Source organism: Bradyrhizobium roseum (assembly GCF_030413175.1).
GTDB lineage: Bacteria > Pseudomonadota > Alphaproteobacteria > Rhizobiales > Xanthobacteraceae > Bradyrhizobium > Bradyrhizobium roseum.
Map to the genome: position 1 here is coordinate 1,702,099 of NZ_CP129212.1, position 112,109 is coordinate 1,814,207.

General features: G+C 63.2%; 111 protein-coding genes and 3 pseudogenes (1 of these 114 running past the window's edge). 55 read left to right on the forward strand and 59 right to left on the reverse strand.

All coding sequences use genetic code 11. The features are described 5' to 3' along the window. A protein-coding gene (gene glgB, locus QUH67_RS07990; RefSeq protein ID WP_300946138.1) for a 1,4-alpha-glucan branching protein GlgB crosses the window boundary here: on the reverse strand, positions 1-1,836 show its 5' portion. 312 nt of this gene lie to the left of the window's left edge; the window shows 1,836 of its 2,148 coding nt (coding positions 1-1,836); the start codon lies at positions 1,834-1,836; its stop codon lies off the left edge, out of view. After that, complete coding sequence (gene treS, locus QUH67_RS07995; RefSeq protein ID WP_300947969.1) at positions 1,833-5,102, reverse strand: maltose alpha-D-glucosyltransferase; 3,270 nt, start codon at positions 5,100-5,102, stop codon at positions 1,833-1,835. Before treS ends, glgB begins: the two co-directional genes overlap by 4 nt. Positions 5,103-5,417: 315 nt before the next feature. Here treS and malQ point away from each other — a divergent pair, with 315 nt between their 5' ends. Then, a complete protein-coding gene (gene malQ / locus QUH67_RS08000; protein WP_300946139.1) occupies positions 5,418-7,367 on the forward strand; it encodes a 4-alpha-glucanotransferase in 1,950 nt (649 codons plus the stop codon). An 18-nt stretch (positions 7,368-7,385) separates the two neighbouring features. After that, positions 7,386-7,587 (forward strand): annotated as a pseudogene (locus tag QUH67_RS08005) (trehalase-like domain-containing protein); the annotation flags it as partial. Positions 7,588-7,782: 195 nt separating this feature from the next. Here QUH67_RS08005 and QUH67_RS08010 read toward each other — a convergent pair. From QUH67_RS08010 to QUH67_RS08035, 6 genes are read right to left on the reverse strand one after another with little or no spacing between them, the layout of a single operon-like run. Beyond that, positions 7,783-8,586, reverse strand: coding sequence for a Cof-type HAD-IIB family hydrolase (locus QUH67_RS08010; RefSeq protein ID WP_300946140.1), 804 nt, complete (start codon positions 8,584-8,586; stop codon positions 7,783-7,785). Next, a complete protein-coding gene (locus tag QUH67_RS08015) occupies positions 8,583-9,071 on the reverse strand; it encodes a gluconokinase (RefSeq protein WP_300946141.1) in 489 nt (162 codons plus the stop codon). Before QUH67_RS08015 ends, QUH67_RS08010 begins: the two co-directional genes overlap by 4 nt. A gap of 22 nt (positions 9,072-9,093) precedes the next feature. Then, complete coding sequence (gene pgl / locus QUH67_RS08020) at positions 9,094-9,825, reverse strand: 6-phosphogluconolactonase (protein WP_407080413.1); 732 nt, start codon at positions 9,823-9,825, stop codon at positions 9,094-9,096. Between the two features lie 26 nt (positions 9,826-9,851). After that, positions 9,852-11,363, reverse strand: coding sequence for a glucose-6-phosphate dehydrogenase (gene zwf, locus QUH67_RS08025; RefSeq protein ID WP_300946142.1), 1,512 nt, complete (start codon positions 11,361-11,363; stop codon positions 9,852-9,854). A 5-nt stretch (positions 11,364-11,368) separates the two neighbouring features. Beyond that, complete coding sequence (gnd, locus tag QUH67_RS08030; RefSeq protein ID WP_300946143.1) at positions 11,369-12,364, reverse strand: phosphogluconate dehydrogenase (NAD(+)-dependent, decarboxylating); 996 nt, start codon at positions 12,362-12,364, stop codon at positions 11,369-11,371. Between the two features lie 12 nt (positions 12,365-12,376). After that, positions 12,377-15,223, reverse strand: a complete 2,847-nt coding sequence (locus tag QUH67_RS08035) for a bifunctional transaldolase/phosoglucose isomerase (protein ID WP_300946144.1) — start codon at positions 15,221-15,223, stop codon at positions 12,377-12,379. 253 nt (positions 15,224-15,476) lie between these two features. Between QUH67_RS08035 and QUH67_RS08040 the strand changes: the two genes are divergently transcribed. Further along, positions 15,477-15,719, forward strand: coding sequence for a hypothetical protein (locus QUH67_RS08040; RefSeq protein ID WP_300946145.1), 243 nt, complete (start codon positions 15,477-15,479; stop codon positions 15,717-15,719). A 22-nt stretch (positions 15,720-15,741) separates the two neighbouring features. On the opposite strand, the gene QUH67_RS08045 is transcribed toward QUH67_RS08040, so the two are convergent. Continuing rightward, positions 15,742-16,191: a DsrE family protein gene (locus tag QUH67_RS08045; RefSeq protein ID WP_300946146.1), complete on the reverse strand. Its 450-nt coding sequence runs from the start codon at positions 16,189-16,191 to the stop codon at positions 15,742-15,744. 73 nt (positions 16,192-16,264) lie between these two features. Next, positions 16,265-16,870: a hypothetical protein gene (locus QUH67_RS08050; RefSeq protein ID WP_300946147.1), complete on the reverse strand. Its 606-nt coding sequence runs from the start codon at positions 16,868-16,870 to the stop codon at positions 16,265-16,267. Positions 16,871-17,373: 503 nt separating this feature from the next. Between QUH67_RS08050 and QUH67_RS08055 the strand changes: the two genes are divergently transcribed. From QUH67_RS08055 to QUH67_RS08065, 3 genes are read left to right on the forward strand one after another with little or no spacing between them, the layout of a single operon-like run. Next, a complete protein-coding gene (locus QUH67_RS08055) occupies positions 17,374-19,317 on the forward strand; it encodes a PrkA family serine protein kinase (protein WP_300946148.1) in 1,944 nt (647 codons plus the stop codon). A 13-nt stretch (positions 19,318-19,330) separates the two neighbouring features. Next, a complete protein-coding gene (locus QUH67_RS08060; RefSeq protein WP_300946149.1) occupies positions 19,331-20,608 on the forward strand; it encodes a YeaH/YhbH family protein in 1,278 nt (425 codons plus the stop codon). Further along, the gene (locus QUH67_RS08065) at positions 20,605-22,149 is read left to right on the forward strand and encodes a SpoVR family protein (protein ID WP_300946150.1); all 1,545 of its coding nucleotides are present in this window, start codon (positions 20,605-20,607) and stop codon (positions 22,147-22,149) included. Before QUH67_RS08060 ends, QUH67_RS08065 begins: the two co-directional genes overlap by 4 nt. A gap of 55 nt (positions 22,150-22,204) precedes the next feature. Here QUH67_RS08065 and QUH67_RS08070 read toward each other — a convergent pair whose 3' ends face one another. The 10 genes from QUH67_RS08070 to pqqA form a co-directional block, all read right to left on the reverse strand. Then, the gene (locus QUH67_RS08070) at positions 22,205-23,260 is read right to left on the reverse strand and encodes a 2-oxoacid:ferredoxin oxidoreductase subunit beta (RefSeq protein WP_300946151.1); all 1,056 of its coding nucleotides are present in this window, start codon (positions 23,258-23,260) and stop codon (positions 22,205-22,207) included. After that, entirely contained in the window at positions 23,257-25,110 is a 1,854-nt protein-coding gene (locus tag QUH67_RS08075; protein WP_300946152.1) for a 2-oxoacid:acceptor oxidoreductase subunit alpha, read from the reverse strand. The genes QUH67_RS08070 and QUH67_RS08075 overlap by 4 nt, the downstream gene beginning before the upstream one ends. Next, positions 25,080-26,879: an FAD-dependent oxidoreductase gene (locus tag QUH67_RS08080; protein WP_300946153.1), complete on the reverse strand. Its 1,800-nt coding sequence runs from the start codon at positions 26,877-26,879 to the stop codon at positions 25,080-25,082. Before QUH67_RS08080 ends, QUH67_RS08075 begins: the two co-directional genes overlap by 31 nt. A 658-nt stretch (positions 26,880-27,537) precedes the next feature. Continuing rightward, positions 27,538-28,203 (reverse strand): DUF4286 family protein, encoded by a 666-nt coding sequence (locus tag QUH67_RS08085; RefSeq protein WP_300946154.1) that lies wholly within the window; start codon positions 28,201-28,203, stop codon positions 27,538-27,540. A 10-nt stretch (positions 28,204-28,213) separates the two neighbouring features. Continuing rightward, positions 28,214-29,200 carry a prolyl aminopeptidase gene (pip, locus tag QUH67_RS08090; protein WP_300946155.1) on the reverse strand — a complete coding sequence of 329 codons (987 nt, stop codon included), beginning with the start codon at positions 29,198-29,200 and terminating at the stop codon, positions 28,214-28,216. Further along, positions 29,190-30,398 carry a pyrroloquinoline quinone biosynthesis protein PqqE gene (gene pqqE, locus QUH67_RS08095; RefSeq protein ID WP_300946156.1) on the reverse strand — a complete coding sequence of 403 codons (1,209 nt, stop codon included), beginning with the start codon at positions 30,396-30,398 and terminating at the stop codon, positions 29,190-29,192. The genes pip and pqqE overlap by 11 nt, the downstream gene beginning before the upstream one ends. Continuing rightward, positions 30,395-30,706, reverse strand: coding sequence for a pyrroloquinoline quinone biosynthesis peptide chaperone PqqD (pqqD, locus tag QUH67_RS08100; RefSeq protein WP_300946157.1), 312 nt, complete (start codon positions 30,704-30,706; stop codon positions 30,395-30,397). The genes pqqE and pqqD overlap by 4 nt, the downstream gene beginning before the upstream one ends. Before the next feature lie 6 nt (positions 30,707-30,712). After that, positions 30,713-31,483: a pyrroloquinoline-quinone synthase PqqC gene (gene pqqC / locus QUH67_RS08105; protein WP_300947971.1), complete on the reverse strand. Its 771-nt coding sequence runs from the start codon at positions 31,481-31,483 to the stop codon at positions 30,713-30,715. A gap of 5 nt (positions 31,484-31,488) precedes the next feature. Beyond that, positions 31,489-32,418 carry a pyrroloquinoline quinone biosynthesis protein PqqB gene (pqqB, locus tag QUH67_RS08110; RefSeq protein WP_300946158.1) on the reverse strand — a complete coding sequence of 310 codons (930 nt, stop codon included), beginning with the start codon at positions 32,416-32,418 and terminating at the stop codon, positions 31,489-31,491. Positions 32,419-32,574: 156 nt separating this feature from the next. Then, positions 32,575-32,655, reverse strand: a complete 81-nt coding sequence (gene pqqA, locus QUH67_RS08115) for a pyrroloquinoline quinone precursor peptide PqqA (protein ID WP_035635412.1) — start codon at positions 32,653-32,655, stop codon at positions 32,575-32,577. Between the two features lie 303 nt (positions 32,656-32,958). Here pqqA and QUH67_RS08120 point away from each other — a divergent pair, with 303 nt between their 5' ends. The 8 genes from QUH67_RS08120 (at position 32,959) to serA (ending at position 40,304) form a co-directional block, all read left to right on the forward strand. Continuing rightward, positions 32,959-33,216, forward strand: a complete 258-nt coding sequence (locus QUH67_RS08120; protein WP_300946159.1) for a DUF6894 family protein — start codon at positions 32,959-32,961, stop codon at positions 33,214-33,216. Between the two features lie 174 nt (positions 33,217-33,390). Continuing rightward, positions 33,391-34,662, forward strand: a complete 1,272-nt coding sequence (locus QUH67_RS08125; protein WP_300946160.1) for a PQQ-dependent sugar dehydrogenase — start codon at positions 33,391-33,393, stop codon at positions 34,660-34,662. Positions 34,663-34,789: 127 nt separating this feature from the next. Beyond that, positions 34,790-35,356: a c-type cytochrome gene (locus QUH67_RS08130; RefSeq protein WP_300946161.1), complete on the forward strand. Its 567-nt coding sequence runs from the start codon at positions 34,790-34,792 to the stop codon at positions 35,354-35,356. 73 nt (positions 35,357-35,429) lie between these two features. Beyond that, positions 35,430-36,821 (forward strand): amidase family protein, encoded by a 1,392-nt coding sequence (locus QUH67_RS08135; protein ID WP_300946162.1) that lies wholly within the window; start codon positions 35,430-35,432, stop codon positions 36,819-36,821. Between the two features lie 12 nt (positions 36,822-36,833). Further along, positions 36,834-37,310 (forward strand): glutathione peroxidase, encoded by a 477-nt coding sequence (locus QUH67_RS08140; RefSeq protein ID WP_300946163.1) that lies wholly within the window; start codon positions 36,834-36,836, stop codon positions 37,308-37,310. Then, positions 37,307-37,576: a DUF3297 family protein gene (locus QUH67_RS08145; RefSeq protein ID WP_300946164.1), complete on the forward strand. Its 270-nt coding sequence runs from the start codon at positions 37,307-37,309 to the stop codon at positions 37,574-37,576. The genes QUH67_RS08140 and QUH67_RS08145 overlap by 4 nt, the downstream gene beginning before the upstream one ends. A gap of 179 nt (positions 37,577-37,755) precedes the next feature. After that, entirely contained in the window at positions 37,756-38,925 is a 1,170-nt protein-coding gene (locus tag QUH67_RS08150) for a mandelate racemase/muconate lactonizing enzyme family protein (protein WP_300946165.1), read from the forward strand. A gap of 119 nt (positions 38,926-39,044) precedes the next feature. Continuing rightward, a complete protein-coding gene (gene serA, locus QUH67_RS08155) occupies positions 39,045-40,304 on the forward strand; it encodes a phosphoglycerate dehydrogenase (RefSeq protein ID WP_300946166.1) in 1,260 nt (419 codons plus the stop codon). Between the two features lie 113 nt (positions 40,305-40,417). On the opposite strand, the gene QUH67_RS08160 is transcribed toward serA, so the two are convergent. Further along, positions 40,418-41,782 carry a malonyl-CoA decarboxylase gene (locus QUH67_RS08160; protein WP_300946167.1) on the reverse strand — a complete coding sequence of 455 codons (1,365 nt, stop codon included), beginning with the start codon at positions 41,780-41,782 and terminating at the stop codon, positions 40,418-40,420. 292 nt (positions 41,783-42,074) lie between these two features. Then, the gene (locus QUH67_RS08165; RefSeq protein ID WP_300946168.1) at positions 42,075-42,875 is read right to left on the reverse strand and encodes an AraC family transcriptional regulator; all 801 of its coding nucleotides are present in this window, start codon (positions 42,873-42,875) and stop codon (positions 42,075-42,077) included. A gap of 68 nt (positions 42,876-42,943) precedes the next feature. Here QUH67_RS08165 and QUH67_RS08170 point away from each other — a divergent pair, with 68 nt between their 5' ends. Further along, entirely contained in the window at positions 42,944-44,122 is a 1,179-nt protein-coding gene (locus QUH67_RS08170; protein WP_300946169.1) for an MFS transporter, read from the forward strand. A gap of 15 nt (positions 44,123-44,137) precedes the next feature. Here QUH67_RS08170 and QUH67_RS08175 read toward each other — a convergent pair whose 3' ends face one another. Continuing rightward, entirely contained in the window at positions 44,138-45,754 is a 1,617-nt protein-coding gene (locus QUH67_RS08175; RefSeq protein ID WP_300946170.1) for a GMC family oxidoreductase, read from the reverse strand. Positions 45,755-45,832: 78 nt separating this feature from the next. Then, entirely contained in the window at positions 45,833-46,591 is a 759-nt protein-coding gene (locus tag QUH67_RS08180; RefSeq protein ID WP_300946171.1) for a bestrophin-like domain, read from the reverse strand. Positions 46,592-46,775: 184 nt separating this feature from the next. Here QUH67_RS08180 and QUH67_RS08185 point away from each other — a divergent pair, with 184 nt between their 5' ends. From QUH67_RS08185 to QUH67_RS08195, 3 genes are all read left to right on the forward strand, one after another. Beyond that, complete coding sequence (locus QUH67_RS08185) at positions 46,776-47,195, forward strand: hypothetical protein (RefSeq protein ID WP_300946172.1); 420 nt, start codon at positions 46,776-46,778, stop codon at positions 47,193-47,195. Then, a complete protein-coding gene (locus QUH67_RS08190; protein ID WP_300946173.1) occupies positions 47,195-47,872 on the forward strand; it encodes an OmpA family protein in 678 nt (225 codons plus the stop codon). The genes QUH67_RS08185 and QUH67_RS08190 overlap by 1 nt, the downstream gene beginning before the upstream one ends. A gap of 110 nt (positions 47,873-47,982) precedes the next feature. Next, on the forward strand, positions 47,983-48,732 hold the full coding sequence (locus tag QUH67_RS08195; RefSeq protein WP_300946174.1) for a transporter substrate-binding domain-containing protein: 750 nt from the start codon (positions 47,983-47,985) through the stop codon (positions 48,730-48,732). A gap of 44 nt (positions 48,733-48,776) precedes the next feature. On the opposite strand, the gene QUH67_RS08200 is transcribed toward QUH67_RS08195, so the two are convergent. Both QUH67_RS08200 and QUH67_RS08205 read right to left on the reverse strand, forming a co-directional pair. Beyond that, the gene (locus QUH67_RS08200) at positions 48,777-49,571 is read right to left on the reverse strand and encodes a substrate-binding domain-containing protein (protein ID WP_300946175.1); all 795 of its coding nucleotides are present in this window, start codon (positions 49,569-49,571) and stop codon (positions 48,777-48,779) included. Positions 49,572-49,652: 81 nt separating this feature from the next. After that, positions 49,653-50,876 carry a polyhydroxyalkanoate depolymerase gene (locus QUH67_RS08205; protein WP_300947972.1) on the reverse strand — a complete coding sequence of 408 codons (1,224 nt, stop codon included), beginning with the start codon at positions 50,874-50,876 and terminating at the stop codon, positions 49,653-49,655. Between the two features lie 187 nt (positions 50,877-51,063). Here QUH67_RS08205 and QUH67_RS08210 point away from each other — a divergent pair, with 187 nt between their 5' ends. Beyond that, positions 51,064-51,717 (forward strand): glutathione S-transferase family protein, encoded by a 654-nt coding sequence (locus tag QUH67_RS08210; RefSeq protein ID WP_300946176.1) that lies wholly within the window; start codon positions 51,064-51,066, stop codon positions 51,715-51,717. A 560-nt stretch (positions 51,718-52,277) separates the two neighbouring features. On the opposite strand, the gene QUH67_RS08215 is transcribed toward QUH67_RS08210, so the two are convergent. Continuing rightward, positions 52,278-52,493, reverse strand: a complete 216-nt coding sequence (locus tag QUH67_RS08215; protein ID WP_300946177.1) for a hypothetical protein — start codon at positions 52,491-52,493, stop codon at positions 52,278-52,280. A 197-nt stretch (positions 52,494-52,690) separates the two neighbouring features. Between QUH67_RS08215 and QUH67_RS08220 the strand changes: the two genes are divergently transcribed. Continuing rightward, on the forward strand, positions 52,691-53,086 hold the full coding sequence (locus QUH67_RS08220) for a hypothetical protein (protein WP_407080415.1): 396 nt from the start codon (positions 52,691-52,693) through the stop codon (positions 53,084-53,086). Between the two features lie 18 nt (positions 53,087-53,104). Here QUH67_RS08220 and QUH67_RS08225 read toward each other — a convergent pair whose 3' ends face one another. Continuing rightward, a complete protein-coding gene (locus QUH67_RS08225) occupies positions 53,105-54,211 on the reverse strand; it encodes a mandelate racemase/muconate lactonizing enzyme family protein (protein ID WP_300946178.1) in 1,107 nt (368 codons plus the stop codon). 118 nt (positions 54,212-54,329) lie between these two features. On the opposite strand from QUH67_RS08225, the gene QUH67_RS08230 reads away from it, so the two are divergent. From QUH67_RS08230 to QUH67_RS08255, 6 genes are all read left to right on the forward strand, one after another. After that, the gene (locus QUH67_RS08230) at positions 54,330-55,166 is read left to right on the forward strand and encodes an AraC family transcriptional regulator (protein WP_300946179.1); all 837 of its coding nucleotides are present in this window, start codon (positions 54,330-54,332) and stop codon (positions 55,164-55,166) included. A 338-nt stretch (positions 55,167-55,504) separates the two neighbouring features. After that, positions 55,505-56,647, forward strand: coding sequence for a hypothetical protein (locus tag QUH67_RS08235; protein ID WP_300946180.1), 1,143 nt, complete (start codon positions 55,505-55,507; stop codon positions 56,645-56,647). Positions 56,648-56,809: 162 nt separating this feature from the next. Further along, positions 56,810-57,736: an SMP-30/gluconolactonase/LRE family protein gene (locus QUH67_RS08240; RefSeq protein WP_300946181.1), complete on the forward strand. Its 927-nt coding sequence runs from the start codon at positions 56,810-56,812 to the stop codon at positions 57,734-57,736. Positions 57,737-57,839: 103 nt separating this feature from the next. Further along, entirely contained in the window at positions 57,840-58,433 is a 594-nt protein-coding gene (locus tag QUH67_RS08245; protein ID WP_300946182.1) for a GNAT family N-acetyltransferase, read from the forward strand. A gap of 24 nt (positions 58,434-58,457) precedes the next feature. Continuing rightward, positions 58,458-60,101, forward strand: coding sequence for a GMC family oxidoreductase (locus QUH67_RS08250; protein WP_300946183.1), 1,644 nt, complete (start codon positions 58,458-58,460; stop codon positions 60,099-60,101). A 127-nt stretch (positions 60,102-60,228) separates the two neighbouring features. Next, positions 60,229-60,405 carry a hypothetical protein gene (locus tag QUH67_RS08255; RefSeq protein WP_407080505.1) on the forward strand — a complete coding sequence of 59 codons (177 nt, stop codon included), beginning with the start codon at positions 60,229-60,231 and terminating at the stop codon, positions 60,403-60,405. A 58-nt stretch (positions 60,406-60,463) separates the two neighbouring features. Here the strand turns inward: QUH67_RS08255 and QUH67_RS08260 are convergent, their stop codons facing one another. The 8 genes from QUH67_RS08260 to QUH67_RS08295 all read right to left on the reverse strand — a co-directional run bounded on the left by QUH67_RS08260 (position 60,464) and on the right by QUH67_RS08295 (position 68,363). Further along, complete coding sequence (locus QUH67_RS08260) at positions 60,464-60,958, reverse strand: septal ring lytic transglycosylase RlpA family protein (protein ID WP_320416125.1); 495 nt, start codon at positions 60,956-60,958, stop codon at positions 60,464-60,466. A 425-nt stretch (positions 60,959-61,383) separates the two neighbouring features. Next, on the reverse strand, positions 61,384-62,373 hold the full coding sequence (locus QUH67_RS08265; protein WP_300946185.1) for an LLM class flavin-dependent oxidoreductase: 990 nt from the start codon (positions 62,371-62,373) through the stop codon (positions 61,384-61,386). A gap of 215 nt (positions 62,374-62,588) precedes the next feature. Beyond that, the gene (locus QUH67_RS08270; RefSeq protein ID WP_300946186.1) at positions 62,589-63,575 is read right to left on the reverse strand and encodes a PDR/VanB family oxidoreductase; all 987 of its coding nucleotides are present in this window, start codon (positions 63,573-63,575) and stop codon (positions 62,589-62,591) included. Positions 63,576-63,583: 8 nt separating this feature from the next. After that, entirely contained in the window at positions 63,584-64,336 is a 753-nt protein-coding gene (locus QUH67_RS08275) for a GntR family transcriptional regulator (protein WP_300946187.1), read from the reverse strand. A 4-nt stretch (positions 64,337-64,340) separates the two neighbouring features. Further along, a complete protein-coding gene (locus QUH67_RS08280) occupies positions 64,341-65,390 on the reverse strand; it encodes an aromatic ring-hydroxylating dioxygenase subunit alpha (protein ID WP_300946188.1) in 1,050 nt (349 codons plus the stop codon). A gap of 182 nt (positions 65,391-65,572) precedes the next feature. Further along, complete coding sequence (locus tag QUH67_RS08285) at positions 65,573-67,075, reverse strand: flavin-containing monooxygenase (protein ID WP_300946189.1); 1,503 nt, start codon at positions 67,073-67,075, stop codon at positions 65,573-65,575. Positions 67,076-67,157: 82 nt separating this feature from the next. Next, on the reverse strand, positions 67,158-68,000 hold the full coding sequence (locus tag QUH67_RS08290) for an AAA family ATPase (protein ID WP_300946190.1): 843 nt from the start codon (positions 67,998-68,000) through the stop codon (positions 67,158-67,160). A 120-nt stretch (positions 68,001-68,120) separates the two neighbouring features. Beyond that, positions 68,121-68,363 (reverse strand): GlsB/YeaQ/YmgE family stress response membrane protein, encoded by a 243-nt coding sequence (locus QUH67_RS08295; protein ID WP_300946191.1) that lies wholly within the window; start codon positions 68,361-68,363, stop codon positions 68,121-68,123. 140 nt (positions 68,364-68,503) lie between these two features. Here QUH67_RS08295 and QUH67_RS08300 point away from each other — a divergent pair, with 140 nt between their 5' ends. From QUH67_RS08300 to sseA, 3 genes are all read left to right on the forward strand, one after another. Further along, a complete protein-coding gene (locus tag QUH67_RS08300; RefSeq protein WP_300946192.1) occupies positions 68,504-69,679 on the forward strand; it encodes a vWA domain-containing protein in 1,176 nt (391 codons plus the stop codon). Between the two features lie 172 nt (positions 69,680-69,851). Next, positions 69,852-70,262 carry a rhodanese-like domain-containing protein gene (locus tag QUH67_RS08305; RefSeq protein WP_300946193.1) on the forward strand — a complete coding sequence of 137 codons (411 nt, stop codon included), beginning with the start codon at positions 69,852-69,854 and terminating at the stop codon, positions 70,260-70,262. Between the two features lie 113 nt (positions 70,263-70,375). Continuing rightward, entirely contained in the window at positions 70,376-71,230 is an 855-nt protein-coding gene (gene sseA / locus QUH67_RS08310) for a 3-mercaptopyruvate sulfurtransferase (protein WP_300946194.1), read from the forward strand. A gap of 15 nt (positions 71,231-71,245) precedes the next feature. Here the strand turns inward: sseA and QUH67_RS08315 are convergent, their stop codons facing one another. Next, entirely contained in the window at positions 71,246-72,010 is a 765-nt protein-coding gene (locus QUH67_RS08315) for a hypothetical protein (RefSeq protein ID WP_300946195.1), read from the reverse strand. A 335-nt stretch (positions 72,011-72,345) separates the two neighbouring features. Between QUH67_RS08315 and QUH67_RS08320 the strand changes: the two genes are divergently transcribed. After that, positions 72,346-73,629 carry a L,D-transpeptidase gene (locus QUH67_RS08320; protein ID WP_300947974.1) on the forward strand — a complete coding sequence of 428 codons (1,284 nt, stop codon included), beginning with the start codon at positions 72,346-72,348 and terminating at the stop codon, positions 73,627-73,629. A 62-nt stretch (positions 73,630-73,691) separates the two neighbouring features. Here QUH67_RS08320 and QUH67_RS08325 read toward each other — a convergent pair whose 3' ends face one another. Together QUH67_RS08325 and QUH67_RS08330 are read right to left on the reverse strand one after the other, a co-directional pair. Continuing rightward, the gene (locus QUH67_RS08325; RefSeq protein ID WP_300946196.1) at positions 73,692-74,651 is read right to left on the reverse strand and encodes a D-2-hydroxyacid dehydrogenase family protein; all 960 of its coding nucleotides are present in this window, start codon (positions 74,649-74,651) and stop codon (positions 73,692-73,694) included. Positions 74,652-74,839: 188 nt separating this feature from the next. Next, positions 74,840-75,034 carry a hypothetical protein gene (locus QUH67_RS08330; protein WP_300946197.1) on the reverse strand — a complete coding sequence of 65 codons (195 nt, stop codon included), beginning with the start codon at positions 75,032-75,034 and terminating at the stop codon, positions 74,840-74,842. A 230-nt stretch (positions 75,035-75,264) separates the two neighbouring features. Here QUH67_RS08330 and ettA point away from each other — a divergent pair, with 230 nt between their 5' ends. The 3 genes from ettA (at position 75,265) to QUH67_RS08345 (ending at position 78,898) form a co-directional block, all read left to right on the forward strand. Continuing rightward, on the forward strand, positions 75,265-76,914 hold the full coding sequence (gene ettA / locus QUH67_RS08335; RefSeq protein ID WP_300946198.1) for an energy-dependent translational throttle protein EttA: 1,650 nt from the start codon (positions 75,265-75,267) through the stop codon (positions 76,912-76,914). 126 nt (positions 76,915-77,040) lie between these two features. Next, a complete protein-coding gene (locus QUH67_RS08340; protein ID WP_300946200.1) occupies positions 77,041-77,631 on the forward strand; it encodes a TIGR00645 family protein in 591 nt (196 codons plus the stop codon). A 73-nt stretch (positions 77,632-77,704) separates the two neighbouring features. Then, positions 77,705-78,898 carry a lytic murein transglycosylase gene (locus QUH67_RS08345; RefSeq protein WP_300947975.1) on the forward strand — a complete coding sequence of 398 codons (1,194 nt, stop codon included), beginning with the start codon at positions 77,705-77,707 and terminating at the stop codon, positions 78,896-78,898. Between the two features lie 253 nt (positions 78,899-79,151). Here QUH67_RS08345 and QUH67_RS08350 read toward each other — a convergent pair whose 3' ends face one another. Both QUH67_RS08350 and QUH67_RS08355 read right to left on the reverse strand, forming a co-directional pair. Beyond that, the gene (locus QUH67_RS08350) at positions 79,152-79,424 is read right to left on the reverse strand and encodes a hypothetical protein (protein ID WP_300946201.1); all 273 of its coding nucleotides are present in this window, start codon (positions 79,422-79,424) and stop codon (positions 79,152-79,154) included. Positions 79,425-79,668: 244 nt separating this feature from the next. After that, positions 79,669-79,983, reverse strand: a complete 315-nt coding sequence (locus tag QUH67_RS08355; protein WP_300946202.1) for a hypothetical protein — start codon at positions 79,981-79,983, stop codon at positions 79,669-79,671. Between QUH67_RS08355 and QUH67_RS08360 the strand changes: the two genes are divergently transcribed. The 3 genes from QUH67_RS08360 (at position 79,982) to bfr (ending at position 81,262) form a co-directional block, all read left to right on the forward strand. Beyond that, a complete protein-coding gene (locus tag QUH67_RS08360) occupies positions 79,982-80,332 on the forward strand; it encodes a hypothetical protein (protein WP_300946203.1) in 351 nt (116 codons plus the stop codon). The two genes, QUH67_RS08355 and QUH67_RS08360, sit on opposite strands and share 2 nt — an antisense overlap. A 30-nt stretch (positions 80,333-80,362) precedes the next feature. Next, on the forward strand, positions 80,363-80,638 hold the full coding sequence (locus tag QUH67_RS08365) for a (2Fe-2S)-binding protein (RefSeq protein WP_300946204.1): 276 nt from the start codon (positions 80,363-80,365) through the stop codon (positions 80,636-80,638). A 138-nt stretch (positions 80,639-80,776) separates the two neighbouring features. Next, the gene (bfr, locus tag QUH67_RS08370) at positions 80,777-81,262 is read left to right on the forward strand and encodes a bacterioferritin (protein WP_300946205.1); all 486 of its coding nucleotides are present in this window, start codon (positions 80,777-80,779) and stop codon (positions 81,260-81,262) included. 175 nt (positions 81,263-81,437) lie between these two features. Here bfr and QUH67_RS08375 read toward each other — a convergent pair whose 3' ends face one another. The 4 genes and pseudogenes from QUH67_RS08375 to QUH67_RS08390 form a co-directional block, all read right to left on the reverse strand. After that, positions 81,438-81,860, reverse strand: a complete 423-nt coding sequence (locus QUH67_RS08375) for a DoxX family protein (protein WP_300946206.1) — start codon at positions 81,858-81,860, stop codon at positions 81,438-81,440. Positions 81,861-81,913: 53 nt separating this feature from the next. Next, the gene (locus QUH67_RS08380) at positions 81,914-82,267 is read right to left on the reverse strand and encodes a hypothetical protein (RefSeq protein WP_300946207.1); all 354 of its coding nucleotides are present in this window, start codon (positions 82,265-82,267) and stop codon (positions 81,914-81,916) included. 189 nt (positions 82,268-82,456) lie between these two features. After that, positions 82,457-83,167, reverse strand: a pseudogene (locus QUH67_RS08385) (alpha/beta fold hydrolase); the annotation flags it as partial. A 118-nt stretch (positions 83,168-83,285) separates the two neighbouring features. Further along, the gene (locus QUH67_RS08390) at positions 83,286-83,525 is read right to left on the reverse strand and encodes a DUF2188 domain-containing protein (RefSeq protein WP_300946208.1); all 240 of its coding nucleotides are present in this window, start codon (positions 83,523-83,525) and stop codon (positions 83,286-83,288) included. Between the two features lie 129 nt (positions 83,526-83,654). On the opposite strand from QUH67_RS08390, the gene QUH67_RS08395 reads away from it, so the two are divergent. The 3 genes from QUH67_RS08395 (at position 83,655) to thrS (ending at position 86,194) form a co-directional block, all read left to right on the forward strand. Next, positions 83,655-83,921 (forward strand): DUF2277 domain-containing protein, encoded by a 267-nt coding sequence (locus QUH67_RS08395; RefSeq protein WP_300946209.1) that lies wholly within the window; start codon positions 83,655-83,657, stop codon positions 83,919-83,921. A 64-nt stretch (positions 83,922-83,985) separates the two neighbouring features. After that, a complete protein-coding gene (locus tag QUH67_RS08400) occupies positions 83,986-84,714 on the forward strand; it encodes a hypothetical protein (RefSeq protein WP_300946210.1) in 729 nt (242 codons plus the stop codon). Between the two features lie 268 nt (positions 84,715-84,982). After that, positions 84,983-86,194, forward strand: a complete 1,212-nt coding sequence (gene thrS / locus QUH67_RS08405) for a threonine--tRNA ligase (RefSeq protein ID WP_300946211.1) — start codon at positions 84,983-84,985, stop codon at positions 86,192-86,194. Positions 86,195-86,234: 40 nt separating this feature from the next. Here the strand turns inward: thrS and QUH67_RS08410 are convergent, their stop codons facing one another. From QUH67_RS08410 to QUH67_RS08425, 4 genes are all read right to left on the reverse strand, one after another. Then, positions 86,235-87,182 carry a fumarylacetoacetate hydrolase family protein gene (locus QUH67_RS08410; protein ID WP_300946212.1) on the reverse strand — a complete coding sequence of 316 codons (948 nt, stop codon included), beginning with the start codon at positions 87,180-87,182 and terminating at the stop codon, positions 86,235-86,237. 144 nt (positions 87,183-87,326) lie between these two features. Beyond that, positions 87,327-87,773 (reverse strand): hypothetical protein, encoded by a 447-nt coding sequence (locus QUH67_RS08415; protein WP_300946213.1) that lies wholly within the window; start codon positions 87,771-87,773, stop codon positions 87,327-87,329. Positions 87,774-87,906: 133 nt separating this feature from the next. Then, the gene (locus QUH67_RS08420) at positions 87,907-88,524 is read right to left on the reverse strand and encodes a ferric reductase-like transmembrane domain-containing protein (protein ID WP_300946214.1); all 618 of its coding nucleotides are present in this window, start codon (positions 88,522-88,524) and stop codon (positions 87,907-87,909) included. A gap of 26 nt (positions 88,525-88,550) precedes the next feature. Further along, positions 88,551-89,039 (reverse strand): peptidase associated/transthyretin-like domain-containing protein, encoded by a 489-nt coding sequence (locus tag QUH67_RS08425; protein WP_300946215.1) that lies wholly within the window; start codon positions 89,037-89,039, stop codon positions 88,551-88,553. Positions 89,040-89,253: 214 nt separating this feature from the next. Here QUH67_RS08425 and QUH67_RS08430 point away from each other — a divergent pair, with 214 nt between their 5' ends. After that, a complete protein-coding gene (locus tag QUH67_RS08430; RefSeq protein ID WP_300946216.1) occupies positions 89,254-89,472 on the forward strand; it encodes a hypothetical protein in 219 nt (72 codons plus the stop codon). Between the two features lie 51 nt (positions 89,473-89,523). Here the strand turns inward: QUH67_RS08430 and QUH67_RS08435 are convergent. Next, positions 89,524-90,696 (reverse strand): annotated as a pseudogene (locus QUH67_RS08435) (cytochrome P450). Between the two features lie 3 nt (positions 90,697-90,699). Beyond that, positions 90,700-91,467, reverse strand: a complete 768-nt coding sequence (locus QUH67_RS08440; RefSeq protein ID WP_300946217.1) for an SDR family NAD(P)-dependent oxidoreductase — start codon at positions 91,465-91,467, stop codon at positions 90,700-90,702. A 91-nt stretch (positions 91,468-91,558) separates the two neighbouring features. On the opposite strand from QUH67_RS08440, the gene QUH67_RS08445 reads away from it, so the two are divergent. Beyond that, positions 91,559-92,107, forward strand: coding sequence for a DUF2380 domain-containing protein (locus QUH67_RS08445; RefSeq protein ID WP_300946218.1), 549 nt, complete (start codon positions 91,559-91,561; stop codon positions 92,105-92,107). Positions 92,108-92,115: 8 nt separating this feature from the next. On the opposite strand, the gene QUH67_RS08450 is transcribed toward QUH67_RS08445, so the two are convergent. Next, a complete protein-coding gene (locus QUH67_RS08450) occupies positions 92,116-92,505 on the reverse strand; it encodes a RidA family protein (RefSeq protein ID WP_300946219.1) in 390 nt (129 codons plus the stop codon). A gap of 373 nt (positions 92,506-92,878) precedes the next feature. Here QUH67_RS08450 and QUH67_RS08455 point away from each other — a divergent pair, with 373 nt between their 5' ends. Both QUH67_RS08455 and QUH67_RS08460 read left to right on the forward strand, forming a co-directional pair. Then, positions 92,879-93,319 (forward strand): hypothetical protein, encoded by a 441-nt coding sequence (locus QUH67_RS08455; RefSeq protein ID WP_300946220.1) that lies wholly within the window; start codon positions 92,879-92,881, stop codon positions 93,317-93,319. Between the two features lie 28 nt (positions 93,320-93,347). Further along, complete coding sequence (locus QUH67_RS08460; protein ID WP_300946221.1) at positions 93,348-93,893, forward strand: HD domain-containing protein; 546 nt, start codon at positions 93,348-93,350, stop codon at positions 93,891-93,893. Between the two features lie 3 nt (positions 93,894-93,896). Here QUH67_RS08460 and QUH67_RS08465 read toward each other — a convergent pair whose 3' ends face one another. Beyond that, positions 93,897-94,400, reverse strand: a complete 504-nt coding sequence (locus tag QUH67_RS08465) for a DUF1993 domain-containing protein (RefSeq protein WP_300946222.1) — start codon at positions 94,398-94,400, stop codon at positions 93,897-93,899. A 273-nt stretch (positions 94,401-94,673) separates the two neighbouring features. Then, positions 94,674-95,993: a lytic murein transglycosylase gene (locus QUH67_RS08470; RefSeq protein ID WP_300946223.1), complete on the reverse strand. Its 1,320-nt coding sequence runs from the start codon at positions 95,991-95,993 to the stop codon at positions 94,674-94,676. Between the two features lie 330 nt (positions 95,994-96,323). Here QUH67_RS08470 and QUH67_RS08475 point away from each other — a divergent pair, with 330 nt between their 5' ends. From QUH67_RS08475 to QUH67_RS08495, 5 genes are all read left to right on the forward strand, one after another. Further along, complete coding sequence (locus tag QUH67_RS08475) at positions 96,324-97,193, forward strand: FAD binding domain-containing protein (RefSeq protein ID WP_300946224.1); 870 nt, start codon at positions 96,324-96,326, stop codon at positions 97,191-97,193. A 5-nt stretch (positions 97,194-97,198) separates the two neighbouring features. Continuing rightward, positions 97,199-97,675 carry a (2Fe-2S)-binding protein gene (locus tag QUH67_RS08480; protein WP_300946225.1) on the forward strand — a complete coding sequence of 159 codons (477 nt, stop codon included), beginning with the start codon at positions 97,199-97,201 and terminating at the stop codon, positions 97,673-97,675. A 14-nt stretch (positions 97,676-97,689) separates the two neighbouring features. Then, positions 97,690-99,963, forward strand: a complete 2,274-nt coding sequence (locus QUH67_RS08485) for a xanthine dehydrogenase family protein molybdopterin-binding subunit (RefSeq protein WP_300946226.1) — start codon at positions 97,690-97,692, stop codon at positions 99,961-99,963. Positions 99,964-100,145: 182 nt separating this feature from the next. Continuing rightward, complete coding sequence (locus tag QUH67_RS08490) at positions 100,146-100,715, forward strand: DinB family protein (RefSeq protein ID WP_300946227.1); 570 nt, start codon at positions 100,146-100,148, stop codon at positions 100,713-100,715. After that, positions 100,712-101,116: a VOC family protein gene (locus QUH67_RS08495; RefSeq protein WP_300946228.1), complete on the forward strand. Its 405-nt coding sequence runs from the start codon at positions 100,712-100,714 to the stop codon at positions 101,114-101,116. The genes QUH67_RS08490 and QUH67_RS08495 overlap by 4 nt, the downstream gene beginning before the upstream one ends. A gap of 195 nt (positions 101,117-101,311) precedes the next feature. Here QUH67_RS08495 and QUH67_RS08500 read toward each other — a convergent pair whose 3' ends face one another. Continuing rightward, positions 101,312-101,599 (reverse strand): hypothetical protein, encoded by a 288-nt coding sequence (locus tag QUH67_RS08500; protein WP_300946229.1) that lies wholly within the window; start codon positions 101,597-101,599, stop codon positions 101,312-101,314. Between the two features lie 216 nt (positions 101,600-101,815). On the opposite strand from QUH67_RS08500, the gene QUH67_RS08505 reads away from it, so the two are divergent. Beyond that, positions 101,816-102,151, forward strand: a complete 336-nt coding sequence (locus QUH67_RS08505; RefSeq protein WP_300946230.1) for a c-type cytochrome — start codon at positions 101,816-101,818, stop codon at positions 102,149-102,151. A 31-nt stretch (positions 102,152-102,182) separates the two neighbouring features. Here QUH67_RS08505 and QUH67_RS08510 read toward each other — a convergent pair whose 3' ends face one another. The 3 genes from QUH67_RS08510 to QUH67_RS08520 form a co-directional block, all read right to left on the reverse strand. Next, positions 102,183-102,545, reverse strand: a complete 363-nt coding sequence (locus tag QUH67_RS08510; RefSeq protein ID WP_300946231.1) for a response regulator — start codon at positions 102,543-102,545, stop codon at positions 102,183-102,185. Then, positions 102,538-104,079, reverse strand: a complete 1,542-nt coding sequence (locus QUH67_RS08515) for a sensor histidine kinase (RefSeq protein ID WP_300946232.1) — start codon at positions 104,077-104,079, stop codon at positions 102,538-102,540. The genes QUH67_RS08510 and QUH67_RS08515 overlap by 8 nt, the downstream gene beginning before the upstream one ends. A gap of 186 nt (positions 104,080-104,265) precedes the next feature. Beyond that, positions 104,266-105,711, reverse strand: coding sequence for a helix-turn-helix domain-containing protein (locus tag QUH67_RS08520; protein WP_300946233.1), 1,446 nt, complete (start codon positions 105,709-105,711; stop codon positions 104,266-104,268). Positions 105,712-105,891: 180 nt separating this feature from the next. Here QUH67_RS08520 and QUH67_RS08525 point away from each other — a divergent pair, with 180 nt between their 5' ends. From QUH67_RS08525 to QUH67_RS08540, 4 genes are all read left to right on the forward strand, one after another. After that, positions 105,892-107,529, forward strand: coding sequence for an isocitrate lyase (locus QUH67_RS08525; RefSeq protein ID WP_300946234.1), 1,638 nt, complete (start codon positions 105,892-105,894; stop codon positions 107,527-107,529). Positions 107,530-107,558: 29 nt separating this feature from the next. Beyond that, the gene (locus QUH67_RS08530; protein ID WP_138834393.1) at positions 107,559-107,765 is read left to right on the forward strand and encodes a DUF4170 domain-containing protein; all 207 of its coding nucleotides are present in this window, start codon (positions 107,559-107,561) and stop codon (positions 107,763-107,765) included. Positions 107,766-107,998: 233 nt separating this feature from the next. Next, on the forward strand, positions 107,999-108,550 hold the full coding sequence (locus QUH67_RS08535; protein ID WP_300946235.1) for a hypothetical protein: 552 nt from the start codon (positions 107,999-108,001) through the stop codon (positions 108,548-108,550). 42 nt (positions 108,551-108,592) lie between these two features. After that, the gene (locus QUH67_RS08540) at positions 108,593-109,288 is read left to right on the forward strand and encodes a glycine-rich domain-containing protein (protein ID WP_300946236.1); all 696 of its coding nucleotides are present in this window, start codon (positions 108,593-108,595) and stop codon (positions 109,286-109,288) included. Between the two features lie 105 nt (positions 109,289-109,393). On the opposite strand, the gene QUH67_RS08545 is transcribed toward QUH67_RS08540, so the two are convergent. Beyond that, entirely contained in the window at positions 109,394-110,287 is an 894-nt protein-coding gene (locus QUH67_RS08545; protein WP_300946237.1) for a metallophosphoesterase family protein, read from the reverse strand. A 95-nt stretch (positions 110,288-110,382) separates the two neighbouring features. On the opposite strand from QUH67_RS08545, the gene QUH67_RS08550 reads away from it, so the two are divergent. Together QUH67_RS08550 and QUH67_RS08555 are read left to right on the forward strand one after the other, a co-directional pair. After that, positions 110,383-110,871, forward strand: coding sequence for an NUDIX domain-containing protein (locus QUH67_RS08550; RefSeq protein WP_300946238.1), 489 nt, complete (start codon positions 110,383-110,385; stop codon positions 110,869-110,871). Between the two features lie 78 nt (positions 110,872-110,949). Further along, positions 110,950-112,077 carry a hypothetical protein gene (locus QUH67_RS08555; protein ID WP_300946239.1) on the forward strand — a complete coding sequence of 376 codons (1,128 nt, stop codon included), beginning with the start codon at positions 110,950-110,952 and terminating at the stop codon, positions 112,075-112,077. Positions 112,078-112,109 lie beyond the last annotated feature (32 nt).

Here is a 112,109-nt window from a genome sequence, read left to right on the forward strand (position 1 = left end):
GCAATCCATCTCGTACAGCGCCGGCACGGCGCGGTAGAGGCGGTTGAGATCGCGGATCAGGTTCTGGATGCCCGCATATTTGTGTTGTCCCAGCAGGTGCCAGTCGAGCGACTGGTCGTGATTCCATTCGCGCTCCTGGCCGAACTCGCACCCCATGAACAAGAGCTTCTTGCCGGGATGGCCGAACATGAAGCTGTAATAGGCGCGCAGATTGGCAAACCGCTGCCACTCGTCGCCGGGCATGCGGCCGATGATGGAGCGCTTGCCGTGCACGACTTCGTCGTGCGACAGCGGCAGAATGAAATTCTCCGAGAACGCGTAGTGCAGGCCGAACAGGATGTCGCCGTGATGATGCTTCCGGTAGATCGGGTCTTTGCCGATGTATTTCAGCGTGTCGTGCATCCAACCCATGTTCCACTTGTAGCCGAAGCCGAGCCCGCCATATTCGACTGGCTGCGACACCTGCGGCCATGATGTGGACTCCTCTGCGGCCGTAGTGGTTTCGGGAAACAGCCCGAACAGTTCGGTGTTGACGCGGCGCAGGAATTCGATGGCTTCGAGGTTTTCCCGCCCGCCGTGCCGGTTCGGAATCCATTCACCGGCGGGCCGGCTGTAGTCGAGATAGAGCATCGAGGCGACGGCATCGACGCGCAGGCCGTCGACGCCGTAGCGGTCGAGCCAGAACAGCGCGTTGGAGACCAGGAAATTGACCACTTCGGTGCGGCCGTAATTGTAGATCAGCGTGCCCCAGTCGAGGTGACGGCCCTGCAGCGGATTGGCGTGTTCGTAGAGCGCGGTGCCGTCGAAATAGCCGAGCCCGTGCGGATCGTCGGGGAAATGCCCGGGCACCCAGTCGAGCCACACGCCGATGCCTTCGCGATGGCAGGCATCGACCAGCGCGGAAAAATCCTCCGGCGAGCCGAACCGGCTCGTCGGCGCATACAGGCCGGTCGGCTGATAGCCCCATGAGCCATCGAACGGATGCTCGCTGATGGGTAGAAACTCGATATGGGTAAAGCCCATGTCCTTGGCGTAAGCCGGCAGCTGCTCGGCGAGGTCGCGATAACTCAGCCATTCATTGCCGTTCTTGCGCCGCCACGAGCCGAGATGCACCTCATAGATCGAGATCGGCGCGTCGAGCGCGTTGATGCCCGCCGGCGCGGGGCGCGGACGCGGAATCCTGGTCTCGTCGATGACGACCGAGGCGGTCGAGGGCCGGAGCTCCGCCGCAAACGCCACGGGATCTGATTTCAGCGGCAAGTGCCGCCCGTCGGGGCCGGTGATGTCGAACTTGTAGCGGTCGCCGGCACGCGCATGCGGCACGAACAGTTCCCAATAGCCGACGCCGCGCACCCGCATCGGATGCCGCAGCGCGTTCCAGAAATTGAAATCACCGACCACGCTGACGGCCTTGGCGTTCGGCGCCAGCACGACGAACGCGACACCGTCGACGCCGTCGAGCGTCATCGGGTGTGCGCCGAGCTTGTCGTAGATCCGCCGGTGAGTGCCTTCGCCCAGCAAATAAAGATCGAGGTCCCCGAGCACGGGCGGAAATCGGTAAGGATCGTCGAGATCGACGACGTTGTCGCCAAAGCGGGCGCGGAGCTGGTATCGCGTTGATCCGTTCGGCAGCGCGCCAGCGAACAGCCCGGCGTCATGGATGCGTTCGAGCGTCGCTGTCTCGCCATGCTCGCCGATCGCCTCCACATTGGAGGCTTCGGGGATGAAGGCGCGCACCACGCTGTGCTCGCCCTCGCTGTGCAGTCCGAGATAGCGGAACGGGTCGGAATTCCTGCCTTCGATGATAGCGTAGGCCTCGGCGGGCAGTTTATTCATGAAGCCTCAAAGGATGGTTGCGACAACATTCTGATGATTCCGATCAGGGGCACGCGGAGCCATTCCGGCCGGAACGACAGTTCGTGCTCGATTTCGTTCAAGGCCTTCTCGAGCAGGAAGAACGTCAGCAGGTTATCCGCCGCGTTCGGATCGGACGGCCACAGCCGGCGATCGGTCATGGCTTCATGGTACGCGGCGAGGAACGCGGCGGCCGCCCGGTCGCGCCACTCGCCAAGCGCCGCGCCCAGCCTGCCGTCCTCATCGTGGGCTACTTTGAGCGCGCGCTCAAGGGCCGAGGTTGCCGAATAATCGATCGACCGGACCAGTCCGGCGATGTCGCGTGCCGCGGGTACCTTGCGCCGGCGCTCGGCGATGCTGCTTCGCGGCGCGCCCTCGAAGTCGATGATGAAGATGTCGTCCTTGACGATCATCAATTGCGTCAGATCGAGGTCGCCATGGCAACGGATGCTGGCGATGTCGGTATCGCGCGACAGCAGCCGTTCCAGCAAGTCCGGCAGCGCCGGCTGCAGTGCCAGCAACTGGTCGGCGAGCGGCCGGTCAGCTTCCCTGAGGCTCTCCCGCCGCTGCCGCAGCGAATCGAAGACGCGGCCGGCGCACAGCATCAGATCGTCGATCCAATGCTGCACGTCGTCACGGTCGGCAGGCTCCGGCGCAAATGCCGCCAGTTCGCTGTTGCTGGCAAGCGCAACATGCAACTCGGCCACGCGCCGCCCGGCCTGCGACATGTAGCGCAGATAGGGAAACTCATCCTCGCGCTCATCGCGCTGCACGCTTGCCGCGAGCAAGCGCTGCTCCTCGATGAAGCGATCCAGATAGCCCGCGCTGACGGTCCAAAGATCGCCCTGATTGGGGATGAAGGCGTGAACGACGCCGATTGCGCTTTTCTCGTTGCCTTCGACCAACTCGACGCTGCCGAGCAGGGCGGGCGCATTGGCAAAGTGGGCGACATCGGTGAGGAAGCGCCCCACCTCGATTTCGGGATTTGGACCTGGCTGCAGCGTCCGATAGATCTTCACCACATAGTCGTCGTCCACCAAAGCGGTGCTGCGCGGTTGGTCGGTTTCGATGATGCGGATGTGCTCGGGCTGCCGGATCGGCTTGTCGCTGAAGCGGGCGGTCGGCCGGAATTCGAGCGTCAAGCCCTGTTCGCCTTCTTCTACCGTCAGAGATTGCTGCAGGTTCCGCAGCAATAACGCGATGAAGATCTGGTCGGTGGCGACGTCGAGCAGGGTGCCTTCGCGGGCGCCCTGCCGAACCGCCGCCAGCGCGTGTGGATTATAGCGTTCGCGGTCGAAGCGAACCCATTCGATCTGCATCGGCAGCACGTAGCGCGTCGCGATGCCGCGCTGTGTGGTTTCGAAGAAGGCGAGCCATGGCCGGTTGTCGCCGATGTCGCAGAACGGCACGGCCGACGTCAGCGCTGGACGGATCGCCTTGGGCGATCGTTCCGGATACCAGCGGGTGCGCGCCAGATAGCCCGGCAGCACGTCGCGCTCAAAAACGCCGCGTTCACGCGCCAGCGACATCCAGGTCGCATTGACAGGCACCACCAGCGTTTCGAACTCCGGCACGGCGCGCTGCACCACCGGCTCCGACTTGTCGCGCTCCTGCAGCTCGAACCAGTAGAAGCCGTAGGGCGCCAGGGTAATCATGTACGGCAGCTCGCCGATGGGCGGGAACCGGGTGCGGCCGAGCATCTCCAGCGGGATACGGTCCTTGAAGGCGGAGAGATCGAGTTCGGTCGCCTGCGCCGATCGCGACAGATTGGCGACGCAAAGGATGACCTCATCGCGGTACTGGCGCACATAGCACAGTACCGAGCGGTTCTCCGGGCGGATGAACGTCATGGTGCCGCGGCCGAAGGCGGTGGTGGATTTGCGGACCGCGATCAGCCGCTTGGTGGCAGAGAGCTGCGAGGACAGGCTGCGCGACTGCGCCTCGACGTTGACCGCCTCGTAGCCATAGACGGGGTCCATGATGGTCGGTGCGTACAGCCGTGCCGGGTCGGCGCGGGAGAAGCCGCCATTGCGGTCGGGCGTCCACTGCATCGGGGTGCGGACGCCGTTGCGGTCGCCGAGATAGATGTTGTCGCCCATGCCGATCTCGTCGCCGTAATAGATGATCGGCGTGCCCGGGAAAGAAAACAGCAGCGAGTTCATCAATTCGATCTTGCGCCGGTCATTGTCCATCAGCGGCGCCAGCCGGCGGCGGATGCCGACATTGATGCGCGCCCGGGGATCGTTGGCGTAGGTCGACCACAGATAATCCCGCTCGACGTCGGTGACCATTTCCAGCGTCAGTTCGTCGTGGTTGCGCAGGAACAGCGCCCACTGGCAGTTAGCCGGGATATCCGGGGTCTGGCGCAGGATGTCAGTGATCGGAAACCGGTCCTCCTGCGCGATCGCCATGTAGATGCGCGGCATCAGCGGGAAATGATAGGCCATGTGGCATTCGTCGCCGCGGCCGAAATATTCCTGGACGTCCTCCGGCCATTGATTGGCCTCGGCCAGTAGCACCTTGCCCTTGGCGTAGGCGTCGAGTTCGGCGCGCAGCCGCTTGATGATGGTGTGGGTCTCGGGCAAATTCTCGTTGTTGGTGCCGTCCCGCTCGCAGAGATAAGGAATGGCGTCGAGGCGGAAGCCGTCCACACCCGTGTCGAGCCAGCGCTTCATCACCTGGACCAGCGCGCTCACGACACGCGGATTGTCGAAATTGAGGTCCGGCTGGTGCGAAAAGAAGCGGTGCCAGTAGAACTGGCCGGCTTCCGGATCCCAGGTCCAGTTCGATTTCTCGGTGTCGGTGAAGATGATCCGCGTGCCCGGATATTTCTGGTCGGTATCGCTCCAGACATACCAGTTGCGGGCGGACGAATCCGGGTCCGAGCGACGGGCGCGCTTGAACCAGTCGTGCTGGTCGGAGGTGTGGTTGATGACGAGTTCGGTGATGACCCGAAGGCCACGTTTCTTGGCTTCCTGGATGAAGCGGCGAAAGTCCTTCATCGTCCCGAAATCGGGGTTGATGTCGCCGTAATCGGCGATGTCGTAGCCATCGTCCCGGCCGGGGGAGGGGTAGAACGGCAACAGCCACAGCGTGGTCACGCCGAGGTCCTGCAGGTACCCCAGTTTTTCGGTCAACCCGGCAAAGTCGCCGATACCGTCATTATTGCTGTCAGCAAACGCCTTGACGTGAAGCTGGTAGATGATCGCATCCTTATACCAGAGCTCGTCCGTGACGGCGGCTGGCATTCCCTTTGCTTCGAAGGAAAGGCTGCCATCCGGATTCAGCGGATAAGCGCCGTCGACAGGAAGGGATGCGCCGGCGTTGGAGCTCTCGGCGGTCTGCGCTTTTTTGTTCACTGTGATGCCACTGCCATGGAAATGACGTCCCCGTTTCGTTGGAAGAAAGGGAGACGTTCCGTATTGAGATAGTAAGCCGCTCGGAAGGCTTTGGTTCCTTGGGAACCGTTGCTGGAATCGAGCGTTAGACACTGCCCATCTCCTTCCCGCAATTGGACAATTTCGCGACATTGGTTTGATGTTTGCGTGCAAAGTGTGTGCCGAATGAATCTTTTTGCTCAAGCCGACGCCCAGGGGATCCAGACCGAGTTCCTGGACGGCCAGGGTCACCGCCGTGTGACGGACGCCGCCGCGCTCAAAATTATCCTGGAGGCCTTGCCACCGCAGGCGCCGGGACCCCTGGTCGGCCACCCCGTCGTTGTTCGAGCGGGTCGACCGTCGCGAACCGAACTGACGGCTGCGGCGACACTTCCGGTGCGGTGGAAAATCGTTCTGGGTCGGGAGGTTATTGCCGAAGGGGACACTTCCGATCGCGCTATTGAGTGGCCCACCGACCTGCCGCCCGGAATCTACCGGCTGCAGGTGAGCGATGCGGTGAACACCGAGGATGTACCGCTGATTTCGGCGCCGGAACGCGCATTTGGCGGCGAGTTTGATCGCTGCTGGCTGATCGCGGTCCAGCTTTATGGCGTCCGCTCGGCGCGTAACTGGGGCATGGGCGACTTCACCGATCTCGCCAGCCTCATCGAACTTGCCGATCAATTCGGCGCCGACGGCATCGGCCTCAATCCGCTGCACGCCTTGTTCGACGACCGCCCGGGCGATTGCAGCCCATATTCGCCGAACAGCCGGCTGTTTCTCAACGCGCTCTATATCGACGTCGAAAAACTTCCCGAATTTCAGCCCGATGCCGGCTCGGGCGAGGCACTGGCGCGGTTGCGGGCCGGTGAAGCCGTGGATTATGTCGGCGTCGCTGCGTTGAAGTGGCAGGCGCTGCGCGCTGCTTTCGCTGCCTTCAAGACCAGCGCCAATCGGGATCGCCAACAGGATTTTGACGCATTCCGCGCCGAGCGCGGCGATTTGCTGTCGCATTTTGCCTGCTTCGAGGCGCTACGGCACAAGTTCGGCAAGCCATGGTGGGAATGGCCGGAAGAGTGGCGGCAGCCGGACGAAGGCAGATGCGCCGCGCTGCGCCGGGGGGAGGATGCCGGCGAGATCGAATTTGTCGAGTTCGTGCAGTGGAACGCCGACCGCCAGCTGGGCGCGGCGGCCGACCTGGCGAAGAAGCTCGGCATGAAGGTTGGGCTCTATCTTGACGTCGCGGTCGGCGTGCAGGCCGACGGTTTTGACGCCTGGAACGAGCAGGTCGCGATTTCGCGCCTTCTCGGCGTCGGCGCGCCACCCGATCCGCTCAACACAGCCGGCCAGACCTGGGGCCTTGCCGGCTTCAATGCCGCCGGGTTGGAGCGTGAATCGTTTGCGCCTTACCGAGATATGCTGCGCGCCTCGATGCGCCACGCGGGCGCCATCCGGCTCGACCATGTGCTCGGGCTGAAGCGGCTCTATCTGGTGCCGCAGGGCTTTACCGCCCGCGACGGCGTCTACGTGCAGATGCCGTTCGAGGCACTGCTGGCGGTGACGGCGCAGGAAAGCATGGCCAATCGCTGCGTCGTGATCGGCGAGGACCTCGGCACTGTGCCGGAAGGGTTTCGCGATCAGATCGCCGATTGGGGCGTCTGGTCCTATCTCGTGATGATGTTCGAGCGCGACGATGCGGGCGTGTTCCGCAGCCTCGATCACTACCTGACAAACGCGCTCGTCACCTTCAATACGCATGATCTATCGACCTATGCCGGCTGGCGCTCGTTCGGCGATCTTAAGCTGAAGCGCTCGCTCGGCATCGATCCCGGCGAAAGCGACGATGCGCGCTGGCACGCGCTGGCGATGCTGGACGAAGTGCTGCGCCATAACGCCATCGAGCGCAACGACCTGTATGCCATTGCGAATTTTTTGGCGCGGACCAAATCGAGGTTGCTCGCGGTCTCGCTGGAGGACCTGCTCGGGGTGGTCGACCAGCCCAATATTCCCGGCACCATCGACGAACATCCGAACTGGCGGCGGCGGCTTCCGGTGTCGATCGAGGACATGACGTCCACGGTCGACGTCGACGCGCTCAAGGCGGCGACCCATGAGCGCTCGCGCGCGGCGATCTGACATCAGCGGAAAAACATCTTGTCGTGCCGGATCGAAGATTACGGGTTGATCGGCGATTGCGAGACCGCCGCGGCTGGTCGGCCGTAACGGATCGATCGACTGGTTATGCTGGCCGGCGTTCGACTCGGACGCCTGCTTTGCAGCACTTCTCGGCACTGAAAAGCACGGCTGCGCGCTGATCGCGCCGGCGGATTGCGAAGTCGCGCGAGCCGACACCCGTCTACGCCACGGCAGGCCCGGGCTGGGGTGAACCTGCCTTCATGGGAGGATCTGGCGGTCGGGCACCGGCTCGCGCTTGCCGATCGTGCCCGGGCACCAAAGCGGATTCGCCACGCAAAGGCTTTGAGGAATCCTCGATTTATCCTTGATACGCGCTTGATACCGAAAGCATCGCCGAAGCGGATCGGGAATCCCGCTATCCGAGCCGCAGCACCGTCTCCATCGCGCGCGCAAATCCGTCGTGCTCGTTGCTGTCGGTCACATGCGTCGCACGCGTCTTGATGCTGTCGGCCGCGTTTCCCATCGCAAACGAGATACCGCTTTTGGCAAACATCGGCAGGTCGTTCTCCATGTCACCGATGGTCGCTACCGCCTCGGCCGGAATCCCCAGCCGCTTCGCGATTGCCGTAACGAAGGTGCCCTTGTCGTGACCGGACGGGGTGACGTCGAGATAATAGGTTTGCGAACGGACCGCGGTAGCTTCCTGTCCGATCGCCTCTTTCATCGCTACCTCGCAACGTTGCAGCAGGGCCGCGTCCGAACTGGCGCCGACGATCTTGCAGGAGGCGGCCAGATGCGGCGTGAAATCGGCGACGATGGTCGGATCGGCCTTGATCGCCCGCTTCTCGTGCGGGACGTACTCGCCGTCGGGACTGCGCGTGTACCAGCGTTCGTTGGTGAACAGCCAGATATCGACGCCGAACGCCTTGAGCACGTCGAGGCTGCGCTGCGCTACATCAGCTCCGATCAGGTGCTGCTCGATCGGCTGGAGCGCGGCGTCCACGATCGAACTGCCGTTGAAGGCGCCGACGGGAAGCGTGATCGAAAGCGGCTCGATCAGAAAACCCATGCCCATGGTTGGACGGCTGGAGACGATGGTGAAGCCGATGCCGGCCGCGCGCAGCTTGCGTACGGCCACCCTGGCGCCATCGGTCAAAACCTTGTCCTTTGTCAATAGCGTGCCGTCGACGTCGGAAACGACCAGTGCGATGCGGGTCATGGGGCAACCAGATCCAGTTGAGTGACAATATCATCGACGATTTGTTCGACCGACGCATCGATCGAGACAACGACCGGTCGCTCGCTCGCATCCGGCCGTTCCAGCGTCCTGAACTGGCTGGCGAGCAGGCCCGGGGGCATGAAGTGCCCCTTCCGCGCGGCGAGCCGGGCGGCGACCAGATCCTGCGTTCCGTCGAGAAAGACGATGCGGATGTCGTCGCGGCCGTGCACGAGCACCTCGCGATACGCGCGCTTCAGCGCCGAACAGGCGATCACGGCGCGCTCGCCGGCGGCCGACAGGCGGTCGATCTCGTCGGCGATCGCCTGCAGCCACGGCCAGCGGTCCTCGTCGGTCAGCGGCTGGCCCGCGCTCATCTTCGCGACATTGCTCGCCGGATGAAAGCCGTCGCCATCCTCGTAGCGCCAGCCGAGGCGCGCGGCGAGACGGTCGGCGACGGTGCTTTTGCCCGAGCCGGAAACGCCCATCACCACCAGCGCGCAAGGGGTCTTAGCGCCCACCAAAATTCTCCGGGATCGCGGCGCGGTCCACCAGCCAGAACGTTTCGCCGGTGGATCGCGCGCGGTTGGCGGGCAGGTTCTCGCCTGCGAAGACGCGCGTCAGGATCGCACGCTTGTCCGTGCCCGCAACCTCGAACAGCATTTCGCAGCAGGAGGCAAGCGTGGGCAACGTGAGCGTCACCCGCGGGACGAGCGGCGTGACATTCGCCCTGGGTACGCCGACAACCCAGCGCGCGGTCTCGTCGAGGGCGGGGTCGTCGGGAAACAGCGACGCAATATGGCCGTCGGGGCCGACACCCATCAGCACGAGATCGAACAGAGGACGAGCGTTATCGATTGCGTCCGCACCGTAGAACGATTGCAATTCCCGTTGGTAAAGCGCGGCAGCGCGATCGGGATCTGTGAGGTCAGTAGTCGCGGTCGGAATCGGATGGATGTTTTCCGGCGGCGCGCACCGGTCCAGAAAGGCCGCCCGCGCCATGCTCATGTTGTGGAGCGGATCATTCGCGGGTACGAAGCGCTCGTCGCCAATGAACCAGTGCACGCGATGCCACGGCAGCCGGTTGCGATAGGATTCGGTTGCCAGCAGTTGATAGAGCCTTGTCGGGCTTGAGCCGCCGGTGAGGCAGATCGCCACGCGGCCGCGGTTGGCGGCTGTCCTGGCCAGCACATGCTCGGCGGCGGCAGCGGCCAGCGCCGTTGGGTCGGCGACTTCGATCACGCGGCGATTGTCGTTCAGGGCCATCGTCACCCGAGTTTCCGCCAGCTTCGGCCGTCGCGCCGCAACAGTTCGTTGGCTTCCTCCGGCCCCTCGCTACCGGCCTTGTAGGTCTTCAGGCCGTCGGCGCCGGCTTTCTTCCAGGCATCGATGAACGGCTGCACCGCCTTCCAGCCGGCCTCGACGCTGTCGGCGCGCTGGAACAGGATGTTGTCGCCGATCATGCAGTCGTAGATCAGCGTCTCGTAGCCGGTGGAAGGCTCTGCCTTGAAGTAATCCTTGTAGCGAAATTTCATCTCGACGCCGTCGATCTGGATCGTCGGACCGGGTACCTTGGTGTTGAACTGCAGCGCGATGCCTTCGTTGGGTGCAACGCCGATTACGAGATAGTTCTGCGCCAGTTTCTCGACGGGCGTGCAGTTGAACATCGCGAACGGGGCCTGCTTGAACTTGATCGCGACTTCCGTACGCTTGACGCCGAGCGCCTTGCCGGTGCGCAGGTAAAACGGAACGCCGGCCCAGCGCCAATTGTCGATGGCCAGTTTCAGTGCAGCATAGGTTTCGGTGGTGCTGCCAGCGGCGACGTCCTCGATCTTCCGATAGTCTTCGATCCGGTTATCGCCAATCCGGCCGGCCAGATACTGGCCGCGCACCGAATTTTGCAAGGCTTCCATCTCGCTCTGCGGCTGGATCGCGGCGAGCACGTCTGCCTTTGCGCCGCGCACCGAATGGGCGTCGAAACGGATCGGCGGCTCCATCGCGACCAGCGACAGCAGCTGAAACAGATGGTTGGGCACCATGTCGCGCAGCGCGCCGGTCTGGTCGTAGAAGCTGCCGCGATGCCCGACGCCCAGTTGTTCATCGACCGTGATCTGAACATGGTCAATGTGGTTGCGATTCCAGATCGGCTCGAACATGCCGTTGGCGAAGCGCAGCACCAGAATGTTCTGCACCGTCTCCTTGCCGAGATAGTGATCGATCCGGTAGATCTCGTGCTCGTTGACGAGCTTGAGCAATTCGTTGTTGAGCGCCTTTGCCGACGCCAAGTCGGTGCCGAACGGCTTTTCCACCACCAGCCGCCGCCACGCGCCGTTCTCGGCCAGCATGCCGGTGCGGCCGAGTTCGCGGCTGATCGGCAGGAACGCGTTGGGCGGGGTGGCCAGATAGAACAGCCGATTGCCGCCGGTGCCCCGGGCGGCCTCCAGTTCGTCGAGTTGCTTGCGCATTGCGTCAAAGGAAGCCGGATCTTTCGGATCGGCCTCGATGCAGGTGAGGCAGCCCAGCAGGCGTTGCGCGATGGCATCGTCCACCGGCCGGGTCGCGAATTGGCGCAGGCCCTTCATCAGGCTGTCACGCAGCTTGTCGCTCGTCATGCCCTTGCGGGCGATTCCGACCAGACAGAACTGGTCCGGGAGCAAATCGCCGGCGGCGAGGTTATAGAGGGCGGGGATCACCAGCCGGTGCGCGAGGTCGCCAGTCACGCCGAAAATGACGAAGGAGCAGGGATCGGGTTTCTTCTGTGCTATCTGACCGACCGCCATGCTGATCAGGCCTTTGCGCCGGGTTTTTTCGGCGGCTCCCTGTGGCCGCCGAAGCCGGCTCGCATCGCGGAGAGGATCTTTTCCGCAAAGGTGTGGTCCTTGCGTGAACGGAAGCGCGCATAGAGCGCCGCTGTCAGCACTTCCGCCGGCACCGCCTCGTCGATGGCGGCATTGACGGTCCAGCGGCCTTCGCCGGAATCTTCCACAAAGCCGGAGTAATTATCCAACGTCTGGTTTTCCGCCAGCGCGGACGCCGTGAGATCCAGCAGCCAGGACGGAATCACGCTGCCGCGCCGCCAGACCTCGGCGATGTCGGCAATATTCATATCGAAGCGATGCTCCGGCGGCAGCGCCTCGATATTGGCGTTCTTGAGAATGTCAAAACCCTCGGCATAGGCCTGCATCAGGCCGTATTCGATGCCATTGTGGATCATCTTGACAAAATGTCCGGCGCCGGATGGGCCGGCGTGAATGTAACCTTGCTCGATGCGCGGATCGCGGCCCTCGCGCCCCGGCGTGCGCGGGATGTCGCCGATGCCGGGCGCCAGCGTCTTGAAGATCGGATCGAGCCGGTCCACCACCGCCTTGTCGCCGCCGATCATCATGCAATAGCCGCGCTCGATGCCCCATACGCCGCCGCTGGTGCCGACGTCGAGGTAGTGGAGGCCGTTGGCCTTCAGCGCCGCGCCGCGCCGCACGTCGTCCTGCCAGAACGTGTTGCCGCCGTCGATGATGACGTCGCCGGGCTGCATCAGTTTTGCCAGGGCCTCGATGGTCGCTTCGGTGATCTTGCCTGCCGGCAGCATCACCCAGGCGGTGCGCGGTTTCTCCAGCTTCGCCACGAAATCTTCCAGCGTATCGGCGCCGGTTGCGCCCTCGCCGGCGAGGGCGGCGACGGCCTTCACATCCTTGTCGTAGACCACGGCGGTGTGGCCATTGTTCATCAGCCGGCGGACGATATTGCCGCCCATCCGGCCGAGGCCGATCATGCCGAGTTGCATATCCTGAATTCCCTAGCTGAGTGCTTCTGCAATCGCGGCATCAAGGGCGGACAATCCTGATCCCAGATCGCCCTTGAGATGGACGCGCAAGGCGCGCCGCCCGCGCTCGGTGAGCACGTCGAAATCGCCGCGGGCCTGCGCGGCCAGGATGATGCCAAAACTGGCCTTCTGGCCGGGCACCTTCAGATCCTTGGCATCGTCGGCGGTGATCTGCAGGAATACGCCGCTGTCCGGTCCGCCCTTGTAGCACTGTCCGGTGGAATGCAGGAAGCGCGGGCCGAATTCCGCGCAGGTCGCGACGTGCCTGACGTTACGCACCGCGAGCCGCATCTTTTGCAGCGAGCCGATCGTGCCAGGATCGCGGGCGATGTAGGCCAGCAGGGCGACGTAGTCGCCGCTTTCCGAACGTGAAAGATGCGCCTTGATCCACGAGCCCAGCGTTCCGTTGGCACCGGCCTTGCGCAACTCGTCGGCATTGCGCTCGTCAGTATAGAGATCGGCCTCGTCGGTCGACATGACGGGCTGCTCCGCCGGCAGCTTTCCGGTCTTTTCGAATGCGCCCGTCAGCTCGCGGGTCTTGATCTTGGCGGCTTCGACATCGGGCTGGTTGAACGGATTGATGCCGAGCACCGCGCCGGCCACGGCGGTCGCCATCTCGAACCGGAAAAACTCCTGGCCGATATGGTCGATCGACTTCATGACAATGCGGACCACGGGATGTCCGGCCGCTTCAAGCGCCTTGAGCCGGTCGTCATGCGAGGCGTCGTCTTCGCCTTCGGTGCAGATATCGATGAAGAAGCGGTCGTTGCCGTACAGCGAGAGATCGCCGAGCGGCTCGCCGTCGATCGGGATGAGGCCCTTGCCTTCCTTGCCGGTGGATTCGGCGATCAGCTGCTCGGCCCAGGCGCCAAAGTCCGCGACCTTCGGCGATGAAGTGATCGTCACCTTGTCGCGGCCTTCGAGGCCGGCGAGCCCCATCGCCAACCCAAGCTGAACGCCCGGGTTTTCGTGCGGCGGCACGTCGGCGCCGCAGGAGCGCACCATCGCCAGCGCATGGGTGATCAGGCTGCGAACGTCGATGCCGGCAGCGGCGGCTGGCACGAGGCCAAACGGCGACAGCACGGAGTAACGGCCGCCGATGGTGGGATCCCCGTAGAAGATGCGGGCAAAGCCCTGTTTTGTGGCGACCTTCTGCAGCGACGAGCCGGGATCGGTGACCGCGATGAAGCGATGGCCGGCCTTGTCCTTGCCGATGGTCTTTGACACGCGATCAAAGAAATAATCCTTCATCACGTTCGGCTCGGTGGTGCCGCCGGACTTGCTGGAGACGATGAACAGGGTGTGGGCGAGATCGACCTTGTCCTCCATCGCGCGCACCTGTGCGGGATCGGTGGAATCGAGCACATGCAGCTTCGGGAATCCGGATTTTTTGGCAAAGGTCTCCGCCAGCACTTCCGGCCCCAGGCTCGATCCGCCCATGCCGAGCACGACCGCATCGCTGAAATTCTGCCCCTTCACGCGACGGGAAAAATCCTCGTAATCGGCGATATCGGCCGCTGCGGGACTGTTCAGCCAGCCCAGCCATTTGTCCTCGTCGTCGCCGGTCCAGACTGACTTGTCCTTCTGCCACAGCCGGCGGATCGTTGCGGATGCGCGCCAATCCTCGGTGCTCTTTTCGACGGCCTTCTTGATCCGGTCGCCGAGCGCGAGATGCTGGTGGTCGATGCCGCCCCCGAGCGAGGCTACGCGCTTCTGTGCGACCGCGCCGTAGAGCTTGTCGGCGGCATCGGCAAACAGCTTGACGCCGTCCTTCACCAATTCCTCGGTGATGGCGTCGAGCGAAATGCCGGACTTTTCGAGCTCTTCCAAAACCCGCCTGGCGTCCTCGATATTCTCTTCGAGGCTGTCGCGCGGCTTGCCGTGGTCGCGGAACGCATCGAGCGTAGCCGGCGGCACGGTGTTCACGGTGTTGGGACCAATCAGTTCCTCGACATAAAGCACGTCGCTGTAGTTTTTGTTCTTGGTGCCGGTCGAGGCCCACAGCAGACGTTGCGGCTTGGCGCCCTTGGCCGCGAGTTTTTCCCAGCGAGCGCCGGCGAACAGCTTCTTGTAATCCTGATAGGCGAGCTTGGCGTTGGCAATGGCGACCTTGCCCTTCAGTGCGCTCAGCCGTTCCTTCTCGCTGGGGTCGTTGGCCCTGGCAATCTTGTCGTCGAGCTGCTTGTCGACCGCGCTATCGATGCGGCTGACGAAGAAGGAGGCGACGCTGGCGACGGGCATGGGATCGCCACCGTTGGCGACGTATTTTTCGAGACCGGCGATGTAAGCCTCGGCGACCTCGCGATAGACTGCTTGCGAGAACAGCAGCGTGATATTGATGCTGATGCCTTCGCCGATCAGATGCTCGATCGCCGGCAGGCCCTCCGGCGTGGCCGGCACCTTCACCATCAGGTTCTGCCGCTTGACGTCCTTCCAGAGCCGTTCGGCTTCCGCAATCGTCCCCTTGGTATCCATGGCCAGATAGGGCGAGACCTCGAGGCTGACAAAGCCGTCGGCGCCGTTCAGCCGGTCGTAAACCGGACGCAGCACATCGGCGGCGTTCTGGATGTCTTCGATCGCGACGGCCTCGAACAGGTCGGCGACCGGGCGGTCGCCGTTTTGCAAGGCCTTGCCGATCGCGCCGTCATACTCGTCCGAACTGCCGATCGCCTTCTCGAAGATCGAGGGGTTCGACGTCACACCCTTGACGCCGTCGCTGTCGATCAGCGCCTTGAGGTCGCCCTTGGCGACGAAACCGCGGGCGAGGAAGTCCAGCCAGATCGCCTGGCCATGGTTTTCGAGCGTTTTGACGGGATTCATGGGGCCTGTTCTGTTCGGTCGGTTTTCGGGTTTCCGGCAGCTTTCGGGGGCAGGGCGGGAAAGTCAATATTTGGTTCGGCCCGCAGGCGGAACGAATGGGAGAAGCTACCACGATATTGCGATCGGTTCCGGTGCGATCCCCAAATACCCGTTCTGTCAGTGGACCCGGCGATGGGTCGAACCGGCTTCCCCGGAAGCGACACCAACCGTCGCAGAGCACGAAGTCGTGAAGGAGGCCATTGTGAAGTGTCGTATGTCAGTCACCGCCGGCCTCGTTTTATTGTCTGCCCTGACCCTGCCCGGCGCGGCATCTATGCAAGCGGCGGGCATAAGCGTGCAGTTGGGCGGGCATGGGCACAATGTCCCGCGGGCGATCGCGGGTGGGCATAACCCGCATGTCGACGCCGCGCGGACGCGGCTGCAGACGAATCCGAACACGAGAACTATTCAACCGAATATGACCGGCGAAAGTGCGGCGATCAAATCGCGCAAATGAGCGCTCGACGCGGCAGTCGATCTCAAGGCCGGATGTAGAGATAACCTTGCGATTGCAACTCGGCGATCCGCACCACGCCGCCGTGCTCGGCGGCGACGAAACCCGGCAGCAATTCCCTCAGCGTGACGTTCTGCGACGTCATGGTGTTGCCGCAGGCGGCGAACTCAAGGCCGGCTTTGGAGAACTGACCGACGCGCTTCGAAACGTCAGGATTGGCGGAAGCGGAATGAAACGCCCGCAATGCCTGGCCGTGCACCACCAGCGCGATCGTGACATTGTGGGGACCGCCGACGCCGTCGTAGTGGTTCTGGATGTTGCCCAGCACGAAGCTGACCTTGTCGAGGTCGGCGAGGTGATAAACCACCTTCAATTTCCTGGAAGGCGCGACGTCGCCAGCCGCACTGGCGCGGGAGACCGTAAAGGCCGCGCTGAAGGCCGAAACTGCGCCCCACAGGATGTTACGTCGATGCATGGAATTTTCTCCCCACCGACGCTATATATAACAGTGCCATGCAGCCGGTCTCGCCAATACTGTGCAGTGTGGTTCACTTGTGCCGGAGCGCCGCAAGTTCCTTGCGGTCCGTCACCAACTCGGAGCATTCGTGCAGATCCGCTCGATCGACACGGAAGACCTTGTCGTCGGCACCGGCAACCAGATCGTTGCTGGCATCGTCGTCAGGCTTGTTGCGCTCCCAGATTCTGATCCGCTCCAGCCGGATCAGCGCGGATTTGTCGTCTTTCATTGCGACCTCAATGCCGCCGCCTTCGCAATCGACGCCGCAGCCGAGCCGGATTTCGCCACCGGTGTTCTCGGCGACGATGTGACTGCAGTAGCCGCTGGAGTCGAAATTGCCGGCGCGGTGGCGATATTTGAAGCCGAGCCGAAACGAATAATTGACGGTCTTGTCTTCGGGCGCATCTTCGGCGGTCACCAGGAGCTTCATCGCGCTGACCTTCTGCTTCGGATGCTGCGCCAGATGACCGGCGCTATAGCGACGCACGAAGCAGGCATAGGTCTTCTGGCCAAGCGGTCCGCCGAACATCCTGTTGTCGAAGGCGGTGGCTTTGGCTTTGTCGACGCCGTCCTGGGCGTTGCAGGCATTGGCGCCGATGATGGAGGCGATGGCAACGGCAAGGAAGGCGGATTTCATGGCAGCCTCGGATTAAGCGAGCGGCATATAACTTTGGTCGCGCCCGGCGCCAGGAGCGTTCAAGGTGTGGGCGACGAAATGAACGCGTGTTCATCTTCGCAATTGTCGCCGCTCGCCCGCCCCCGGAGGGTCACAAAAGCTGCAATTGTGGTGCGTTCGGGCGTGCAAAACCCCGGATTTTTCCATTTGGGCGCCCGGGACTGCCGAGCCACGTTCGAATCGAGCCGCGCTAACCCGTCCAGATTCCTTAAAAACTCCCTAACGTCGTGTTCAGTACTACGCCGGGGCAAATGTTGCGCGAGGGCTACATGAGGAGCGAAATGCCACCGTATCACTACGAGGCTCAGGCCTCTAGCATGACTATTGCATTGCAATGCGAAGTCGCTCGCGTGTCCAATCTACCCTAGTGCAGATGGTGATTCGCGAACGGAAGCTGTAGCGCTCCGAAACTGGAACCCGATTGGAGCGTACGGCATTTACAGGTGACCATGGAGAGACGGATCATGTACAACGATTCTCTGTTCAATGCTTTCGCCCGGTCTTTCGAAGCAAGAAGCCAGACCGACATGTCGATGGCGGAATATCTGGAGTCGTGTCGAAACGATCCGATGCGATATGCCAACGCCGCCGAACGATTGCTTGCTGCGATCGGTGAACCCCAGATGATCGACACGGCCAAGGATCCCCGCCTTGGCCGTATTTTTTTGAACCGCACGATGCGGCTCTATCCCGCCTTCGCCGGCTTCTATGGAATGGAGGAGACGATCGAGCGGATCGTCGGCTTCTTCCGCCACGCCGCGCAAGGTCTCGAAGAGCGCAAGCAGATACTCTATCTGCTCGGACCCGTCGGCGGCGGCAAGTCGTCGCTCGCTGAACGGCTCAAGGCGTTGATGGAAGTCCATCCCATCTACGTGCTTAAAGCCGGCGACGAACTCAGCCCGGTGTTCGAAAGCCCGCTCAGCCTGTTCGATCCGGAATCGCTCGGCCCGATGCTCGAAGAGAAGTACGGCATTCCGCGCCGGCGCCTCAGCGGACTGATGAGCCCATGGTGCTACAAGCGCCTCGAAGCCTTCGGCGGCGACATCTCGCAATTCCGCGTCGCCAAGATCCAGCCGTCGCGGCTGCGTCAGATCGCGATCGCCAAGACCGAGCCCGGCGACGAAAACAACCAGGACATCTCGTCGCTGGTCGGCAAGGTCGACATCCGCAAGCTGGAGACCTACGCGCAGAACGATCCCGACGCCTACAGCTATTCGGGCGGCCTCAACCGCGCCAACCAGGGCATTCTCGAATTCGTCGAAATGTTCAAGGCGCCGATCAAGATGCTGCATCCACTGCTGACGGCGACGCAGGAAGGCAACTATATCGGGACCGAGAATATCGGCGCGATCCCGTATACCGGCGTCATCCTGGCCCATTCCAACGAGGCCGAATGGCAGAGCTTCAAGACCAACAAGAACAACGAGGCTTTCATCGATCGTATCTGCGTCATCAAGGTGCCGTACTGCCTGCGCGTCACCGAGGAGCAGAAGATCTACGAAAAATTGATCCAGGGCTCCGAACTGGCCACCGCGCCGTGCGCGCCGGCTACGCTCGAGACGATGGCGCGCTTCTCCGTGATGTCGCGCCTGCGCAAGCACGAAAATTCGACCGTGTTCGGCAAGATGCGGGTCTATGACGGCGACAGCCTGAAGGAATCCGACCCGAAGGCGCGCAGCGTCCAGGAATACAGGGATGCCGCGGGCGTCGACGAAGGCATGGACGGCGTCTCGACCCGCTTTGCCTTCAAGGTATTGGCGGCGACCTTCAACCACGACACCAACGAGGTCGGCGCCGACGCGGTCCATCTGATGTACACGCTGGAGCAGTCGATCCGGCGCGAGCAGCTTCCCGACGAAGTCGAGAAACGTTATCTCGAGTTCATCAAGGCCGAGCTTGCGCCGCGCTACGCCGAGTTCATCGGGCATGAGATCCAGAAGGCCTATCTCGAATCCTATTCGGATTATGGCCAGAACCTGTTCGATCGTTATGTCGACTATGCCGACGCCTGGATCGAGGATCAGGATTTCAAGGATCCCGACACCGGACAACTGCTCGATCGCGAACTGCTCAATCAGGAACTGACCAAGATCGAGAAGCCCGCGGGCATCGCCAATCCGAAGGACTTCCGCAACGAGGTCGTCAAGTTCTCGCTGCGCTCTCGGGCCCAGCACGGCGGCAAGAACCCGTCCTGGACCAGCTATGAGAAGATTCGCGAAGTGATCGAAAAGCGGATATTCTCCCAGGTCGAGGATCTGCTCCCCGTCATTTCCTTCGGTTCGAAGAAGGACGGCGAGACCGAAAAGAAGCACGGCGAGTTTGTCGCGCGCATGGTCGAACGTGGCTATACCGAGCGGCAAGTCCGTCGGCTGGTCGAGTGGTACATGCGCGTGAAACAGGCTGGCTGAGGCGGATGAAAACGTGGCTATTCACATCGTCGACCGCCGCCTGAACCCAGGCAGCAAGAGTCTGGAAAACCGCCAGCGCTTTTTGCGTCGTGCAAAGGCGCTGGTTCAGGGGGCGGTGAAGAAGTCGTCGCAGGAACGGGACATCAAGGATGTCCTCGAAGGCGGCGAGGTCAGCGTCCCGATCGACGGCATGGACGAGCCGCGCTTTCGTCGTGAGGGCGGCACGCGCGATATGGTGCTGCCCGGAAACAAGAAGTTCGTGGAAGGCGATATCCTTCCGCGGCCGAATCCGAGCGGCGGCAAGGGCAGGGGCGCGGGTGAGGGTGACAGCGAAGACGCGTTCCGCTTCGTGCTCAGCCGCGAGGAGTTCGTCGACCTGTTCCTCGACGATCTGGAGCTTCCCGATCTCGCCAAGCGCAAGCTGGCTGAGGTCGAAAGCCAGGGCATCCGCCGGGCGGGTTACTCGACATCCGGCTCGCCCGCCAACATCTCGATCAGCCGCACGGTAAGCCGCGCGCTCGCGCGACGTGTCGCGCTGCGGCGGCCGAGCCCGGAAACGCTGGCAGCGCTGGAGGCGGAGCTCGAAACGTGCAGCGAGGCACGGCGTGTCGAAGTGCTGGCCGAGATCGAAGCGCTGAAGGCGAAGATCAAGCGCATTCCCTTCATCGATCCGATCGATATCCGCTATCGCCGCTTCGAGACGGTGCCGAAGCCGGTGGCTCAGGCGGTGATGTTCTGCCTGATGGACGTTTCCGGCTCGATGACCGAGCACATGAAGGATCTCGCCAAGCGCTTCTACATGCTGCTCTACGTGTTCCTGAAGCGGCGCTATCGCCACGTCGAGATCGTCTTCATCCGGCATACCGACCGCGCTGAAGAGGTCGATGAGCAGACATTCTTCCACGGCCCGGCGTCCGGCGGCACGCTGGTGTCGAGCGCGCTGCAGGCGATGCATGAGATCGTGCAGACGCGGTTCCGTCCGGCGGACTGGAACATCTATGCTGCGCAGGCTTCCGACGGCGACAATTCCTATTCGGATGGCGAGGTCACGGGCCGGTTGCTGACCGACAAGATCCTGCCGGCCTGCCAGTTCTTTGCCTATCTGGAAGTCGGTCAGGAGCATGGCTTGAGCTACGAGATGCCCAATTCGGCGCTGTGGACCCTCTACGAGGGCCTGCGTGCCAACGGCGCGCCGCTATCGATGCGGAAGGTCAACGAACGCAGCGAGATCTTTCCGGTATTTCACGATCTCTTCCAGCGGCGCGGCCCGCAGGAAAGGGCCGCACCATGAGCGCGCCGAACCAGTTGCTGTTTCAGGGCGCCGATTGGGATTTCCATACGCTGCAGCGGATCTGCGATACCTGCGAGCAGGTGGCACGGGACGAATTGGGGCTTGACGTCTATCCCAACCAGATCGAGGTCATTACCGCCGAGCAGATGCTGGATGCCTATTCGTCGGTCGGCATGCCCTTGTTCTACAAGCACTGGTCATTCGGTAAGCACTTTGCCTTCCAGGAGGCATCTTACCGCAAGGGGCTGATGGGGTTGGCCTACGAGATCGTCATCAACTCCTCGCCGTGCATTTCCTACCTGATGGAAGAGAACACGGCGACGATGCAGACGCTCGTCATCGCGCATGCCGCCTTCGGCCACAATCACTTCTTCAAGAACAATTATCTGTTCAAGCAGTGGACCGACGCCGACGGCATTCTCGACTACCTCGAGTTCGCCAAGCGCTACGTGACCCATTGCGAGGAGCGCCATGGCCGGCTGGCGGTCGAGCACACGCTCGATGCCGCGCATGCGCTGATGTCGCATGGCATCGATCGCTATCCCGGCAAGAAGAGTCTCGATCTTCGCGCCGAGGAGAAGCGGGCGGGCCGCCGCCGTGCCCACGAAGAGAGCGCCTTCAACGACCTGTGGCGCACCGTTCCGGGCACCAAAGTCAAGACCGGTGCGATCCTGGACGTCGAACGACGCCGCCAGTTGCTCGGCCTGCCGCAGGAAAACCTGCTGTATTTCCTCGAGAAGACGGCGCCGCGCCTGCGCCCCTGGCAACGCGAGATCCTGCGGATCGTGCGGCACATCGCGCAGTACTTCTATCCGCAGAGCCAGACCAAGGTAATGAATGAGGGCACAGCGACTTACGTGCACTATCGCATCATGAGCCGGTTGCACCAGCAGGGCCGGCTGACCGACGGCAATTTCCTCGAATTCCTGCAGTCGCACACCAACGTCGTGTTCCAGCCCGAATTCGACGACCCGCGCTATTCCGGGTTCAACCCGTACGCGCTGGGATTTGCGATGATGCAGGACATCGAGCGCATCGTCACCAATCCGGAAGACGAGGATCGCGAGTGGTTCCCTGACATCGCCGGCAAAGGCGATGCGATGGCCGTGCTGCGGGACGTCTGGGCCAATTATCGCGATGAGAGCTTCATCAGCCAGTTCATGAGTCCGCATCTGATGCGGAAGTTCCGTCTGTTCCATTTGCACGACGATCCGGCGGATCGCTCCGGCATTCTGGTCGACGCCATTCACAATGAGCGCGGCTATCGGCGGCTGCGGCGCGAACTGTCGCGGCAATACGACGTCGGCTTCATCGATCCCAATATCGAGGTCGTCGATGTCGATCTTGCCGGCGATCGTCGCCTGATGCTGCGGCATACCGTGGTGAAGGGCGCCCAACTCACCGAAGCCGACACCAAGCGTGTGCTGCAACACCTCGCCGATCTCTGGAGTTACGACGTGTCGCTGTCAGAGGTGGACACATCAGGTACGGTGCTGAAGGAGTATGTCGCCCACCCGCGGAGCCTTGCCGCGGCGGCGTAGCATTTGCCTGTAGCCCGGATGTCGCTTTCGCTCATCCGGGCTACGAAATTTGGGACTACCGCAAGCTGGCGTTGATCTTTTCCAGTGCCGCCGTGCCGGGACAAAGATCCTTGGCTTCCAGCGTGTTGAGCGGCGTCTCGACGGTGTCGAGATGGGTGTGCAGGTCGTCCGAATCCGGATCGACATAGAGCAAGCCGGTGACCACCTGGCCCTTGGCGGCGTGCTTCTGCAGGAAGGTCATCGCCGCCAGCCGGTCGTTGGCGTCATAGTCGGCGTCGATCTTGCGCAGCGCCAGCCGCGTGCCGTCATGCTGCTCGACCACCTGCACCGTGCCCGGCGCGTAATCGACCGTGATCGGGTCGCGGCCGGTGATCACGTCGAGGCGGTTCACGGCGTCGTTATGTTCGCGGACATAGTCGAAGCTCTTGGTCGAGCCGGCGTGGTTATTGAAGGCGATGCAGGGGCTGATGACGTCGATAAAGGATGCGCCCTTGTGCCGGATTGCGGCTGCGATCAGCGGCACCAGCTGGCTCTTGTCGCCGGAGAAACTGCGCGCCACAAAACTGGCGCCGAGCTGCAGCGCGATCGCCACCAGGTCGATGGCGTTGTCGGTGTTCATCACGCCCTTCTTGGACTTCGAGCCGCGGTCGGCGGTGGCCGAAAACTGCCCCTTGGTCAGGCCGTAAACGCCATTGTTCTCGACGATGTAGGTCATGTTGACGGCGCGGCGGATCGAATGCGCGAACTGGCCGAAGCCGATCGAGGCCGAGTCGCCGTCGCCGGAAACACCGAGATAGATCAGGTCGCGGTTGGCAAGATTGGCGCCGGTCAGCACCGACGGCATGCGGCCGTGCACCGAGTTGAAGCCGTGGGAGTTGCCGAGAAAATAATCCGGCGTCTTCGAGGAGCAGCCGATACCTGAAATTTTGGCGACGCGATGCGGCTCGATCGAGAGCTCGTAGCACGCCTCGATGATCGAGGCTGTGATCGAGTCGTGGCCGCAACCGGCGCACAGCGTCGAGATCTTTCCCTCGTAATCACGGTGGGTGTAGCCGAGATCGTTCTTCTTCAGGCCGGGATGATGGAATTTCGGCTTTGCAATGTAGGTCATGATACGGCCTTGCGGAGAGGGGTCACTTTCAGACGGTCCTGATGATCTCCGATCGCCTTGGCGATGAAGCGGGCGGTGATCGGCGTGCCGTCATAGTGCAGGATCGGCACCAGCCGCACCGGGTCGATGCCGTTTTCGTTGACGATCAACTGGCGCAACTGGCCGTCGCGGTTTTGCTCGACCACGTAAACGAAATCATGGTCGGCGATGAAGCTCGCCACGCTGGAGTGGAACGGGAAGGCGCGGACGCGCATGCGGTCGAGCAGATGCCCGCGCGCTTCCAGAAGTCCGATTGCCTCGTCCATCGCCGGCGAAGTCGAGCCGAAATAGATCACGCCGTATTTGGTCGGCTTGGCGGCGTTGGCCTGCAACGGCCGCGGCACCATGTCCTGCGCGGTCTCGAACTTGCGGACCAGCCGTTGCATGTTGTCGGCGTAAACGGCGCCTTCTTCCGAATAACGCGCGTAGCGGTCGCGCGAGGTACCGCGGGTGAAGAACGAACCCTTGGTCGGATGCGTGCCGGGATAGGTGCGATAGGGGATGCCGTCGCCGTCGACGTCGAGATAGCGGCCGAAATCACGGCCGGGCTCGTCGAGCATTTCCGCGGTCATCACCTTGCCGCGGTCGTACTGCTGGTTTTCGTCCCACTTCAGCGGGCGGCACAGCCGGTGGTTCATGCCGATGTCGAGGTCGAGCATCAGGAAGATCATGGTCTGCAGCCGTTCGGCCAGATCGAACGAATGGCCGGCGAACTCGAACGCCTCGGCCGGATCTTCCGGGAACAGCAGCACATGCTTGGTGTCGCCGTGCGAAGCGTAGGCGCAGGCGATGATGTCGCATTGCTGGGTGCGCGTCGGCATGCCGGTCGAGGGGCCGGCACGCTGGATGTTCATGATCACGCCGGGAATTTCCGCGAAATAGCTCAGGCCGATGAATTCGGTCATCAGCGAGATGCCGGGGCCGGAGGTCGCGGTGAAGGCCCGCGCGCCGTTCCAGGACGCGCCGATCACGATCCCGATCGAGGCGAGTTCGTCCTCGCCCTGCACGATCGCGTATTTTGCCTTGCCGGTCTTGGGGTCGTGCCGCAACTTCTTGCAGTGGCTGGTGAAGGCTTCCGCCACCGACGACGAAGGCGTGATCGGATACCAGGCACAGACGGTGGCGCCGCCATAGACCGCGCCGAGCGCGGCCGCGCTGTTGCCTTCCATGAAGATGCGGTCGCCGACCTTGTCGGCCTTCTTCACCCGGAGCCCGATCGGGCATTTCAGATTCTGCAGCGCAAAGTCGCGGCCGAGATGCAGCGCGTGGACATTGGACGAGAGCAGCTTTTCCTTGCCCTTGTACTGTTCGCCGATCAGCTGCTCGACCAGCTTGACGTCCATGTCGAGCAGGGCGCAGAGCGCGCCGAGATAGATGATGTTCTTGAACAGCTGGCGCTGGCGCGGATCGGTATAGGTCGAGTTGGTGATCGCGGTCAGCGGCACACCGATCACGGTGATGTCGCTGCGGAATTTCGACGTCGGCATCGGCTTGGTCGAATCGTAGAACAGATAACCGCCCGGCTCGATCGAGGCGACGTCCTTGTCCCAGGTCTGCGGGTTCATCGCCACCATCATGTCGACGCCGCCGCCCCGTGCGCCGAGATGGCCGGCCTCGGTGACCCGCACCTCGTACCAGGTCGGCAGGCCCTGGATGTTGGAGGGGAAGATGTTGCGCGGCGAAACCGGCACGCCGTGGCGCAGGATCGAGCGCGCGAACATTTCGTTGGCGCTGGCCGAACCGGAGCCGTTGACGTTGGCGAAGCGGACGACGAAGTCGTTTACGCTGCTGATCGGGCTTTGGTCTGGCATGTCGAACCTGCGTGAGTCATATCGATGAGGTATTTCTGCATGTCCCAGGCGCCGGTGGGGCAACGCTCGGCGCACAGCCCGCAGTGCAGGCAGACGTCTTCGTCCTTCACCATGACGCGTCCGGTCTTGAGCCCTTCGGCGACATAGAGCGCCTGGTCGTGATGCGGCGCGGGCGCCTTCAGCCGCTGCCGCAAATCCTCTTCCTCGCCGTTCTCCGTGAACGTGATGCAGTCCATCGGGCAGATGTCGACGCAGGCGTCGCATTCAATGCAGGCTGGCGCCGAGAACACCGTCTGCACGTCGCAGTTCAGGCAGCGTTGCGCCTCGCCGAGCGCGAGCTTGACGTCATAACCGAGTTCGACCTCGGTCCTGATGTCCTTCAACGCAATCACCTTGTCGCGATGCGGCACCTTGTAGCGCTTGTCGCCGGAGACGTCGTTGTCGTAGCTCCACTCGTGAATGCCCATTTTCTGCGACGAGACATTCACTTCGGGGAGCGGCCGCTCGTTGATGTCCTCGCCGGAGAGCATCTTGTGGATTGATAGCGCGGCGTCATGGCCGTGCGCGACCGCCCAGATGATGTTCTTCGGGCCGAACGCGGCGTCGCCGCCGAAGAACACTTTCGGATTGGTCGAAACAAAAGTCTTGGCGTCGACCTGCGGCATGTTCCACTTGTCGAACTCGATACCGCAGTCGCGCTCGATCCAGGGGAACGCATTCTCCTGGCCGACCGCGACCAGCACGTCGTCGCAGGGGATGGTCTGATCGGGCTCGCCCGACGGCACCAGATTGCGGCGGCCCTTGGCGTCGTACTCGGCCTTCACCTTCTGGAAGGTGACGCCGGTCAGCTTGCCGTCGGTATGCTCGAACGCCACCGGCACCATGTAATTGAGGATCGGAATGTCCTCGTGGAGGGCGTCTTCCTTTTCCCAGGGGCTCGCCTTCATCTCCTCGAAGCCGGAGCGCACGACGACCTTGACGTCCTCGCCGCCGAGCCGGCGCGCGGTACGGCAGCAATCCATCGCGGTGTTGCCGCCGCCGAGCACGATGACGCGCTTGCCGATCTTCTCGACATGGCCGAACGAAACCGAGGCCAGCCATTCGATCCCGATATGGATATTGGCGGATGCTTCCTTGCGGCCGGGCATGTCGAGTTCGCGACCGCGCGGCGCGCCGGAGCCAATGAAGATCGCGTCATACTTCTCGTTGAGCAGCTTCTTCAGGCTGTCGACGCGATGGCCGCCCTTGAACTCAACGCCGAGGCCCAGGATGTAGCCGGTCTCCTCGTCGATCACGCTATCGGGCAAGCGGAATTTTGGAATCTGGCTGCGCATCATGCCGCCGGCCTTGGGATCGGCATCGAACACCGTGCAGTGATAGCCGAGCGGCGCGAGATCGCGTGCCACCGCAAGCGAAGCCGGACCGCCACCGACCAGCGCGATGCGCTTGCCGTTCTTTGCCAAAGGCTTCGGCATGCGGTGCTTGACGTCGTCCTTGAAGTCGGCGGCAACGCGCTTCAGGCGGCAGATGGCCACCGGTGTTTCCTCGACGCGCCCGCGACGGCACGCCGGCTCGCACGGACGATCGCAGGTGCGTCCCAGAATTCCGGGAAACACATTCGATTTCCAGTTGATCATATAGGCGTCGCTATAACGCCCCTCGGCGATCAGACGAATGTATTCGGGAACTGGCGTGTGTGCGGGGCAGGCCCATTGGCAATCGACAACTTTATGAAAGTAGTCCGGCGCCGAAATATCAGTCGGTTTCATTCCTACCTTGTCCGCGTCGGTTAACTGAAACGCGGCCTCATTTGCCTACGAACGCTGAGCGTTCTTGTGGTTTTTGAATTGGATCATAGGCTTATCTTATTAGAGCCATTCCAGACGCGGTACAAAGGCAAATTTGCGCGATCAGTAGCTCTCCATTGCATGAAGCTCGGACTGTTGCATTTCCGTGCGAATGCGGCGGTGCAGCATGTGCGCTGCAACTAGTTCGAGTGCGACAACGGCGCACATGTCGCGCGAATGCGATGATGTGCGCTCAGTTCGGCCGCAGATTGGCGCCTGTCGCGGCAAGGACTTGGCCGTCAAACGTCCGGTTGATTGGAGGCGCGCTCTTTATGGGTGCCGCTGTTGCGCTACGATGCGGCTCACAAATGACATGAACAGCGCAATTAAAAGTGATGTGAGATACTTCGGACCAGGTTCTCATCCGCCGCGGATATTCAGAAGAACATCGAAGGTGGATGTTGGCGGCGCGCTCGGGCCGATCACTGCCCAAGCCGGACGATCCTTTGCCGGGGCGACGTCGACTACTGGTTTAGCGGTCGCTGGTTAATAGCGCCTTCATCGGTATTTCGATGTGCTGCGCGGACAGTTGCGGCGCCACCGGGCTGGATTTGCGGTACCGACGATAAATGCTGTGGCCCTAGCCGCCGATATCGCTCTTCGCCAGATCCCACATCAGCCGGTACACGCCGTTTGAGACGATCAGCGGCTTCAGGGCGATGTTACCGCTGACACGTGGCATGGCCGCAGCCAACGCATCGACATCAGTCCCGTCGACCAGCACGAACCAGTCGCCCGCGCCGGGATTGGGCGCGGAGGGGTCATCGGTGATCGGCTTTGACAGCGCCGGATCGCTTTCGATCAGATGCATCGAGATGATGCCGTCAAGTTCCGCCGGATCGAGTAGCTCGCGCAGCGCCGTGCGCAGCCTGGTCTCGCCGCCGGCCGGGCGCAGCCTGACAATGCCGAGCGCGGCGCCGCGGCCGGTGCCGCGGCTGACCGTGATGCGTGCCACCGCGCGGATCATGTTCCGGAAGCGGGCGATGTTGGCCTTCGACCAGTCGGTCTGGTTCGAAAGCGCCGTACGATAGGCCGGGCTGTCCAGCACCTCGAAGGTCTCGGTCGAGTAGAGGCTGAGATATTTCGGGTTGCCGTCATGGGCGACATAACGGCGGGCTTCCAGGAAGCCAGCGATGGCGACGCGCTCCTCGAGATGTTCGCGGTCGTACCAGCGGTTGAATTCGGCTTCGTGCGCGGCGTCGATGTTCATCGACGTCAGCAGCATGCCTTTTCCGGCCATCGGCATTTTTCGATTCCTACTTGCTGATTCTGGAAGCCATGTCCGCGATCGCCTTCATCACGGCGTCGCGGACGCCGGGATCGTACAACGTATGGCCGGCGCCTTCGACCAGGCGGATCTCGGACTCGCGCCAACGCGCGGCCAGCGCGTGCGAGGTGGCGGGCGGGCAGAGCAGGTCGTAGCGACCCTGCACAATGATGCCGGGAATGCCTTCGAGCCGGTCCGCGTCGCGCAGCAACTGGTTCGGCTGCATGAAGCAGTTATTGGCGAAGTAATGCGCTTCCATGAACGGCGTGGCCGGCATGCTCCGCGATGAAGCCAGCACCGCGGGGTCGATGCGCGAGCGGTTCGGCGCGTGTTCGGAGAGGATGCGCTCGGTTTCGCCCCAGGCCCGCGCCGCCGGAATGTTCACGTCGGGGTTGGGATCGAGGATGCGACGGAAATAGGCCTGGATCGGTTGTGCGCGGTCGTTCTCGGGCAGCACGCCGATGAAGTCGTCATAAAGGCCTGGATAGAACCGCGGCAGTGTTTGGAGAAAACCGTTCTCGATTTCGCCGATCGTGCCGAGGAAGGTCGCCCGCAGCACGATGCCGGAGACGCGCTCCGGATGGGTTTGCGCATACGCCAGCGCCAGCGTCGCGCCCCAGGAGCCGCCGACGACCATCCAGCGCTCGAACCCGAATTTTGCGCGAATGGTTTCCATGTCCGCGATCAGGTGCGGCAGCGTATTAAAGTCGCGTCGGCCTTTCGGGCGGCTGCGGCCGGCGCCGCGCTGGTCGAACAGCACGGCGTGGAAGCGTTCGGGGTCGAACAGCCGCCGATGATCCGGCTGGCAGCCGCTGCCGGGCCCACCATGCAGATAGACCGCGGGCGTCCCGCCGGCGCGGCCGACGCTCTCGACATAGATGTCGTGGCCGTCGCCGACGGCAAGTTGCTCCGAGGTCAGCGGCGCAAAGGGATCGGTGCGTTTGACGGATTTGCCGGCGTCGGCGTCAGGCGCCATGCTCGCCTTCCGTCTCCGGCGTGCCGCCGGCGAAATTGCGATAGAGGAACCGGTCCTGGTGCGCGGCCGCCTCGCGCTCGGCCTGCTTGAAGATCTGCTCGTGCATCGGCGACAGCGTGCAGGCCGGGTCGGTATTGCCGGCATTGCCGGTCAGTGCAAACGCCTGGCAACGGCAGCCGCCGAAATCGATTTCCTTGAACTCGCAGCTCTGGCATGGCTCTGGCATCCACCCCGTGCCGCGATAGCGGTTGAAGGCTTCAGAGTTCTGCCAGATCCAGGCGATCGAATGGTTGGAGCGCACCGATTCGAATTCGAGCCCCGTGATGCTCTCGGCGGCGTGGCAGGGCAGCACCTTGCCGGCCGGCGAGATGTTGAAGAACTGCCGGCCCCAGCCGCCCATGCATTTCTTCGGCCGCAGCGCGTAGTAATCCGGCACGACATAGTCGATCGCCAGAATGCCCTTCAGCCGCACGGAGGCTTCCTCGACGATGCGGCTGTTCTCATCGATCTGCGCGATCGTCGGCATCAGCGCCGCGCGATTCTTCAGCGCCCAGCCGTAATACTGCACGTTCGCGACCTCGAGCCGGTCGGCGTCGAGATCGACCGCCATCTGGATGATGTCGGCGAGCTGGTGCAGGTTCTGGCGGTGCATGACCGCGTTGACCGTTAGCGGCAAATCGAGCTCGCGCGTCCACTTCGCGGCTTCGATCTTTTTCTCGTGGGAATTTTTCAGTCCGGCGACGCGATCGGCCACCATGGGCTCGTTGCCCTGAAAGCTGATCTGCACATGGCAGAGGCCGGCATCGGCCAATGCCGATAGTTTTTCCTTCGTCAGCAATACGGCCGAGGTGATGAGGTTGCTGTACAGCCCGACATCGGTCGCATGCTGCACCAGCTCCACCAGGTCCTTGCGCGCGGTCGGTTCACCGCCGGAGAAATGGATCTGCAGCACGCCGATTTCGGCGAGCTCGCTCAAAACCTTCTTCCATTCTTCGGTCGTCAGCTCGCTGCCGCCGCGGTCGAGTTCGATCGGGTTCGAGCAATAGGGGCATTGCAGCGGGCAGCGGTGTGTGAGCTCGGCGAGCACGGCCAAGGGAATGCCGAATGTTTCCGCGGTCGAGCGCTGCGTTTCCAGAACCGCGAGCCCGTCGGTGGGCGCGGCGCCGGCGGTTTTGCCCTCGGCGAAAATGTCGCTCATGGCGTTTTCTCGCGCACTTCGGTCAGAAAGCCCTTGTCGGCGAGGTCCTGCAGCATGCCGATGACGTCGGCCAGGATCGCCTCGCGGGGAGCTACGTATTTGGCGGCGAGCTGGTCGGCCATGTCGCCGACGCTGCGGATGCCGTCGCAAAGCTGCAGCACTTCGACCGCGATCTCGTCCGGCGCCAGCACGCGCTCCGGCGCCAGGATCACCCAGACCTTCCGCCTCTCATCGAATTTCAGCTTGGCGTGCCGCGGCAATTTCGGCCGGCTCGCCTCGCTGACACTGATGTTGCGGCTCGCAGCCATCGATCACTAGTCCCCTTTGGGCACGAATGCGCCGGGCGGTATATGGCCCTCGACATAGGCATGATACAGCGCGTCCAGCTGAACCCAAAGCACATTGGTCTTGAAGATCAGCGCGTTGCAGACCGCCTCGCGCTCGGCGGGCGTCTTCGCATGCTTCTTGACATAGTCCAGCGCGAAGTTGGCATCGCGCGGGGCTTGCGTCAGGCGGCGGCTGAAATAGCTCATGATGTCAGGGTTGACGAAGTCATAGTGCTTCAGCATCCCCGAGATGCGCTCCTCATGAATGTTGGGCGCGAACAGTTCCGTGAGCGAGGAGGCAATCGCCTCCAGCGGCGTCTTGTCACGGCAGAAATGCACATAGGCTTCCACCGCGAACCGCGTCGCCGGCAGAATGCCTTCGGTGGATTCCACATAGGCGCTGTCGAGCCCGAGCCCCTCGGTGAGCTTCAGCCAGCGTTCGATGCCGCCTTCCGATCCGATGTCGCCGTCGTGATCCTCGATGCGATGTCGCCATTCGACCCGGGTGGCGCGGTCGCGGAACCGCGAGATCACCATCGCGTCCTTGAGCGGGATCGTGCTCTGGTAGAAATAGCGATTCAGCGCCCAGGCCTGCACTTGACCCTTGTTGAGCTTGCCGCCGTGCAGCAGCCGGTGAAACGGATGCAGATTGTGATAGCGCGTCGCGCCGATATGGCGGAGCATTGCTTCGAGCTCTTCGGCATTGTTGAGCGTGATGCCCTTGCCGATCGAGAGCGCGGTCAATTCCGCTTTGGCCATGACGTTCACAGCGTGATCTCCGTTCCATCGGCCGGAATCTGCCAGCCACCTTGTTCCACGGCCTTTCGCTCGTCCGAGCCGGCGAGCAGCGCGGGGTTGGAGTTGTTGATATGCAGGAACACCTTTCGGCCGATATCGAGGCCGGCGAGGCTTTCGATCGCGCCATGGTCGCCCGACATTGAAATATGTCCCATCCCTTGTCCCGTCTTGGAGCCGAGGCCCTGCACGATCAGTTCGTCGTCCCGCCAAACCGTGCCGTCGAAGAACACCAGCGCGGCGCCCGCCAGCCGCGATTTCAGATCGTCGGTTACCCGTGCGCAGGCGGCGAGGAAATAGAAATACTTGCCGCTGCTCTTGTCCAGAATTCGAAGCCCTAGCGTATCGCCCGCCGCATCGCCGCCTTCCGGATGGGCCTTGCCTTCGAGATACCACGCGCCCTTGCCGGGAACCGCAAACGGCAGAATTTCGATGCCCGACGGCGAACCGTCGGGCAGGGCGGGCTCGAACGCCGTGTCCACCTCGATCGGCCGCCGCTTCACGTTGTTTTCGCCGAGCACATTAAAGATGCTGTTGGATCGCAAAATCGCAAGGACCCGCTCGTGTGCAAAGAGTGTGAAGGGGGAGCCCTCGCGCAGTGACAGCAGCCCTGCCACTGCGTCGACCTCGCCATTGGTCAAAATCACGCCGGTGATCGGGCTGTGCCGAAGCTGTCCGGCCTTGGGGTGGAGCTGAGGGGTTGCGGTCACCTGCTGGCGCAGGTCGGGGGAGGCGTTGATCAGGTACCAGTGCGCGCCGTCGGCGCTTACCGCGATCGAGGCCTGGGTGCTGCGCAGTTCAGGATTTTCGCTGCGTGCCTTCCGGCACACCTGGCATCCGCAATTCCACTGCGGAACGCCGCCGCCGGCCGCGGCGCCCAGGACGACGACGCGAAGCATGACCCGTCTCCTGGCGATTCCACACTTGAAAGATAGCTACCGACAAAGATAGACACAAACGTCACGAGGTGGACACGGGCCTTGCACACAATTCCACCACCAGGAACGTGTCAGGCCCGGAAGTCCACCCGCGTGAGATATGGAACGCGCGACCGCTTATTTGCGGGTGGCGCACATATACATGTTGATTTCCATGCCGACCGATACTTCGACGATTTTCGGTGCTTTCCAGGCCATATTTGCTCTCCCTTGCTACCGGACGAATTTCGTCCTTGCAGGTTAAGGTACTGCGGATCAAAAAGTTCGCCAGTTAAATCTTTTGCCTGGAACCCGCAATTGTTTATGCTGCGCTGCAAACAGATTTCACGGATTTGTGCGGGCCGGGCAGTCAAAACGGCGTGGGATCAGCCGTTTCGCGGTTGTTCGCATGCCCACGAACGATAATTCTGAATGAACGGGGCGCTACCGGCTCCGTACAAAGAACTTGTGTTAGTGACGGCCTCCGGTTGCGGGGCCTCAACCGGAGCCAGGTTTTCGCCGATGCCGCGATATTATTTCAACACCCGTATCGGCGATGAGCTGATTTCCGACCCCGACGGCGAAGTGCTCGTCGATCCCGATCGCGCCTGGGAAATGGCGCGCGCCATGATCCGCGAACTGCTCAAGACCGACGGCACCGATGGCGCGCTGTTGAGCGCGATCATCGAGGTGACCGATGACGATGGCGAGATCGTCCTTGAGTTTCCGTTCGCCGAAGCGATTCTCGACGCCCCCGGTGGCTCGGCTACCAGGCACTGACACGAAATAGCGACGGCCGGCATCGCGGGCCAGTGGACGCGGCTTCGGCAACGCATGTTTCGGGTTGCGCATCGGCGACGAAATAATGGAGATTGCGTTCCGGAAAGCCACCGGACGTAGGCGTCTTCATGCGCCGCGTGTTGAGACCAAGGGCTTCCGCCAGGGAGAATGCCCATGATCAGCCATTCGTCGGCGCCGCGCAGCCTTTTGCTGGCCGGTGCCTTGCTCAGTATCTTCACGATTGGGGCCGCGGCTCAGCAGCCCGCCGCACCGCCTGCCGCCGGCGCCGCGCCTGCGCTTCCGCCGGGATCGCCGTTGATCGGACGTCCGGCAGGCAACGAGGCCGCCGCCAAGCTCGCGCCGAATGCGCCGCCGCCGATACCCGCGTCGCCGGACAAGCTGCCCACGGCAAAGCTGAAAGTTCCGGCCGGCTTCAACATCGAAGTCTATGCCGCCGGCATGGCGAACGCCCGCTCGCTCGCGGTCGGCGACAAGGGCACGGTGTTTGTCGGCAGCCGCCTCGTCGACAAGGTCTATGCGATCGTCAACAAGGACGGCAAGCGGGAGGTCAAGGTGCTTGCGTCCGGCCTCTACCGTCCGAACGGCATCGCCTTCAAGGACGGCACGCTCTACATCGCCGAACTGTCCAAGGTCTCGAAGATCGAGAAGGTCGAGGACGCCATCGACAACCCGCCGAAGCCGACCGTGATCTTCGACAAGCTGCCGAAGGACGAGGCCCATGGCTGGAAGTTCATCGGCATCGGTCCCGACAACAAGCTTTACGTCCCGGTCGGCCAGCCCGGCAACAACGTACTCAACGACGACGATCACGGCCTGATCCGGCGCATGAATCTGGATGGTTCGAGCCCCGAAGTGATCGCGCGCGGCGTTCGCAACACGGTCGGATTCGATTGGCATCCGGAGACCAAGCAGCTCTACTTTACTGACAACGGCCGTGACTGGATGTCGGAGGACGTGCCGGAGGACGAACTCAATCGCATCACCAAGGTCGGCGAGCATTTTGGCGCACCGTACTGCCTGCAGGGCAACATCGTCGATCCCGAATTCGGCTGGGGAAAATCCTGCAGCGAGTTTACCGCACCCGTCGGCCTGTTGGGGCCGCATTCCGCAGCGCTCGGCATGCGGTTCTATACGGGCAATATGTTCCCGAAGGCGTTCAAGAACGTGGCCATCATTGCCCGGCATGGCTCATGGAACCGCACCAAAAAGGTAGGCGGTGACGTCGTCGTCGTGAAGCTGAACAAGGACGGCACCATGAAGTCGATGGAGCCGCTCATCACCGGCTTCATCGAAGACAACAAGTATATCGGCCGCCCGGTCGATGTGCTGCCGATGAAGGACGGCTCGCTGCTGGTCTCCGACGATTGGAACGGCGCGGTCTACCGCATCACCTACGGCAAGCAGAAGGTAGCGGGCAAGTCGTAGCGCGCGGTGCAGTGACATCGTCATGGCCGGGCTTGTCCCGTCCATCCACGTCTTGCTGCGGTTTAGCTAACACGTGGATGCCCGGCACAAGGCCGGGCATGACAGGTCCTGTTGCAGAGTATCATTGATGCGAAAACGAATCCTGGCTTTGGCGTTCGCCTCCATCGCCTTTTCCGCCAGCGCCGAAACCATCGAACAGCGCATCGCGCCGTGTCTCGCCTGTCACGGCGAGAAGGGCCAGTCCGTGACCGAGAACACCCCTTCGCTCGGCGGCCAGCAGGCGCCTTACACGCTGATCCAGCTCTTCATGTTTCGCGAGAAGCTGCGTACCTTTGCCCCAATGAACGAGATGGCGAAGCCGCTGACCGACGACGATCTCCGCCTCTTTTCCGACTTCATCGCCGGCATACCAAAGCCCGCACCGCCCGCGGAGGCCGGCGATCCCGTACGGATGCAGCTCGGTCAGGCACTGGTGCAGCAGCACCGCTGCGACGCCTGCCACAATCCGGATTTGTCGGGCAAGGAGAACGTCCCGCGCATCGCCAATCAGCGCGAGGACTACCTTGCCAAGACCCTTGCCGAGTACAAGGACAACAGCCGCCATGGCTACGACGGCAGCATGGCGGACGTGATGGGCCCGATCACACCGGACCAGATCGCCGATCTCGCCTATTTCATCGCCCGCATACGCTAAAATCCGGGCGGCGGGCCCGCTGGCATTGCCTCGCTCCCGGCGCTACAAGGGCGCCATCACAATGGAGTTTTTCATGCAGGACCTCTGGCGCCTGTCGGCTGCCGAAATGGCTTCGCTGATCCGTTCGAAGAAAGTCTCGGCCAGGGAAGCGGCCACCTCGGCGCTGGCGCGGCTGGACGCGGTCAATCCGAAGATCAACGCCGTGGTGGACCACAGGCCTGAAGACGTGCTGGCGCAGGCTGCCGCCGTTGATGCCGCGATCGGGCGCGGCGAAGATCCGGGTCCGCTCGGCGGCGTGCCTGTCACGGTAAAGGTCAACATCGACCAGCAGGGCTTTGCCACCACCAACGGGCTCAAGCTGCAGCGCGATACCATCGCGAAAACCAACAACCCGGTGGTCGACAACCTGCGCAAATCCGGCGCCGTCATTCTGGGACGGACCAACTGCCCGGCCTTCTCCTATCGCTGGTTCACCACCAACCTCATCCATGGCGACACCAAAAACCCGCGCGATCCCTCCATCACCCCGGGCGGTTCGTCCGGTGGCGCGGGAGCTGCGGTCGCGGCCGGCATTGGGCATATCGCGCACGGTACCGACATTGCGGGATCGATCCGCTATCCAGCTTACGCCTGCGGCGTGCATGGCCTGCGGCCGACCCTGGGCCGCATCGCAGCGTACAACGCCGCGCTCCCTGAACGGCCGATCGGGCCACAGATCAGCGCCGTTTCGGGGCCCCTGGCGCGCACGATCGGCGATATCAGGATCGCGCTGGCGGCGATGTCGGCGAAGGATTATCGCGATCCGTGGTGGGTGCCGGCGCCGCTCGAAGGGCCGGCGATGCCCAAGCGCGTCGCGATGTGCCTCAACCCTGACGGGCTCGATCCTGTGCCCGAGGTGAGGGCGGCCGTTGCGGATGCCGGCAAGCGGTTGGAGCGCGCCGGCTGGATCGTCGAGGAAATCACCGATACGCCGCCGCTGCGCGAGGCTGCCGATCTGCAAACCAAACTCTGGCTCGGCGATGGCTACGATGCGCAGTTGGAAATGGCCGAGCGCGAAGGCGATCCCGGCGCGCTGGCCTGCCTGCGCGGCAACCGCACCAAGGTGCACCCGTTCGACCTGTCGAAGGCGCTGACGCGGCGTCTGACGCTGACCCGCGAATGGCTGGCGTTTTTCGAAAACTATGCGGTGTTGCTGATGCCGGTCTCCGGCGAATTGCCGTTTCCCGATCATCTCGACCGCAAGGACGAAGCGTCGTTTGCGCGCGTCTGGCATGCCCAATTGCCGCAGATCGCCATTCCCTTCATGGGCCTTCCCGGGCTAACGGTTTCGACTGGACTGGTCGGGCGCGTGCCCGTCGGCGTGCAACTGGTTTCCGGCCGTTACCGCGAGGATTTGTGCCTTGCTGCCGGCGAGGCGATCGAGGCCGGCGGAACCCCGTCGGCGGCGATCGATCCGGCGGATTGAACAGAGCAGACCATGGCAGGCGTTTACGATTTCACGGCGCAGTCGCTGGCCGGCGAAGATGTGCCGCTGACGCGGTTCGAAGGGCAGGTGCTGTTGATCGTCAACACGGCGAGCGCCTGCGGGTTCACGCCGCAGTACAAGGGACTGGAGCAATTGCATCGCGATTTCGCAGCCCGCGGCTTTGCGGTGCTCGGCTTTCCCTGCAACCAATTTGGTGGGCAGGAGCCCGGCGACGCCAGACAGATCGCAGAATTCTGTGAGACCAAATATGACGTGACGTTTCCGATGTTCGCGAAGGTCGATGTCAACGGCAGCCAAATGCATCCGTTGTTCAACTATCTAAAGAACGAGAAATCGGGATTGCTGGGTTCGTCGATCAAATGGAATTTCACCAAGTTCCTGGTCGACCGGTCGGGCAGGGTGGTCGGTCGTTACGCGCCGACCGCGACACCCGACGGTATGAGAAAAGACATCGAGGCACTGTTATGAACGAGACCAACAAAGCGATGAACAATGAATTTCCGGACCGTCTTTCGGTCGATCCGAAGAGCCCGCACTACAACGCCGAGATCCTCGCGCGGGACGTCGGCATCCGTTTCAAGGGCGCCGAGAAGACCAATGTCGAGGAATATTGCATCAGCGAGGGCTGGGTGCGTGTCACCGCGGGCAATGCCAAGGACCGCTATGGCAATCCACTGACCATCAAGGTGCACGGCCCGGTGGAACCGTATTACCGCGATACGCCGAAGTCTTGATGCGGTCGCTTCCGCCGCAACCGCCGGCGTCGCCATGAAGGCGGGGATCCGGTATTCCAGAGGCCGCGGCGGTTAACCCGATAGGCCGCGGCGTACTGGATTACCCGCCTTCGCGGGAATAACGGTGGTGGGTATGTCGCTCTCTTTGGCGTCATTGCAAGAACCGAAAGCCAATCACCATGACTGTCCGCATCGTCGACGTCTGCGAAATCACAAAGCCGATCTCCTCGCCGATCCGCAACGCCTATATCGACTTCACCAAGATGACGACGAGCCTGGTTGCCGTCGTCACCGACGCTGTGCGCGACGGCAAGCGCGTGGTCGGCTACGGCTTCAATTCCAACGGCCGCTACGGACAGGGCGGGCTGATCCGCGAGCGCTTTGCGCCGCGGCTGAAGGAAGCTGATCCGAAGACATTGCTCGACGCCAGCGGCGGCAATCTCGATCCGGACAAGGTCTGGGCCGCCATGATGTCGAATGAAAAGCCCGGCGGCCATGGCGAGCGCTCGGTCGCAGTCGGCACCATCGACATGGCGGTGTGGGATGCGGTGGCGAAGATCGCGGGAAAACCGCTATTCCGATTGCTCGCCGAGCGCCACGGCCGGCAGGCCAATCCGCGCGTGTTCGTCTATGCCGCCGGCGGCTATTATTACCCGGGTAAGGATCTGTCGGCGCTGCGCGGCGAAATGCGCGGCTATCTCGACCGCGGCTACAACGTCGTGAAGATGAAGATCGGCGGCGCGCCGATCGCCGAAGACCGCGAGCGCGTCGAGGCGGTGCTGAAGGAGATCGGCCGGGACGCGCAACTCGCCGTCGACGCCAATGGCCGCTTCGACCTGGAGACCGCAATCGCGTACGCTAAAATGCTGCGGGAATATCCGCTGTTCTGGTACGAGGAGGCTGGCGATCCTCTCGACTTCGCGCTGCAGGCGGCGTTGGCCGAATTCTATCCAGCAGCCATGGCGACCGGCGAGAATCTGTTCAGCCACCAGGACGCCAGGAACCTGATCCGTCATGGCGGCATGCGCCCCGATCGCGACTGGCTGCAGTTCGATTGCGCGCTGTCCTACGGCCTGTGCGAGTACCAGCGCACGCTGGCGGTGTTGAAGACCCACGGCTGGTCGCCCGCCCGCTGCATCCCCCATGGTGGCCACCAGATGTCGCTCAATATCGCGGCCGGCCTCGGCCTTGGCGGCAATGAGAGCTATCCTGATTTATTCCAGCCCTACGGTGGTTTTCCGGACGGTGTTCGCGTCGAGAACGGCCACATCACCATGCCCGACCTGCCGGGCATCGGATTCGAGGGCAAATCCGACCTCTACAGGGAGATGAAGGCGCTGGCGGCATAGCGCCGGATGCCATAGGAAGGGCTAAAACTGGTGGCCGGGCAGGGCGTTCGCCCTGCCGCCGAATCCCGGCTTCCGGATCGCCATTTATCATTCATCCATCGTTGAAGGATGCCACGATCTTGGCCACCCAGCTTCCCCGCCTCTCGCTTGCCAAGGACAAGATTCGGGTCTTGCTCCTTGAAGGCGTCAACGACAGCGCCGTGCAGTTGATCGAGGCCGCCGGCTATTCCAACATGACGCGCCTGCCCAAGGCGCTCGAAGGCGATGCCTTCAGGGAGGCCATCAAGGGCGTGCATCTGCTCGGGATCCGCTCGCGCACGCAGATCACCCCGGACGTTCTCGACGCCGCGGACCGCCTGATCGCGATCGGCTGTTTCAGCGTCGGCACCAATCAGGTGGACCTCGACGCTGCGCGCCGCAGCGGCATCCCGGTGTTTAACGCGCCGTTCTCCAACACGCGCAGCGTGGCCGAACTCGTGATCGGCGAGATCGTCATGCTGCTGCGCCGGATTATGGCGCGCTCCAACGCCGCCCATGAGGGGCGCTGGGACAAGTCGGCTGACGACAGCTACGAGGTGCGGGGCAAGACGCTCGGCATCATCGGCTACGGCAATATCGGCTCGCAGCTCTCCAACCTTGCGGAAGCGCTGGGCATGCGGGTGATCTTCTACGATCACACCGACAAGCTCCGCCACGGCAACACCGAGCCGACCGCGAGCATGCACGAGCTCTTGGCGCAAAGCGACGTCGTCAGCTTGCACGTGCCGGAAACCGCCGCCACCCATGGGATGATTGGGCGCGAGGAGATCCGCGCGATGAAGCACGGGGCGTATTTCATCAACAACAGCCGCGGCACGGTCGTGGACCTCGAGGCGCTCGCCGAGGCGCTGCGCGAAAACAGGCTTCGGGGCGCTGCGGTCGACGTCTTTCCGGTCGAGCCGCGCTCGAATGCGGATCGCTTCGTCACGCCGCTGCAGGGGCTGGAGAACGTCATTTTGACGCCGCATATCGGCGGTTCGACGGAGGAGGCGCAGGAGCGCATTGGCGCCGAAGTCGCGCGCAAGCTGGTCGATTACAGCGATTCCGGCTCGACGATGGGCGCCGTGAACTTCCCGCAGGTCCAGCTGCCGCCGCGGCCGGCCGGCACGCGCTTTATCCAGGTGCAGCGTAACCTGCCGGGCATGCTCGGCCGTCTCAACGAAGTGCTGGCGCGCCACGCCGTCAATATCGCCGCGCAATATTACGAGACCGCCCACGACGTCGGCTACGTGGTGCTTGACGCCGACGCGTCGGCCGCCGACGGCGAGCGCGTGCTCGCCGACATCAGGGCGCTGGAAGGCACCATCCGCGCCCGCCTGCTCTACGAGTACAAGATCTGAACGAGGAATGTAGCCCGCGTAAGCGGAGCGACATGCTGGACCGCTCTCTCAGAACGTGATGCCTCGCAAGGGACCCGCATGTCGCTCCGCTCATGCAGGCTACGAGAGCAACCTTACTCGCCGGTCAGCGACAGCCGCATATCGAGTAGCCGCCGGCCCTCGGTCTTGAGCATTTTCTTCACCGTGCTGGAAGCGGCGATCTCGCCCTGGTTGGCATAGGCTTCGTGGTTCTTCTCGATGTCTTCGAGGCGGTAGAGATAGTTGACCATGATGCCTGCGGATTCGCGAAGGCCCTTGGGCGAAAGGTCGCCGAGCCAGTCGATCTTTTCCAGCCGCGCGCCGTTGCCGATATGGAAGCGCGCCACCGAATCGATCAGCCGGCCTTTTGACGTGCGGGCCTTGAGGAAGTAGTGCGCCGCGAGCGGCTCGACCACGGCGCGCAATTGCGCGGTCAGTTCCGGATTCTCGAACCAGTCCGGCTTGTCGAGATTTTCCAGCAGCGTGCGTTCCTCGTCGGTAACCGGAACATCGTCGGCCTGTTTCAGCCATTGCATGAAGCCCGGCACCGGTGACAGCGTGATGAAGGTGTCGAGCTTTGGCAGTTCGCGACGCAATTCCTCGACCACCTGCTTGATCAGGAAGCTGCCGAACGAAATGCCGCCAAGGCCCTTTTGCGTATTCGAGATCGAATAGAACACGGCGGTGCGCGCCCGTTCGATCGGCACCGGCTGGCGCTCGGCGGCGAGCAGGGGGCCGATCGCGGTCGGGATCGTCTCGGTGAGCGCGACCTCGACGAAGATCAGCGGCTCGTCGTTAAGCTGTGGATGAAAGAAGGCGTAGCAGCGTCGGTCGACCGGGTCGATACGGCGTCGTAGATCGGCCCAGTCGTGGATCGCGTGCACCGCCTCGTAACGAATGATCTGTTCCAGAATGTTGGCTGGCGTCGACCAATCGATCCTGCGTAGCACGAGAAAACCCCTGTTGAACCAGGAAGAAAGCAGATGCACGACGTCGCGGTCGAGCGCGGCCAGATCCTTGTTGCCCTTCATCGCGGCAAGCAGGTCGGCGCGCATGGCCACCAGGTCGCTGGTGCCGCCGGGTGCGCGGTTGAGCCGGCGCATCAGTTCCTGCCGCTGCGGCTCGGAGGCAAAGTGAACGTCGCTCGCGTCAGAGTCGTTCGGCTGGCTGCGCCAGCTCTCGATCGCCTGTGACAGCTTTTCCCGGTCGGGACCGAAATCGCGCGCCAGACCTTCGAAGAAGGTCAGCCGGCCGGCGGCGTCGAGGTCGTGGTATTGGTCGAGCACGTCGCGCGCCATCGCGGTGCCGGAGGCTTCGCCACGGCCCGACAATAGCGCCTTGCAGAGGTCGAGCAGTTCGGAGGCGTCCTGCCGGACAACGGATGGCTCGCCTCGCCGAAGCAGTGTGCGGCCCCGTTCTGATATCGTCGCGAGGAGGTCGGAGAAGAAGGCGTTGGCCATGCGGAGGGTCGAATCCAGCTGATAAAACGAAATCTTATAGGAGATTTGGGGCGGTGCCGATCACAATCAAGCGTATCGATCGTACGTAAATATGTCATGTCTCTAAAACAGTCGTCATGGCCGCGCATAGACGTCCGAAGGACGGCGTCGCTTCCGCTCGCCGGTGCCCGGCCAGCCATCCCGTTTCGGCATAAGTGCTTTTACGGAGATTGACGGATACGCGGGGGGCTTGCCCATACTGGCGCGCCGAAGCTTTGGCGGAGGCGGCAATTCCGCGCATGACAAAGTCCCTTTACTCCTTGCCGATGAATTCCGTCGGCGTTTTTCCGGTCACCTGCCGGAAGGCATGGGAAAACGCGGGCGCGCTGGCGTAGCCTAGATTCGAGGCAAGCTGCTTGACGGAAACCCCGGCGTCGGTCGAGAGCTTTTCGATCGCTGCGGCGATTCGGGCGCGCTGGCACCAGCTCTTGAAGCTCAATTGTGTTTCCGACGAGAACAGCCGCGACAACGTTCGCACCGAGGTGCCGACCTCGCTCGCCAGATTGTCGATCTCATGGTCAGCCGTGGGGTCGGCCAGCACGATGTCCGCGGCGCGCCGGCAGCGCGGCTCGCGCGGCAGCGGGATGAAGGTGGTGGAATCCTCTGCCTGGTCCAACTCCATCATCGCCAGCCGCAGCAGCAGCGCGGTCCGTTCGCGGTCGCCGCGATCGTCGAACAGGGCCAGGATGGTCTGGTGCAGCAGGGGCGACACCCGCACCACGAATTCCGCCTCCAGGCTGTGGCTGCGTGCCTCGCGCTGCAGCCAGTCGAGCTCGAAATAAAGCGTCCGCATGTCGATATCGGCCAGCACGTCGATCGCGTGCTCCGACTGCGCGGGCACCCAGACGGCGCGGTCCGGCGGCACCAGCCAGCGGCCCTTCGGCGTCGTCACCTGCATCGTGCCCCGGGCGGCATAGACCAGCTGTGCCTCGCGGTGCATGTGGGTGTGGAGCCGGACGCCCTTCTTGTAGGTATTGGCGATCATGTGGATGCCGTCGCCGGTCGTGGTCAGGCGGCCTATGATGGCGGCAATTGGCTTTTCGGCGATATTCATTGGCGACATCCCGTCAGGACATCCCCGTATAACCGATTTCAGGAAATTGCGGGATTCGGGAATCGACCATGAACAGCCACTCCAGGGTGATTACCTTCGTCAACGCTGCCCATTTCATCGACCATTATGCGATGCTGATCTTCGCCGCCGCCGTCATCATCATGGGGCCGGCGCTCGGCATGGCCTATTCGGAGCTGTTGCCTTACGCCACCCCCGGTTTCGTCGCCTTCGGCGCCGGCTCGCTGATCACAGGCTGGCTCGGTGACCGCTGGAGCCGCCGCCACATGATGGTGATCTTCTTCTTCGGCATCGGCTTGGCGATGATCTCGGTCGGCTTCGTCCAGACGCCGCTGCAGCTCGGCGCGGCGCTGCTGGCGATCGGCCTGTTCGCCTCGATCTACCACCCGGTCGGGACCGCGATGATCGTATCTTATGCTGACAAGCTCGGCCGCGAGATGGGCCTGAACGGGGTCTGGGGCAATCTCGGCGTCGCATCCTCGGCGCTGGTCACCGGCGTGATCGGGCAGTATCTCGGCTGGCGCGCCGCCTTCGTCGTCCCCGGGATCATCACGATTCTGCTCGGCGTCGCCTTTGCGCTGATGGTGGTGCACGAGGACCGCACCGGCACGCGGCAGGCGGCGGCCCAGGCGCGCATCGCCAAGCAGGACATGTGGCGGGTGTTCCTGGCCTTGCTGATCGTGGTGATCGCGATCTCCACCACCTTCAACGCCATCACCGTGGCGATGCCAAAGCTATTCGCCGAGCGTCTGGCCGGACTGACCAGCAGCCCGGCCATGCTCGGGATCATCGCTGCCGGCGTCTATGTGTTCGGCGCGATGACGCAATACACCATCGGCAAGCTGATCGACCGTTATTCGCTGAAGACGGTGATGCTGCCGCTGTCGTTCGTGCTGGCGCCGTTCATGTATTTTGCGGCGACGCTGTCGAACCTGCCGCTGATCATCGCCGCCATCGGCATCGTGATGGGCGCGTTCGGCCAGGTCACTGTCAATGACGCCATGGTCGGCAAGTACACCACCGACGAATGGCGCTCGCGCGCCTATTCGTTGCGCTATTTCGTCGGCTTCACCGCAGCGGGCGCCTCGGTCGGGCTGGTGGCCTGGCTCTACGAGCGGGGCGGTTTTGCCACCATGCTGCAGGCGTTCGGCGCGCTGTGCCTCTTGGTGATCGTGGCCGCGATCATCCTGCCGCAGGAGATCAAGGTGCCGGCGGCACAGGCGAAATAATCGTCAGGCGGGCCGTCAGCCCGCCAGCGATCTTGCAATGATATCGGAGCTTTTCTCCGCGACCATGATCGTCGCCGGGTGAATGTTCGGCGAGGGCATCGCCGGCATCACCGACGCGTCGACCACGCGCAGGCCGTCGATGCCGCGGACGCGGAGTTCGCTGTCGACCACGGCGCGGTCGTCCTCGCCCATCCGGCAGGTGCCGCAGGGATGATAGACGGTTGAACCGAATTTCCGGACGTAATCGGCAATCTGTTCATCGCTTGTAACGTCTGAAGCGGGCCTGATCTGTTCGGTCACCAGCGAGCGGAACGGATCGGTCGCGACGATCTGCCGGGCGATGCGGAAGGCCGCGACCATAATGCGCACGTCGTCGGGGTCGGTCAGGTAATTGGCCCGGATCCGCGGCGGCGTGCGCCCTTCCGCGTCGCGCAGCGTGATCTCGCCCCGGCTCTTCGGCCGGCAGACGCTGAAGATGAAGGTGAATCCCGGCCAGCGATGCAGCCCGGTCTTGAAACTGTCGGTCGAAAAATTCAGACACTGGTACTGGATGTCGGGCACCGGCTCAGTGGGACTTGATTTGGCAAACAGCGTCGCCTCGGTCGCGCCGACCGAGAGCTGTCCCGATCCCCGGAGCAGCCATTCGAGGGCGAGCTTGACCGACTTGACCGGGCTCATCACGGCCTCGTTCAGCGTATCGGTCGCGTTGGTCTTGAACGTGAAGCTCGATTGATAGTGGTCCTGCAAGTTCTTGCCGACGCCGGGAAGATCGTGTTTCACGTCGATGCCGACGTTGGCCAGCTCCGCGGCCGGGCCGATGCCGGAGGCGAGCAGCAGCACCGGCGAATTGATCGCACCGCCCGAGATGACCAGCTCGCGCCGGGCGCCAATGCGCTGGATCCGGCCGTCCCGCTCGACTTCAACGCCGATGGCGCGGTTGCCGTCGAGCAGGATGCGGCGGACCTGGGTCTTCGTCATCAGCTCAAGGTTTTTGCGATTGAGGTTCGGCTTGAGATATCCGACCGCCGTCGAGCGGCGCCAGCCGTTATGGACGTTGAGCGGTGCGAAGCCGACGCCGTCGATGCGCTCGCCGTTGAAGTCGGGGTTGCGCTGGTACTGCAGGCGCTCGCAGGCCTCCACGAAGGCCCTTGCCGTCGTCGAGGGGCGTTTGATGTTCGACACCGTCATCGGGCCGCCGATGCCGCGCCAATCGTTGGCGCCATCGACGCAGTGCTCCATCCGCTTGAAATAGGGCAGCACGTCGCGGTAGCTCCAGCCGCGTGCGCCGAGACGCTGCCATTCGTCATAATCGCTGGGTGCGCCGCGCAGGAAGACGAGGCCGTTGATGGAGCCGGAACCGCCCAACACCTTGCCGCGCGGCCAGATCACGGTTCGCCCGCCAAGACCCGGCTCGGGTTCGGTCTCGTAACCCCAGTTCATCCTGGGGTTCGGGACCAGCTTTCCAAAGCCCATCGGAATATGGATCCAGGGGTTGCGATCGCGTCCGCCGGCCTCGATGACGCACAGCGACACCTTCGGATTTTCCGTCAGCCGCGCCGACAGCACACAGCCCGCGGAACCGCCACCGACCACGACGACATCGAATTCCGCATCAAACCCGGCCTTACGCATCAAGAATTTCGTCCCCGACCTGCTTTTTGTTCCGCAACATAATGGCCGGCGGACGGTCTGGATAGGCTTGCGATGGCGTCACTCGATCTTCGGCAGCACCACATGCAAATGATGGTTCGATATTTGCATGAGACCCTGGAACGGCTGATTGAGATCGACGATCAGGAACAGCGCGCTCGATACCGAAAGGGCGAGCACGAGCGTTGACGCCACCACGATCAGGTTGGGTTCCGCGAACAGGCTGAAGCTTGCGAAGATCACCACCAGCCAGAACACCAGCACGACGAAGAACGGCAGCGGGATCCCGTCGTCGCCTTGGGTGAAAACCAATAGCCGCGTCCGGCCCATTTCTGCCGAGAGCTGGGTGATCCGGGATTTCAGCGAGGTCTGTTTTGCGTTAGCGGGCTTCAGCCCTTCAACCGCGTTGTAGAAGCGTTCAGCCATATCGCTGACGACCACTGCCGATGCGCCACCCTTGCCCGAGGCATTTTCCTGCCAGATGCGAGAGGTTGCGGATGGTATGATGTCCCGCAGCAGGGTGCGCGCCGCCTTCGCTTCCGACCCGTACTGGGCTAGCAACTGGTCGACCAGCACGGCATGGGTGCCAAGCTGCCGGATGTTGGTGTTGTGGCTGTCATAGGTGTTTTTCGCCGAAGCGATCATCAGGCCGATCACGAGTGCGGCCAGCGTCGAGAGGAAGCCAGCGCCCAAACGGATCGCCTGCTTGGATCCCGTTCCGAGCGGTGCAGCCGGCAGGGTCCGCTTCACGAGCACGCCGAGCGCTGCGCCGATCAGGATCGAAACAAAGGAGGCCAGGAACGCGGCTGTCGAACTCATGCTGTCGTCACTCCGTCAGGTATTGCGTGTTGATTCCGGTTCTGGTCCTGCGGACCCTCCCGGAACGGTCATTGCCTATCGGAGGAAACGGGCCGGATTGTTGCGGCGCGGCAGATTGACCGCATGGTCGCGAACCCAAACAGAACACTTGACCTCGGCCACCCTCCTTGTGTGAGGTGCGGACATGACCCGAATCCGGCTTTTCCTGTTCATAATTGCGATATTGGCGCCCTCGCTGGCAGCGGCACAGCAGTCCATGAAGTTCGAGGAGGCCGGCGCCATGCTGGCCGCGAGCTGCGGCAAGGACATCGACGACAACTGCCGTGGCGTCAATTTTGATGCGACCCGGCTGCGGGAGTGCCTGAACCGCAACCAGGACGTGGTGTCGGCGAAGTGCAAGGCCGACTTTCCGACGGCGCTGGGTGCTATCCAGCAGCGCATCACCGCACGGACGTCGCTGGTCAAACTTTGCAATTGGGAACTGAAGCATCTGTGCGGCGAGGTCCGCGAAGACCCGGTCAAGGGCCTGCAATGCCTTTTAGAGTCGACCAAGAAGGCGACGCCGAACTGCAACAAGGCGATCAGTGCGGCGGGGTATCGCTGATGTCCTGGGTGTATCAGCCGCGCGGCATCGCTCTCTTGCTCGGCGCCCTCGCGCTGCTTGCCTGGCCGATCGCGGCAGCACGGGCGCAAACGGCCGTGTCGAGCGCGGACATCATCGAGAAACTCGCCGTGGAAGCCGAGTCGGACATCGACCTGGCTGCCCTGAAGCAGCAGGCCTCCGACCGCATCAAGGCAAGGGCGGACGCCCAGCCGCAAAAGCGCCCGCCGATCGCGCCGCAACTGACGAAACTGCCGCAACTCCGTTTCGACGTCGTGTTCGACCCGGATTCGTCCCTGATCCGGCCGGCTTCCTACCAGACGATCGGCAGCATTGCCGACGCGTTGACCGACCCGAAAATGCGGCCTTACCGCTACCTGATCGTCGATCATGTCGAATCCGCTGGCCGGCGCGACCATAATTTGATCCTCAGTCAGCGGCGTGCGGATTCGATCCGCGATGTGCTGGTGAATACCTTCAAGGTATCGCCAAAGCGGCTGTTGGCCCTTGGTCTGGGCGAGGAACAGTTGCAGGACATCAGCCGCCCGGCCGCGCCCGCCAATGCGCGTGTCCAGCTCGTTGCCTTCGGCAAGTTTGAAACCGCCGATCCGGCCACGCCGGCAACACCGGCTGCGGCGGCGCCCAAAGGCGCGGCCGCTGCAAAGAAAAAGAAGCGCTGACGCCCCACGCCGGGTGCGCGCAACGCCAGCCCCTCGCTGGCGGGGAGGAACAACCGATGTTCAATCAACCCTTGCCGGGAATGGCCGGCCTATTTTTGGGATTAACAATCATGACGATGACGCCTGCCGCTGCCGACGCTTTGAAGAAAGAAATCGCGCCGACCGGCAAGCTGCGGGTGGCGATTGCGATCAGCCCGGCCGGCGGCGCGTTCTGGTCGACCAGGACCGAAACCGGTCATGCCGGCGTGCCGGTCGATCTCGGCAAGGCAATGGCGGCGCAACTCGGCGTCCCCGTGGAATATGTCGCGCACAACAATTCCGGGCAGATCGTCGATGCGACGTCGAAGGGCACCTGGGACATCACCTTCCTGCCGAAGGATCCGGAACGCGAGGGCAGGATGGCATTCGGGCCGATCTACGAGGTCGCGGACGCGACCTACATCGTCAAGCCGGGCTCGGTGGTCACGAATTTCGCAACGCTCGATCAGCCGGGCATCAACGTCGCCGCCGTCAACAACACGACGACGATGCGTGGCGCGATGGTGCATCTGAAGAACGCCAAGGTCACGGGCTACCAGACCTATGACGAGATCTTCGGCCTGCTCAAGGCCGGCGAGATCGACGCGTTCGCGCTGTCGCGCGACCAGCTCAACGCCATGGCAAAGCAGATCCCGGGCACCCGCGTGCTCGACGAAACCTTCAAGCAGACCGTGACGGCAGTGGCGGTGCCGCCCCATCATCCGCTGTCGCTGGCGTTCGCGGTTACGTTTCTGAACGAAGCGATCACCAACGGCACGTTGCGCAAGGCCTATGACAACAACGGCCTGAAGGATCGGCCGGTGCGCACGCAAGCGAAGTAGACGAGGGCCGTCCCTTCGTCATTCCCTGACGATACAAACGTTAGCTAATTCGTTGCGCCCGCCGGAATTGGATCCAGGCCACTCTTGACCATCTCCGCGCGGGCCGCGGGCGAGGCGAGAAACTTGATCAGCGCCTTGCCGGCATCCGGTTCCTTCGAGACGGTAGCAATGCCGGCGGAAAACACCGTGATCTTCTGCAGTTCATTCGGCAGCGGACCGACGATGTCGATGCCCTCCACCGGCTTCAGTTCGCTCATCTGCTGGAAGCCGATCTCGGCGTCACCGCGTGCCACGATCTCGCCGACGGGGGTAGCCGGAATCTTCCGCGCCTTGCTCTTCATCTCGTCGGCAATGCCGAGCTTGCCGAACATCTCGGTCGAGACATAGACGCCGCTGGCGCTGTCGGAATAGGCGACGGTTTTCACCGCCAGCAGGGCGCGCTTGAGCGCATCTGATGTCGAGATGTCCGGCTTCGGCGTGCCCGACTTCACCGCGACCGCGATCGGCGATTTGACGAGGTCGATCTTGCTGTCGGCGATCGCCTTGCCGTTATTGACGAGATCGTCGAGCGCATAGCCGACCATGATCAGTACGTCGGCGGCTTCGCCGCGATCGAGCCGCACCGGAATGGCGTTGGCGGTCGTGCCCATCGACGGCCCGTAGGCGGTCAGCACCTTGTGGCCGGTCGTGCGTTCGAATTCGGGAATCAGCGCCTTGTAGGCCGCCGCCAGCCCGCCCGAAATCATCACCCGTACCTCGGCCGCAGCGGCCGTGACCGTCAGCAGGATGACGCTGGGAATCGCGAACGCACATGCGCGAAGATAGGCCGAAAGCCGCATGATGATTCCTCCCAGGCAACTCTTGAATGGTCGACCTTGGGCGGATGTTAGCGTGCGGAGGACATGGCGGCTAGACGCTTCTCACGCATTCACATGCACGAAATCCCGCAGCAGCGGATAGATCTCGTTGTTCCACTTCCGCCCCGAGAACACGCCGTAATGGCCGACGCCGGCCTGCATGTGATGTACCTTGCGATAGGCGCGGACCCCGGTGCAGAGGTCCTGCGCCGCCAGTGTCTGACCGATCGAGCAGATGTCGTCCTTTTCGCCTTCCACCGTCATCAGGCCCATGCGCTTGATCGCGGCAGGGTTCACCGGCTTCCCGCGATGCATCAGCTTGCCCTGCGGCAGCAGGTGCTCCTGAAACACGTCGCGCACGGTCTCGATGTAGAATTCGGCCGGCAGGTCCATCACGGCAAAATATTCGTCGTAGAAGGTCTTGATGATTTCGGCCTTTTCCTTCTCGCCCTTGGCGAGATGATCGGCGAGGTCGATGTGCTGCTTGATGTGTCGCTCGAGGTTCATCGACACAAAGGCGGTGAGCTGTACGAAGCCGGGATAGACTTTTCGCAACGCGCCCTTGCACTGCACCGGTACGTAATTGATCAGGTTTTTTTCAAACCAGCTGATCGGCTTGCTCTTGGCGAATTCGTTGACCTTGGTCGGCAGGATCCGGGTGTCGATCGGGCCGGCCATCAGCGTCAGCGTGGCCGGGCGAGCAGGGTGATTCTCCTCCGACATCACGGCAGCCGCTGCCAACGCCGAGACCGATGGTTGGCAGATCGCCACCATGTGCGCGCGGGGGCCGATCTTGTCGAGAAAGGTGATCAGATGGTCGGTGTAATCCTCCAGCCCGAAGCGGCCGGCATGGAGCGGAATGTCGCGCGGGTTATGCCAGTCGGTGATGTAGACGTCGTGGTCCTGCAGCAGCGTCTTCACGGTACCGCGCAGCAGGGTGGCGAAATGGCCGGACATCGGCGCCACCAGCAGCATCCGCGGCTGCTCGGGCGCGTTCTCCTTCTTGAAGTGCAGGAGCGAGCCGAACGGTGTGGCGAAGGTAACCTCCTCGGTCACCTCCAGTTCCCGATTGCCGACCATCACCCGCTCGATGCCGTAGGCCGGCCTGTGATAGGTGAGGGAGGAGCGCGAGATCAGTTCGAGCGATGCGGCGAGCCGGCCGAACGCCCGGTCGGAAACGCCCTGCGGCACCAGATTGAGAAATTTCAATGCCGCCGTGGCCCCGGTCCGCCATGGCGACGTCAGGTCCATGTGGTTCTGGTAGGCTTGGTACATCATTGACATCATTGGCATCGCTTACACACCGGCCCCTGTCCGCAGGTGCCATGCAATATCGACGCCAGCGGGGGCCTCCCGGCCTGAAAAACTGGCACGTGGCTTGCTGAGTAGATAGTCGACGCACAGGTATTGGGCGGCGGTGCGGTCGGTCGCCCCATGCCTTGCGGCTGCATTTGGGGGTACGAAGGAAGGCCATATGGCAAAGACCACACTGACCATCTCCAGCAAGAATTATTCGTCCTGGTCGCTGCGCGGCTGGCTGCTGGCAAAATTCTCAGGACTTGAATTCGAGGAGGTCATCACCGCACCCGACGACGCCTCGGCGCGGGCGGAAATCCTGCTGCTGTCATCGTCGATCCTGGTGCCGTGCCTGCGCCATGACGGCGCCACCATCTGGGACACGCTGGCGATCGCGGAATACCTCAACGAGGTGATGCCGGACGCCGGCCTGCTGCCGGCCGACCGTATCCGGCGCGCGCACTGCCGCTCGATCTGCGGCGAAATCCATTCCGGCTTCACCACGCTGCGCGCCTCGCTGCCGGTCAATCTGAAGGGCCATTTCCCCGGCTTCAAGATCTGGTCGCGCGCGCAGGCCGATATTGACCGGGTCTGCACCATCTGGCGCGAATGCCTTGCGGAATCCGGGGGCCCGTTCCTGTTCGGCGAGCGCTCCGTGGCGGACGCGATGTACGCGCCCGTCGTCACCCGGTTCGTGACCTATGACGTGAAACTCGAACCCGGGCTGGCGGCCTACGCCAGCACCATCATGTCGATGCCCGAGATGCAGGAATGGGTCGAGGCCGCCAAGGCCGAGCCCGCCGACATCGAAGAGCTCGAGGTCGAATATTAGGCAGGCCTGGCGCGACCTTGCCTGCCCGAGAGGCTGAGGCAACGGGCAGGCTTGCCCGGGCCGATGCTGGCCGAGAGCAGCATTGGCCGCCGTCTTGGCGATCGTCTTCCGATTTTTCCCGCATCCTGCATGCCGATCCGGCCTGCGACAGGGCGGTTCGGCGCATCGCAGCCGTCGCGCGCGCGGCGCGGATTTCGCCTTTGCGACATTCAGCTGCTAGCGCGACGCTGCCCAAAATTTCTCGCGATCGGCGGTCCGGCAGATTTCTGATCGTCGGCGTCCGCAGCTATCGACAAGATTTGCCAACGACGCCATGACGTCGAACGCCATGTCCTCTCCCGAGGAATTAACCTTTGTCGTCGGCCGCTGGCTGCGGCCGATTGTGTTCGTTCTGGATGTGGTGCGCCGCTTCAATTTGCGGACGACATCTAGCCGTGAACAACGGCGTACGACGTCAAATCAGTGATTCGGGCGCGATTCGTTCCGTCGCCGTTCCGAAGGTAAACATCGCGCGCCATTGCGTCGCATTCTGGCACAGGCGCAGCCGGTCTAGGGCGAATTCACATCGCGCTGGAGCGCGGCAAGCGCCAGCCAACCACCGTGGCCTCGACCATGCCGCCGGTCCTGTCGTTGCGCCAATGGCCGTCGATCCAGCGGCAGGCGAAAGGCAGTTGATAGGTCCCGCTGTGATCCTCGCAAAGAACCTCCACGGGCTGGTTCGGCGGCGGGTCCCCACACCCGTCGAATTGAGCCAGCCGTTTTTCACGCGTTGCCATAACCATCAATCTCCACTGCCGCGGCCGGCATGCACCGGCTAAAAGTTCGCGGCGAAATCCATCCCATGATTAACGGGATGAAGCACAACGCCTGAATGAGGTATCAGTATGGTATCACTGGGGTGGGGACTTTGCGTCGTGCAAATTGCCGTGATGGATGTCCTGCGCGCCGAATGTTTCTGAAACGAGGATTTTTGATGATCGCTCCGATGAACAGGATCGCCTTCGCCGCTTTCGCGTTGCTGACGACAGCATGGCCGGGCACGCTTCACGCGCAGGACGTACCGGGCATCGAGATCTGCACTGTCGAGAAGACCATGGAGCGGCGCACGTCCTGCCTGCAGAGCAATGTCGACTTCCTGCAGAAGACGATCAACAAGCTGACGTCCGATCATCAGCAGAAGCTGGATGCCGCCAACCGCCAGATCGAGGCGCTGAAGGGCGCGGTGATCGGCATGCAGAAAATTGTCGTCGAGCTGCAGGCGGCGCAGAAGGCGGCAGAAGACGCAAAGAAGCCCGCAACACCCGCGGCGGCCAAGGAGGCTCCGCCGGCCGCCAAGGATGCCGCGCCGGCCAAGGAGGGCGCGAAGTAGCAGCGTCTTTCGAAGGGATTACGATACGCGGAACTGCTCCATCACGTCGAGATCCGGCTCATAGCCGATCCCCGGTCCCTGCGGCACCTCGATGTCGCCATTGCCGTCGACATCGACGCGGCCGTGCCACAGGCATCCGGCGCGCTTCATGTAGAACATCTCGACGAAGCTTGCGTCGTCGCGCAGCGACAGCAGGTGCAGCGTCGCCAGCAGGCCCGGCCCGAAATAGGGCGAATGCGGCGCGAGCCGGACGCCGAGTTCATCGGCCAGTGCGGCCACCGCGAGATATTCGCTGATGCCGCCGACCTTGATCACGGAAGGCTGCGCGTGGCTTACCGCGCCGGCCTCCATCATCTGCCTGAACTGATGCACCGTGCAGGCATTCTCGCCGGCCGCCACGTTGAGCCCGCCTTTGCTCCGCACCTCGGCGAGGGTAGCAAAATCCTCCGGCGGCCACACGGGTTCTTCGAGGAACAGGGGTGCGGCGTCGCGGCAGGAATGCGCGAAGGCGATCGCCTCCTCGCCGGTCAGCGGACAGTTCATGTCGACCATCAACGGAATGTCGCGGCCGATCGCCTTGCGTGCAGCGAACACCGCGGGCGCTGTGGTCTCGTGCAGCTTGATGGCCTTGTAGCCCAGCCGGACCGCCGTTTCGCATTCGCGCGCAATCAGATCGGGATTGCCGATCCGCAGCAGGCTCGCATAGGCGGGAACCTTCGCGCGTTTCGCTGTGCCGAGCAGCCGGTGCAGCGGCACGCCCCTGGTCTTCGCGGCAATGTCCCACAATGCGATATCGAGCGCTGAAATTGCGTACATGGTAACGCCATAGCGCCCGAACAGATGCAGGTTGCGCTGGATCTGTTCCATGAAAGCGGGAATGCTGGCCGCGTCGGGCACTCCCAGGCCCTTCGCCTGCGGGGCGATCATTTCCTCCACCGCGGTGCGGGTAGTCTGCGTGCAGACATAGGCGAACGCATCGCCCCAGCCGGTGATGCCGGCATCGGTGGAAACCTCGACCATGATGATTTCCAGCGCCGCGATGGATGACGCGCCCTGCCTGAAACTCGCGACACCGGCGTCGTAGGGAATGCGGATATGGTGGGCCCGGACATCCGTGATCAGCATGGTTCCTCCCATTATTTTGCGGATACATTGTCAGCGGCTGAAGCGCAGAGCAAGGATTGTCAAATGAAGCGTGCCGCATGGTGCATGATGCGGTTGCTTTGCACGAAGGCTATCAGTCATGAATCCGGCCCAGAAAGCGCTCTGGTACATCGAAAGCCACCTCGCCGAACCGCTGACGCTGGATGATGTCGCCGGCGTGGCCGGCGTCTCGCGCTTCCATCTGGTACGGGCGTTCGCCACCGCGACCGGCTTCTCGGTGATGCGCTACGTTCGCGCTCGCCGCCTGACCAGGGCCGCGCAGGCGTTGGCGGCCGGCGCACCCGATATTCTGAGCCTCGCGCTCGAGGCCGACTATAGCTCTCACGAAGCGTTCACCCGCGCGTTCCGCGATCATTTCGGCGTCACGCCCGAAGCCGTTCGCGCTGCAACGTGCCTCGATCTTCTCAAGCTTCAGGAGCCTATCGTCATGGATTCGACCCTGCTCGAAAACCTGAAACTCCCGCGCTTCGAAACCGGCAAGTCGTTTCTGGTCTCAGGGATCGTCGAACGCTGCACCCATGAAAACGGCGGCGCCGGCATTCCGAACCTGTGGCACCAGTTTCACCAGACCGTCGATCACATCCCGGCACGGATCGGCAAGGTTGCCTATGGCGTCTGCTGCAACGGCGACGATGCCGGCAATTTCGATTACATCGCCGGCATCGAGGTCGCCGACTTCTCGGATCTGCCGCGCGAGTTCGCCCGCGTGCGGATTCCCGAGCAGACATACGCAGTCTTCACCCACGCCGAGCACATCTCGACCATCCGCCGCACCGTCAACACGATCTGGAATCACTGGCTGCCGGCATCGGGCATGAAGGCGGCGGATGGGCCGTCCTTCGAGCGCTACGACGAGAAATTCGATCCGGCCACCGGTAACGGTGGGCTCGAGATCTGGATACCCGTGAGGGAGTAGGGGGCTGGTGGCGACACGCCGGCCACGAGTCGCCTGCGCTTTTCCTGGCTATGCTTGCCAAGAATTTGCGCAAGACAGCCCTCTTCTGAGAGGCGGCCTTGCTGATGAGAGATAAGGCAACCCCGCTTGGCCGTTGTCTAACATCCTGTATAGCCTAGCCCTTTTTTATCGGCTGGCGCCGACGCGTCGTCTGGAAAGCCGGTGCGAGGCACGGCGGGGACTGGCCCGGAATTCGCATTGCAGCATAAGTCCATTAGGACCGATCGGCGATTCCGAGCGCCCTGCAGCACATTGAATAGGCCTCAGGTCTCGCTGAACTTCAGGGATTGGAGGGTGCCATGAACATACATGCCGCGGTTGATCTCAAATGGCCTGGCCTTACGCGCCCGAACGGCGATCCCCTCCGCCTGAACACCAGCAATTTCGTGGCGATCGATCGCGATCGCGATGCCTTGCACGAACCGACCTATCGGCCGCAGGCGCTCTACAATCGCGCCAACGAAGGCTTTCATGCCAACAACGAAACCTTCCTGCTCCACGAAGTCTCGACAAATCTGCCGATCTACCGTTCTGATACCGGCCCGACCGATTTCCATCTGCACCTTCCGCCCGGCGGCTACCAACTCGTGCTGGTTACGTCGGGCGTGTTCACCTTCGATTACGATGGCCGGTTCTACTACGTCGGTCCCGGTTCTGTGATGCTGCAGAGCGCGATCGTGCATCGGCAGCTGTTTTACACCTGGGCGGGATTGTCGACCGAAGAAAACCTGAAGACGCCGCAGACCGTGGTGCCGGACCCGATGTCGATGGGCTATTCCGGAAAATTTCTCGAGGCCTTCATCACCGATCCCACGACCTTCCCCAATCCGACGGTGGTCGATCACGACCACATCAACGAAGAGGAAACGCCGCGCGTTGCCTGGAGCCATGCGCTGCATGACCGTCCGGCCGATGCCTGTTTCTGGCTGCAGGATCCGCTGGAGCTGGAAGCGCTGTACCGACCGCTTCCGGCAGGCTCGCCGATCAAATCCGCAGGGCCGGTTTATGTGCGCGATATCGGGATCGAGGTTCCGAGCGGCCGCCTTACGACCGGACATATCATCGCGACCGACCCGCGCGGCCAGTCGCTGTTACCCAAGAGTGCTTCTGTAGCCGCCGACCCCGCCTTTCTCGGGAAAGGCGAGGTGGTCATCTATCGCGTCATTCGCGGCTCGGCCGAATTCACCAACAGCGCGGGAGAAAACTTTGAACTGGCGACCGGCGATACGGTCACGGCGGGCAAGGACACGATCAATCTGGTGGGCTTAAGCGAAAATACCCAGATCCTCCGGCTGGGCTTGCTGAAGGGCATCGAGAACCTTCGCAGCTGGACGCCGACGCAGCGCGACGAAATCGATGGCCTGGCCGGTCAGATCATTACGCGGACGGACGTTCGTCCGTTGCGCAACGAAGGCAAGCCGGTCGGGTATTTGTACGAGTAGACCGAGAGACGCTGCCGCCCGCCCCGCCCCGGTAATACCTGTTGCGCATGTCTTCGGGTTGGCAAGCTTGATCCTGTTTGCCATAACAGCCCGTAACCAAAACGTTGCGCGTGGGAAACAGGCTTGTAAACCCGCCTGCAGCCAAAAAAGCCGGGAGGAGTCATGGCCGATATCCGCGTTCTTGCCACCGATCTGGAGTTTCCGGAAGGCCCGGTGGTCATGCCCGACGGCTCCGTGGTGCTGGTTGAAATCCGCGGCAAGCGGTTGACGCGGGTCTTTCCCGACGGGCGAAAAGAGGTCGTCGCGCAGATTCCCGGCGGTCCCAACGGCGCGGCGCTGGGCCCCGACGGCAAGATGTACATCTGCAACAATGGCGGCTTCAGCTGGATCCCCACCGGCAAAATGATCATGCCGGGGCCGCAGCCCGACGACTATCAGGGCGGCTCGATCCAGCGCGTCGATCTGCAGAGCGGCAAGATCGAGACCGTCGTCGACCGCTGCGGTGAACACAAGCTGCGCGGGCCGAACGACCTGGTGTTCGACAGGCATGGCGGGCTCTGGTTTTCCGACCTCGGCAAGCGCCGCGCCCGCGAGATGGATGTCGGCGCGTTCTACTATCTCAAGCCCGGCATGACGGAGATCGTTGAAGCCGTGCACGGCGTGCTGCCCGCTAACGGCATCGGCTTGTCGCCGGACGAGAAGACGGTCTACATCGCGGAGACCCCGACGGCGCGGCTGTGGGCCTATGAAATCTCCGAGCCGGGCACCATCAAGCCGCGCGACGTGATCTATCGTGGCGAGCGCGGCAAGCCGATCGCAGGGCTTGGCGGCTACCAGATGTTCGATTCGATGGCGGTGGAGGCGGGTGGCAATGTCTGCGTCGCAACGCTGATCTCGGGCTGCATCTCGGTGATCGCGCCCGACGGCACTCTGGTCGAGCAGGTGCCGACCGGCGACCGCGTCACCACCAATATCGCGTTCGGCGGTCCTGAACTGAAGACGGCGTACATCACGCTGTCAGGCAAGGGCGAGCTGATCGCAATGGACTGGTCGAGGCCCGGACTAGCGCTTAATTTCCTGAACAAATAGACTGATCACGTCATTGCGAGCGCAGCGAAACAATCCATGTCATCACACGAGATGGATGGATTGCTTCGCTCGCAATGACGGTCTCGCCAGCGGAGTGTGCTAAATGCCCTTTCTCGAACCGGTGACCCTGCAGGGCGCGCATGCGCGGCTGGAGCCGTTGTCTCACGATCACACCGCCGGGCTGGTGGAAGCCGTCAGCGACGGCGAGTTGTGGAAGCTCTGGTACACCTTCATCCCCACCGCCGAAAACATGAAAGCCGAGATCGACCGCCGGCTCGGCCTGTTCGCGTCAGGCGCGATGCTGCCGTTCACGGTGTTCGACGCAGACGGCAAGGTCGCCGGCATGACTACCTATATGAATGTCGATGCCGGCAACCGCCGCGTCGAGATCGGCTCCACCTGGTACGCCAGGCGCGTGCAGCGCAGCGCGCTCAACACGCAGTGCAAATTGCTGCTGCTGGCGCACGCCTTCGAGAAGCTGAACTGCATTGCGGTGGAGTTCCGCACGCATTTCTTCAACCACCAGAGCCGGCGCGGCATCGAGCGTCTGGGCGCCAAGCAGGACGGTATTCTGAGAAGCCACCAGATCGCACCCAACGGCACGTTGCGCGATACCGTGGTTTACAGCATCATCGCCAGCGAATGGCCGACGGTGAAGGCGCACCTCAATTTTCAACTCAACGACAAGCCGCGATAACCACGCGGCGGCAGAAGCGAGACGATGGAAACGTTCGATTATGTAATTATCGGCGCGGGCTCCGCAGGCAGCGTGCTCGCCAACCGGCTCGGCGAAGACCTCTCCACCCGCATTTGCGTGCTCGAAGCGGGCGGCAAGGACTGGCATCCCTACATCCATCTGCCGGCTGGCTTCATCAAGACGTTCCACATGAAGAGCGTCAACTGGGCCTATCAGCAGGAGCCGGGGCCGTGGACTGGCGGGCGAAGCATCTACGCGCCGCGCGGCAAGACGCTCGGCGGCTCGTCCTCGATCAACGGTCATATCTATAATCGCGGCCAGCGCCAGGATTTCGACACCTGGGCGCAGATGGGCAATCGCGGCTGGGGCTATCCGGACATCCTACCCTATTTCAAGCGGATGGAGCGTCGGGTCGGCGAGGGCGACGAGACATTTCGTGGCCGCGACGGCAATCTCACCGTCACGACGATGGATTGGAACGATCCGCTGTGCGAGGCCTTCATGGAAGGCGCCGTCAGCCTCGGCATTCCGCGCAACCCCGACTACAACGGCGCGATCCAGGAAGGCGTGTCCTACTGCCAGCGCACCATCGAGGGCGGCCTGCGCATGAGCGCGGCGAAAGCGTTCCTGCATCCGGCGCGCAAGCGCGGCAATGTCGACGTACGCACGCACGCGCACGTCACCAACATCATCTTCGAGGGCAAGCGCGCCGTCGGCGTGCGCTACCTCAAAGGCGGCAAGGGCGGCACGCCGGTCGAAGTGCGCGCTGCCAAGGAAGTCATCCTGTCCGGCGGCGCTTACAATTCACCGCAGGTGCTGCAACTGTCCGGCGTCGGCTCGCCGGACTTGCTGCAATCGCACGGCATTGAGGTCCGCCACGCGCTGCCGGGCGTGGGTGAGGGGCTGCAGGACCACTACGCGCCGCGTTCGGTCGCGCGCGTCAAGAACATCAGGACCATCAATGAACTCCGCCGCGGCGTCAGCCTGTGGGTCGAGGCGCTGAAATGGGCGACGACGCGGCGCGGCCTGCTGTCGCTGTCGCCGACCATGGTCTATTGCTTCTGGCATTCCGGAGAAACTACCGAAAGCTCCGATTTGCAGCTCACCTTCACGCCGGCGAGCTACAAGGAAGGCGTGCAGGGCCAGCTCGAGGACGAGCCGGGCATGACGGTGGCCTCCTGGCAGCAGCGTCCCGAAAGCCGCGGCTATGTCCGCATCCGCTCCGCCGATCCGTTCACGCAGCCGATCATCCAGACCAACTACCTGGTCGAAGAAATCGACCGCCGCGTCGTCGTCGCCGGCATGAAGCTGGCGCGCCGGCTGCTCGCGTCGAAGCCGCTCGCACCTTATTATGCCTATGAGGACTACCCGGGCCCGAAGGTGCAGAGCGACGACGAATTTTTGGCCGCCGCCACCGAGCGCGGCACCACCACGTTCCACCCCGGCTGCACCTGCCGCATGGGACCGGCGGACGCCAAATGGGCCGTGGTCGACGATCAGTTGCGCGTGCACGGCCTGCAGGGCCTGCGCGTGGTCGACGCCTCGATCATGCCGCGGATGATCTCGGCCAACCTCAACGCCTCGACGCTGATGATCGCCGACAAGGCCTCCGACATGATCCGCGGCAAGACCGCGCCGGAGGCGGTCAGGTTTCCCGAGCAGGTTTAGGTCGTGATGAGGTCGGTACGGGATACGTGAGTTGAGGTGCGCCAGTCGGCGCAACGCGGTCGTTTCGCAAGCGAACAGAATCAGCAGCGCTGCACCGTGCACCCAGATTTGAATCGCCTCTTCGCGCATGGCGCGCCGCAACCGGCGCCCCTGGTATATCGATCCGGTCCCGCAATATTACGGGTACGACGGCGACTGGCACTATTTCGGGCGGCCCGGCCTTTACGGCGGCCGCTATAATGGCGGCAGCTTCGGCCCGTGCTGGACGCGGACACCGATCGGGCCGGTCTGGAATTGCGGCTGATCAAGCCGTCGCGTGGAAGACCGCGCAGCGGCGGTTCATGCTCTTACACGTGCGGTGTTCAGCCAACCGGGCCGGGGATCCAATAGTCGCCGAAAAGCGGCCTGACTATTACGCTATAAATCACCCCGAGCTGCAGGGTCGGATCGAAATAGCGCATCGCCCGCTCATTGAGGTCAATGATGCGGCCAGGCGTTAGTGGCCCTACGTCATTTATCTTGACGATGATCTTTTTGCCCACGGCTTCGACCAGGGCAAACTTCGGCCGCGCGCCATATCGGACCCCGCCAAATTTATGGCGCAAGCTTGTCTTGATGGCAGCCGCCCAGATAGAGGGTTCATAGCGCTCGCCGGAGGCTGTGTTCGGGCCACCCTCGCGCCATCCGGGCCGGAATGGATTGTATGTGGATGCAGCGCCAACGATCGCATCCCCGGAAGCTTCATCGACGACGGCACTTGAATGAACAGCAACGGTTTGACTTCGCGCAGCGGTAACAGAGCACGCAAGCGTAAATGCGGCGCCGCAAATTGCGGCGCGTGAGCGAAACAACATCATAACTCCTTGATTGATTTTCTAGAACGCTCGGTTCCCGATTCCGAAAAAATGGCCAATCGAACGCGAAAGCGTTGACGAACTCGCGCCTATTTTTTTTCGGACCGTGCCAATCTTTGGCAGTGGAACCGTTGTGGGAACCAGTGTGGCCCTCGCACAGGTGCTCTTAGTTCTCATCGACTAAGACAGAGATTGCGTCAGCAGCATGACTTAAAAGAATCTATTGGCCATGGCTGAAGGAGTAAGCATCTACCGATGACCAAGCGGGACGGTCGATGTGTTGGTCGAACTTCACGCTCTTCATCTGGAGACAAGCTCGTTGACGCAACAGCGCCGCGCGTTCGACTGCTGCTCAATGTCTGCTTCCGGCGCAACGCGCAAAGCTTGCGCCAACGAACTTGAACGTCATGCGCCGTGAACCGAGTAGATTAGTCGGCGATCCCTGCGACGCCGGCGATCAGTTCGAAGGAGCGTAGCCGCTTTGCGTGATCGTAAACATCGGACACGATCATAAGCTCGTCGGCGCCTGTTTCCGCAATAAGCGCATCGATGCCCGCACGAACCGTGTCCGGTGAGCCGACGATGGAGCGCGCCAGCATGCCCATCGCCTGCCTCTTTTCTGCGGGCGACCAGTAGCTCTCAATGTCGTCGATCGGCGGCTGGCTCAGGCCGCGCGCGCCGCGGAAAATGTTCGTGAATGACATCTGCTGCGTCGTCGCCAGCCGGCGCGCCTCATCATCGCTGCCGGCGGCGATGATGTTGACGCCCACCATCGCGTAGGGACGCTCGAGCTGCTCGGAAGGCTTGAAGCGGCTGCGGTAGATCTGCAGCGCAGGAATCAGTAATTCCGGCGCGAAATGCGAGGCGAAGGCATAGGGAAGCCCGAGTTCGGCCGCCAGCATCGCGCCAAAGTTGCTCGATCCCAGAATCCACAACGGCACTTCCGTTCCTGCCGCCGGGACGGCCCGAATCCGCTGATTGGGTCCGGCCGGCGCCAGGAAGGCCTGCACCTCGAGAACGTCCTGAGGGAAGTTTTCGGCGGACTCGGGCGTGCGACGCAAAGCGCGCAGTGTAAGCTGGTCAGTTCCGGGCGCGCGGCCAAGCCCAAGGTCGATGCGGCCTGGAAACAGCCGGGCGAGCGTCCCGAACTGCTCGGCGATGACGTAGGGTGCATGGTTGGGAAGCATGATGCCGCCCGCGCCGACGCGGATGGTTTTCGTTCCGGCTGCGATATGGCCGATAACGACCGACGTCGCGGCGCTGGCGATGCCCGGCATGTTGTGATGCTCCGCCACCCAGATGCGGCGATAGCCCCAGGCTTCGGCATGAACAGCAACATCGCGGGCGTTGTCCAGGGCGCCGCGGGCATCGGTGTCTTCGGTAACGCGGACAAGATCGAGAATGGACAGTGGTGGCATGGGACTCCCGAACGAAGCCATTTGCGTGAATGATGCCGCCCGGGGATACCCGGTCGCGGCTTGTCCGAAGCGGCAGGCGTCATCCGATTCTTCTGCCTCCATATGGATACTGCGCCCGTGAAGGTCAAATGCCTAGCGAAGCAAGGTAATCGGACCAACAGCGCCAAATGCGGCGCGCTCGGGGCATCGTCAACGCGACATGCCGACGAAGTTCGCTAACGAAGCGACGCTTCCGGCCGATACAGCGTATCGATCGTCACCACGCCGATCGCGCGCGACACGCAGGGGCAGATCTTGCGATTGTCGTGCTTCTGCTGGTCGCTGAAGAACACGTCGCGATGGTCGATCTCGCCCTCGACGGCGACGACATCGACGGCGCAGACGCCGCATTCGCCGCGCTGGCAGTCCGAGATCACCTCGAAGCCGGCGCCGTTCAGGGCATCCAGCATCGAGCTGTTCCGGGACACGACGAGTTCGGCGTCGGTGCCCCTCAGCCGCACGCGGAATTCCGCCGTCGGCTTCAGGCCGCTGGAGCCGAAAGTCTCGTAGCGCAGATCGGCGGGCGCGCGGCCCAGATCGTTCCAGGCGCGCCGCGCCGCCTCCAGCATCCGCATCGGTCCGCACATGATGGCGATGGCGTCGTGCGGCAGCGCGCGGAACGTGGCTTCGAGGTCGAGGCGGGTGCCTTCGTCGGAGGCGTGCACAGTCAGACGATCCCCGAGCAATGCCGTGAGTTCGTCGAGGAAGGCGGCATCGCCGCGGGATTTCACGGCGTAGTGCAGGGCCGCGTCGATATCCCGTCGCCGCAGGGCGGCCGCGATGCCGGTGATCGGCGTGATCCCGATGCCGCCCGCGATCAGGCAATAATTCTTCCGCGTCCAGTCGATTTCTAGCAGGGAAGCTGGATTTGAAATCTCGATCCGCGCGCCGGCTCGCAAGTTCCACATGCCGCGCGAGCCGCCACGGCTGTCCGGCGCCAGACGCACCGCGATGCGATAGGTATTGGCATCGCCATTTTCGACCAGCGAATAGGCGCGGCGCGCGGGCTGTCCGTCGATCAGCACGGTGACGCCGACATGGCTGCCGGCCGGGTAGGGCAGCACGCGGCCGTTCTCGGGGCGCAGTCTGAATTCGCGGATCGTGGGCGTCACGTCGCGAACGGTTTCGACGGCGCACCAGCTCCATTGCTCGGCAAAACGCATGGTGGCCTCTATTCGACGGACGATTTCAAAAGGGCGAGCGCCGGCATCAGTTCGAGATGCGTGCGGTTGCGGATGGCCAGCCGCAGGTTGCGCGCGGCGAGCCGCGAATGCTCTCGCATGACGGCCTCGGCCCGCGCGCCTTCGCGGTTCTCGATGGCGTCGACCACGATGCGGTGATGGTCCTGCCCGAGCAGCAGGATCTGATGTGCTTCCGGCAACGCCGACTGCGCCATCACGAATGCGGAGGGGGATGCGAACGGCAGCGCCGAGACGCGATCGATTTCGCGGATCAGCGGCGCGCTGGCCGAGAGTTCATTGAGCAGGGCGTGGAAGCGCGCGTTCATGGTCACGTAGGCGGAAAAGGCTTCGACCGAAATCGGATCCTGCCGCACCAACTGGTCGAGATCGCCCAGGCATTCCTTCAACGGCTCGAGGCTGCGCGCGCTGACGCCGCGTTCGGCCGCAAAGCGGGCGGCGAGGCCTTCAAGCGTGCCGCGCAATTCGATCGAGTCGAGAATGTCGCGTTCGGTGAACGCCTTCACCATGAAGCCGCCGGAGGGGATTGCCTGCAACAGCCCTTCATCCTCCAGCCGCACCAGCGCCAGCCGCACCGGGGTCCGCGACACGCCCGTGATATCGACCGCCTGCAGTTCGCTGATGCGCTCGCCCGGGCGCAGCCGCCCGGACAGGATCATGTCGCGCAGCGCGAGTTGCGCGCGCACGGTTTGCGAGACGGAGCGCTCGGCTTCGCGTTCGCTCATGGTCTTACTCCGCGGCCTGAACGGTCTGTGATCTGGTTTCGCGCGCGACCATGCGGTCGATCACGCGCCGCGCCCACATCGCGCCGGCATCGATGTTGAGGTTGTAGAAGGTGCGGTCCGGATTTTCGTTCATCGCGCGCTGCTGCGCTTCCAGGATGATTTCGTCCTCGCGGAAGATGCCGGCAACGCCTTCGCGGATTTCGGTGGTCAGCCTCTGCTCTGATGTCCGGTAATTGCGGACGAACGCCCAGAAATAGTGACAGCTGGTTTCGGTCTCCGGCGTCATGGTGTTGAGCACGAAGCCGTTGACGCCCTGCGATCGGTCGCCGTCCGGCGCGCCGGTGCCGGTGGGCGCCACGCCGACGTCGATGTTGACGGTGCCGGGCGCCTGGAAATGGATGATCTGCCAACGGTCGACCGGGCCGGGCTTGCCTAACTGTGCGGCCCAGAACGGCGGGGCGTCGATGCCCTTCATCCAGCGCGTCACGGTGACGGTCCTGTCGCCATGGGTGACGGCGAACGGGGCTTCGGCGACGTGGTCATTGCCGATGCTGGAGCCATGCACGAAGGTCTCGTGGGTCAGGTCCATCAGGTTGTCGACCACGAGGCGGTAGTCGCACTTCACATGAATGGTCTTGCCGTCGCCGGCCCAGGCCGGATCGTCGTTCCAGTGCATGTCCGGCACCAGCGCAGGGTCGGCCAGCGCCGGATCACCCATCCACAGCCAGATGAAGCGGTGCCGTTCGACCACGGGATAGGAACGGACACAGGCCGAGGGGTTGATGGTGTCCTGCGAGGGCATGTAGGTGCAGCGGCCCTGCGCGTTGAATTTAAGCCCGTGATAGCCGCAGACGACGGTGTCGCCGTCGAGCCGTCCCTTCGACAGCGGCACCAGCCGGTGCCAGCAGGCATCCTCGAGCGCACACACCTGACCGTTGGACTGGCGGTACATCACGACATGCTTGCCGCAGACCGTGCGCGGAAACAGCGCGTGCTTGAGATCGGCATCCCAGGCAGCGGCGTACCAGGCATTAAGCGGGAAGGACGCGGGCATGTCTGATGCTCCAAAAGCGTGGTTTGGCGCACAGTATGTATACAGAAATACAGTTTGTCGAGCGTAAAAGGCCTGAAATTGCCGGAACGGTATACAGAAATTGATTTGTACTGTAATAGGCGGTATTAAAAAACCGCCCCCAAACGGGGGCGGTTGAATTGCCATGGCAATGCGACCCGGCGTCAGCCGTAAACGAATGCCTTGTCCTTCAGATCGATGTTCGGAAATTCGTCCTTTTCGGCCCAGTAGTCCTGGTTGTGCTGCCATTCCGGCTTTTCGCCGCGCTTGGGCAGCAAATGCATGCCGCGCATCATGTAGCCGGGGTTGAAGTTTTCCGGATCGATCCACGGCAGCAGCGGCATGTTGTGGTCTTCGGGACGAAGCTGCGGCGTCACCTTCTTCACGCCCGTTTCCTTCATATGCGTGAGCAGGCGACAGACGAAGTCGGCCACCAGGTCGACGCGCAGCGTCCAGCTGGCGCGGAAATAGCCGAACACCCAGACGAGGTTCGGCACGCCGGTGAACATCATGCCGCGATAGGTCACGGTGTCGGCGAAATCGAGCGGCTTGCCGTCGATCGCGAAGTCGATATCGCCGGTGGCGCAGAGGTTGAAGCCGGTTGCGGTGACGATGATGTCGGCTTCCAGTTCCTTGCCGGACTTCAGCAGGATGCCTTTCTCGGTGAAGCGGTCTATCTCGTCGGTGACGACGGAGGCCTTGCCGGACTTGATGCCCTGGAACAGATCGCCGTCAGGGATGAACGCGATGCGCTGCCGCCACGGCCGGTATTTTGGCGTGAAGTGCGTCGCGATGTCGTAGTCCTTGCCGAGATAGGCTTCAACGGCTGACAGAAGATCCTTCTTCGCCGCTTCCGGCTCCGCAAATGTCTTCTTGGTGAAGGCGTCCTGGTCGAACAGGATTTTGCGCCGCGTGATCTCGTGGATCCACGTCTCATCGACCTGCAGCTTGCGCAATTCCTCTGCGATCTCGATCGCGTTACGCCCGGTTCGGAAATACGTCGGCGAGCGCTGCAGCATGGTGACATGCGCGCAATCCTTGGCCATCGCCGGGATCAGCGTCGCCGCCGTCGCACCCGAGCCGATCACCACCACGCGCTTGTTCTTGTAGTCTAGATCATCAGGCCATTTCTGCGGGTGGACGATCCGGCCCTTGAACTTGGCCATGTCCTGCCACTCGGGCGTATAGCCCTCGGTGTGGCGATAGTAGCCCTGGCACATCCAGAAGAAGTTTGTGGTGAAGCGCAGCTTCTCGCCGGTGTCGGTGCGCGTGGCCTCGATGGTCCAGAGGTTTTCCTCGCTCGACCATTTCGCCGAGGTAATGGTGTGCTGGTAGCGGATATGACGGGCGAGATCGTTCTCCTCGATCACTTCGCCCATGTATTTGAGGATTTCCGCGGCGCTCGCGATCGGTGCCGACGTCCACGGCTTGAAGCGATAGCCGAAAGTGTGCAGGTCGCTGTCGGAGCGGATGCCGGGATAGCGGTGGGTGCTCCAGGTGCCGCCAAAGGTTTTCTGGGCTTCCAGCGCCACGAAGCTCGTTCCCGTGCATTGCGTGGTCAGGTGATAGGCCGCGCCGACGCCGGAGATGCCGGCTCCCGCGATCAGAACGTCGAAATGCTCGGTGGCCCCGGGTGAAGTCTTGTCGATCTGCGTTTGAACGTTCATCTGCCCTGATCTTTTTGATTTGTTATCGTTGATAAGCAAAACGCCAGAACCTTAGGTTCTGGCGCCGTCGATCGTTAGCGAATTATACTTCGCGCCTGGAGAGGAACGCCAGCCGTTCGAACAGGTGGACGTCCTGTTCGTTCTTGAGCAGCGCCCCGTGCAGCGGCGGGATCAGCTTGCGCGGGTCGCGCTCCCTGAGCATTTCCGGGGTGATGTCTTCGTTCAACAAAAGCTTGAGCCAGTCGAGCAACTCCGACGTCGACGGCTTCTTCTTCAGGCCCGGCACTTCACGCACTTCGAAGAAGATGCGCAGCGCTTCCTCCACCAGCCGCTTCTTGATGTTGGGGAAGTGCACGTCGACGATCCGGCTCATGGTGTCGGCGTCGGGGAACTTGATGTAGTGGAAGAAGCAGCGGCGCAGGAACGCGTCCGGCAGTTCCTTCTCGTTGTTGGACGTGATCATCACGATCGGGCGCAGGCTCGCCTTGATGTTCTCGCCGGTCTCGTAGACGAAGAACTCCATGCGATCGAGTTCGAGCAGCAGGTCGTTCGGAAATTCGATGTCGGCCTTGTCGATCTCGTCGATCAGCAGCACCGGGCGCTTGTCGTGGGTGAAGGCCTCCCACAATTTGCCGCGCTTGATGTAGTTCGAGATGTCGGAAACCCTGCTGTCGCCGAGCTGGCTGTCGCGCAGCCGCGATACCGCGTCGTATTCGTAGAGGCCCTGCTGCGCCTTGGTGGTCGACTTGATGTGCCAGGTCAGAAGCGGCGCGCCGAGCGCCTTTGAAACCTCCTCCGCCAGCACGGTCTTGCCGGTGCCGGGTTCGCCCTTGATCAGCAGCGGGCGCTCGAGCACGATCGAGGCGTTGACGGCGACCTTGAGGTCGTCGGTGGCGACATAGTCCTTGGTGCCGGTAAATTTCATCGATCCGTTTGCCTTATTGTTCGTCTTGTTCGTTTGCAGGTTATCGTCTGTAAGCCGCTATCGGTCCTGAACAGTAAACGACCGCCGGTCCGGCGGTCGCGATGAAAGTAGATGCTTCTCTCAGCGTCTGATCAGCGACAGGATTACCAGAATAATTACCGCGCCGATGGTGGCGTTGACGATGTCCCGGATCCAGCCGGCCCCGAGGCTGACGCCGAGCTGCGGCAGCAGCCAGCTCGCCAGCAGCGCGCCGATGATGCCGATCACGATGTTGCCGATCAGCCCAAAACCCGCGCCGCGCACGATCAACCCGGCCAGCCAGCCCGCGATACCGCCTATGATCAGCGCCGCAACAATGCCCATGAATTTCCTCTGCCGGAATAAACCCTTTGGAGGACGATTGTAATTGAAAAAGCCTCCCGGTCTAGGCCTGACAGCCATGCGCCTGCCTTTACCATGCGCTGGCCCTTGACGTGTGCCGCCCGTCGGGCAATCTGTAGGCCATGTTCCTGCAATTCTTCACATCGCTGCGCGACGCGCAGGTGCCCGTGACGCTACGGGAATATCTGACGCTGATGGAAGCGCTCGACGCCGATCTCGCCGATCAGACCGTCGAGAATTTCTATTACCTTTCCCGCGCCACGCTGGTGAAGGACGAGCGCAACCTCGACAAGTTCGACCGCGTCTTCGGCTCGGTGTTCAAGGGGCTGGAAAGCTTGCTTGACGCGATGGACAAGGCCGAGATTCCCGAGGAGTGGCTGAAGAAGCTCGCCGAAAAATACCTCACCGAGGAAGAGAAGAAGCAGATCGAGGCCATGGGCTGGGACAAGCTCATGGAGACGCTGAAGAAGCGGCTCGAGGAACAGAAGGGCCGCCACCAGGGCGGCAACAAGTGGATCGGCACCGCCGGCACCTCGCCATTCGGAGCCCATGGCTACAATCCCGAAGGGGTGCGGATCGGCCAGGAAAAAAACCGCAACAACCGCGCCGTGAAGGTGTGGGACCGGCGCGAGTTCAAGGACCTCGACGGCAATGTCGAGCTCGGCATCCGCAACATCAAGGTCGCGCTGCGCCGCCTGCGAAAATTCGCCCGCACCGGCGCGCCCGACGAACTCGATCTCGATACCACGATCAAGAAAACCGCCAACCAGGGCTATCTCGACGTCCACATGCGGCCCGAGCGCCGCAACGCGGTCAAGGTGCTGGTGTTCTTCGATATCGGCGGCTCGATGGATTCCCACATCGAGCAGGTCGAGGAGCTGTTCTCGGCGGCAAAATCCGAGTTCAAGCACATGGAGTATTTCTACTTCCACAACTGCCTCTACGAAGGCGTGTGGAAGCAGAACAAGCGCCGCTTCACCGACCGCACGCCGACCTGGGACGTGCTGCATAAATATCCGCACGACTACAAGGTCGTGTTTGTCGGCGACGCCTCGATGTCGCCGTACGAGATCATGGTGCCCGGCGGCTCGGTCGAGCACGTCAATGAGGAGGCCGGCTCGGTCTGGCTGGAGCGCGTCACGCGCACCTATCCGCACACGGTTTGGCTCAATCCGGTGGCGCAAAAGCACTGGGACTATTCGGAATCCACCACCATCATCCGCCGTCTGCTGTCGGAGCGCATGTATCCGATCACGATCGAGGGCCTCGAAGGCGCGATGAAGGAACTGGTGCGGTAGTTCTCGTCATTCCGGGCGCGCATGGCGCGAACCTGTGATGCGCAATTGAGCATCGGGGAATCCGGAATGCTTCGCTCGCTCGAGATTCTCTGGGACGCAAGCGCACCCCAGAGCCCGCTGCTTCGCATCGCCCCCGAATGACGGGGCAAGAACCTAGAAGGCAAAAGCAAAAATGCCCCAGACCATCCACACCGGCATCAAAGCCCTGATCGACGAGGCCAACGCGGTGATCGAGACCGTCAGCGCCGTCGACGCCATCAAGGCCATGCAGGATCCCAACGTCGTCATCGTCGATATCCGTGACCCCCGTGAGATCGAACGCGAGGGAAAAATCCCCGGCGCGTTCTCCTGCACCCGCGGCATGCTGGAATTCTGGATCGATCCGCAAAGCCCCTATGCCAAACCGATCTTCCAGGAGGACAAGAAGTTCATCTTCCATTGCGCCGGCGGGCTTCGCTCGGCGCTCGCGGCCAAGACCGCGCACGACATGGGCCTGAAGCCGGTCGCCCATATGGGCGGCGGTTTTGCCGCCTGGCGCGACGCCGGCGGCCCGGTCGAGAAGTGGGAGCCGAAGAAGAAGTGAGCTGTCACACGCGGGCTTGACCCGCGTGTCCATCCCTTCAAAGAAGTTTTCGAAACAGATGGATTGCCGGGTCAAGCCCGGCAATGACGCCTGGGAATACGGGAGACCTGAACATGCCTACCGCCGATCCGCTCGTCTCCACCGAATGGCTCGCCGAGCACCTCAACGATCCCCACGTCAGGGTCGTCGACGCCACGTTCAAGATGCCGGGCATTCTGCCGTTGCCGAAGGACGACTATCTCGCCGCCCACATTCCCGGCGCGGTGTTCTTCGATGTCGACGCGGTGTCCGACCATTCCAACCCGCTGCCGCACATGTTCCCGTCCGCCGAGCAGTTCGGCCGCGATGTCGGCGCGCTCGGCATCGGCAATGACGATACGGTGGTCGTCTACGATTCCGGCGGCTGGGTCGCCGCACCCCGGGTGTGGTGGATGTTTCTGTCGTTCGGCAAGCAAGTCCGCGTGCTCAATGGCGGCCTGAAGAAGTGGGTCGCGGAAGGCCGCAAGGTCGAGAAGGGGCAGGCGGCAGCGCCGACGCCGGCGACGTTCAAGGCGGCGTTCGATTCGCGCCGCGTGCGCAGCATGCAGCAGCTCGTCGGAAATCTCTCCAGCCACGCCGAGCAGGTGATCGATGCGCGCGCCAACGAGCGCTACCAGGGCAAGGTCGCCGAGCCGCGGGCGGGCCTTCGCTCCGGCCATATCCCGGGCAGCCTGAGCCTGCCCTATAACAACCTGTTCGATGCCGCGACCGGCACGATGAAACCATTGGACGATCTGCGCGCGGCCTTTGCCGGCGTGGGCGTAAAACTCGATGCGCCCATCGTGACGAGCTGCGGCTCCGGCGTCAGTGCCGCCGTGCTGACGCTGGCGCTCTATCGCCTCGGCGTCGAGAACCCGGCGCTGTATGACGGCTCGTGGACGGAGTGGGGCGCCGCCGACGGCCCGCCGGTCGCCACCGGTCCGACGTGATCTCGAGCCTGCAAGCTACCTCGTCGCCGGCGCCAGCGGGAACGCGAACGGATTGGGTTGCTGCTGCTGCAGGGTCAGCGTGGCCTCGCGCGCGAGGCGCGCGCGCCGTAGGGCGGCCATCCGCCGCCGTTCCCGGGCTTGTTCTGCGGCCTTTTTCTTGGCGGTGACGCGGTCCGGCTTCGCTTCCGTGGTCGAGGTCTTTTGCTCGATCTGGACGGCGGGACCACCGAGCGTCGCGATCAGGGTCGTGGCGATGCTGGGTTCGAATGACGGGATATCCGCAGCCGGCTCCGGCGAGGCTGCATTTTGATGGGCCGCGTCCGGTTCCGGCACGGAGGCGGCGGCGATCTTCACGTCGGTATTGGCGATGGGCACCTCGGGCGAGGGGGCCGGTGTCTCCACGCTGGCCTTATCCGCAGGTTCTTCCGGCTTTGCCGCCGCATCCTGCGGCGCCTCTGTTGAGTTGAGGGCCGCCAGTTTTTCCGGCTCGGCCGGACCAGTTTCCGGGGTTTGCCCGGACTCCGCCAGGACGTCCGGGGCGGCTGCCGGTTGATCAGCGACCGGATCGACGCGCAGCAGTGCGAGCGTCGTCGGCGGGTCTTCGCTCAGGCGGGCAAACATCGGCGCGGGCGTCGCCCGCCGTGACGGAAGGTTGACGAATTCCTCGTGCGCGGAACGCAGCAGGGCGGCGGCGCCAAGTCCAAAAATCAGGACCGACGTAGACAGGACGATTGCGGAGAGCAGGAAACGAAAGCCGGGAAGCATGGACGCGAGTTCCATCCCCCTCCTGATGTCTGGAGGGCTGTTGAGATCTAAGGAAACGCGGTGACCACTCTGGGCTGTGATTCGCGAGGGCAGGCGCGCATGGCGAATCAGGCCGATTTGAGAGTATGTCAACGCGCGGCGCTTTTTTGTTACAAAAATCTGCGCTGGCGAGCTTCGAAACGCCCTTAAAGCAGCGATTTTCGCCGTGCTGAGGCATCTTTGCCGCAGTTCCAACCGCGATCACAAATGGCCGACCGAAACCGAATTTCGCGGACTTGTCTTGAATGTGCCGCTATCTTCCGCCATCTGCCGTTAACCGTCCGGTGGGGCTTGGGGTCTATAAAAAGGCGATGATGAACAACCGCATTCTGACGATATGTGCCGCCATGGCCGCGGCCATGACGGGAACTTCGCTGGCCCGTGCGCAACAGGGCTATCCGGCCCAAGGTCAAGTCTACCAAGGCCAAGTTTATCAAGGTCAGGTTTACCAGGGGCAGGGCTATTCGAACGCTCCGGGACCCTATGTCCGCGGCGGTTATGCGACGGATGAACGCCGCTCTGGCGAACCCGACTTCGACGCCCTTGACGATGACGATGCGCCGAACGCGGCTGCGCTGCCGCCGCCCGGCCCGGTGCTGTCGCCCGCCGACCCCCGCTATGGCCGCCCGGCCGCTGCTCCGGTCTATTCAGACCGTGGCGCGCCGGTGCCGACAGGCCCAATTCTTTCGCCCGATGATCCGCGTTATGGCCGCCCGGCCGGACCGCCGCCGGTGATCTATGGGGACCGTCAGCCCGGTTCGCAGCAGCAGCCCGTCTATTCGGATCGCGGCGACAGCCGCATTCCCGGAGCCAGCATCGTCTATCCGAACGACGACCGCGTCGGCCTGCGCCCGCCCGGGGGAATCGGCGACGCACCGCCCGGCGCCGTCGGCGCATTGCCGCAACAGCAGCCGTCCGCCGGCGCTGACGGCAAGCCGGTTCAGCTTGCCGCGCTGCCCCCGGAAGAGCAGCCGGAAGTCGGGCCGGCGCAGCTGCCGCCGCATCTGCGCCGCCAGGAAGTGTCGTTCGCGACCAAGGAGCCCGCGGGCACCATCGTGGTCGATACCTCCAACACCCATCTCTATTACGTGCTCGGCGGTGGTCGCGCGATCCGCTACGGTGTTCGCGTCGGCCGCGACGGGTTCACCTGGAACGGCGTGCAGAAGATCAGCCGCAAGGCCGAGTGGCCGGATTGGCATCCGCCGAGCGAAATGATCGAGCGCCAGCCCTACCTGCCGCGCTTCATGGCCGGAGGCCCCGGCAATCCGCTCGGCGCGCGGGCCATGTATCTTGGTTCAACCATCTACCGCATCCACGGCACCAACCAGCCTTCGACGATCGGCAAGTTCGTCTCCTCGGGCTGTATCGGTATGCTGAACGAGGACGTCTCGGACCTGTTCGAGCGCGCCAAGGTCGGTACCCGCGTGGTGGTGATGCCCGGCGGCGCGCCGCCCGCCAACACGGCCTCGGCGGCCCCGCCGCCGTCCGCTGGCACGGCTGCCACCGCAGGTCCGGGACCGGCGCAGGCGCAACTGACGCCCGGTGCGCAACCGGCTGTCGTGCCACCGCTACCCGCCCCGGTCACCGTGCGCTGACCCGATAGATTAGACCTTTACGGTTTTCGCCCTCCCGCCGGCTAGCGGGAGGGCGATTTCGTTCAAGCCAGTCGCAGCTTCGGCTCACCCTTGAACCAGGCGTCGATGCCTTCGACCATCTGCTGATAGTGGCCCCTGAAGCTGTCGCCGGTGACGTAGCCGAGATGCGGGGTCAGCACCATGTTGTCGAGCTTGCGGAAGGGGTGATCGACCGGCAGCGGCTCGACCGAGAACACGTCGACGCCGGCCCCCGCGATCTTCTTCTGCGTCAGCGCTTCCAGCAGCGCGGCTTCGTCGACGATCGGCCCGCGCGCAGTGTTGACGAGATAGGCGGTCGGTTTCATCCGTGCGAGTTCTTCACGCCCGACCAGCCCGCGCGAGCGCTGGCTCAGCACCACATGGATGGTGACGATATCGGCGGTCGAGAACAGCTCTTCCTTGCTGGCATAGGTGACGCCGACTTCCTTGCACTTCTCCGGTGTCAGATTCGGGCTCCAGGCGATCACGTTCATGCCGAACGCCTGCGCCAGCTTCGACACCTTGCTGCCGAGCTTGCCGAGGCCGATGACGCCGAGCGTCCGGCCCTCGATTTCCATGCCGACATGGGCCTGCAGCGGCTCGCCGGCATGCATGCGGGCGTTCTCGCGGCCGATGTTGCGTGTCAGTTCGAGAATCAGGCCCATCGTCAGCGGGGCGGTCGGGTCGCGGCCCCATTGCGTGCCGCAGACGGTCACCTTGTGGTCTTTGGCGGCTTCCATGTCGATGGCGGCATTGCGCATGCCCGAGGTAATCAAAAGCTTCAGCTTGTGCAGACTGGCGAACATCGTGCGCGGGAACGGGGTGCGTTCACGCATGGCACAGATGATCTCGAAGTCCTTCAGGGCGTGGGTCGCCGCCTCGGCGCTCGCAAACGGCTGGTTGAACACCGTGATGTCGACGCGGTCCTCCACTTTGGACCAGTCGGCGACCGACCGCGCCACATTAAGATAGTCGTCGAGAATTGCACAGCGCAGCCGCGTCATAGGGAAGTCCGTCGTTGGCGAGGATGACGGCATAGGAACGACCGTCGGGGAATATCGCCATGGTTGCGCGCAAACGGGAACGGCGCAAGCGGACAAATAGCGTTTTCGAGCGAAGTGGGTACCGGTTCGCGTGAAGAAAACGCGTCAAAAGATGGAGCTGCAGGGCAGGCTCAAATAACCGGAAAAGCTCAGTTCTGCCGGCCGAGATGCTTGGCGCGCCAGGCCGGGCCGGGGCCGCGCATATAGTGCAGTTCCGGACGGTAGGAGCTGAACGCCCTGGCGACGAACCTGCGCAAGAAGGTGCGGAGCTCTGCCGGCAGTTTTGCCGGTCCGGCACCCGCATGCGCCGGGGACGAAAGGGAAGCCGAGCCGATCGTGGTCATGACGCGAGCCCTTGTTTTCAAGGCGCCTTTTTCGGCGCTGGAATCAGTTTTCGCCCGATTTATTAAAAGATGGTTTCAATTGTCGGGATCCGGCCCCAGATGGTGACCACCCCGTATTCGTCCGTGGTGAACGGATAGAAAACGGCTCCCTGCGGTTGCCCTTTGGTGGCCGCGCCGCTACATCAGCGGCAGCAAATTTCCGTAAAATCCACTGATTCCAAGGGTTCTCGATGGCGCGCCAGTTCGTCTATTTCATGCAGGGTTTGACCAAGAGCTACCCGACCCGGAAGGTGCTCGATAACGTCCATTTGTCGTTCTACCCGGACGCCAAGATCGGCGTGCTCGGCGTCAACGGCTCCGGCAAATCGACGCTGCTCAGGATCATGGCCGGCATCGACAAGGAGTATAATGGCGAAGCTTGGGTCGCCGAGGGCGCCCGCGTCGGCTACCTCGAGCAGGAGCCGCAGCTCGATGCTTCCAAATCGGTGCGCGAGAACGTCATGGAGGGCGTCGCCAAGCAGAAGGCGATCCTCGATCGCTACAACGAACTGGCGATGAACTATTCCGAAGAGACCGCCGACGAGATGACCAAGCTGCAGGACGAGATCGAGGCCGCCGGCCTCTGGGATCTCGACAGCAAGGTCGACCAGGCGATGGACGCGCTACGCTGCCCGCCCGACGATTCCGACGTGACCAAGCTGTCCGGCGGCGAGCGCCGCCGTGTCGCGCTGTGCAAGCTGCTGCTCGACCAGCCGGAGCTGCTGCTGCTGGACGAACCGACCAACCATCTCGACGCCGAGTCCGTGTCGTGGCTGGAAGGCCATCTGCGCAACTATCCGGGCGCGATCCTGATCGTGACCCATGACCGCTACTTCCTTGACAACGTCACCAGCTGGATCCTCGAGCTCGACCGCGGCAAGGGCATTCCCTACGAGGGCAACTACTCGTCCTGGCTGCAACAGAAGCAGAAGCGGCTCGAGCAGGAAGGCCGCGAGGACGTCGCGCACCAGAAGACGCTGGCCCGCGAGCAGGAGTGGATCGCGTCGTCCCCCAAGGCGCGCCAGGCCAAGTCCAAGGCGCGCTATCAGCGCTATGAAGATCTGTTGAAACAGGCGAGCGAGAAGCAGACCCAGACCGCGCAGATCACCATTCCCGTCGCCGAGCGCCTTGGCCAGAACGTCGTCGACTTCGAAGGCCTCAGCAAGGCATTCGGCGACCGCATGCTGATCGAGAATCTCACCTTCAAGCTGCCGCCCGGCGGCATCGTCGGCGTGATCGGTCCCAACGGCGCCGGCAAGACCACGCTGTTCCGCATGATCACCGGGCAGGAGAAGCCGGACCAGGGCACCATCACCGTCGGCGAGAGCGTGCATCTGGGCTATGTCGACCAGTCGCGCGACAATCTCGACGGCAAGAAGACCGTGTGGGAGGAGATTTCCGGCGGCAACGAACTGATCCTGCTCGGCAAGCGCGAGGTCAATTCGCGCGGCTATTGCTCGTCGTTCAACTTCAAGGGCGCCGACCAGCAGAAGAAGGTCGGCGCGCTGTCGGGCGGTGAGCGCAATCGCGTGCATCTCGCCAAGATGCTCAAATCGGGCTCCAACGTGCTGCTGCTCGACGAACCGACCAACGACCTCGACGTCGACACGCTGCGCGCGCTGGAAGAGGCGCTGGAGGATTTTGCTGGCTGCGCCGTCATCATCAGCCATGATCGCTGGTTCCTCGACCGCATCGCGACCCACATCTTGGCCTTCGAAGGCGACAGCCACGTCGAATGGTTCGAGGGCAACTTCCAGGACTACGAAAAGGACAAGATGCGCCGGCTCGGCCAGGACAGCATCATCCCGCATCGGGTGAAGTACAAGAAGCTGACGCGGTGAGGGAATAGCGGCGTTTGCGTGATAGCCGCAGCACCGGCGCTGCGGCCAGTTGTCGCTTCACAGCGCGGTCAGATTTCGTAGATATACACGTCCTTCCGCCATTCGATTTCGCAGCGAGCGCCCCTGATGTCCTTTACGCCCGATACGCCCTTGCCGCCCACAGCTCAGCGGAAGGCGCTGCGTCCGATCCCGCTGCTGATCTTCAGCTCCCGCTGGCTGCAGCTGCCGCTCTATATCGGCCTGATCGTCGCGCAGGGCGTCTATGTGGTGCTGTTCCTGAAGGAGTTGTGGCACCTGTTCGCCCACGCCTTCGACTTCAGCGAACAGCAGATCATGCTGGCGGTGCTGGGCCTGATCGACGTGGTGATGATCTCCAACCTTTTGGTGATGGTCATCGTCGGCGGCTACGAGACGTTCGTCTCCCGGCTCAATCTGGAAGGGCATCCGGATCAGCCGGAGTGGCTCAGCCACGTCAATGCCAGCGTGCTCAAGATCAAGCTCGCGATGGCTATCATAGGCATCTCGTCGATCCATCTGCTGCGTACCTTCATCGAGGCCGGAAGCTTGGCTTCGGGCAAAGGCAGCTACACCGAAACCGGCGTGATGTGGCAGACCATCATCCACACGGTCTTCATTCTGTCGGCGATCGGCATTGCCTATGTCGACAAGCTGTCGAATGATTCCGCTGAGCATGCCAAGCAGGCCGTGCCGCATTGATGGATGATGTGTCGATGGACAGGATTCCGGCTTGCGACAGGGGTTGATAGCCGCGGTTCTGATATTGGCCGCGATGACGCTGGGCGCGGTGCGCCCGGTTTTCGCCGCCGACGCCGCCTTCACCCAGTTCATCGCCTCGCTGTGGCCGGAGGCGCAGGCCGCCGGCGTCTCGCGCGCGACCTTCGATGCCGAGACCCGCGGGCTTGAGCCCGATTACAAATTGCCCGATCTGCTGCTGCCGGGCCGGCCCGCCACCGGCGCGCCGTCGCAGGCCGAGTTCGTGCAGGTGCCGGCCGATTACATCAAGGAAGCTTCCATCGCGCGGCTCGCCGCCGAGGGGCAGAAGCTGATGCAGAAGCATCGCGCGGCGCTGAACGAGATCGAAAGGCGTTTTGGCGTTCCTTCAAGCGTGGTGCTCGCGATCTGGGGCCGCGAGACGGATTACGGCCGTTATCGTCTGCCCTACGACACGCTGCGCGTGGTGGCGACGCAGGCCTATGTCGGCCGCCGCAAGGATCAGTATCGCGGCGAGTTCATTCTCGCACTGAAGATCCTCGGCGAGGGCGCGGTGACGCGCCAGGATTTCCGCTCGTCCTGGGCCGGCGCCACCGGCTACACCCAATTCTTGCCATCCGAATATTACAAGCATGGCGTCGATCTCGACAACGACGGCCGGGTCGACATCTGGCATTCGGTGCCGGACGCGCTGGCCGCGGCCGCGCAGCAACTCGTCAACAAGGGCTGGCAGTCCGGCGTGCGCTGGGCCTACGAGGTGAAGGCGCCGGCCAATGTCGACTGCACCATCGGCGTGCCCGAGGTGACGAAACCGATTGGAGAGTGGCTGCGCGCAGGCTTCGTGCCGGTGCGCGGGCAGAAGCTGAGCACAGCCGAGCAGGCGCAGCCGGCGTCGCTGCTGCAGGTCGAGGGCATCTACGGTCCTGCGTTCCTGACCACCAAGAACTACTTCGTCATCAAGGAATACAATTTCTCCGATCTGTATGTGCTGTTCGTCGGCCATCTCGCCGACCGCATGACAAGCCCGCAACCGTTCGCCACGCCCTGGTCGGCATCGACGCAGTTGCGCTCGGCCGATGTCGAGGCCATGCAGCGGCACCTGACGCGCATCGGCCTCTACAAGGACAAGCTCGATGGCAAGGCCGGCATGCAGACGCGCGCAGCGCTCGGTGCGTATCAGAAGTCAGCCGGCCTCAAGGTCGACTGCTGGCCGAGCGAAGCGGTGCTGCGTGCCATGAGCGCGGGGCGGTGAGGGAGCTGAGTCTCATCCTCCCCTGGAGGGGGAGGATCGGTTCGCATGAAATGCGAACCGAGGTGGGGTGACGGTCCTTCAACCTCCAACAGCGCCCGCGTTGAGAGACTGTCACCCCACCCCGTCTCGCATTTCGCTTCGCTCAATCCGAGCCGACCCGCCCCCTCAAGGGGCGGGTAAGAAAGAAAAAGCCCGGCCGAGATTTCGGCCGGGCTTCGATCACGGCGCGCTGATCGTGCGCCAATCGATCAAATCAGTTGCAGACCTCGACGCGGCGATAGCGCCAGTCGTAGCCGTCCCAGAAGCGTTCGCGAACCATGCGGCAGGCCGGATAGGGCGCTTCTTCGACATAGACCGGTCCGCCATAGGCCGGACGGCTGGAGGCGATCGCGCCACCGATGATCGCGCCGCCGAGCAGGCCGGCCGCGACGCCTGCGGCAACGCCGCGCTGCGCGTGGGCAGGCGTCGAGGCGAGCGCACCGGCAACCGTTGCGACTGCGACGAAGGCAGCAAATGTCTTCTTCATGTCCTGGATTCTCCTGGAGTGACGCGCTTGGGCGCCGGGTTTACGGTGACTCATACGCTGTTTCGAACTGCCGTTTCGCTACAGAAGCGTACCTAGGTCAATCGAAAGTAAACGTCTCGCAACCGTGATCGAAGAAAACGGTTTTTTCGGGCCGGAACAGCAATTGCCCGGAAAGCCGTGCTTTTCCGGGCATCTGCGATTGCAGATTTAATGAAGATGAACGCGTGTTCAGTGCGCTGCGTGGCTAGTCGCAAACCCTGACGTTACGGACCCGCCAGCCATACCCATCCCAGAATCGCTGACGCTGCCAGAAGCAGGATTCGCCATAGCCGGGATCCACCACATAGGCCGGACCGCCGCCATAATAGCCGGGAGCGTAATGGCCCGGGCCGTAATAGCCGTGCTGCGAGGCGATGGCGCCGCCGACAATGGCGCCGCCGATCAGGCCGGCGGCGACGCCCGCAGCAACGCCGCGCTGCGCTTGCGCAGGGGCCGGAATAGAAACGGCGGAAATGGTCAATGCGGCAGCGGCGCCGAGCGCCATCAACGTCTTCTTCATGGCCTCACCTTTCTCGGAGTGGCAAAGGGTTTGGAGTTCGATCGCGGCGAAAGTTCCATACTTCGCTTCGATGATCAATGATCGGTGGTGGCTGCCGGAACGACCAGAAGCTGGATGGTCAGGCCTTTTTGAGGTGTTTAAATACCAATATCGCGCTTTCTCACCCATCGGGCAGGACACGAATGGCACGTGTCGGAGGCAGACCCAAGCCACGAAATTCAGCCTGAGCGTGATCCAGCTCAACGACACCCTTTTAGAGTCATTCCAATATTTGGCGGGCATCAGTTTGGAATTGCTTGAAAATGCGGCTTTTCCTTTTGCATCTCGTCGCGCACTTAAATATCGATGAGGTCGCGTCACACTAGGGTTCTAGCGGTTCATGATTGTCTGTTCCTGCAACGTCCTGAGCGACCACGATGTCCGGAATGCGGTCAGCGCAGCATCGGACCTGCCGCGGAATCCCAAGCAGATTTACGGTTGCCTCGGCTGCAGCGCCGAATGCGGCCGCTGCGCGCGCACGATCAAGACCATCATCGACGAAGCCCTCGGTGCCTGCGCCAAGGAGTGCTGCTCGGGTTGTTCGCACAGCCGTCAGACGGCCAACGACGAGCCCGCGCCGGAGCCTGCCGCCGCCTTCGCACTCGCGGCCTGCTGAAAACCCGACAAAACTCCCTTTGATTGCGCCGTTTCCACCACTTTTTTCGTGGAACGGTTGCTCTCCACTGAAAACTGATTTAGAAGCATTCTAAATTCAGTTTCAGGCCTCCTTCGGCCTCAAAAAGCGGAGTGCACCATGCAAGGCGACCCAAAAGTCATCGATTATCTCAACAAGGGCCTGCGCAGCGAGCTCACCGCGATCAACCAGTACTGGCTTCACTATCGGCTCCTCAACAACTGGGGCCTGCTGGAAATGGCCAAGGTCTGGCGCAAGGAATCCATCGAGGAGATGGAGCACGCCGACAAGTTCACCGACCGGATCCTGTTCCTCGACGGCTTCCCCAACATGCAGGTGCTCGATCCCCTGCGCATCGGCCAGAACGTCAAGGAAATCATCGAATGCGATCTCGCCGCCGAGATCGGCGCGCGCACGCTCTACCAGGAAGCCGCCACCTACTGCCACAGCGTCAAGGACTACGTCTCGCGCGACCTGTTCGAGAGGCTGATGAAGGACGAGGAACACCACATCGATTTCCTCGAGACCCAGCTCGATCTGATCAAGCGCATCGGGCTCGAACTCTATACGCAGAAGCACGTCGGCGGACTTGAGAGCGGGGACTGAGCTTATCCTTCACCCGCCCCTCGAGAGGGGTCCGAGACGAGCAAAGCTCGCTCGTTGGTTGACGGCGTGCAACGCGCGGCGGGCGCGGTGATCCTTCTGCGGGGGTACTGCTAGAGGTGGGGCGACCGTCACCCCACCCCGTCACGCCTCTTGCGACGCGTGCCGACCCGCCCTCTCAAGGAGCGGGTGATCGCCGCCACGGCCAGTCGATCACGCCGGAACTGTACAGCGCCCACCAGATCAGGACCGGCTGAAACGCCAGCCGCGGTCCGTGATAGAGGCAGCTGCTGGCGATGTAGGGCAGGTCGATGCCGTCGATCGCATGCTTGAAATTCGCCGGCCAGACGCAGATCGCGTAGACGGCGAGCGCGATGCCCGCCCAGCGGCGCAGCGGTCGCGTCACTAACGCCGCGGCGCCGAGAATTTCGCAGACGCCGGTGATGAATATCACCTGCGACGGAAACGGCACCCAGGACGGCGTGATCGCCAGCAGCTTTTCCGGCACCCAGAGATGCGCCACGCCCGCCGCCGCATAGAACACCGCGAGGACCCAGCGCATCGCGGCGCGGCCCTTGTCGTTTTCCGGTTCTGACATCATCGCCGCGCCATAGCACGCGCCGCGTCATGGTGCGACGCATATCTGCTGGCGCTCTACACCGCGTCCGCCGGCACGAAGCAGCTGATGATGATGCTGCCGCGGTGGTGCACGTACCACACCACGGCCTCGCCGATCGGGTTGCCCTGGTCGCGGATCACCGCGCGTTCGGGCACCTGCATCCACTGGCCCTCGATCGGTACCCAATAGGCTCCGGCGCGCACGTCGTAGCTGGTACGATGCCCATCTGACTCATCACAGCACGGCACGCCGTTCGGCGCGATCACGCTCTTGAACCAGGCACGGATATCGGGCGGTACATGGCCGAACTGGCCCCTGTCGATGGCGAGAGCCGTGCTGCCCAGCGTCGACAGGCAGGCGAGCAGGGCGAATGACGCAAGCCGTCGCATCCGGTCCTCCGCTTGTTGTTGCGCGCGCGTGGGCTTCACCCACGATTCGCATGATCAGCCAATTCAAGCGGAGGCCGCGCGTCGACGCACGCTCAAATAATGAGCGATCTGCGTGGCGCCGATTTGATGCGGTGCGAAATCGCGCCTTCCTGCGCGCGCATAGTGGACATCGCGCGATCTTTTGCCCGCTTACATCGCCCGCTGCGGCGCGCTCTGCAGCAATTCTTCGAGCTGCTTCTTGTAGAACTTCGTATTGCCGGTCGTGAGATGGCCGCGCGTCTCGCTGGAGGCGGGGATCAGGAACAGTCTGCCGTTCTTGACGCGTTTCAGCGCGGCGTCGGTGACGCCGGTTTCCGGCGGATTGCGCTCGTCGTCGGCAGCATTGATCAGCAGCAGCGTGGCCTCGATCTTGGCATTGATGGCGTATTTCATCATGCGCGGCTGCGTGACGTAGTTGCCCCTGTTGTAGTCGGGATCGTTTTTGATGGTCTCCAGCATCATCCGCCGCAGCATCCAGTTGCGCGCCGCCATCGCGGTCGGCTGCGAGGCCATCGGCACCAGCGCGTCCATGAAACCGGGATATTTGCCGCCCCAGATCCAGGTGTGCATGCCGCCCATCGAATTGCCGATCACGAGCCGCAGGTGCCTGATGCCGAGCCCTTCCTTGAGCAGGCGATACTGCGCGTCGACCATGTCCTCGTAATTGTATTTCGGAAACGCGGTCTTCATGCCGTCGGAGGGTTTTGACGATTTGCCGTGGCCGATACTATCCGGAACGATGATGTAATATTTCGTGGCATCCAGCGGCTGGCCGGGGCCGAACAATTCGCCGCCGAACGTCGCCGTCAGCATGCTCGCCGCCGAGCCGCCCGAACCGTGCAGCACCAGCAGCGACAGTCTTTGTGCTCCGCTTGCCGGGGGAACCTTATCACACCGGCTGTTTCACCGTCACGCACATAGCGTTTTCAAGCGACGTGGTCCCGGTTCGCTTCAGGAAAACGCGTCAAAAACATATGCTCTAGCCCTCGACATCGGTTTCCGGTCGGTCATTGCCGGCGGCGGTCTCGGAGTGCCACCGGCCGTCGGCGGTTTCGTATTCGATCACCTCGGTGCGGCCCGGCACCCGCTGCTCGGCCGCCGCGTGCCTGGCGGCGGCCAGTGCTGCGGCGCGGTTCGGGAACGGTTCGGAAAATACGCCGTCGACGGTGTAGGCCCAGCCGCCGTCATGTTCGACGATCTTGTAGGTCACATGGGTCATCGGGAACTCGCTGCTTGCAGGTGCGGACAGGATGAACGCGCCGCGCGATCCGTGCCAGGATAGGCCATGACGTCGGATTTTGCACGGCCCGTTCGTCCTTGATCGACGACAGATGAAGAGGAGAGAGACATGTGCCGTAACATCAAGACCCTGTTCAATTTCGAGCCGCCGGCCACGCACGCGGAAATCCACGCGTCCGCGCTGCAATTCGTGCGCAAGCTTTCCGGCTTCAATTCGCCGTCGCAGGCCAACGCCGAGGCGTTCAACCGCGCGGTGTCCGAAGTGTCCGACAGCGCGCGGCGCCTGCTGGCCGCGCTGCAGACCAACGCGCCGCCGCGCGACCGCGAGGTCGAGGCCGAGAAGGCGCGGGAGCGCTCGCGGGCGCGGTTTGGATAAGGGGATTTGCAGCCGACCTGTTGATGGTTTGCTATCGTGCGACCACCTCACAAACGCCCCAGGCTTGCTGCGCCCCTGCCTCCCTTCCGTCAAACCAGGATCGCCTCTTCCCTTCAAGGATTTGGCAGAAGCGTCGGTAGAGGTATCCATGTTATATTCGCAAAGCCCGCCACTGACGGCCGACGATGCGTTCGATGGGCTTGCGCGCGATCTGGGCGTCCGGTCCGACCAGCGCATGGCGAGACGGCGCCCGAAGCCGGCTTCCGATTCTTCCTATTCCTATCGCTTCGGAGAAGGACAGCCGGCGGTCGCCCGGCCGTCGATTGGCAGGCGCATGTTCCGCACTCTTTTCCGGTTTTCGATTGCCGTCCTCATCGGTGTCGGCGCCACGCTCGGCTGGCAATCCTACGGTGATGAAATAAGGGAGATGCTGATAGCGCAGGCCCCGGCGGTGGGCATGTTGTTGCCGGTCCCGTCGACGCGGCCGCCGATCTCCGCTGCGGCTTACGGCGATCCGGCGCGGCAGCTTGCGCCGATGGCATCCACGCTCGATGCCGTGCGGCGCAGCGTCGAACAGCTCGCCGCCAAACAGGAGCAGATCGCCCAAAACATCGTGGCGCTACGAGCTGTCGAGGAGGAGGTCAGGCAGAAGCTGTTGCCGGCGTCTTCGACCACGCCGCCGGCGCTGGCGCCGGCTCCGCCCCAGCAGGCTTCGGCACCGCAGCCCAAACCTCCGCAAGCCAAGATCGACTCCCGACTGTCGTCCCCGCCCGGATCGCAGTTCTCGCGTTGAGGGTGCAACATGCGGAGCTGGATTTGACCGCTGAGCCACCGCGGGCCGGCGTTGACGACCGCGCGTTTTGCCGCCATATACGCCGCATGAAAAAGCTCTTCTCAGCCGCATCGACCACCACCGCGACCGCTTACGGCGGATCGCCTGCTGGTTGCGCGCGCTAGAGCAAGCGTATTTCACCAGAAAAGGCCCCGCCGGCGACGGACGGGACCTTTTTCGTTTCTGGTGATCCCGTCCGCGCTGTTCCCTGATCACAAGGAATATAGCCATGGACGATCTCGATCACCGAAATCTCAGCGTGAAACTCAACCTCTGGCACCTGCAGGACGATGCGCCCGGCATGGTATTCTGGCATCCGCGCGGCTACGCGCTATACCGTGTGCTGGAGGACTATGTCAGGCGCAAGATGCGCGGCGCCGGCTATGCCGAGGTTCGCACGCCGCAACTGCTGCCGCGAGAGTTCTGGGTCCGCAGCGGCCACTGGGACAAGTTCGGCGAGCACATGTTCCGGGTCGACGACGGCGAGCACACGATGGCGCTGAAACCGATGTCGTGCCCGTGCCACGTGCAGATCTTCAACAAGGGGCTGCGCTCGTGGCGCGAGCTTCCGATACGTTATGCCGAGTTCGGCGCCTGCCACCGCAACGAGCCGTCTGGCTCGCTTCACGGCATCATGCGGACGCGCGCCTTCGAACAGGACGACGCGCATGTGTTCTGCCGCGAGCAGGATGTCGAGGGTGAGGTCGCACGCTTCATGGCTCTCCTGGGCGAGGTCTATCGCGACCTCGGTTTTCCCGACTATGAAGTGGCGCTGGCGACACGACCGTCGGTGCGTGCCGGCGATGATGCGACCTGGGATCGGCTGGAGGCGATGCTCGGCAATGCCGCGCGGCAATGCGGCCTTGAGGCCCGCATCAATCCCGGCGAAGGCGCGTTCTACGGACCGAAGCTGGAATTTTCGCTGCGCGACCGGCTCGCGCGATCCTGGCAGTGCGGCACGGTGCAGCTCGATGCCGTGCTGCCGCAGCGACTCGATGCGTCCTACGTCGCGCCCGACGGCGGCCGCGCACGGCCCCTGATGATCCACCACGCCATCTTCGGATCGCTCGGCCGCATGATCGCGATCCTGCTCGAGCACCATGGCGGCGTGCTGCCGTTCTGGCTGTCGCCGGACCAGGTCGCGGTCGCGCCGATCTCGCGGGATCAGGCCGGATATGGCGCGGAAGTTCTGGCGGCGTTTGAGGGTGCCGGCATCCGCGCCGTAGCTTATGACGGCGCCGACACGATTTCGCGGCGCATCGTCGCGGCGCATGACATGGCGGTGCCGGTGATGGCGATCGTCGGCAAGCGCGAGATGCGGGAAGGCCGAGTCACCTTGCGCGAACGCGACGGCTTGCAGGCCGACGTCCCGCTGGTCGAAGCAGTGTCCCGTTTGCAGGCGAGGGCCCGGCCGGGCGCGCCTGCGGCCGAAACCCCGTAACCAACGGGCACGGGGTTTCGGGCAGGCAGGTGACCCGCCGTCACTTCGCGTATTTGCCCGAAAGCTGCGGCGTGATTTCCGGGTAAAGGCCCGCCGTCTTCTCCGTGGCCTCTTCGTGCATCTGCAGCCGGGTTTTGCGCGCCCAGCTCCGCTTGAGATCGTCCCGGATGCCGAACTTCAGGCGGCCGAGGCCTTCGGTTTCCAGCTCGATCGTGTCGCCGTCCATGAACGGGTTGAGACCGCGGTGGTTGGTGCCAGTGGCGACGATGTCGCCGGGCTGCAGCGTATGAATGCTCGACAGCCAGGCGATGCACCTGGCGATCTTGTGGCCCATGTCGTTGGTGTTGAAGTCCTGCATCAGCACGCCGTTGTTCCACAGCCTGATCTGCAGCTTCTGCGGATCCTTGATCTCGTCGGCTGTAACGAGCCAGGGGCCGATCGGCGCAAATGTGTCGCGGCTCTTCATCTGGAAGAACACGTTGCCGGATGGCGGCAGGCCGCGTGCCGAACCATCGATGAAGTTCATGTAGCCGAACACGTAGCTCATGGCTTCGGCTTCGCTAACATGGCTGCACTTCCTGCCGATGACGACCGCGATCTCGGCTTCGCCTTCGAAGATCGTGGCTGGCACGTCCGGCAGCACCATCGTGTCGCCATGCCCGATGATCGCGCTCGGCGATTTGTGGAACGCGTTGATCGGCGCCGGCGCACTGCGCGTGCCGTCTTCCATGTAATTGACCGCCATGCAGTCGAGGGTGCGGGGGGCGGGCACCGGTGGACGGAGGCGCACGCCCGACAGCGGCACGCCGGCAGCGCTCGCGGCCGCCGCTTCGAGCTTTGGCTTATAGCTATCCCAACGTTCGATCAGGCCATTCATCAGGTCGCCCGGGCCGGTATGCGGGATGTCCTTGACGGAAGTGCTGACGTCGACGACGGCGTCGCCCTTCAGCACGCCGAGCTTGAAATCATCAAAATAGACCAATTTCATTGTTGCTCATCCGTTATGTCGACCTTGTACGGGAGCCGGTCGATGGCCGCGGTCGGGCGTTGTGCCGACCACGTCCGGCCATGGGCTTATACAGTGTCCGAGCGGACAGGGAACGGGCTGTTCGTGCCGTGCGCGCGGTCGCGTCTATGTAGCGTGTTGCAACTTCCTGACCCCCAAGCGCCGGAGGAGACGGGCCGTCGGTCCACGCTTGATCACCTCGCGGAAACGTTCCCCGTAAGCATAGCGCCACCCCAACAGCCAACCCTCGAAAAATCCGATGATGGAGACGGCTAGCATGATGTGGAAGGCGAGTAGCAATGTCCCGGAAAGCGTGGCGATCGCCAATCCGCTGGTCGTGACCTGGGTGACGGTGGATGCGGGGTCCAGAATGCCTGAGAGCCATACCGCGCCCAACACCATTGCAGCGAGCAAAGGTGCGGCGGCAGCTTGGAAAAGGAAGACAGCCGGAAAAGTCGCGGCCATCGCCAGAGCGAGCGCCAATCCTTTGCGGCGTGTGGCTGGGTGGAGTGCCATTGCTCCGGCCACCAGCCAGACCAGACACGCGAGAGGTATCCAGACCATGGCGGCCATAAAATATATGAATGTTGGAGGCAAGGTCTCAACTCTCGGGGGCTTCCAGGGCGAGCATACATTACTCCGAGGGTGCGAAGAATAGCCTGAGAATGCTTGCTTGTGACCAGCGGATTGCGATCGGCGCGGTTTGCTACCGTGGTGCGATGCTTTCGCCGCGCGGCGGAGTCCGCTTTCGCCAGATCGGCAGGCTGGCCATCACCCTGATGGTTGCCGCGAGCACCAGCGCGCAAAGCACGGCCTTTGAGACAAACTCCATCGTCCCTTCGATCAGCATGCCGTGGGCCACCGTTCCGCAGACGATGACGATCGCAAGCAGCATGTGCGCGAGACGCCAGGTTCGCGGCCGCAGTCGCCGACGGAATGTCGCCAGCAGCGCAACCGCGAAGATCGCCCACATGGCGATCACGCCAAAGGGGGAGAACGGCGTCGGCGACGTGAACAGAAGCGCGTCGGCCATGTCAGGCGGGCTGGTGATCCAGAGGCCGCCGACGTGGACCACGACCGCCACGACCAGCGCGCCGCCGACCCACAGATGCACGCGCCGCCCGCTGCGGCCGGACAGTCCCGGCAAATATCCGCCGATCAGAAGTGGCTGAACGAGCATGACGCCGAGCCCGACAATCCCGGCGAAGCCGGCCAGGATGTAGACGGCGCTGCGCCATTCGAGCAGGGGGCTCATCGCAGCTGCGGCAAGCGGCGCGCCAATGGCCGCCGCAAGGGCGACCCAGATCAGGATCGCCCGTGCCATTCCCCGTTCCTTCATTCGCAACCCGATCAGGCCGGTTGAAGGACGAAATGCGCCTCTAGGCTGGTTTCCTTCGGACTGCGCATCACGGGACGCAGGAAGACGGTTTTGAACTCGCCGCTGTCATAGGCGAGGTGGCCGTGCGGCTGGCCGAACACGGGAATGATCTGCGGCATCTCAAGCCGGAATTTCCCGTCCTTGTCGGTGAGCGTCGCGCCGTGACTCTGCGGCTCGTGCTCCTGCCCTTCGGTGGTGTGCGCCCAGATCTGGATGCGCTGCCCGGCCAGCGGCGTCCCGTCGCCGGCGCGGCGCACGGTGCCGCTCATCCAGAAACCGCCCTTGCCGATCCGCTCCACGACAGCAGCACCCTTGCGGTAATTGTTCGCTCCGCCCGACATCGACGCGGTCGGCGCGAGGCCTTGCGCGCGGGCGGGCAACAGCGGCCCGGAAGCCCCGGTCGCCAGCACGGCACCGCCGGCGGCGAGGAGGTTGCGGCGGCTGAACAGGATGGATGTCATGTAAATTACTCCTAGCGCCCCATGCGGTTGATCTGCAGACGCTACACCAACGCGCGCAAGACGCCCAGTTGACCGACGCGGGGCCTGCCGCCACCCACAATAACAGTGTTGTGAACGAGAGGCCCTGGTTCCGATCCGGCGTGAGGCATCTCACGGTGCGGCGCGGCGCCCGCGTCCATTGCTGGCGGTGGATGTCAGCCATCGGAGAACGGCCATGGATCAAGCCAAGCGATTGAAACTCGCCGCCGTCGCATTTTCGGTTTTCTGGATCGGCGGAATGCTGTGGTGGAACGGCGAACTGCACTCTGCCAACGTCGTCATTCTCACGGTATGCGGCGCCATCGGCGGCTATCTCTGGTACCTCGCCATGCACTGGATGTTCCAGGCCATGCGCCTGTTTCCGCTGAACGACGACCGAGGTGAGGCGCCGTGACAATTCTACTAATCACTGCCATTTTCGCGAACGTCAAACGGCTCTATTGGCCTACGCGGCATCCCACGCCACCGGCAGATTGAGCAGCCCGCGAAACGCCCAGCCGCCGATCCTGACGGGCTCGCTTTCGTCGAGCCGCAGGCCCTTCAGCCGCGCGAACGCGCTCGGCAGCGCGACGTCGGCCACCATGGCGCGCGAGGCGAACGCGCCGGCGCAATAATGCGGCCCGGCGCCGAAGGCGATGCTCTTTTGCGTGTCGCGGGTGATGTCGAAGCGGTCGGGTTCGGCGAAGCAGGCCTCGTCGCGGTTGGCCGAGCCGAACATGAAGAAAACGCGATCCTCGGGTTCGAAGTCGATACCGCCATAGCGCCACGGTTTGGCGACTCGGCGCGGCTACATCCCGATCGGGGCGATCCAGCGCGCATATTCCTCGAACACGTCGCGCCATCCGGCTTCGCCATCCAGTACCAGTGCCAGTTGCGCGGGATGCGTCAGCAGCGCCCAGATCGCGCCTGCTATCGCGTCGCGCGGCTCGTTCTGGCCGCCGGAGATTGCCAGCTTGATGTTCGCGCGGATGCTTTCGAGTGGCTGGCCTGAAGCCAGCAGCACGCTGAGGATCGAGGCGTTCGGATGCTTCTTCAACACGGGGATCATGTCGTCGATCGCGGCATCGATTCCCGCGGTGGCGGCATGGCAGCGCGCCTCGATGTCCCTGTTGCCGGTATAGTTGGCGATGCCGTCGATCATCGCCTGCGACCACGCATCCATGTCCTGGAAGCGCATGTTGGTCAGCCCGGTGACGTCCTTCAGGCATTCGGCCGACAGCGGCAGCGCCAGCGCCTTGCAGAGGTCGGCAGCACCCTTCGGCGCGAGTTCATCGAGGATGCGGTCGGCATGGGCCTGGAATTGTCTGACCCAGGTGTCGCGCACCGTGCGCGGCGAAACTGCCGGAAACATCGCATGCCGCTCCGCCATGTGCGCGTCGCCGTCCTTGCGCATCATGTTGTGGCCCATCAACACGTTCATCAGCCCGTTGGGCTGGTGCGAGGAGAACACGTCGATGCGCTTCTCCTGCGTGAAGATGTCGTCGCGCCGCGTGAACACGGTCGAGCCGAACTGCGGCACGAACGCGATCGGCGCCTCCTTGCGCATCCTTGCCAGCGCCGGGTAGGGATCGGCCCAGAACGAAGGAACGTCGACGTCGAAATGCGGGGCGTTGGACACGGCTCACACCGCCCGGTAGCCGCCGTCGACCATCACGATCTCGCCGGAGACGTAGGCGGAGAGATCGGACGCGAGGAAGATCGCGGGGCCGACGATGTCTTCCGCGGTGCCGGCGCGTCCGAGCGGGGTGTGGTCCATGAACGTCTTCACCAGTTCCGGATTATTGGCGCGGGCATTGGCGTTCAGGGGCGTCGCGATGAAGCCGGGGCCGATCGCGTTGACGCGCACACCTTCCTTGCCGAGTTCGGCCGCGAGCGCCTTGGTGAAGCCGAGCACGCCGTGCTTGGAGGCGGTGTAGGCCGGGGAACTCGGCGTCCGCACATGCACGATCGACTGGATGGAACCGATATTGACGATGCGGCCCTTGCTGGCACGCAGCGGCGCGAGGAACGCGTGCGTCACGTTAAATACACCGGTGAGGTTGATCGCGATGATGTCCTCCCAGTCCTTGATCACGTCGTCGGCCGCGCCCAGCATGCCGTTGCGGCGGACGATGCCGGCATTGTTGACCAGGATCGAGACTTGCCCGACCTTGTCGGCGATCTGCTTTGCCATCGCCACGCAGTCATCCCGCCTGGCGACATCGAGCGCAAAGCTATCGGCCTTGCCGCCGCCATCGCGGATTTCCTTTGCTGCTTCCGCCGCCGCCTTCTCGTCGCGGTCGAGCAGCACGACCCGTGCGCCCTCGCGGGCATAGCCGATCGCAATGGCGCGCCCGATGCCGGAGCCTGCGCCGGTGATGACCGCGATGTGATTCTGGAGAAGGGGCATGCGACGTTTCCTCTGCTTTTGATTTTGGCGGAGGATAGCAAGCGTGTAGGCTTGTACAAGGGTGGTGCGGAACCGATCGAGGAGGCGAAGCATGACGCACATGATAAACCGGCGGGGCGCATCACGCCCGCCCGTCGCCGCACGCGCCGTATTGACCATGCTCTGCGCGGCTGCCGCATTGTCGTTTCAACCGGGCGCATCGCCGGCCGGCACGCCGATTGCGGTGGCGGTGGCGGATTTCGATTATTTCGACACGTCAGGAGAAGTCGCAGATCAGAGCGCGGAGCATCGCGCCCGCGTGGCGTCGTTTGCCAACCTGCTGCGCGAAAACGTGGCGGCGCAGGGCGATTATCGCGTGGTGTCGATCGAATGCCGCGACCCTCCCTGCACCGCCACCAGCCTGTCGCAGGACGTGTTTATCGCCGCGGCGCGGAAGGCCGGTGCCCGCCTCGTGATCTACGGTGGCATTCGCAAGATGAGCACGCTGATCCAATGGGGGGAAATCCAACTGCTCGATCTCGACGCCGAGAAACTCTTGATGCAGCGAACGGTGACGTTCCGTGGCGATACCGACGCCGCCTATCGCCACGCGGCCAATTTCGTCGGCGAGCAGCTCAAGGAAACCATGCCCAAGCCCTAAGAGAGATCCTAAGTCTTCGCCAGCGATGCCACGCACTCGATCTCGATCAGCATTTTCGGATCGGGCAGCGCCACCACCACGCAGGTGGTGCGCGCAGGATAGGGCGCGGGGCCGAACGCCGTCGCATACAGCGTGTTCATCGGGGCGACATCGGAGGCGCGCGTCAGCAGCACGTTGACCTTGACGAGATCGCGGAACGTCGCACCAGCGTCATCCAGGATACGCTTGAGGTTGGCGACGACGAAACCGAACTGCGCCTCAAAACCATCCGCCAACGCGCCCTTGTCGTCAAAACCCGGAATGCCCGAGACGAACAGCAGGTCGCCGGTGCGGGCGGCGAACGAGAGCGGCGGCGACTTGATGCCGGCGGGCGGCGCGAAATGCTGGATCGGAGGCATGGGGCACCTTCATGAACGGGTTCGTTGCCCCGAGACTAACGCGCCGCTGCCTCGCTGGAAAGGCAGCGGCGCGGCGCGTACGACCCGCCGATAGCTTTTGAAAGTGTCGCCCAGTCAAAACCGCCGGGCACGAATAGCGTAACGTCACTTCGCTTGAAGTAATGCAGTTCACAACTGACGTTGTTTTTTGTCCGTGCAATCGTGATGAAAATATGTCGATGGCACGGCGCTGCCGTGCGTCCACCGTTTTGCTTGAACCCCGAAAGGGACTATGGCCCCTTGCGCTGATCGGATACAGTCCGGCGGTTACGACTCGCTTCACGTCAAAGTTCCGCCGAACCTTTCGATTCGGCGATCTCCGGAGATCCGATCCATGAAAATGCCATCCGTCATTCGCGTCGCCGTGCTTGCGTTTGCCGCCCTCGCCGGGGCTGCGCTGTCCTCCACCGCGCGTGCCGACGAGGGCTTTGTCCAGCTCACGATCTACAAGGCGGGCTGGATCATCGGCGGCTCCGGCGGCAGCGGCGTTTTGAATTTCCGCGGACGGCGTTATCCGCTGTCGACCGGCGGTCTGGATTACGGCCTGGTGTTCGGCGGCTCGAAGACGGTGCTGCGCGGCCGCGTCAGCAACATCTACCGGCCCTCCGATGTCGCCGGCGTCTATGGCGCAGCCGGCGCGGGCCTCGCCGTCGGCCGTGGCGCGCGCGGCATCGTGCTGAGCAACCAGAAGGGCGCGGTGCTGGAACTGAGCGGCCACCAGGTCGGCTTGATGGCGAACGCCGATCTCTCCGGCCTGGCCATCACGCTGCAGTAGGGGTTCGTTGCGTCGTGCTGTGGTACCGATGAACCGCGAACAACTGATCGCTGCTTATTCCGCCCCCGGACGCCATTATCACAACCTCGCGCATATCGAGGATTGTCTCGCCGCACTCGCGCGCATCGAAAATCTCTCGCCGCGCGAGCGCGAAATTCTCGTCGAGGCGATCTGGTGGCACGACGTCGTCTACGACGCGACGCGCGCAGACAATGAAGAGCTCAGCGCGCAACTTTCGGAACAGCACGTCCGTGCGGATATCCGCGACGAAGTCGCCCGCCTGATCCGGCTGACCAAATCGCACGACGTGCAGGTGGACGATCGCCTCGGCGCCATCCTGATCTCGATCGACCTCAGTATTCTGGGCGCGGAGCCCGCGCGCTACGATGCCTACGCCGCGGCGATTCGGCAGGAGTTCATTCACGTGCTGGAGGCCGACTATCGCGCCGGCCGCGCCGGCGTGCTCGCCCGGTTCGCCGCGCGGCCGGTCATTTTTCCCGATGCGGCGTTTGCTGCGAAATACGACCGGCCCGCGCGCGACAACCTCGCGCGCGAACTGGCCTCGTTGCGCTGAGGATTACTTCACGCCGAGGAAATCCCGCTTGCCGATCTCCACGCCGTTGTGCCGCAAAATGCCGTGCGCGGTGGCGGCGTGGAAATAGAAATTCGGAAACGCGAAGTTGACGAGGTATTGCTGGCCCTTCATCGTCATGCTGTTGTTCGGCCCGGCCGGGAAGGTGACCTCGCGGCTGTCGCCGCCCTCGAACTGCGCCGGCTTGAACGATTTGACATAGTCGACAGCTTTCGCGATCCGCGCCTGCAATTCCTCAAAACTCTTTTCGGTGTCGGGCGTCGACGGCACCTCGTTGCCGGTCAGGCGCGCGCAGGTCTTCATGGCGAAATCGCAGGTGGTCTGCACCTGCCGCGACAGCGGATACATGTCGGGATAAAGCCGCGCGTTGAGCAGCACGTCAGGTTGGATGTTCTTCGCCTTGCAATGCGCGTCCGCCTTGGTGAGCAGGCCGGAGAGCCCGCCCAGAATTTGCAGGAAGGCGGGCACGGTGGCGTCATGGAAAGACATGTGATGCTCTTTTCGTGAGATGGAATGGTGCCTCAGGAGAGTGAGGTTTGGTCGAGATGGGGCTGGGGGAGAGGAAATTCAACGCTTGCAGCATGGCAATCGCCGTCAATTATTCTCCAGCCGTCATCGCCCGCGAAGGCGGGCGATCCAGTATTCCAGAGGCGGTGGTGATAGAACCGATAAGCCGCAGCGTACTGGATTCCTCGCCGGAGCCTGTCATCGGGCGGCCGTTCGGCCGACCCGTTGGCGGGGAATGACAACGAGTATGACTGACTAGTTCATCGCGCCTTGCCGCGGCGTTCCGCGCATCCGCGCCAGCAATTCAGCCGTCGGCCAGGAATCCGCCGGCAGGCCGTATTTCACCTGCATCGCCTTGACCGCCGTGCGGCTCAATTGCCCCATGATGCCGTCGACCTTGCCGACGTTGAAGCCGGCGCGCACCAGAAGCTGCTGCATCTCCTTCAGTTCGTTGAGCGGCAGCTGCGCCACCGGCACGGCGGGCTGGCGCATCGGGGCTGCGCCGGCGATGCGGCTGGCGAGATAGGCCGCCGTTGTCGAATAGATCAGCGAGTTGTTCCATTCGGTATAGGCGGCAAAATTCGCATACGCCAGGAACGCCGGTCCGGTGCGGCCCATCGGCAGCAGCAGCGAGGCCGGCATGTCGTCGTTCGGCAATGGCCTGCCGTCGGGATAAGTGACGCCGAGCTGCGCGAGTTTTGAGCGCGGCAGCTTGATCGTCAGGTCTGCCTGCTCCCACGGAAAATTCGCCGGCGCGCGCACTTCCTGCAGCCATGGCTCGCCGCGCCGCCATTTCAATCCGTTGGCGATATAGTTCGCGGTCGAACCGATCACGTCGGGCGCACTGCGCAGCAAATTGCGGTGGCCGTCGCCGTCGTAGTCCACGGCATAGTTGAAATAATGCGTCGCCAGAAACTGCGTCTGGCCGAGTTCACCGGCCCAGGCGCCGATCATCTCGGCAGCCGACAGATCGCCGCGGTCGATGATCTTCAGCGCGGCGATGGTCTCCTTCTGGAACATCTCGGAACGGCGGCAATCATAGGCCAGCGACACCAGCGATGGCAGCGTGTGCAGATTGCCGAGCTCGGCGCCAAACGAGCTCTCCAGCCCCCAGAATGCGGCGATCACCGCCGGCGGCACGCCATATTCCTTTTCCGCGCGCGCGAACGCCGCCGCATGCTTCTTGATCTGCGCCTGCGCGTTCCGCGCCGCGCCCTCGGACGCCCGATGGCGCGCGAATTCGGTGAACACCTGGCCGAACACGCGCTGGCCACGGTCGCGGTTGACGATGCCCTGGTTGTAAGTGAGGTACGGCGCGGCCTCGGCCAGCGCCCGCTGCGAGACGCCCTGGGCCACCGCCTGCTGCTTGAGGTCGGCCAGAAACCGCTCGAACGACTGGCCGTTGTGACAGGCCGCCGCACGGGGCGCGCGGGGGGCTGCGGCCGGCGGCTGCTGTCCGGGGACAACAATCGGTCTCGGCGCGGCACGAACCTGGCCGGGGGCAGGCTGGGCAGTGGCGAGGGATGAAAGGGATGCGGATACCGTGGCAGCGAGGAGGAGTCTGAACAGCGGCATCGATGTTCCCGGTAAAGCGTGAGTCAGAAAACCACGTTCTAGACCGGCCGGCCAGATTAGCCAACGCCGCCAGCCCCGTCATTGCGAGCGCAGCGAAGCAATCCATCTATCCCCGAGTTGAGACGTGGATTGCTTTGGCCGCCGCCCAGCCCCACCTCGGTACGATCCGCCCCCGCAAGCCCCGCCGTGCGCATGGGAGACCGCCGGATCAACCCGGTCTGACAGGCTGTTCCAATCGCCTCCCGCCGTGTAGGCTTGGCGCACTGCCGGGCCGGGATAAGGCCTCGCCCATGTGGGACGGGCAGACAAAATGGGAGATTGCGGAAGACCATGACGGAACTCCGATATCTGGCGCCCACCTCGCTTGACGAAGCGATCGGCGCATTTGCGAAAGCCGGCAGCGCCGCGCGTATCCTGGCCGGCGGAACGGATTTGCTGGTGCAGATGCGTTCAGGCGCGCTGAAGCCCGGCGTGATCGTCGACATCAAGAAAATCCCCGAGATGACGCAGATCGAGCAGACCGCCGATGGCGGTTTTCGCATCGGCGCCGCCGTCTCCGGCATGGCGCTGCACGATCACGAAACGTTCGGCAAGGTCTGGCCCGGCGTGCTGGAGGCGATCAACCTGATCGGCTCCAAGCAGGTGCAGGGCCGCGCATCCGCCGGCGGCAATCTTTGCAACGGCTCGCCCGCCGGCGACAGCGTACCCGCGATGGTCGCGGCCGGCGCCGTGGTCACCGTGCAGGGTCCGAACGGCCGCCGCGAGCTCAAGGTCGAGGACGTGCCCGCCGGTCCCGGCCGCACCAACCTCAAGCCCGGCGAGATACTGGTGAGCATTACGTTACCGCCGCGTCCGGCCGGATCGAGCGATGCGTATCTGCGCATGATCCCGCGCACCGAGATGGATATCGCCGTGGTCGGCGTCGGCGTCAGCCTGACGATCAAGGACGGTACGGTCACCGCCGCCCGCGTCGGCCTCGGCGCGGTGGCGCCCACCGTGCTGCTGGTCGAAGACGCCGCGAAAGCGTTGATCGGCTCGAAGCTGGACGACGCCGCGCTGGCGAAAGCAGCCGCGGCGTGCTCCGCGGCCTGCCGTCCGATCGACGACAAGCGCGGCACCATTGCCTATCGCACCAAGGTGGCCGGCGTGCTGCTCAAGCGCACCGCCGCCATCGCCGCCAAACGCGCCGCAGGGAAATAAGCTCAATGGCCAAAGTTCACGTCACCACCACGATCAACGGCGAGCCGATGGAATTCCTCTGCGAGCCGTCGGATACCATGCTCGACGCGCTGCGCGGCAGCTTGAACCTCACCGGATCCAAGGAAGGCTGCGCCTCCGGCGACTGCGGCGCCTGCTCGATCACGCTGGACGATCAACTGGTCTGCTCCTGCCTGATGCTCGCGGTCGAGTCCGAAGGCCACGAGATCCGCACCATCGAAGGCATGGCCAACGGCGACAAGCTGCATCCCCTCCAGCAGAAGTTCCTGGAAATGGCCGCGCTTCAGTGCGGCATCTGCACCTCCGGCATGCTGGTCGCCTCCGACGCGCTGCTCAAGCGCAATCCGAACCCGAGCGAGGAGGAAGTCCGCTTCTGGCTCGCCGGCAACCTCTGCCGATGCACCGGCTATGACAAGATCGTCCGCGCGGTGATGGACACCGCCGCTGAAATGCGCGCGCAATAAGCGGGAGACAGCCAATGAACGTCGTCACCAACAACAAGTGGATCGGCCAGCGCACCATTCGTCCTGACGGCATGGACAAGGTCACCGGCCGCGCGCAGTTCGCCGCCGACACCACCATGCCCGGGATGATCTGGGGCAAGGTGCTGCGCAGCCCGCATCCGCATGCGCGCATCAAGTCGATCGACACGTCGAAGGCGGAAAAGCTGCCGGGCGTGAAGGCCGTCGTCACATCGAAGGATATCTTCGATTTCACGATCGAGAAGGGCGCCGTCATGCTCGGCATCCAGGACATGCGCTGGATGTGCCGCAACGTGATGGCGCGCGACAAGGCGCTGTTCCCCGGCCACCCCATTGCTGCCGTCGCCGCCACCACCGAAGCGATCGCCGAAGAGGCCTGCAAGCTGATCGAGGTCGATTACGAAGTGCTGCCGTGGTCGATCGAGATCGAGGACGCGATCAAGCCCGATGCGCCGATCCTGCACGAGTTCAACAAGTTCGAAGGCAAGCCGTCCAACATCGCCGGCCGCCTCGAGCACAAGAAGGGCGATATTGAAGAAGGCTTCAAGAAGGCCGACGTGGTCATCGAGCGCACCTTCACCACGCGCCCGGTTCACCAGGGCTATATCGAGCCGCACGCCTGCCTGATTTCGGTGGCGCCCGACAACAAGACCACGATCTGGAGCTCCAGCCAGGGCCAGTTCATGGTGCGCGCGATGACGTCGATGCTGACCGGCATCCCGCAGAGCGACATCCGCGCCATCCCCGCCGAGATCGGCGGCGGCTTTGGCGGCAAGACCATCGTCTATCTCGAACCGCTCGCGACCATGCTGGCGAAGAAATCCGGCCGTCCGGTGAAGATGGTGATGACGCGCGAGGAAGTGATGCGCGCGACCGGCCCCACCTCGGGCTCGAAGAGCACGGTGAAGATCGGCGCCACCAAGGACGGCAAGATCGTCGCCGCCCACGGCACCTTCTATCTGCAGGCCGGCGCCTTCCCGGGTTCGCCGATCCGCGGCGCCGCGGGCTGCAGCTTTACCCCCTACGACATTCCGAACCTGCTCTCCGAGGGCTATGACGTCGTCTCCAACCGCTCCAAGGTCGCGGCCTATCGCGCGCCGGGCGCGCCGATCGGCGCCTACGCCGTCGAATGCGTGCTCGACGAAGTCGCCGAGGCGCTGAAGATGGACCCGCTCGACTTCCGCCTGAAGAACGCCGCGAAGGAAGGCACCAAGGCGGCGCACGGCCCGGTGTTCCCGCGCATCGGCTATATCGAGACGATCGAGGCCGCCAAGAACTCGGATCACTACCAGGCGCCGCTCGGCGACGGCCACGGCAAGCTGAGGGGCAGGGGCGTCGCCAGCGGCTTCTGGTTCAACGCCGGCGGCGAATCCTCCGCCCAGGTCAACATCACCGAGGACGGCAACGTCGTCGTCACCACGGGCCACCCTGATATCGGCGGCTCGCGCGCCGGCATCGCCAACATCTGCGCCGAACTGCTCGGCATCGACTACAGCCGCGTCTCCGTCATCATCGGCGACACGCAAACGATCGGCTTCTCCAACCTTACCGGGGGCAGCCGCGTGCTGTTCGCCTCCTCGATGGTGGTGACGCAGTCGACCGAAAAGATCATCCAGACGCTGCGCGAGCGCGCGGCAAAAATCTGGGAGATCGATCCCGAGGCCGTCAAGTGGGAGCAGGGCGCCGCGCATCCGGTCAGCCCGAACGCTGGCCAGTTCGAACCGCTAACGCTGAAAGAACTCGCCGAGAAGGCGCCCGCGATGGGCGGACCGATCGGCGCCGGCGTGCAGCTCAACACCGTCGGCGCCGACGGCGGCTTCGGCACCCATGTCTGCGACGTCGAAATCGATGTCGATCTCGGCATCGTGCGCGTCACCCGCTATACGGCTGTGCAGGACGTCGGCCGCGCCATCCACCCCGGCTATGTCGAGGGCCAGCTTCAGGGCGGCGTCGCGCAAGGCATCGGCTGGGCGCTGAACGAGGAGTACATCTACACGAAGGAAGGCAAGGTCGATAACCCCGGCTTCCTCGACTACCGCATGCCCGTTTGTTCGGACCTGCCGATGCTCGACTGCATCATGGTCGAGATTCCGAACCCGAAGCATCCGCAAGGCGTCAAGGGCGTCGGCGAAGTGCCGCTGGTCCCCGTGATGGCCGCAGTGGCGAATGCGATCTACAACGCGCTGGGAAAGCGGTTCTACGCTCTGCCGATGTCGCCGCCCAAGGTGCTGGAAGTGCTGGACGCACCGACGCAGCAGGCCGCGGAGTAACAGGTGCGTAGGGTGGGTTAGCCGCAAGGCGTAACCCACCATTGCCACGCACCGGCGGCGGATTCGTTTCGCGAATCCGCCCAACGCCACGGCGTAGCCCGGATGAGCGCAGCGATATCCGGGACGTCACTGTCATCCCTGCATATCGCTGCGCTCATGCAGGCTACGGACCAGCACCGCAAATGACCGACGTCCTTCCCTACCGCACCATGGCCTACAACAACGCCTGGGCCAATCATCGCCTGCTCACCGCCTGTCTCGCGCTGTCGCCGGAAGAATTCACCGCCAAACGAACCGGCTTCTTCCCCAGCCTGCGCGCCACGCTCAACCACATCCTGATCATCGACCACTTCTACGTCGACGCCATGGAAGGCGGCACGCTCGGCCCCGCCGCCTGGGCGGACCAGCAGCCTTGCGCCACGGTCGCCGCGCTGAAGGAGGCCCAGGCCGCGGTTGATCGCCGTTTGCTCAAGATCGTCGAAGCGCTCGACGGCGCCGGCCTGCAGCGCATCGTCTCCGTGCATCGCGGCAGCTCCATCCAGCGCGAGCGGATGGACCGCCTGCTGCTGCATCTGTTCCAGCATCAGGTGCATCATCGTGGCCAAGCCCACAGCATGCTCAGCGGCACGTCGGTAAGCCCGCCGCAACTCGACGAGTTTTTCGCGGTCGGCGAGGCGCCGTTGCGGGCGAAGGAGTTTGCCGAACTGGGGTGGACCGAGGAGAAGGTGTGGGGCAAGCTTGAACCGTCATGACCGATCAGCAAGCTTCCCCCTTCAACTCCATCCGCAGCATCGACTACACCGTGATCCTCGTGCGCGACATGGCGGCGATGCGACGCTTCTATGAGGGCGTCCTTCGCTTTCCGCTGACGCGAGAATTGTCGGCGAATTGGATCGAATATCAGATCGGCGGCAACACGCTGGCGCTGTCGCGGCCGGGCCGGACGGCGAAGGATGCGCCGACGCCGAAGGGCAGCGCGTCGCTGCAGCTGGCATTCAAGGTCGCAGTGGGTGATGTCGATCGCTGCGCGGAGGAGCTGCTGCGGCATGGCGTCGAGCTGCTGGAGCCGCCGACCAACCAGCCGTTCGGGCATCGCACGCTGTTCTTCAGGGATCCTGACGGGAATCTGCTGGAGGTGTATGCGGAGATTTGAGGTGGGGCGATAGATTTGGCCCGGAAGAGCGCAGCGATATCCGGGGTGTGTCGATCCCGCATATCGCTGCGCTCATGCAGGCTACGGAAGTCGCGACATTCAGTAGGGCGGATTAGCGTCAGCGTAATCCGCCGGATGTGCGCGGGAAAAAAGCTGGTGGGTTACGATGCGCTAACCCACCCTACAAAACCGTGTTCAATTCAGCGTCTGCCACACCAGGTTGCCGTCGTGGCTGCAGGTGTTGCAGTGCGCGGGCTGGTTGAAGGTGTTGGCGAGCTGCCATTCCTGCGCTTCGTTGCTCCATTGCGCGGTGGCGTGGCAGATGATGTCGTCGGAGCCGCAGGCGGCGCAGATCGGCGTGGCGCGGGCGGCGCGATTGGCGATCTTCAGCTCCGGCTGCGGCCGTTCGGGCGCAGCCCGGTCTGGCGTGACCAGATCCTGCACGATTTCGAACGGGTTCATCAGCTTGACGCGTCGCAGCATGGCATACACTCATTTGCGAGTCGGAATTCGCTTCTTTCAACCTAGCGAACCGGCCCGACCGTTCCATCGCTAAATTGCGCAATCCCCGGGATTTAACTTTGTCATTTTAAAGAAGGTTCAGGCAAGCCGCCCATGGAAAAAGACGGCCTGTGTTGACGTATCGCAACACACCGGCCGCCGGCCAGCCTAAACATCCGTAAATTCCCGGAGGTTTGGATGCCTGGCTTTACGTTGCGAATGTGGGCTGCGCTCGCCTGCATCATGCTGCCGCTCGCCGCCGCGCAGGCGCGCGATGCCGAGCATGCCCCCGCCAAGGCGATGCTGGAAGAACTCTGCGGTCGCTGCCACGCCGTCGGCCGGATCGGGAAAAGTCCAAATCCGCTCGCCCCGCCGTTTCGCAATTTTGGCGAAAAGCTCTACGACACCGACATGGTGCAGCGGCTGCAGGATGGTCTGACCACCGTGCACAAGGAAATGCCGACCTTTCGCTTCAACCGGGAAGAGGCGGCGGCCGCGGTGAACTATCTGCGATCGATCCAGAAGAGCAAATGATGTTGCGGCCGGGTCGATCCGCCGTTCCGGCTCACGCCGCCAGCGCCTGCAGCGTTTCGACGATGCGCTGCTGGTCATAGGGCTTTGCGAAGAATAGCGCGCCCTCGGGAAGCTGGGGGGGCCTGACGGCGCTGTGCCCGGACACCACGACGATCCGGATCGGCGGCCATCGGTCGCGGATCGCGGCTGCAAGCTTGATCCCGTCCATCGAGCCCGGCATCTCGACGTCGGTGAACACGATCCGGATATCCTGCCGCGCTTCCAGGATCGCGACAGCCTCGTCGGCATTTCCAGCATGGAGCGGCTGCAGGCCGGCTTCCTCGACGAGGGCGGTCGCCATCAACAGCAGGAGAGGTTCGTCCTCTACCACCAGCACCACTTTCGCCTTATCCATGCGATTGCCCGACCTGATGTTCGATGAGATGCAACGGCGCGCGAAACTCAGCGCTGAATCCGGAATGTGCAAAAGTCTTCCGGACGGCGCCGGTTCCGACCATCCCGATATCGATCAGGCGGGAGCCGAGGCCGGTACGCTCAGGCGGCGCCGCGGGCGGTCCGCCCTGTTCCACCCAGCCGAGGACGAGGGCGCCATCTTCCCGGCGCCAATCCACCTGGATGGTGCCGTCGGGCACGCTCAGTGATCCGTACTTGACGGCGTTGGTCGCGAGTTCATGCAGCAGCAGGGAAAGCGAAAGTGCGGCTTTCGGTTCGAGGCTCACGTCGGGGCCGGTACGGATGACCCGCGCCGGATCGGTATGGGCGCTGATGGCGCCCAGCACGACATCGGCGAGATTTGCCGACGTCCAGCTTTGCTGCAGCAGAACGTCGTGGGCGCGGCTGAGGGCTGCGATGCGCTGGTTGAATGCCTGCACCGCGACGCGATCGCCGGCGCCGCGCAGGGTCTGCGAGGCGATCGCCTGAACCAGCGCCATGGAATTCTTCATGCGATGGCCGAGTTCCTCGTTGAGCATGATCTGCTGCTGCTCGGCGTTGCGGCGCGAGGTGATATCGTTGAACAGGACTGCAACCTGGCGCGCCGCGCGCGGCCCGATCCTGAAGGCGCGGACGTCGTACCAGCGACGATCCAGCGCTTTCGCCTCGTGCTCGAAACGAACCGGCTCGCCGGTGAGCGCGACCTTGCCATAGATTTCAAACCAGTACGGCTCGTGATCGGGCGCGAGATCGCGCATCCACTTTCCGGTAGCATCCCGCAGACCCGTCTGCTCGACAAAGGCCTCGTTCACCTCGACGAACCTGTAATCATTGGGAGTGCCGTCCTTGTCGAACGCCAGTTCGATGACGCAAAAGCCTGCGTCGAGCGAATTGAACAGCGAGCGATAGCGGTCGTCGCTGAGCTCGAGCGCAGCCTGCGCGGTCTTGCGCTCCGCAATCTGCTGGCGCAATTCGAACGCGTGCTCGTCGTGCAGGGCGATCAACCGGCGCTGCTCGAGCAGCGTCATCACCTGCCGCGCCAGCGCTTCGATCGCCACGATCTGTCCGGCATCGAGGCCGCCGGGGCGCGGCGCCGTATCGATCACGCAGATCGTCCCGATCACCAGGCCGGAACTGGCGATCAGCGGCGCGCCCGCGTAAAAGCGGATGAACGGCTCGCCGGTCACGAGCGAATTGTCCCGGGTCCGGGCGTCCTGGGTCAAATCGGGTATGTTGAGCGTTTCATGCTGCGCCAAGGCATGCGCGCAGACCGACTGGTTGATAGGCGTCTCGCAGATATCCAGCCCGGAAACGGCCTTGAACCATTGCCGGTCCCGATCCACGAGGCTGACCAGCGCAATCGGCGTGTTGCAGATTTGGCGGGCGAGCGTGACGACGTCGTCGAATCCCGGTTCGGGCGGGGTGTCGAGAATGTCGTATTTTTTCAGGATCTGGAGGCGCTGCGGATCATGAACCGCTGCCGGTATTTCAGTCATGGGGCTCGGCATTCGATGACAGCGCGTCCGGGGTGGAGAGTTATGGCCATGTTCTCCGGGATGATGATCGCATAGCACCAACCAACCATCTGGGGGATAGGCGGTTCCCTCAACCTTGAGCGGATCGGGGCAAGGCAGCCCTGTGCCAGCGTTTCGCAGGCGCGCCGCGTCGAGAGAGCCGGGCCCTCACAGCTCCCTTGCGTTCGAGAACGCGAACGAGCTCACCCGCCGCGTGTTCTCGTCCAAAATCAGCGTGCGCGTGATCGGCGGCTCGGCGCGCTGGCTGCAGTTTTCGCGTTCGCAGAGCCGGCAGTTGACCCCGATCGGCGTGCCCTCGGCCTTCTCCAGGTCCATCCCGGCGGCGTAGACCAGTTTGGCCGCATGGCGAATTTCGCAGCCCAGACCGATCGCAAAGCGCGGCTGCGGCTGCGGGTGCGGCGCCACCGGCCGGCGCACCATCTGCGCAATGGAAAAGTAGCGGGTGCCGTCGGGCAGTTCGATCACCTGCTTCAGGAGGCGGTCCGGCGTGTCGAAGGTCGAATGCACGTTCCATAGCGGACAGGTGCCGCCGAATTTCGAGAACGGAAACGTGCCGGAGGAAAACCGCTTTGAGACGTTGCCGGCATTGTCGACGCGCAGCAGGAAGAACGGCACGCCGCGCGCGTTCGGCCGCTGCAGCGTGGTGAGGCGGTGGCACACCTGCTCGAAGCCGGCGTTGAAGCGCTGCGCCAGCACGTGCACGTCATAGTTCAGCGCTTCAGCCGCGCTGTGGAACGGCTGGTATGGCATCATCGCGGCGGCGGCGAAATAATTCGCCAGCGTGATCCGGTAGAGCCGGCGCGGCGTATCGTCGAGCGGGCCGCCACGATTGACGATGGCATCGATGCTGGCGCCGCATTCGGTCAGGCCGATCTGCAGCGCGAGCTGGAAGGCGCGGCCGGAGCCGTCGACCAGTTCCGAAATCAGAAGCTGCCGGCGATGGCGGTCGAACCGCCGCAGCGTCTCGCGCATCACGTCCACCGGCATGATGCGGGTCTGAATCGAATGCTTTTCGCGCAGGCGCGCCGCCAGGGCGGCGAACAGCTCCTCGGCGGAAACGTTTAACTCGTCGCGCAGGTTTTCGGCGGCCTGTTCCAGCTCCGGGAAATAGTTGCGGTTGGCCTCGATCAAATCGCGCACGCGCTCGATCGGGTTGGCCTCGAACCGGGCGCCCTCGTCGCGGTCGGCCATCTGCGCCGCGACCAGCGTCTCGCCACGGCGGGCCTCGGTATAGGCGGCGTACAGCCGTTGCAGGGAGTGGGTGACGCCGGGGCAAAGTTCGGCGAGGTCGCGCAACTCCTGCTTGGGCAGGTCGATCTGCCGGAACAGCGGATCGGAGAAGATTTCGTTCAGCTCGGCAAAGAAGCGGTCCTCGTCAGCGGTGGCGAGGTCGCGCAAATCGAGGTCATAGGTCTCCGCCAGCCGGAGCAGGATCTGCGCCGTCACCGGCCGCTGGTTCCGCTCTATCAGGTTGATATAGCTCGGAGAAATCCCGAGCCCCTCGGCGATCTGGGTCTGCGAGAGGCCGAGCTGCTGACGTATTCGCCGGAAACGGGGGCCGACGAAAAGCTTCTTTCCGGAATCGGTGGCCATGGCTGGGTTCCTGATCCATTTTATGACAAAATTTACAAAATAACATATGTGACAAGTTTAGATGTTACAATGCATCACCAATCAAAAACAAGCCATCTATACGAATTTCCTCTTTTAGCGTTTAGCTCGCGACACGTTTCGCAACGCACTGTCAAGAATGTCGATTGAAGGAATTACATCATGAACTACCAGCCGCGCGGCATCGACCAGGCCATCCAGGGACCCGCTTCCTATGCGACCGAGCTCGCCGCCGCCAAGTCGCTGCTCGACACCAAGCCGACCTGGAACGGCGTCACCGCCGAGGCCGTGGCGCGCATGCGTCTGCAGAACCGCTTCAAGACCGGCCTCGACATCGCCCGCTACACCGCGGCGCTGATGCGCGCCGACATGGCGGCCTATGACGCCGATCCCACCAAGTACACCCAGTCGCTCGGCTGCTGGCACGGCTTCATCGCGCAGCAGAAGCTGATCTCGGTCAAGAAGCATTTTGGCGGCAAGACCGATCGACGCTACCTCTATCTCTCGGGCTGGATGATCGCAGCTTTGCGCTCCGAGTTCGGACCGCTGCCCGACCAGTCGATGCACGAGAAGACCTCGGTGCCGGCGCTGATCGAAGAACTCTACACCTTCCTGCGTCAGGCGGACTCCCGTGAACTCAACGACATCTTCCGTGGCATCGACGCCGCCCGCAAGGCCGGCGACAAGGCGAAGGAAAAGGAGCTGATCGAGAAGGTCGACAACTTCCAGACCCACGTCGTGCCGGTCATCGCCGACATCGACGCCGGCTTCGGCAATGCCGAGGCGACCTATCTGCTCGCCAAGAAGATGATCGAGGCGGGCGCCTGCGCCCTGCAGATCGAGAACCAGGTGTCCGATGAAAAGCAGTGCGGCCACCAGGACGGCAAGGTGACGGTGCCGCACGAGGTCTTCCTGGCGAAGATTCGCGCCTGCCGCCATGCGTTCCTCGAACTGGGCGTCGAAGACGGCGTCGTCGTGACCCGCACCGACTCGCTCGGCGCCGGTCTGACGCAGCAGATCGCCGTCAGCCACAAGCCCGGCGACATCGGCGACCAGTACAACAGCTTCCTGGATTGCGAGGAAGTGACGCCCGAGAACGCCCGCAACGGCGACGTCATCATCAACCGCAACGGCAAGATGCTGCGCCCGAAGCGGCTGCCTTCCAACCTTTACCAGTTCCGCGCCGGAACGGGCGAAGACCGCTGCGTGCTCGACAGCATCACCTCGCTGCAGAACGGCGCCGACCTGCTGTGGATCGAAACCGAGAAGCCGCATATCGAGCAGATCGCCAAGATGGTCGACCGCATTCGCGAAGTCGTTCCGAACGCCAAGCTGGCCTACAACAACTCGCCGTCGTTCAACTGGACGCTGAACTTCCGTTGGCAGGTGTACGATGCGATGAAGGAAGCCGGCAAGGATGTCAGCAAGTACAACCGCGCCGAACTGATGAAGCCGGAATACGACGAGACGCCGCTGGCGATCGAAGCCGACGAGCGCATCCGCACCTTCCAGGCCGATTCCGCCAAGCGCGCCGGGATCTTCCACCACCTGATCACGTTGCCGACCTATCACACGGCGGCGCTGTCCACGGACAATCTGGCGAGGGAGTATTTCGGCGACCAGGGCATGCTGGGCTACGTGAAGAATGTTCAGCGCGCCGAGATCCGTCAGGGTATCGCCTGCGCCAAGCATCAGAACATGGCCGGCTCCGACATCGGCGACGACCACAAGGAATACTTCGCCGGCGAAGCCGCGCTAAAGGCGGGCGGCGCCCACAATACGATGAACCAGTTCAGCTAACACAGCGAACCAAAAGCAGGAGACTAGTCATGACGAAGAGCAATTTCTGGGTGATTGGCGGCGAGTTCGGTTCGATGAACTTCCACAAGCTCGTGGAAGGCTCGGCCCAGGTCCAGGGACCCTTCAAGACCCGCAAAGAGGCCGAAGATGCCTGGCGCACGGTCTCGGAAGAGAACCGCCACAAGGCCGGCGTGCGCTTTTCGATCGTCGAAGAGCCCTCCCGCGTCTCTGCCTGATAAAACTGAGGAAGCCCAAGGACAGGCGGCCCCATCCGGAAAACCGGGTGGGGTCGTCTGCGTTTGGGGCTCTACCTCTCCTGGACCTTCGCGGGAAAAGAGCAGGGGCACGGGTTTGCTACCGCAATTCATCATGGTGGACCGCTAAGCTATTGCAAAACAACAGCCATTGCGTGCGTACTGGTTACTGATAGGTTAACCGGGCCCACCTCTCAGGATAAAGGCGGCAAGCCATGGCAGAAGCCCAAAACACCAACGAGGCCCGCGACATCCGACCGACGCGGCTGCGCGACGCGCTGCGCAAAGCCCGCATCGAGGCCGCCGACCGCACTGGCGTCGTGGTCGAACTCCGCGATGCCGAGGTGGCTCGTCTCGAGATCCTCAACGAGGCGCTCGATCCCCTGTTCGCCGAGGTGCCCGAGAAGGTCGACCTGTTCGATCGCGGCGTCAGCCAGGGCGAGACGCCGCGGCTGTGGATCGACGTGGTGGCCCATGTGGTGATGGGGCGCGACAAGCGTATCTACCGCTTCGTGCAGGATACCCGCTTCGGCCGCATCGTGATCGCCGAATCGCACGACGTGCCCGTCATGGTCGATGCCGTCACCAGCTACGTGGCCCGCCGCATGATCGAGCGCGAGCACGCGATGGTGGCGACGCCCGTGGCCGAGCCGGTGGAGGAGGGAAAGCCACGCCGCCGCGGCTTTGGCATGTTCGCGCTCGGCTTCGTACTGGGCGTGGTGGCGCTGTTCGGGCTGGCGTTGTATGCAGGCTTGAAGAATTTCTGAGGCTGGCCACGCAACGGATTGGAAAGTGGTGTCGATCGCATCATGACCGTACCGTTTGCCATTCTGCTGGTCATCGTCCTGTTCGTCTGCGTTTGGCTGTACGGCAAGTGGCAGACGCTGCGGCGCGCCGAATTCATCCGCACGTTCCGCTGGCCGCGCGGGCTGCTCGAGCGGCTCGAGAAGCACCATCCCGGCTTTGCGCGCCGGGACAGCGCGCTGGTGTCGCGCGGCTTGAGGCAATTCTTCCTCGCCTATCTGATGAGCGGCAAGCGCTACGTCTCGATGCCGTCGCAGGTCGCCGACGACCTCTGGCATGAATTTATCCTGTATACCCGCGACTACGACGCGTTCTGCCGCCGCGCCTTCGGCGGTTTCCTGCACCACACGCCCGCCGTCGTCCTCGGCGAACACCGCAAGAGCAACGAGGGCCTGCGCCGCGTCTGGTGGTATTGCTGCAAATACGAGAACATCGATCCGGTCACCCCGACGCGCCTGCCGCTGTTGTTTGCGCTCGACAGCAAGCTGAAGATCCCCAACGGGTTTGTCTATCAGCCCGACTGCAAGGCGCTGCGTGAGGGCGGCAGCAGCGGCGGGCAGTGCGGCGGCGATTTCTCGGATACGTCGATCGACGGCAGTTCGGACGGGTTCGGCGATGGCAGCAGCGATTCCGGCGGTGATGGCGGCGGCGACGGCGGAGGTGGCGACGGGGGAGGCGGTGGCTGCGGTGGCGGGGATTGAGCGCTAGAGCGTTTTCCAGCGAAGTGGAAACCGGTTCGCGTCAAGAAAACGCGTCAAAGCAAGAATCTAGAGCCCCGTTCCGATTCTATCGGAACGGAAAAGGCTCTAGAGCAGCGTCACCTGCTTGATCTGCCTGATCTTGAAGTCGGCATCGATGGCGCGCACCGTCTGCACGCAGCGCCATTGGTTGCCGTTGCGTGTGATCGAAAACAGATTATACGCCGCCGCCGGATAATGCCCGTGCGCCAGCGCTGACGCCGAGGGCACGCCGACCGCGGGAATTTGCCGATCGACGCCGTCGAGCCACACCGTCGAATGAATGTGGTCGTGGCCGTGCAGCACCAGTTCGACGCCGCGCCGCTTCAGCACCGCGCGCAACGCCTTCGAATCGGTGAGGCGTTTCATCCGCGCGCCTGAATGTAGCGGGTGATGCACCAGCAGAACCCGGAAGGCATCTTCGGTCGACAGTTTGGCCAGCCGGCGATCGAGCGCGTCGAGCTGCGCTTGGCCGAGCCTGCCGGTGGCCATCAAGGGCAGCGTCGGCACCGCCGACGATACGCCGATCAGCGCCAGCGGTCCGCGGTGGCGCACAAACGGAAATGCCGCGCTGTCGGCCTCGTCGGTGTCGGCGCGCAGGTAATCCTCGAACATGTCGGTGAAATGATGCCTTGTGGCGCGGACATAGGCGTCGTGATTGCCGGGCACGACGGTGACTTCCCGCGGTGGGCCGACGCTTTCGAGCCAGGCTCTTGCGGGCATGAATTCCGCTTCCAGCGCCAGGTTGACGAGATCGCCGGTCACCGCAATGTGGTCCGGCCGCTGCGCCTGCATGTCGGCGACCAGCGCGTCGAGCACCTCGCGGCGGTGGTATTTGTGGCGGTTGCGGGTCCAGTTCAGATAGCCGAGCGCCCGCTTGCCCGCGAGGTCGCGCAGCCGCACCTCGGGCAGCGGCGGCAGATGCGGATCGGAGAGATGCGCCAGCGTGAAAGTGCCGCTCATTCGCGCCCCGCGGCATTCGCTGTGATATAGAGCCGTCGCACGATCATGGCGTCGATATAAGGATCAAACGTGATAGCTGTCCATCCGGGGTTTGCGTGACGGCGCTGCAGGCTTTGCGAAGACGCCTCGAACCGCAGTTGCGGCGGGCCTTCCATCTCTACTGGCTGACCGCCCGCGGCATGACGCTGGGCGTCCGCGGCGTCGTGCTCGACGGCGATGACAGGGTTTTTCTGGTCCGGCACAGCTATGTCGCCGGCTGGCACCTGCCGGGCGGCGGGGTCGAGATCGGCGAGACCTTTCTGGAAGCCCTGAGGCGGGAGCTTTCGGAAGAGGGGCGGATCGAACTGACCGGGGAGCCCGCGCTGCACGGCCTGTTCTTCAACGGCCACGTCTCCCGCCGCGACCACGTCGCGGTCTATGTCGTCAGGCAATTCCGGCAAGACCGCCTGCCGGAGCCGAACCGCGAGATCGTCGAATGCGGGTTCTACGCGGCCGATGCGCTGCCGGCGGATACCACGAGGGGTACGCGGCTGCGGATATCAGAGGTGCTCGACGGCGCGGCGCCGATGGCGACCTGGCGGTGAGTCCCTTCCGTTGCGCCCCAGCCCTGCACCGCCTAGAAGCGGATAGGTGGGGGCAGCCGTCGGTTCGATATGGACAGGATGAGATTTTTCAAGATTTTCTGCGGCATCGGCTTCCTGGTGGTGCTGATCAGCAACGTCTGGACCATTTCAGGATGGAACGAGAGCCGCGGGGTCTATGACGACGTCTGCTATTTGCGGCAGGCACATCTGTTCGAGCGGTTCGGCCTGCGCGGGATCAACACCGACGCCGTCTTCGATGACGATCACTATCTCAAGGACAAGCTGAAGGCGATCGGCTTCGCAGAATGGAACGACGTGAAGCGCATCCCCTGCCACACCTTCATTCCGGCGGCGGACAAATATGTCATGCAGTATCCGCCGGGGACGGGGTTTGCGCTGGCATTGTTTCCCAGCGGATTCCAGGTGGTCCCGCTCTACATCCTGACATCGGTCGTGGCCGTCGGGTTCGCCTTTATCGCCCTCGTTCGCGCTTCGACGTTCCAGCTGCTGATGCTGGTGGCCGCGTTCGGCGATGCTGCGATTTATCTGATGATCAATCCGACCAAGGCCAGCTATTCGATGGCGCCGACCATGATGCTCTGCGCGGCCGCCGGCTTTCTCACCGTGAAGTTCTTCACCGCACAACCCCGGCACCGGATGCTGTTGATCGCACTGACGGGTTTGCTGATCGGGTTGGCCGTCAATTTCCGCCTGCCCAATCTGTTCCTGGCGGCGGGCTATGGCTTCTATCTCGCCGGCGCGTTCCTGCTGGCGCGCAGCAGGACGACGTTCCTGCACGGGTTGTCGTTCGGCATCGCCTTCCTGATCGGTATTGCGCCGACATTGATCGCGAATGCGATCAATGCCGGCAGTCCGTTCTCGACCACCTATGGCGGCGTCGACGTCGCGCCGCCCGAGTTGAACCCTGCCGTGTTGTTAAGCTATCTCGTTGACGTTCAATTCACCTTGCTGGCGATATCGGTGCTGTGGACCGCCTGGCTGTGGCGCGCCGATCGGGACCGCGGGCGGCCGATTGCGCTTCTGGTTGCCTTGAACCTCGCGGTCAACCTGATTTTCTTCATGACCCATCCGATATTTACGCCATATTATATCATTCCGATCGACATGCTTTCGCTCTGGACCCTGCTGTTCGCCACGCTCGATCTGCGCGGCCGTGCGGCCCTCCCTCAACCGGTCAACGCCTGATTGCGATGTGACGCGCCATGGACGGACCTAAC

Coding starts and splice junctions, on each gene's coding strand:
- pqqA (WP_035635412.1), bottom strand. CDS start 32,655: ATGGCCTGGAAAGCACCGAAAATCGTCGAAGTATCGGTCGGCATGGAA.
- zwf (WP_300946142.1), bottom strand. CDS start 11,363: ATGGCGGTCGGTCAGATAGCACAGAAGAAACCCGATCCCTGCTCCTTC.
- QUH67_RS08130 (WP_300946161.1), top strand. CDS start 34,790: ATGCGAAAACGAATCCTGGCTTTGGCGTTCGCCTCCATCGCCTTTTCC.
- QUH67_RS08360 (WP_300946203.1), top strand. CDS start 79,982: ATGGCCTCACCTTTCTCGGAGTGGCAAAGGGTTTGGAGTTCGATCGCG.
- QUH67_RS08010 (WP_300946140.1), bottom strand. CDS start 8,586: ATGACCCGCATCGCACTGGTCGTTTCCGACGTCGACGGCACGCTATTG.
- QUH67_RS08240 (WP_300946181.1), top strand. CDS start 56,810: ATGGCCGATATCCGCGTTCTTGCCACCGATCTGGAGTTTCCGGAAGGC.
- QUH67_RS08140 (WP_300946163.1), top strand. CDS start 36,834: ATGGCAGGCGTTTACGATTTCACGGCGCAGTCGCTGGCCGGCGAAGAT.
- QUH67_RS08120 (WP_300946159.1), top strand. CDS start 32,959: ATGCCGCGATATTATTTCAACACCCGTATCGGCGATGAGCTGATTTCC.
- QUH67_RS08515 (WP_300946232.1), bottom strand. CDS start 104,079: ATGACTGAAATACCGGCAGCGGTTCATGATCCGCAGCGCCTCCAGATC.
- QUH67_RS08050 (WP_300946147.1), bottom strand. CDS start 16,870: ATGAAATCCGCCTTCCTTGCCGTTGCCATCGCCTCCATCATCGGCGCC.
- QUH67_RS08365 (WP_300946204.1), top strand. CDS start 80,363: ATGATTGTCTGTTCCTGCAACGTCCTGAGCGACCACGATGTCCGGAAT.
- sseA (WP_300946194.1), top strand. CDS start 70,376: ATGCCTACCGCCGATCCGCTCGTCTCCACCGAATGGCTCGCCGAGCAC.
- QUH67_RS08465 (WP_300946222.1), bottom strand. CDS start 94,400: ATGTCTTTCCATGACGCCACCGTGCCCGCCTTCCTGCAAATTCTGGGC.
- QUH67_RS08085 (WP_300946154.1), bottom strand. CDS start 28,203: ATGCCGATGGCCGGAAAAGGCATGCTGCTGACGTCGATGAACATCGAC.
- QUH67_RS08070 (WP_300946151.1), bottom strand. CDS start 23,260: ATGACCTACATTGCAAAGCCGAAATTCCATCATCCCGGCCTGAAGAAG.
- QUH67_RS08175 (WP_300946170.1), bottom strand. CDS start 45,754: ATGCGTAAGGCCGGGTTTGATGCGGAATTCGATGTCGTCGTGGTCGGT.
- QUH67_RS08255 (WP_407080505.1), top strand. CDS start 60,229: ATGGCGCGCCGCAACCGGCGCCCCTGGTATATCGATCCGGTCCCGCAA.
- QUH67_RS08485 (WP_300946226.1), top strand. CDS start 97,690: ATGAACGTCGTCACCAACAACAAGTGGATCGGCCAGCGCACCATTCGT.
- QUH67_RS08300 (WP_300946192.1), top strand. CDS start 68,504: ATGTTCCTGCAATTCTTCACATCGCTGCGCGACGCGCAGGTGCCCGTG.
- ettA (WP_300946198.1), top strand. CDS start 75,265: ATGGCGCGCCAGTTCGTCTATTTCATGCAGGGTTTGACCAAGAGCTAC.
- QUH67_RS08295 (WP_300946191.1), bottom strand. CDS start 68,363: ATGGGCATTGTTGCGGCGCTGATCATAGGCGGTATCGCGGGCTGGCTG.
- QUH67_RS08430 (WP_300946216.1), top strand. CDS start 89,254: ATGGATCAAGCCAAGCGATTGAAACTCGCCGCCGTCGCATTTTCGGTT.
- QUH67_RS08015 (WP_300946141.1), bottom strand. CDS start 9,071: ATGGGCGTTTCCGGCTCGGGCAAAAGCACCGTCGCCGACCGTCTCGCC.
- QUH67_RS08170 (WP_300946169.1), top strand. CDS start 42,944: ATGAACAGCCACTCCAGGGTGATTACCTTCGTCAACGCTGCCCATTTC.
- QUH67_RS08190 (WP_300946173.1), top strand. CDS start 47,195: ATGTCCTGGGTGTATCAGCCGCGCGGCATCGCTCTCTTGCTCGGCGCC.
- QUH67_RS08470 (WP_300946223.1), bottom strand. CDS start 95,993: ATGCCGCTGTTCAGACTCCTCCTCGCTGCCACGGTATCCGCATCCCTT.
- QUH67_RS08520 (WP_300946233.1), bottom strand. CDS start 105,711: ATGGCCACCGATTCCGGAAAGAAGCTTTTCGTCGGCCCCCGTTTCCGG.
- QUH67_RS08220 (WP_407080415.1), top strand. CDS start 52,691: ATGATCGCTCCGATGAACAGGATCGCCTTCGCCGCTTTCGCGTTGCTG.
- pqqC (WP_300947971.1), bottom strand. CDS start 31,483: ATGGCCAAAGCGGAATTGACCGCGCTCTCGATCGGCAAGGGCATCACG.
- QUH67_RS08160 (WP_300946167.1), bottom strand. CDS start 41,782: ATGGCCAACGCCTTCTTCTCCGACCTCCTCGCGACGATATCAGAACGG.
- QUH67_RS08215 (WP_300946177.1), bottom strand. CDS start 52,493: ATGGCAACGCGTGAAAAACGGCTGGCTCAATTCGACGGGTGTGGGGAC.
- QUH67_RS08420 (WP_300946214.1), bottom strand. CDS start 88,524: ATGGCACGGGCGATCCTGATCTGGGTCGCCCTTGCGGCGGCCATTGGC.
- QUH67_RS08330 (WP_300946197.1), bottom strand. CDS start 75,034: ATGACCACGATCGGCTCGGCTTCCCTTTCGTCCCCGGCGCATGCGGGT.
- QUH67_RS08200 (WP_300946175.1), bottom strand. CDS start 49,571: ATGCGGCTTTCGGCCTATCTTCGCGCATGTGCGTTCGCGATTCCCAGC.
- QUH67_RS08210 (WP_300946176.1), top strand. CDS start 51,064: ATGGCAAAGACCACACTGACCATCTCCAGCAAGAATTATTCGTCCTGG.
- QUH67_RS08285 (WP_300946189.1), bottom strand. CDS start 67,075: ATGAACGTTCAAACGCAGATCGACAAGACTTCACCCGGGGCCACCGAG.
- QUH67_RS08290 (WP_300946190.1), bottom strand. CDS start 68,000: ATGAAATTTACCGGCACCAAGGACTATGTCGCCACCGACGACCTCAAG.
- QUH67_RS08225 (WP_300946178.1), bottom strand. CDS start 54,211: ATGCTGATCACGGATGTCCGGGCCCACCATATCCGCATTCCCTACGAC.
- QUH67_RS08315 (WP_300946195.1), bottom strand. CDS start 72,010: ATGGAACTCGCGTCCATGCTTCCCGGCTTTCGTTTCCTGCTCTCCGCA.
- pqqE (WP_300946156.1), bottom strand. CDS start 30,398: ATGAGCGACATTTTCGCCGAGGGCAAAACCGCCGGCGCCGCGCCCACC.
- QUH67_RS08455 (WP_300946220.1), top strand. CDS start 92,879: ATGAAAATGCCATCCGTCATTCGCGTCGCCGTGCTTGCGTTTGCCGCC.
- malQ (WP_300946139.1), top strand. CDS start 5,418: ATGAATCTTTTTGCTCAAGCCGACGCCCAGGGGATCCAGACCGAGTTC.
- QUH67_RS08490 (WP_300946227.1), top strand. CDS start 100,146: ATGACCGACGTCCTTCCCTACCGCACCATGGCCTACAACAACGCCTGG.
- QUH67_RS08055 (WP_300946148.1), top strand. CDS start 17,374: ATGTACAACGATTCTCTGTTCAATGCTTTCGCCCGGTCTTTCGAAGCA.
- QUH67_RS08480 (WP_300946225.1), top strand. CDS start 97,199: ATGGCCAAAGTTCACGTCACCACCACGATCAACGGCGAGCCGATGGAA.
- QUH67_RS08250 (WP_300946183.1), top strand. CDS start 58,458: ATGGAAACGTTCGATTATGTAATTATCGGCGCGGGCTCCGCAGGCAGC.
- QUH67_RS08390 (WP_300946208.1), bottom strand. CDS start 83,525: ATGACCCATGTGACCTACAAGATCGTCGAACATGACGGCGGCTGGGCC.
- pip (WP_300946155.1), bottom strand. CDS start 29,200: ATGGCGCCTGACGCCGACGCCGGCAAATCCGTCAAACGCACCGATCCC.
- QUH67_RS08265 (WP_300946185.1), bottom strand. CDS start 62,373: ATGCCACCACTGTCCATTCTCGATCTTGTCCGCGTTACCGAAGACACC.
- QUH67_RS08355 (WP_300946202.1), bottom strand. CDS start 79,983: ATGAAGAAGACGTTGATGGCGCTCGGCGCCGCTGCCGCATTGACCATT.
- thrS (WP_300946211.1), top strand. CDS start 84,983: ATGGACGATCTCGATCACCGAAATCTCAGCGTGAAACTCAACCTCTGG.
- QUH67_RS08275 (WP_300946187.1), bottom strand. CDS start 64,336: ATGAGCGAACGCGAAGCCGAGCGCTCCGTCTCGCAAACCGTGCGCGCG.
- QUH67_RS08500 (WP_300946229.1), bottom strand. CDS start 101,599: ATGCTGCGACGCGTCAAGCTGATGAACCCGTTCGAAATCGTGCAGGAT.
- QUH67_RS08530 (WP_138834393.1), top strand. CDS start 107,559: ATGACGAAGAGCAATTTCTGGGTGATTGGCGGCGAGTTCGGTTCGATG.
- QUH67_RS08230 (WP_300946179.1), top strand. CDS start 54,330: ATGAATCCGGCCCAGAAAGCGCTCTGGTACATCGAAAGCCACCTCGCC.
- QUH67_RS08180 (WP_300946171.1), bottom strand. CDS start 46,591: ATGAGTTCGACAGCCGCGTTCCTGGCCTCCTTTGTTTCGATCCTGATC.
- QUH67_RS08165 (WP_300946168.1), bottom strand. CDS start 42,875: ATGAATATCGCCGAAAAGCCAATTGCCGCCATCATAGGCCGCCTGACC.
- QUH67_RS08320 (WP_300947974.1), top strand. CDS start 72,346: ATGATGAACAACCGCATTCTGACGATATGTGCCGCCATGGCCGCGGCC.
- QUH67_RS08040 (WP_300946145.1), top strand. CDS start 15,477: ATGTCAGTCACCGCCGGCCTCGTTTTATTGTCTGCCCTGACCCTGCCC.
- QUH67_RS08525 (WP_300946234.1), top strand. CDS start 105,892: ATGAACTACCAGCCGCGCGGCATCGACCAGGCCATCCAGGGACCCGCT.
- QUH67_RS08035 (WP_300946144.1), bottom strand. CDS start 15,223: ATGAATCCCGTCAAAACGCTCGAAAACCATGGCCAGGCGATCTGGCTG.
- QUH67_RS08305 (WP_300946193.1), top strand. CDS start 69,852: ATGCCCCAGACCATCCACACCGGCATCAAAGCCCTGATCGACGAGGCC.
- QUH67_RS08460 (WP_300946221.1), top strand. CDS start 93,348: ATGAACCGCGAACAACTGATCGCTGCTTATTCCGCCCCCGGACGCCAT.
- QUH67_RS08545 (WP_300946237.1), bottom strand. CDS start 110,287: ATGAGCGGCACTTTCACGCTGGCGCATCTCTCCGATCCGCATCTGCCG.
- QUH67_RS08425 (WP_300946215.1), bottom strand. CDS start 89,039: ATGACATCCATCCTGTTCAGCCGCCGCAACCTCCTCGCCGCCGGCGGT.
- QUH67_RS08185 (WP_300946172.1), top strand. CDS start 46,776: ATGACCCGAATCCGGCTTTTCCTGTTCATAATTGCGATATTGGCGCCC.
- QUH67_RS08375 (WP_300946206.1), bottom strand. CDS start 81,860: ATGATGTCAGAACCGGAAAACGACAAGGGCCGCGCCGCGATGCGCTGG.
- QUH67_RS08445 (WP_300946218.1), top strand. CDS start 91,559: ATGACGCACATGATAAACCGGCGGGGCGCATCACGCCCGCCCGTCGCC.
- QUH67_RS08150 (WP_300946165.1), top strand. CDS start 37,756: ATGACTGTCCGCATCGTCGACGTCTGCGAAATCACAAAGCCGATCTCC.
- QUH67_RS08510 (WP_300946231.1), bottom strand. CDS start 102,545: ATGGATAAGGCGAAAGTGGTGCTGGTGGTAGAGGACGAACCTCTCCTG.
- QUH67_RS08245 (WP_300946182.1), top strand. CDS start 57,840: ATGCCCTTTCTCGAACCGGTGACCCTGCAGGGCGCGCATGCGCGGCTG.
- QUH67_RS08080 (WP_300946153.1), bottom strand. CDS start 26,879: ATGAAACCGACTGATATTTCGGCGCCGGACTACTTTCATAAAGTTGTC.
- QUH67_RS08135 (WP_300946162.1), top strand. CDS start 35,430: ATGCAGGACCTCTGGCGCCTGTCGGCTGCCGAAATGGCTTCGCTGATC.
- QUH67_RS08350 (WP_300946201.1), bottom strand. CDS start 79,424: ATGAAGAAGACATTTGCTGCCTTCGTCGCAGTCGCAACGGTTGCCGGT.
- QUH67_RS08065 (WP_300946150.1), top strand. CDS start 20,605: ATGAGCGCGCCGAACCAGTTGCTGTTTCAGGGCGCCGATTGGGATTTC.
- QUH67_RS08340 (WP_300946200.1), top strand. CDS start 77,041: ATGTCCTTTACGCCCGATACGCCCTTGCCGCCCACAGCTCAGCGGAAG.
- QUH67_RS08045 (WP_300946146.1), bottom strand. CDS start 16,191: ATGCATCGACGTAACATCCTGTGGGGCGCAGTTTCGGCCTTCAGCGCG.
- QUH67_RS08410 (WP_300946212.1), bottom strand. CDS start 87,182: ATGAAATTGGTCTATTTTGATGATTTCAAGCTCGGCGTGCTGAAGGGC.
- treS (WP_300947969.1), bottom strand. CDS start 5,102: ATGCCAGCCGCCGTCACGGACGAGCTCTGGTATAAGGATGCGATCATC.
- QUH67_RS08345 (WP_300947975.1), top strand. CDS start 77,705: ATGACGCTGGGCGCGGTGCGCCCGGTTTTCGCCGCCGACGCCGCCTTC.
- QUH67_RS08235 (WP_300946180.1), top strand. CDS start 55,505: ATGAACATACATGCCGCGGTTGATCTCAAATGGCCTGGCCTTACGCGC.
- QUH67_RS08260 (WP_320416125.1), bottom strand. CDS start 60,958: ATGATGTTGTTTCGCTCACGCGCCGCAATTTGCGGCGCCGCATTTACG.
- gnd (WP_300946143.1), bottom strand. CDS start 12,364: ATGCAACTCGGCATGATCGGCCTCGGCCGGATGGGCGGCAATATCGTC.
- QUH67_RS08195 (WP_300946174.1), top strand. CDS start 47,983: ATGACGATGACGCCTGCCGCTGCCGACGCTTTGAAGAAAGAAATCGCG.
- bfr (WP_300946205.1), top strand. CDS start 80,777: ATGCAAGGCGACCCAAAAGTCATCGATTATCTCAACAAGGGCCTGCGC.
- QUH67_RS08270 (WP_300946186.1), bottom strand. CDS start 63,575: ATGCGTTTTGCCGAGCAATGGAGCTGGTGCGCCGTCGAAACCGTTCGC.
- pqqB (WP_300946158.1), bottom strand. CDS start 32,418: ATGCTTCGCGTCGTCGTCCTGGGCGCCGCGGCCGGCGGCGGCGTTCCG.
- QUH67_RS08415 (WP_300946213.1), bottom strand. CDS start 87,773: ATGGCCGCCATGGTCTGGATACCTCTCGCGTGTCTGGTCTGGCTGGTG.
- QUH67_RS08280 (WP_300946188.1), bottom strand. CDS start 65,390: ATGCCCGCGTCCTTCCCGCTTAATGCCTGGTACGCCGCTGCCTGGGAT.
- QUH67_RS08495 (WP_300946228.1), top strand. CDS start 100,712: ATGACCGATCAGCAAGCTTCCCCCTTCAACTCCATCCGCAGCATCGAC.
- QUH67_RS08325 (WP_300946196.1), bottom strand. CDS start 74,651: ATGACGCGGCTGCGCTGTGCAATTCTCGACGACTATCTTAATGTGGCG.
- QUH67_RS08145 (WP_300946164.1), top strand. CDS start 37,307: ATGAACGAGACCAACAAAGCGATGAACAATGAATTTCCGGACCGTCTT.
- QUH67_RS08380 (WP_300946207.1), bottom strand. CDS start 82,267: ATGCGACGGCTTGCGTCATTCGCCCTGCTCGCCTGCCTGTCGACGCTG.
- pqqD (WP_300946157.1), bottom strand. CDS start 30,706: ATGGCTGCGAGCCGCAACATCAGTGTCAGCGAGGCGAGCCGGCCGAAA.
- QUH67_RS08075 (WP_300946152.1), bottom strand. CDS start 25,110: ATGCCAGACCAAAGCCCGATCAGCAGCGTAAACGACTTCGTCGTCCGC.
- QUH67_RS08205 (WP_300947972.1), bottom strand. CDS start 50,876: ATGATGTCAATGATGTACCAAGCCTACCAGAACCACATGGACCTGACG.
- QUH67_RS08505 (WP_300946230.1), top strand. CDS start 101,816: ATGCCTGGCTTTACGTTGCGAATGTGGGCTGCGCTCGCCTGCATCATG.
- QUH67_RS08440 (WP_300946217.1), bottom strand. CDS start 91,467: ATGCCCCTTCTCCAGAATCACATCGCGGTCATCACCGGCGCAGGCTCC.
- QUH67_RS08475 (WP_300946224.1), top strand. CDS start 96,324: ATGACGGAACTCCGATATCTGGCGCCCACCTCGCTTGACGAAGCGATC.
- QUH67_RS08540 (WP_300946236.1), top strand. CDS start 108,593: ATGACCGTACCGTTTGCCATTCTGCTGGTCATCGTCCTGTTCGTCTGC.
- QUH67_RS08450 (WP_300946219.1), bottom strand. CDS start 92,505: ATGCCTCCGATCCAGCATTTCGCGCCGCCCGCCGGCATCAAGTCGCCG.
- QUH67_RS08395 (WP_300946209.1), top strand. CDS start 83,655: ATGTGCCGTAACATCAAGACCCTGTTCAATTTCGAGCCGCCGGCCACG.
- QUH67_RS08555 (WP_300946239.1), top strand. CDS start 110,950: ATGAGATTTTTCAAGATTTTCTGCGGCATCGGCTTCCTGGTGGTGCTG.
- QUH67_RS08125 (WP_300946160.1), top strand. CDS start 33,391: ATGATCAGCCATTCGTCGGCGCCGCGCAGCCTTTTGCTGGCCGGTGCC.
- QUH67_RS08535 (WP_300946235.1), top strand. CDS start 107,999: ATGGCAGAAGCCCAAAACACCAACGAGGCCCGCGACATCCGACCGACG.